Origin of the sequence: Streptomyces sp. NPDC004609, from assembly GCF_042873655.1 — a bacterium.
GTDB lineage: Bacteria > Actinomycetota > Actinomycetes > Streptomycetales > Streptomycetaceae > Streptomyces.
In genome coordinates this window covers 1-115,343 of sequence record NZ_JBIALS010000025.1, presented here as the reverse complement: position 1 = coordinate 115,343, position 115,343 = coordinate 1, and the positions used below count along the sequence as shown (strand labels likewise).

Sequence of the window (115,343 nt, the reverse complement as noted above, 5' to 3'; positions counted from 1 at the left end):
CCGTGAGCAGAACGAGCGCTCCATCGCGGACACGGAGTATCTGACCCGTGAGATCGCGGCCCTGCGGATGGGCCTCGGGGAGGTCGCCACCCGGGACTGGATCCGGTCGGAGCTCCAGGACCTGGTGAGGGACATGGAGGAGCGGCGCGCCCCGTTCCCCGACGGCGGCGGCCCGGGCAGTGACGTATCCGACCGCTGACGGGCTTTCCGGGGGCGGGAGCGGGCGCCGTACCATCGTCGGTATGGCTACGGAAGACACGGTGCTGGCAGCGCTGGCGACGGTGAACGACCCCGAGATCCACCGACCCATCACCGACCTCGGCATGGTGAAATCGGTTGAGATCGGGGCGGATGGCGCAGTCGCCGTCACGGTGTACCTGACCGTGTCCGGCTGCCCGATGCGCGAGACGATCACGAAGAACGTGACGGACGCGGTCGCGGGCGTCGACGGCGTCACGCGCGTCGAGGTCACGCTCGACGTGATGAGCGACGAGCAGCGGCGCGAACTGACGTCCTCGCTGCGCGGCGGCACGGCCGAGCGCGAGGTCCCCTTCGCCCAGCCCGGCTCGCTGACCCGGGTGTACGCGGTCGCCTCCGGCAAGGGCGGCGTCGGGAAGTCGTCGGTCACCGTGAATCTGGCGGCGGCGATGGCGGCCGACGGGCTGAAGGTCGGCGTGGTGGACGCGGACATCTACGGCCACTCGGTGCCGCGCATGCTGGGCGCGGACGGCCGTCCCACCCAGGTCGAGAACATGATCATGCCGCCGTCCGCGAACGGGGTGAAGGTCATCTCGATCGGCATGTTCACGCCCGGCAACACGCCGGTCGTCTGGCGTGGTCCGATGCTGCACCGCGCGCTCCAGCAGTTCCTCGCCGATGTCTACTGGGGCGATCTGGACGTCCTGCTGCTCGATCTGCCGCCCGGGACCGGCGATATCGCCATCTCGGTCGCGCAGCTCGTGCCGAACGCGGAGATCCTGGTCGTCACCACCCCGCAGCAGGCCGCGGCCGAGGTCGCCGAACGGGCCGGGTCGATCGCCGTGCAGACGCATCAGAAGATCGTCGGCGTCGTCGAGAACATGTCGGGTCTGCCGTGTCCGCACTGCGACGAGATGGTCGACGTGTTCGGCACCGGCGGAGGCCAGCGGGTCGCGGAGGGGCTGACGAAGACGACCGGCACGAATGTACCGGTGCTGGGGTCGATCCCGATCGACGTCCGCCTGCGGGAGGGCGGCGACGAGGGCAAGCCGGTCGTGCTGACCGACCCGGACTCCCCCGCGGGCTCCGCCCTGCGCGCCATCGCCGGAAAGCTGGGCGGGCGCCAGCGCGGGCTGTCCGGCATGAGCCTGGGCATCACGCCGAGGAACAAGTTCTGACGCGGCGACAGCCGTAGTACTGCGTCGGAGAAGGGCACCGTCCGGACGAACGGTGCCCTTCTGCGTACGGTGAAGCGCGCCGCACCGGGCCCGCGCCGTACGCCCGGCTCCGCACGCCCCTTACCCGGACGCCCGTCTCCGCGCACCGGCCCGGGACCCGTCCACGCTCACAGTGCTCCGTACGCGCGGTACCGAGCCGCCGTCCCGTCTCAGCTGTGCCGTCTCAGCCGTCCCGTCGCATGTACGGACCCAGGTCCCGTACCACCGCGAAGCCCAGCCCGTACGCGCTCATCCCCCGTCCGTACGCTCCGATGTGCACGCCGCCGAGGGTCGATCCCGCCAGCACCCAGCCGAACTCCGACTCGCGGTAGTGGAAGGGCGTGGGCACACCGTCGACCGGCAGGGAGAGCGCGGACCACGAATCGCCCTGCAGATCGTCGGCCAGCTCGAACGCGGTCTCCGTCTGCTGGTCCAGCCAGTCGTCCCGCAGCGAGTGGTCGAGCTGGGGCGGCCAGGTGTGGGCCAGCAGGCCCGAGCCCGCGAGCCAGGCGGCGGACGAGACCGTGGTGGCGTCCAGCACCCCCGTACCGTCGCCGCTGCGCCGTACCGGGCTCGCGGCGACCGTGATGACCGCGGCGAACCGCTCCTTCTCCCCGGTCGTCGCCTCGGACCTTATCGACGGCTCGTCACCGTGCCCCAGCGAGCCGTGCTGGACGGTGCCGTCGGCCGCCGAGCCGACCTGCATCAGCCAGCGCGGGCCGGTGAACGCACCGTCCAGGCCGTACCAGGGGAACGGCGCACGGGCATAGCCGTCGGCCGCACACCGGGAAGCGGTCTCCGTCTCCGTGTGCTGCTGAGCGGGAGCAGGGGATTCCTCGACCGTGCTCTGGGCCGCTGTTCGACTGGTCGTCTCCATCTACCCGGCCGCCTCCTCTGTGTCCGAGGTCCGGAGCGGACCCGCCCCCCTCGGGCGTCCTCGCGTCCTGACAGAGGGAGAGAATAGCCACCCCGTCCCGGCTCACCGGGATTCACGGTCGTCGAAGGGCGTGTACGACCCGGCCGGTCCCCCATCGGGGACCGGCCGGGTGATCTTGGTCGCACGGAGCCCCGGGCGGGCCTCAGGTGGCGTCGGCGTCGAACGGCGGACGCTCCTCCTGGGCGGTCGCGGGCGCCTGGTCGCGCTTCTTCAGCAGGTCGGGCGTGCCGGACGAGGAACCGTTGACCGCGCCGGCGGGCACGGAACGGGCGGAGTCCGTCCCGTTGACCGCGTCCGCGACGTCGTTGATCTCCTTGCGGAGATCGAAGGTGTTCCGGAGTTCCTTCAGCTCGCTCAGGTCGTCGTTCTCACCGAGCTGCTTGCGGATGAAATTCTTGGGGTTCAGATCCTCGAATTCGAAGTCCTTGAACTCCGGCCCCAGTTCACTGCGGATGTCGTTCTTGGCATTGTCGGAGAACTCGCGGATCTTCCGGATGGTTCGGGTGACATCCTGGATGACCTTCGGCAGCTTGTCGGGGCCGAAGATGAGCACGGCGAGCACGACGAGCGTCACCAGCTCCACGATTCCTATGTCATTGAACACCCTGCTGCTCCTCGTGTTCTCCGCGGCCCGCAGCTCGGATGGTTCCGGGGCCCGATCCACCGTACCCGCCGAAACTTCCGTGAGTCACGTGCCGGAGGGTGGTCATATGAGGCTCACCCGCCGCCGGCGGAGCCGAGCGTGAGGGTGATCCTCCGCTCCTTGCCGCCGCGCAGCACGGTCAGTTCCAGCCGGTCGCCCGGACGGTGGGAGCGGATCTTGACGATCAGCTCCTCCCCGCTGTGGACCCGCTGGCCGTCGACCTTGGTGATCACATCGCCCGGTTGGACGCCCGCCTTGGCGCTCGGGCCGCCGGGGGAGACCGACGGGGAGCCGTCGGTGCCCTTGTCTCCGACGCGTGCTCCGTCGCCCGTGTACTTCATGTCGAGGCTGACGCCGATCACGGGGTGCGTGGCCTTGCCCGTGTTGATCAGCTCTTCGGCGACGCGCTTGCCCTGGTTGATCGGGATGGCGAAGCCGAGGCCGATGGAGCCGGACTGGCCGCCCTCGGCGCCGCCTCCGGTGTCGGCGGCGCGGATCGCGCTGTTGATGCCGATGACACGGGCCTTGGTGTCCACCAGCGGACCGCCGGAGTTGCCGGGGTTTATCGGGGCGTCCGTCTGGAGCGCGTCGACATAGCTGACGTCGCTGCCGTCGCCCTTCTCGCCGCCCGCGGTGATGGGGCGCTCCTTGGCGCTGATGATGCCGGAGGTCACGGTGTTCTGGAGGTCGAAGGGCGCGCCGATGGCGACGACGGGGTCACCGACGCGCACATTGTCGGAGTTCCCGAGCGGCAGCGGGGTCAGCCCGGACACACCGGTGACCTTGACGACGGCGAGGTCGTAGCCGCTGTCCTTGCCGACGAGGGTCGCCTTGGCGATCTCGCCGCCGCTGAAGGTGACCGAGATGTCGCCCGCGGAGCCCGCCGGGTCGACGACGTGGTTGTTGGTGAGGATATGGCCCTGCTTGTCGAGGACGAAGCCGGTGCCGGTGCCCTGCTCGCCGCCCCCGCTCACATGGAGGGTGACCACACTGGGCAGGGCGCTGGCGGCGATACCGGCGACGCTGTCGGGCGCGCGGCCGCCGCTCTCCCGGGGCGCCTGGTCCAGCTCGACCTGGTTGATCCCGCCGTTGCGCTCGATGTAGGAGCCGATGCCCCCGCCGATGCCGCCGGAGACCAGGGCGAGCAGCACGGCCCCCGCGAGCAGCCCGCCCCGTCTGCTTTTCCTGGGGGCGGGCTCGCCGGGGTACATCAGCGGGGCGGAGCCGGGTGTGCTCCAGGGGTCGTACTGGCGCCAGTGCAGCGAGGGTGGCTCGCTGTGGGACCCGGTGCCCCGGGGGTGGGGCGGGCTCTGGTGGTGGGGCGGGTAGCCCCCGGGGGGCGGCGGTGTGTCCCGGGGCTGGTGATGGGCCTGGGAGACCCCCGGTGACTGCGGCGGCGGCAGGGTGAATCCTCCGCCGTCCGTGGCCTCGGTCAGGGGCGCGGGCTGCTCGGGAGCGGGGACCGTGCCAGGGGCTGCCGGGTACTGCGGTGGTACGGGGGTGCCCTGCGCGGGGGTGGGCACCGGACGCTGTACGGGAGGGGCGGGCGCCCACGGCCCCGGGCCTCCGTACGGCGGGGTGCTGTACTCATCGGGCCGGTGCAGCGGCTGCGGCCGGGTCCCCTCGCCACTCGCCCCGGGCAGCGGCTCGGGTGCGGGTACCGGGTGCCGGGTGTCGTCAGCGGGCGCCGGGTCGTCTTCCGCCGATACGGAGCCGGGGTGCGCCGCCCCGGGCGCGGGCCCCTCCGCTCGTACGGGCGCCGCCGTGGGGTACTCCGGGGGCGCCTGTGGGGGACGGACGGCATCCGCCGGTACGGGCTCCCCCGCCGGGCCCGGCATCCGCGCCTGCGGCGGCGCGGACGGGGGTCCCTCCGGCTCGGTGGGAGTCGCGCGCCCCGCACCGGGCCGGCTCCACCACTTCGCCTTCGGTCCGGTGGGCTTCCCGTCTTCCATGCTCTCCCCGCAAACTGCCGACCCGCGGCACCCCGGCGGGCACCTGTTCAGAGATTCAACCAGGTTTGCGAATCCCCGCGCAGGGGCCTGTCAGCGCTGGGACATGAGGGGGTTGGCGGGCTGCGGGGGAGCGATGAGGTGCGACGGGGCGGGCGTCGCCGACGGGGTGAGCCCGGGGGCGGTGGAGATCTGGAAGGCCGAACCCGTGGGACGTATCAGCGGCGGAGGGGTGAAGGACGAGCCGAGCGGCGTCGGGGTGGGCCGGGAGGCAAGGCTCAGCGGGGTCTCGGAGCCCTCGGGGCCGAGCACGGAGCGGCCGACGGGCCCTCCGTCCGACCTGGTCGGGCTGGTGCCGCCGCTGCGGCGGCGCTCGTACTCCGCGTTGCGCGCGGCGGCCGAGACGGCGACCCCGGCTCCGGAACCGGTGCCGGTCGTGCCCGTCGTGGCGGCGGTGCGCACCGGGGTGCTGCTGTTCCCGCTGCCGCCCCGCGCCTGGACCGAGGTCTCCAGCGGCATCGCACCGCCGAGAGCGATCGCGGCGAAGGACACGGCGCTGGCGGCGGCGAAGGCGAAGCGACGCCCCCGCCACGGCGAGCGCTCGGCCTCCTGGCGGCCGACCTCATGGATACGGAAGCCACCCGGACCGCCCGGCAGGGCGGGTGCCCGCCGGACCGCGTGGACCCCGGGGACGTATCCGAACGTCTCCGTGCGGCGGTCGCCGGGTCTTCCCGCCGAGGGACTCAGAGCTCCGTAGACCGCGTCGGTGACCCGCCCGCCGTCGAAGGGTCCGCCCCGGCCGTCGTCGTCGCCTCCGGAACCGAAGCCCGGTCCCGAGGGCAGCCCCTGGAGCCGAGCGAGCAGCCCCTCGGAGGGCGGGGGCGGGGCGGTCCGGGCGAAGACGTCCTTGAGCCTGCGCTGGGCGTCCGCCTCCGCCTTGCACTTGGGACAGGTCGCCAGATGGGCGAGCACCCGGTCCCGGGCGTCGTGTTTCAGCTCACCGTCGACCAGAGCGGCGAGCCGGTCCCCCAGATGCTGCTCCGCGGGGGTGGGGCCTGAGCCGCTCACGCCGATCCACCCTCCCCCACCAGTCCGACCGCTCCCGCCAGCATGCGCTGCTGCTCGGCGCGGGCCTCGGGAGAACGGTGCTTCAGGGCCTTGCGCAGATGCGACCGGCCACGGTGGATCCGGCTGCGGACCGTGCCGAGCTTGACACCCAGGGTGGCGGCGATCTCCTCGTACGACAGGCCCTCGATGTCACAGAGCACCACGGCGGCACGGAACTCCGGCGCCAGGGTGTCCAGCGCCTGCTGCACATCCGCGTCGAAGTGGGTGTCGTTGAACACCTGCTGCGGGGAGGGCTCACGGCTGGGCAGCCGCTCGGCCGCGTCGTCACCGAGCGAGTCGAAGCGGATGCGCTGCTTCCTGCGGACCATGTCCAGGAAGAGATTGGTGGTGATGCGGTGCAGCCAGCCCTCGAAGGTGCCCGGGGTGTACGTCGACAGCGAGCGGAACACCCGGACGAAGACTTCCTGGGTGAGATCCTCGGCGTCGTGCTGATTGCCGGTGAGACGGTAGGCGAGACGGTAGACACGACCGCTGTGCGTGCTGACGATCTCCTCCCATGAGGGGGGTGTCCACGCCTGGGTTTCCGCATCCGATGCGAAGGTCGCGGTAGCTGCGGAGTCGGGGGCGGGGGAACGGTCAGCAATGTCGGTCACAGATTTCGGCTCACCCGGTGACCTGAGGAAGCGCCTCAGCACTCCTCTCCGATCCGCAGGTGCAGCCGCACCTCCCCTGTCGGCTCTGGTGGTGTCCAGCGGAGCCCCTACCATAGCCACCTCGCCCGTTAGCTCCGGATAAGAATCTTTACGCGAATTTGGATGCTGCTTACGGCCCTGCTCCATGTACTCCCCCCCCTGCCGTCCGCCTCATTGCGTTAACGCACGGTCCCATCAGCGGGTTCCCGGGCACAGCGGATACAGTCAACGTCGCGTTCAACTACGGGGACAGGAGAGGCTCATTACCGCAAACCGGCAGACAAGCTGGGCGTTCGCCGACGCCTTTGTCGCCGAGGACGACGCGCTGCGCTGGGCCCGGGAGCGGGCCCGGGAGTCAGGAGTCCCCTCGGTGTCGCCAGGCACCGGCGCCGCCCTGCGACTGCTGGCCGCGACCGCGGACGCGAAAGCGGTGGCGGAAATCGGTACGGGAACGGGCGTCTCGGGGATCTATCTGCTCCAGGGCATGCGCCCCGACGGGGTGCTGACCACGGTGGACCCGGAGCCGGAGCGGCAGCAGTTCGCCCGGCAGGCGTTCCGGGCGGCCGGGTTCGCCGGGAACCGGGCGCGTTTCATTCCCGGGCGCGCCCTGGACGTACTGCCGAGGCTCGCGGACGGCGGCTACGACCTCGTGTTCTGCGACGGCGACCGGATGGAGACGCTGGAGTGCCTCGCTGAATCGTTGCGCCTGCTCCGACCAGGCGGTCTTGTCTGTTTCGAAGGGGTTTTCGCCCGCGGTCGCACGGTGGATTCGGCGGCCCAGCCGGCGGAGGTTCTGCGGCTGCGGGAGCTGCTGCGCTCGGTACGCGAGAGCCAGGAGCTGCTGCCGTCCCTGCTGCCCGTCGGGGACGGGCTCCTCTGCGCGGTCCGGCGCGGATAGCGCTGCCGCCCCACCACGCCGCCCGCCGTGCCCCGGGCGCGCGCCCGGTCACGCGGAGCCCGGGAAGCCGCACATCACGAAAAATCCGTCCAGCGCCATCGTCACGCCACCGACGACCGCCACCGGCGGCCGGCAGCGGCGGAGGATTCGGCCCCGAGCCCGCACCGGGGCAGGGAGCGGAATCACCGAGGGAAAACCGGCTGTCCCGAAGCCGTCGCCGAGCGGGCCGGAGCCGCCCGTCGAATACTCGTCCGGGGCCCACGGGAAGCCGTCGGAGTTCCTACCGAGGCCCCGGAGGAAGCCATCCGTATGCCGGCGGCACGCCCTCCCGTAAGCCAAGGGGAAGCCGTCGGGAAGCCATCGGGAAGTCCGCCCCGAGACCGGCCGAAGTCATCGCGAAGTCCGTGCGAAGTCCGCCCGAAGTCATTGGGAGGTCTTTGCCCGGGAGCCGGGCGAAGTGGCCTCAAAGGCCGCCCTCACAGCCGCCGAAGTCCGCACGGTGTCGGAAGAAGTTCGTCCCGGGGCCGGGGAAAGTCCCCGCGAAGTCATCCACAAGCCCCGTGGAAGTCACCCGGGAAAGTGTCACTGCCCCGGCACCATGCGATGCCGGGGCAGTGAAATCAGTAATTGGTTGGCTTCAGCGTCAGCCGACGACCTTCTTCAGAGCGTCGCCGAGCGCGTCTGCTTCGTCCGGTGTCAGCTCGACGACAAGCCGACCGCCGCCTTCGAGCGGAACGCGCATGACAATGCCCCGCCCCTCCTTGGTCACCTCGAGCGGGCCGTCGCCCGTCCGCGGCTTCATGGCCGCCATGCTCGTTCCCCTTCCTGAAACCAGCTCATCGTCCGCCGACGGCCCCTGGGTAGGCACGCGTACCGGCATCGAACACATTGCTTCCAGGTCATTATCCCGCATCGCGGGACCCGATGACCAACATCAGTCGGCATCGCTTAGGCAACGCGCTTTCTCAAAACCACCCAATTCGGCGATCCGCCTGCGATACTTCGCCGCCGCGACAGCGGGCCCGGAGGGCGGATTCTTTGGCGCAGGTCACATGTCCGTCCCGGTGGATCTCCGCCATGCTGGGCTGTACACCCACCGCAGAGCCGCAAAGGGGACCCGACATGGCCGACTCCGTGCTGTACGACGTGAGCGACGGACTCGCGACGATCACGATCAACCGGCCCGAGGCCATGAACGCCCTGAGCACAGAGGCGAAGGTCGCGCTCCGCGAGGCGGTTCTGACAGCCGGGGAGGACCCCGCCGTACGGGCGGTCCTGCTGACGGCCACCGGGCGCGCCTTCTGCGTCGGCCAGGACCTCAAGGAGCACATCACGCTGCTCGCCGAGGACAGGAAGACCGGCAGCCGCACCACCATGAGCACCGTCGGGGAGCACTACAACCCCGTCGTGCGGGCCCTCGCGGGCATGCCGAAGCCCGTCGTCGCCGGGATCAACGGTGTGGCGGCGGGCGCGGGCATGGGCCTCGCGCTCGCCGCGGACTACCGGGTCGTCGCCGACACCGCGAAGTTCACGACGTCCTTCGCGGGTGTCGCGCTCACCGCCGACTCCGGGGTCTCCTGGACGCTCCCCCGGCTGATCGGCCCGAGCCGGGCGGCGGATCTGCTGCTCTTCCCGCGCTCGATCGGCGCCCAGGAGGCGCTCGACCTGGGGATCGCCAACAAGGTCGTCCCGGCGGACGAACTGGCCGCCGAGGCCGTCGCGGTGGCCCGCGCCCTGGCCGAGGGCCCGACCGTCGCCTACGCGGCGATCAAGGAATCCCTCGCCTTCGCCGCCGCGCACACGCTGGACGAGACCCTGGACAAGGAGGACGAACTCCAGGGCCGCGCGGGCGCCTCGGAAGACCACGCCATCGCGGTCGAGGCCTTCATCGCGAAGGAGAAGCCGAAGTACCGGGGCCGGTAGCGGCACCCGGGCCGACGGGGTTCCCGGCCGGGTATCCGTACATCCGTACGGGCCCGGCCGGGAACATACGTACGAGTCCCGCACCCCGGGCGTGGCGCCCCCGCCACCGCCGGATCCGGCAGACCCACGAGGGCGGGAAGGCCGGGTAGATCCACCGGGCCCGGAAGGTCCGGCAGCCCGGGAAGCCGACAGTCCGGCAGCCCGGTGGTCCGGCAGAAGACATAAGGGTGCGGCGCGGCGGTCCCGCCGGGCCGTATCGCGCCCCTCTGTCCGTTCCCTCCCGGTCCGGGCGGTCCGGGCGGTCCGGGTCCGCCCCAGTGCCCCCGGCGCGGGCCTCAGCGGGCGGTCGCGGCCCCGCGGGACGCGCAGTCGGCCAGATGGTCGTCGACCAGCCCGCACGCCTGCATCAGGGCGTACGCCGTCGTCGGGCCGATGAAGCGGAGGCCCTTCTTCTTGAGGGCCTTCGCCAGCGCCGTCGACTCGTCCGTGACGGCCGGAACGTCGGCGACGGACTTCGGGGCGGGGCGGCCCGCGGCCGCGGGCGCGTGCGACCAGATCAGCTCGTCCAGCTCGCCGGGCCGCCACTCCACCAGCACCCGCGCGTTCGCCATCGTCGCGTCGACCTTGGCGCGGTTGCGGATGATGCCCTCGTCGGCGAGGAGCCGGTCCCTGTCGGCGTCGGTGAACTCCGCGACCGAAGCGATCGTGAAGTCGGCGAAGGCACGGCGGAAGCCCTCACGGCGGCGCAGAATGGTGATCCAGGACAGGCCGGACTGGAACGCCTCCAGGCACAGGCGCTCGAACAGCGCCTCGTCCCCGTGGACCGGGCGGCCCCACTCGTCGTCGTGGTACGCGAGATAGTCCTCGGCGGACAGGGCCCAGGGGCAGCGGGGCTTCCCGTCGGGCCCCGCCACGGTGCCGCCGCTCACCGGCGCGGCTCCTCACCGGGCTTGGTGAAGAGATCAGGCCGGTCGACCGCGGTGGCCCGCGCCCCCGCCAGCGCCGACTCCAGCTCGGCGATGCGCGCGTCCCGCTCCGCCAGCTCCGCCCCCAGCCGGCCCAGCGCATCGTCCACATCCGCCATCCGATAGCCCCTCGGCGCCACCGGCAGCCGCAGCGCCTCGACGTCCGCCCGCCCCAGCGGCCGGGTCGTCGGCAGAGGGTCCACCAACTGCTCGGGAGCGACCTCGGGCAGCGCGGCGCTGTCCCCGCCGCCGACCACGGCGAGCGTGACCGCCCCGACGACCACGACCATCGCGACAGCCAAGAACACGAACACGAGCGGCCCTCCCTGAGCGGAATCTGTCCCGGTACCGATCGTGCCACGCCGGTGTGACAGTTAGGGTCGCAGCCGGACCACCTGAGGAGGAGAACCGCTGATGCTGCGGCTGGGACAGCGCGAATTCGACGCGCACGAGCCGGTGATCATGGCGATCGTGAACCGTACGCCTGACTCCTTCTACGACCAGGGCTCCACCTTTCTCGACGAGCCCGCGCTCGCACGCGTCGAGCAGGCGGTGTCGGAGGGAGCCGCCATCATCGACATCGGCGGGGTCAAGGCGGGCCCGGGCGACGAGGTCACCGCCGACGAGGAGGTCCGGCGGACGGTCGGCTTCGTCGCGGAGGTGCGCCGGAGGTTCCCCGATGTGGTCATCAGCGTCGACACCTGGCGGCACGAGGTCGGCGAGGCGGTCTGCGCGGCGGGCGCGGATCTGCTGAACGACGCGTGGGGCGGGGTGGACCCCCGGCTCGCGGAGGTCGCCGCGCGCCACGGCGCCGGTCTGGTCTGTACGCACACGGGCGGCGCGAAGCCGCGGACCCGGCCGCACCGGGTCACGTACGACGACGTCATGGCGGACATCCTGCGGGTCACCCTCGGACTCGCCGAGCGGGCCCTCGAACTGGGCGTCCGCCGGGACGGCATCCTGATCGACCCCGGCCACGACTTCGGGAAGAACACCCGCCACTCCCTGGAGGCGACCCGTCGCCTCGGCGAGATGGTCGGCACCGGGTGGCCCGTCCTCGTCTCGCTCTCCAACAAGGACTTCGTCGGCGAGACCCTCGACCGCCCGGTCAAGGAACGCCTCATCGGCACCCTGGCGACCACCGCGGTGTCGGCGTGGCTGGGCGCGCGTGTCTACCGCGTCCACGAGGTCGCCGAAACCCGTCAGGTCCTCGACATGGTCTCCACCATCGCGGGCCACCGCGCCCCGTCCGTGGCCCGCCGGGGCCTGGCATAGGCCCCACACCGGGCCCGCCCGGTCATCCCCGCGCATCCGGACAACCTCGCGCCTTCCGGGCAGACCGTCCCGGCCCCTCCGGCACTTGAGGAACGGGGCTCGGGACACCACCCCGACAAGCGCCGAGGTGGGGGGCGACCCCGGCTGGTGCGGTGACCGGAAGGGTTTGCCGGTGAGCCTGCGGCGTCCGGTGCGGTGCGGCGCGAGGCGGAGGTCCGCAGCTCGTACGCGCCGTACTCGCGCGGTCCGACAACGCAGGAGGCCCCCCCGTGCCCGCAGGGCTACGAGGGGAGACGTGCCGTGCCGGGCGTCGCAGGCCGGTGAACGTTCCCGGTCACCGCACGAGCTAGGGCGTGTATCGAAAGTAGCGCCGTCCGCCCGGAGGGCGGGGCCTGCGGCGTCCGGTGCGTGCAATCGCAAGGCGGAGGGTCGCCCTCGTACTGGACGTACTTGGGCGATTCCGACAACGCAGCGAGTGTGCGTGCTGGGCGTCACAGGCCAGGCGGGACTTTCGCAACACGCCCTAGCGGCCGGTCTCCTTCGTCACCAGCGTGACCGCCTCGTCCACGTCGTCCGTGACGTGGAACAGCAGGACATCGCGCTCCGACGCCTTCCCCTGGGCCACGACCGTGCCCCGGAGCCAGTCCACGAGCCCGCTCCAGTACTCCGAGCCGAACAGCACGATCGGGAAGCGCGTCACCTTGCCGGTCTGAACCAGCGTCAGGGCCTCGAAGAGTTCGTCGAGGGTCCCGAGGCCACCGGGCAGGACCACGAATCCGGAGGCGTACTTCACGAACATCGTCTTTCTGACGAAGAAGTAGCGGAAGTTCACCCCGATGTCGACATGGGGATTGAGCCCCTGTTCGAAGGGAAGCTCGATCCCGAGGCCGACGGAGACGCCTCCGGCCTCCCGCGCCCCCCGGTTCGCGGCCTCCATCGCGCCGGGGCCACCGCCCGTGATGACCGCGAAACCGGCGTGGACGAGGGCCTGGCCGATCCGGATCCCGGCCTCGTACTCCGGGGTGCCGGGGGACGTACGCGCCGAGCCGAAGACGCTGATCGCGCTGGGAAGTTCCGCGAGGGCGCCGAAGCCCTCCACGAACTCGGACTGGATGCGCATGACCCGCCAGGGGTCGGTGTGCACCCACTCGGAGTCGCCCTCGGTGTCCAGCAGCCGCTGGTCGGTGGTCCCGGGCTGGACCTGATCCCTGCGGCGGAGTACCGGTCCCTGCCGCTGCTCCGCCGGGCCCCTCGAACCCTCGGGGTTGCCCATGACCTGCTCCCTCCGCCGAACATCATTGCTGGAGCAAGGGTAGGTCGGCGAAGGCGACAACGAGGGAAACTCAGGACGTCAGCCACTCACGCAACCGCGACTCGCAGTGCGTGATCTTGTCGATCGCGACGTGTTCGTCCCGCTTGTGCGCATAGAGCGCGTCGCCGGGGCCGTAGTTCACGGCGGGCACCCCGAGCCCGCTGAAGCGGGAGACATCGGTCCAGCCGAACTTGGGCCGCGCGCTTCCGCCCACGGCCTTCATGAAGGCCACGGCGGCGGGGTGGGACAGACCGGGCAGCGCCCCGCCGGAGTGGTCGTCGACCACGAACTCGGCGACCGGGCAGTCCGCGAAGACCTCCCGCACGTGGGCCAGGGCCTCGTCCTCCGTCCGGTCGGGGGCGTAGCGGTAGTTCACGACGACCGTGCACTCGTCGGGGATGACGTTGTTGGCGACGCCGCCCTCGATCCGTACGGCGTTGAGGCCCTCGCGGTACTCCAGCCCGTCGATCACCGGCCGGCGCGGCTCGTACGCGGCGAGGCGGGCGAGGACGGGCGCGGCGGCGTGGATCGCGTTGGACCCCATCCAGCTGCGGGCGGAGTGCGCCCGCTCCCCGGTCGTCCGCAGATGAACCCGCAGGGTGCCCTGGCAGCCGCCCTCGACCTCGGCGTCCGAGGGTTCGAGGAGAACCGCGAAGTCGGCCTCCAGCCACTCGGGGTGGGCCTCGGCGACGTGCCCGAGGCCGTTGAGGTGGGCGGCGACCTCCTCGTTGTCGTAGAAGACGAACGTGAGGTCGCGGTTGGGGGCGGGGACGGTCGCCGCGATCCGCAGCTGAAGTGCCACGCCCGACTTCATGTCGCTGGTGCCGCAGCCCCACAGCACTCCGTTTTCGTCGAGCCGGGAGGGCACGTTGTCCGCGATGGGGACCGTGTCGATGTGCCCGGCGAGCACGACCCGCTCACCGTGCCCGAGGCGGGTACGGGCGATGACGTTGTTGCCGTGCCGGTCGACGGTGAGATGCGGCAGCGCGCGCAGCGCCTGCTCGATGGCGTCCGCGAGAGGCTTCTCCTGGCCGCTGACCGACGGGAAGTCGACGAGGGCCGCGGTGAGCGCCGGAGCGTCAAGAGTGAGGTCAAGCACGGTGTGGGCCATGCACGCGACCTTAGCGCGGGCCCCTGGGTCTTCCGTTTGGATGGGGCTGGGCCGGGAGCGGGGTCCGGTGCCGGGGGCACCACCCGTGCTTGCGGGCTACGGGGGGGGAGAGGTGCGGTGCCGGGGCCGGGCTGGGCCGGGCTGGGCCGGGAACGGAGTACCGGTGCCGGAGGTACCACCCGTGCCCGCGGGCTATGGGGAAGAGGCGCGGTGCCGGGGCACGCGAGCCCGGCAAGATCCGGACGAGCGGCCCTAGTACGGTAAGGCTGTGCCCGAGACGTCCTCCCCCACCCGGCGTGGCCGCCGACTTGTGCGTGTCGCGGCCGCGTTTGCCGTGCTCGCCGCTCTGATCGGTTACGTCGCCGTGCAGTACGCCACGCGTACCTCGGCACCCGGATGCACGGTTCGCGCGACGTCGGGCCAAGGCGGCCCGACGTATGAACTCAGTACCGAGCAGGCCGCGAACGCCGCGACGATCTCGGCCGTCGGGACGACCCGCGGACTGCCCGAGCGCGCGGTGACGATCGCGCTGGCGACGGCGCTGCAGGAGTCCGCGCTGCGCAATATCGACCACGGGGACCGCGACTCCCTGGGGCTGTTCCAGCAGCGGCCGTCGAAGGGCTGGGGCACGCCGGAGCAGATCCTCGACCCGGTGTACTCGGCGGGGAAGTTCTACGACCAGCTCGCCGATGTCCCCGGCTACTCGCGGCTGCCGCTGACGGTCGCCGCCCAGCGGGTGCAGCGCAGCGGTTTCCCGCAGGCGTACGCGAAGCACGAGCCGAACGCGACCCTGCTGGCCGCCGCCCTGACCGGGCGGGCGAACGCGGCGCTGACCTGCACCCCGGGCAGCGCGGTGGAGAAGGCGGGCGACCCGGCGAGGGTACGGGCCGAGCTGGTGCGGGCCTTCGGGCCGGGGGTGCTGCCGAAAACAGCGGGCGCCACCGACACGGCGGGACCGCGGGAGATCTCCGTGCCGGTGACATCCGCCGGGCCGGGCGGGAAGCGCGGCTGGGAGCTGGCTCACTGGGCGGTGGCGCGCGCCGAGGGGCTGCGGATCGAGGAGGTCTCGTACGGCGGCCGGATCTGGAACGCGAAGGACTCCGGCAAGGGCTGGTACGCGAAGGACACGGCGGGCACCGGCACCGACGAGGCGGGGGGCTCCGGGGACGGACAGGATCCGGCCGGCTCCATGGCGGCGGCCGGATCGACGGTTTCCGAGGCCGTCGGCTCCCCCCGGGGCGACGTTCGCATCCGCCTCGCACACTGATACGAACGCTCCCCCGCAGGGAGTACGCCGCCACATCACTCCAATGCCCCGTCGAGAGGGCGACGCGGGCCACCGTGACACGTTCCGAATCCCTTGCGAACACAGGGAAGTGACGGTGCGGCACGGGTCAACTCCGGGAAGGGTCCACACCCCTTCGCGCAAGGCCGATAATGCGACGCATTGCCAACTCTTTACCTCGGCTCACCGCAACTTCCCCCGCCCCACGAGCGGTTGTCACTGCGTCCGAAGGCCAACGCGTCGGCGGACACACCAACACCCCTCGTCTCAAGGAGCATCATGTCCCTCCCCCTGACCCGTCGGATCGCCCGTGCCGCGCTGCTCATCGCGGCGGGAGCAGCTCCCGTGGTCGGTGCGGCCGGCTCCGCAAGCGCCGTGGACCTCCAGCAGGCCAACCCCCTCGGCGGGCTGACCGCTCTCGACGCGGGCGGCCTGAGCAGCACCGTCGACGGCGCCACCCAGAAGTCCTCCGGCCTGGCCGGCAACACCGGGGGCAGCGCCGTCAAGCAGGCCGTCCCCGCCGCAGGCAAGGCCGTCGACAGCGCGGGCAGGACCGTCACCCCGGCCGCGCGGCAGGCCGCCGGTGACGCCGCGGGCGGCGCGGGCGACCTCCTCGGCGAGGCCGCGGGCGGCGCGACCGAGTCCCTCGGCGGCGGCGGCGGCCTGCCGACCGACTCCCTCGGCGGCGGGCTGCCCACCGACCAGCTGCCGACGCAGGGGCTGCCCACCCAGGGGCTGCCGACGCAGGGGCTGCCGCTCGGCTGACCGCTTGGAGCACGACGCTTCCCTGCGGGGGTGCGGTGAGGGGGCCCCGGAGCAGCGCTCCGGGGCTCTGCTGTTTTTTGTGGTTCGTTCTCCCCCGGACGGAGTGGGGGACCCACCGGGGGCGTTTGGTGGGTGGTGGCGGTCGATCGTGCTGGGCCGGGTGGGCCGTGGGGACGTGGGCCGGACGGTGACCGACGCGCTCGGGTAGGCCGTGGGACCGCACTCCGGACAGTGACCGACGCGCTGTATTTTTTGTGGTTCCTTCTCCCCCAGACTCCGTCCGGGGGGACCCCCTCCGGGGGCCTTCAGTGTGTGTCGACGGTCGATCGTGCTCGACCACTCGTTCCTCGCGGCCTCCGCGCGCTCTCCCTTTCGACACCCACGGCCCCCTTCAGCTCACTCACCAGCCACAAGGGGTGAACGAAAAGGGGCGGAGGCGGCCAGAACCGGTGGGGACAGGCAGGGGCGACACCCACGGCCCCCTTCGGCTCACTCACCAAGCACAAGGGGTGAGCCAAAGGTGGAGCGGTCAGAACCGGGGTGGGGCGGGTGGGGGCGGCATACGCGGGGCCCCTCGGGTTAATCGCCGAGGCGCTTGACCGCGGCCTCGACACGTTCGTCGGTGGCGGTGAAGGCCACTCGGACGAAGCGCTTGCCGGCCGTGCCGTAGAAGTCGCCCGGGGCGACCAGGATGCCCAGCTCGGCCAGGTGGGCCACGGTGTCCCAGCACGGCTCGTCGCGGGTCGCCCACAGGTAGAGGCTGGCCTCGCTGTGCTCGATGCGGAAGCCGTGGCCCTCCAGGGCGGTGCGCAGGGCCGAGCGGCGGGCCGCGTACCGGACGCGCTGTTCCGTGACGTGGCTGTCGTCGCCGAGCGCGGCGATGGTCGCGGCCTGCACCGGCGCGGGGGTCATCATGCCGCCGTGCTTGCGGATCTGGAGCAGCTCGCCCAGGACGGACTCGTCACCGGCGATGAACGCGGCACGGTATCCGGCCAGATTGGACCGCTTGGACAGCGAGTGGACGGCGACGACGCCCTCGTACGAACCACCGCAGACGTCGGGGTGGAGCACGGAGACGGGCTCGGCCTCCCAGCCCAGTTCGAGATAGCACTCGTCGCTGAAGACGAGGACACCGTGCTCGCGCGCCCAGGCGACGACGCGGATCAGCTCGTCCTTGGCGAGTACCCGCCCCGTGGGGTTGGACGGTGAGTTCAGCCAGAGCAGCTTCAGCCCGTCGGGGTCCAGTTCCGTCGGGTCGGCGTAGTCGACGGCGCTCGCGCCGCAGAGCCGCGCGCCGACCTCGTACGTCGGATAGGCGAGCCGCGGATAGGCCACCCGGTCGCCGGGGCCGAGGCCCAGCTGGGTGGGCAGCCACGCCACCAGTTCCTTGGAGCCGACGACGGGCAGGACGTTCGTGTGCGCGACGTCGACCGCGCCGAGCCGCCGCTCCACCCAGCCGGTGAGCGCGTTCCGCAGCGCGACCGTGCCCCACACCGTCGGATAGCCGGGCGAGTCGGCGGCCTCCACGAGGGCCCGCTGGATCAGTTCGGGCACGGGGTCGACGGGGGTGCCGACGGAGAGGTCCACGATGCCGTCGGCGTGGGCCGAGGCCGTCGCCTTGTACGGCTCCAGCCTGTCCCAGGGAAAAACGGGAAGGCGCGAAGAGACTGCGGACACGGGCGTTCACTTTCTCCTGGGTGGAAGCGGTGCGGTACGGCGGTGTGCCGGGCCCCGCCGGGCGGAGGCTCCGCGCGGGACCGGGCGGGAAACAACTCGGTCCCGTACGGACGACGACGACCGTACGGGACCGGGAAGGACTGGCCGGCCGGCCGCCTACTGGTTCTGCGGCGGCAGGGCGGCGATGAAGGGGTGGTCGCGCTCGATGAGACCGAGCTTGGAGGCGCCTCCGGGCGAGCCAAGCTCATCGAAGAACTCGACGTTCGCCTTGTAGTAGTCCTTCCACTCCTCCGGGGTGTCGTCCTCGTAGAAGATCGCCTCGACGGGGCAGACCGGCTCACAGGCCCCACAGTCGACGCATTCGTCCGGGTGGATGTACAAGGACCGGGAGCCCTCGTAGATGCAGTCGACGGGGCACTCCTCGATGCACGCCTTGTCCTTGACGTCGACACAAGGCTGCGCGATGACGTAGGTCACGCTGTCGTTCCTCTCGATAGGGCTGGCATTGCGCGGGAGCGCGGCGTCGTCGATGCCCGCCCCTAGTATCTCCGTTCTTGGAGACGATCCGAACATGAGGGGCACGCAGAGCTGTGGAATTCACCGGCGCCGGACGCCTCGAAGTCCGTATTACACCCCTTGACGTGGGCAAACGAGTATCAATCAGACGTCTTGCCGACTCGGCGGCCGAGGGTGCGACGTTCACCGACACGGTCGGAGTTCTCACATCCTGGGACAAAGGTGTGCTGGTGATCACACGGCGCACCGGGGAGAGCGTCCGTATCCCGGAATCGTCACTGGTCGCGGGCAAGGTCGTCCCCGCCGCACCGGCCCGGCGGAGGGGGCCGGCGGCGGACTTCGCGGAGCTGGCGCGGGTGACCGCGCGCGCATGGCAGCCGGTGGAGAGCGAGCCGCTCGGGGAGTGGCTGCTGCGCGCGTCCTCCGGGTTCACCCGGCGCGCCAACTCCGCCCTTCCGCTCGGTGACCCGGGGCTGGCGCTGGACGCGGCGCTCGACCGGGTGCGTACGTGGTACGCGGACCGCTCCCTGCCCGCGTACATCCAGGCGGCGACCGGCGCGGCGGGCACCCAGGAGGTCCTGTGCGCGGAGCTGGAGTCACGCGGCTGGACGCGCGAGGTCTCGGCCGACGTACGGGTCGGGGGTCTGGCGCACATCGCCGATCTGGACGCCGACGCGGAGCGGGTGATCCTGGCGCGCTCCATCGACGAGCTGGGACGGGGGTGGCTGCTGCGGTACCAGCGCTCCGACGAGGTGGGACCGCAGGTGCTGAAGGTGCTGACGAGCGGGCCGTCCGTGTGGTTCGCGGCGGTCCCGGGGAGCGGTGAGGTGCCCGCCGCGATCGGCCGGTGCGTGGTCGACGGGCGCTGGGCGGGATTCATGGCGGTGGAGGTGGATCCGGCGTACCGCCGCCAGGGCCTGGCCACGGCCGTGATGACCGTGCTGGCCCGGCGGGCCCTGGACGAGGGCGCCTCGGCGGCCTGGCTCCAGGTGGAGGCGGGGAACAAGGGCGCGGACGCGCTCTACGCGGGCATGGGCTTCACGACCCATCACCACTACCACCACTACCGGGCGCCCTGATATCGCGCCCCGGGACCGGGCCGCCGTATCGGGACCCCGCGAATGGCGCGGTGCGGGGGCCGGAACGGGTGCGTGGGCGGGGGTGTGAGTGGACTGGCGGCGGGCGGGCGGGTACGAGTGGCCTATGCATGACGAATCAGCGGACCCCAGGAACCGGTTCGCGGAGGAGGCCCGTTCGGAGCGGCCCGATCTCTCCCTGCTCTGTCTGCTGGTGGGAGCGGTGGCGGACCCGTCGCTGGACGAGGCGGCGGTGGACGAGGCCCAGATCGAGCTGGACCGCCTCGCCGGGCTGCTCCCGTACGGGCTGCGGACCCCGCGCGCCTGGGCCTCGGCGGTGGCGGACCTGCTCGGCGAACGCTGCGCCTTCCGGGGCTCCCCCGGCGACTACCAGCGCCTGGAGTCCTCCCTGCTGCACGAGGTGCTCCGGCGCCGCCGGGGGCTGCCGATCCTGCTGTCGGTGGTCTGGGTGGAGGTGGCGAGGCGGGCGGGCGCGCCGGTGTACGGGGTGGCTCTGCCGGGCCACTTCGTGGTCGGCTTCGGCGCGCCGGAGGAGCAGGTGCTCGCGGACCCCTTCGCGGGCGGGCGGGTACTCACCGGGTCCGACGCGGCCCTGCTGGTGGCGGGCGCGACGGGGGCGCCTCTGGATCCGGCGATGCTCCAGCCCGCGACGCCGCTGGAGGTGGTCGTACGGATCCTGAACAACATCCGGGCCTGGGCGGCGGCCCGCCCCGAGCAGTCGGCCGTCGCCCTGTGGGCGGTCGAGCTGTCCCTGCTGCTGCCCTCCCATCCGGCGCGGCTGCGCTACGAACGGGCCCAACTGCTCGTCCAGCGCGGCGACTTCCTCACGGGCGCGGCGGAGCTGGACGCCTATGCGGAGGTCGTGGCGGCGGTCGAGCCGAGCACGGCGGAGGCGATCCGGGGGCGGGCGCGGGCCGCCCGGGCGATGCTGAACTGAGCGCGGGGTGGGCGACGGAAGCGGGTCCGGCCGCGGTGCGCCGGCGCGGGGTCCGTCGGCCCGGGACCGGTCAGTGGAGTCCGTCGGCGCGGGATGCGTTGGCGCGGTCCGTCGGTGCGGATTCGTCTGTGGGGGTCCGTTGGTGCGGATTCGTCTGTGGGGGTGGCGGGCCTCATGGGAGCTGGGACTCGCTCCCGGGACCGGGCGCTGGAAGCCCGGGGCATCGGTTCGGTGAGCGGGCGGTCCGGACGCGTACGGCGGGAGCCCCCGGCACTCGTGCGTGCGCAGGGGCTCCCGGGGCCGTAGGGTCCGGCGCGGGCTCCGGCCGTGGCTCGGGCTCAGCTCGGGTTCAGGTCGATGACGGCCGTACGCTCCTCGGGCGTCTTGCCGCGCAGCGCCGGGCCCATCACCTGGGCGACGTCGTCGGGGCCGACCTGGTGCTGCTTGCCGTCGCCCTTGGTGATCCGGATGCCGTCGAAGACCCCTTCGAGCAGCTCGTCGATCGCCTTCTTGTCGTAGACCTCGACGAGCTTCCCGTCGACGGGCTTCATCGAGAGGATCCTCGGCAGCGACCTGGCGGGGCCGAACTGGATGCTCTTGGCGCCCGCCTTGATGGTGATCCGGCCGGACATCGCGGGCTCCGCGAACTCCTTCATCGCCCGGGCGACCTCGGCCTGGTCGATGGTCGGCTGCCGGGCGGTGACGGGCAGTGCGAGAACCTTCGACGCGCCCGTCTCGACCTGCGCGCGGTACGCCTCCCGGACCAGCGCCACCGCCCGGCCGACGTCCAGCGCCTGGCCCGGCTTGCCCGGTACGGCGACGGCCTTGCCCGGTGTGAACGTGATCGTGCCCTCGACGGCGGAGCCGGAGGTACCCGCCAGATCGGTGAGCGCGACCCGCAGCTTCTCCTCGTCGACGAGCATCACCGGCTCGGCGACCCGCTCACCGCCGAAGAGGGAGCCGATCACGGAGACGGGGTTGTAGTCGCTGCCCGCCGCGTTGCGCACGGTGGTGTGGCTGTCCAGTCCGAGCCCTGCCTTCTCGGGCGTCAGCTCGGCCTTCCGGTCGCCGATCGACAGCTGGAGCGGTGCGGCGGCGCGCTTGCCGAGGGCGCCTTCCAGCTTGCTGGTCGCCTGGTCCCTGGTGCCGCCGCCGATGTCGACCCCGAGGACGGTGGTGCTCTTCGGGACGTCGGAGTGGTTCAGCAGCAGGCCCGCGCCGTACGCGACACCGAACAGGCCGATGACTCCTGCGCCGGCGATCACCAGCTTGGAGCGGCCCTTCCTGGCGGGCCCGGGGGGCGCGGGACGGGGCGCCGGCCGGTCGGCGGAGGCGGCGGGCGCGGGGCCCCCGGGCCCGCCGGAGCCGGGGAAGTCCCGCTCGCCGGACGGTGCCTGCGGGCCCGCCCCGGCGGGGAAGGGCGTCCGGGGATCCGGACGTACGACCGGTACACCGCTGGTGAGCGTGTCACCGGAGACATTGCCGCCGGTCCGGGGACCGGGTGCGGCTCCGGCGCCAGGCCCGGGACCGGGGCCCGGTGCGGCAGCGCCGCCGGATCCGGACGCGGGCTTCTGCGGGGTCAGTACGGCGGTGTCGTCCGACAGCCGCGGAGCCGCCGCGCCATGGGGGCCGGAACCGGGGGCCGTCGGTCCGGGAGCCGTCGGCGCTCCCGGAGCGTGGGCCTGCGGGGCACCCGGGGTGCGGTCGGGGCCCGGCGCCGGGACGGGCCGGTTCGCACCGGGCCTCGGCGCCACCGGCATGCTGCCGGTGGCCGGACCGGCGGTGGGCCCGGCCGGACCGCCCCGGCCGCTCTGTCCGCCCGGTGTGCGCACCCCCAGCGGAGGTGTGTGCGGACCGGGGGCGAATCCGTTGGGACCACCGTCCGGGGCCGGGGCCCGGTCGTCCCGCGCGAGATCGCTGAGGGAGCTGTGCGGCCGGTTCGGACCGGCGGGCTGCGGGGCGTCGGAGGCGAAGGGGGCGGAGGTGCCCGGCGGGGGGACCGCGCCGCCCGTCGGCGTACCGCCCGGCGGTGTGCCGGTCCCGCCGCCCGCGCCCGGGACCTTCAGCCCCGCCCCGTTCGTACCGGAGGACCTGCGGGGGGCGAACCAGTCGCTCGGGGACTTGTCCTTCTCCTCCTCCGCGGAATCGGCGGCGGGCTCGGTCGTCTGCCCGGACCCGACCACCGGCATGGCGGCCGTCCGCTCGCCCTCGGTCTCCGCGGCGCCCGGACGGACCGGCGCGGTCCCGGGGACACCGGGCGACGGCACGGACTGGACGGGCCCCATCGGCTTGCGCATCACCACGGGCGGGATCGGCCGCGACCCCGGGATGTTGATCCGGATCCGCGTGGTCAGCGTCGTCTCGGTCCTGGGCTCGGACCTGGCACCGTCCGGCTCCGGATCCTCGGAGGTATCGGCCGCCCCGCCCGGACCGTCCTGCCCCGGATGCAGCGACGGATACTGGCGTGATCCGTACGGCGGTGTCCCCGAGGGGTACACGGCTCCACCGTGCCCCTGGGGCCCGGAGGACGAACTGTCAGTTTCACGACTCAAAGCAGGATCTCCCGGTTGGCTTCGCCGCCCGCTTTTTCTGATAGCTCTTGCTGCTGAGGGCGGCTCGGCGGCGCGCACCACCATACTGTCCGCCACGGACACGCACCCCGCGACCGTGGAAAGCGCCATTTCCACCACCGCGCCCGCACGGCACGTCCTGGGACCCTCCACACTCCAGGGCGACCCACGATAGGGGTCCGCGGAACCGGCGGTCGGCCGGGGGTCCCACGGGTCCCTTATCTGTCAGGTCGGCCGGTTCCGCCGCCCGGTTGCGCCGGGCGCGCCATGGTGGCGCACATCACAGCGGCCACCACACCGCCGAGCATGAACGCGATCGGGCCGATCCCGGCGCCGAAGAGGGCGTCCCCCTCCGGGCGTCCGGTGCTGAGCAGGACGACGGTCACGAGCCAGCCGACGGCGGGCGCCACCACCGCGGCCTGGGTGCCGACCGCGCGCAGGGAGCCGTAGAACAGTCCGGCCGCCGCGAGGAGCGCGAGCAGCAAACCGCCGGGCGGCCAGGCGGCTTGGACCAGTGAGCCCGCCGTACCGACCACCGCGCCGAGGAGCAGAAGCCCGAGGTACGCGGCGATCCGGCCCGGCCCCGGGAGGGTGGGCGTCCTCGTCAGCCAGGACCCGGGGGTGCCGGACCCGCTCATCCCGGCACTCCGGCGAACAGGTCGTGCTCCCGCTCACCGGCCGGAACGCCCGGTTCGCCCTCGGCGAGCTGGTAGTACTCCGTCGCGAAGATCGGCTGTCCCCGCTCGTTGGAGAGGGCGAAGAAGTCGCCGTCGACGGCGATCTGGGTGGCGTGGGCGCGCATCGCCGCCGCCTTCCGGTGCGCGTACGCGGTGCCGTCGATCTCCGCGGTGATCTGCGAGTCGTCGACCACCCCGGGAAGGTCGCCGGTCTCCGCGACACCCGGGAAGGCGGACGCGCCCGAGGAGCGGAGGCGGGCGAAGCCCTCCTCCGCCACCGAGCGCGGCATCCGGGTCCAGTAGATCTTGGCGATGGTCCAGGGGTCGCCGAGGTCCCGGCGGAACGCCCGCTCGCCGGCCAGTTCGGCCGCGCGCATGGCGACCCGGTGGGCCTGGATGTGGTCGGGGTGCCCGTAACCGCCGTCGGGGTCGTAGGTCACCATGACCTGGGGGCGCACCGACCGGATGATCTCGACGAGATCGGGAGCGGCGTCGTCGACGGGCGTACGCCAGAACGCGTCCTCGCGGCGGTTCTGCTCGACGCCCATCATCCCGGAGTCGCGGTAACGCCCCTGGCCGCCGAGGAAGCGGTGGTCGGTGACGCCCAGCTCCTTCATCGCGGCGGCCAGCTCGCCCACGCGACGGGCGCCGAGGCGGTCGTCCCGGTCGGACGTGAGATGGGCGAGGTGCGGTGGAATGACCTCGCCCTCTTCCCCGAGGGTGCAGGTCACCAGCGTGACCCGGGCGCCGTCGGCGGCATACCGGGCCATCGTGGCGCCATTGGTGATCGACTCGTCGTCCGGGTGTGCGTGCACCAGGAGCAGACGACGGGTGGAAAGATCCTTCATAAAGGACAGCCTACGAGGCAAGGCCGTGCCGTCGGGCTGGAACGGGATGTCCCTTGGCCAAGAGTTCGCGGAAGGCCCCGGGGGTGGGGCGGGCGGGCCCGCCGTCAGAACTTGATGCCGCCGATCATTCCGGCGACGCTCGTCGTCAGTTGGGTGATCGTCGGCTCGACCGAGGAGCGGGCGAGATAGAACCCGAGCAACACACAGACCACCGCATGCCCGCCCTTGAGCCCGGACTTCCGGACCAGCAGGAAGACGACGATCGCCAGCAGCACCACCGCCGAAATCGAGAGTGCCACGGCGGTTCACCTCCATGGATATTCGTTAGGGACAGGCAGGTTGCATGTGCCGGAGAGTTCATACCCACCTTGCGCTACGGATCATAACTATCCGTACCAACGCATCAGTCGGTGCACGGCAGCACACGGGGGCGCACGACCGCTAGGTTCGGTCGCATGACCACGAGGATGCAGCTCTCCTTTCCGCGCCAGTACGCCAGGACCCAGCGCTTCACGCTCGGCGCACCGCGGTCCTTCACCGTGTCGCCGGACGGATCCCGGGTGATCTTCATCCGGTCCGCGTCCGGGACGGACCGGGCGGGCAGCCTCTGGGTCCTGGACACCGAAGGCGGCGGCGGGCGGCCCGGGGAGCGGCTCGCGGCCGATCCGCGGGTGCTGCTGGGCGGCGCCGGCGAGGAGTTGTCGGCCGGGGAGCGCGCACGGCGCGAGCGCAGCCGTGAGGGCTCGGAGGGCATCGTGGGCTACGCGGTGGACCGGGCGGCGGAGTTGGCGGCGTTCGCGCTCTCCGGGCGGCTGTTCACGGCGGAACTGCGGGCCGGGACCGCGCGTGAACTGCCCGCCCGGGGACCGGTGATCGACCCCCGGCCCTCCCCCGACGGCCGGTACATCGCGTATGCGGCACAGGGCGCGCTGCGGGTCACCGGCGCGGAGGGCGACGGCGACCGGGCTCTCGCCGAGCCCGACGGCGCGCATATCACGTACGGGATCGCGGAGTTCATCGCGGCGGAGGAGATGGGGCGGGCGGGCGGCTTCTGGTGGTCGCCGGAGTCGGACCGGCTGCTCGTCGCGCGGGTGGACGAGAGCGAGGTCCGGCGCTGGTGGATCTCCGACTCCGCGCATCCGGAGCGGGAGCCGCAGGAGCTGGCGTATCCGGCGGCCGGAACGCCGAACGCGGATGTGCGCCTCTTCCTGGTCACCCTTGGGGGTGAACGCACGGAGGTCTCCTGGGACCGGTCCCGCTACCCGTACCTCGCCCGGGTGCACTGGTCGGACGCGGGCGCCCCGCTGCTGCTCGTCCAAGCCCGCGATCAGCGGACCCAGCGGTGTCTGGCCGTGGACACGGCGACGGGCGCGACCCGGACCGTCCATGTCGACGAGGATCCGGTATGGCTGGATCTTTTCCCCGGAGTGCCGGCCTGGGCGCCCGACGGGCGGCTCGTCCGTATCGCCGACGAGGGCGGGGCGCGGGTCCTCACGGTCGCCGACCGCGCGCTCACCGGAGCCGCGCTCCAGCTGCGGGCCGTCCTCGACATCGGCGAGAACGACGTCCTGGTGTCGGCGGCGGCGGGCGAGGAGGCGGACGCGCCCGAGATCGGCGAGATCCATGTCTACCGGGTCAACGAACTGGGCGTCGAACGGATCTCGGAGGGACCGGGGATCCACTCCGCTGTGCGCTCCGGCCCGGTGACGGTGCTCGCGTCCTCCCGCACGGACTCCAGTGGGGCGACCGTGCAGGTCCTGCGCGACGGCAAGCAGATCGCCGTCGTCACCTCGCACGCCGAGCGGCCCGTGCTGACGGCCCGGCCCCGGCTGTGCGAGGCGGGCGGGCGCCGGATTCCGTGCGCGGTGCTGCTGCCGTCCGGGTACCAGGAGTCGGACGGGCCGCTTCCGGTACTGATGGATCCGTACGCCGGACCGCACGGCCAGCGTGTCTACGCCTCGCAGAACTCCCATCTCACCTCGCAGTGGTTCGCCGACCAGGGCTTCGCCGTGGTGGTCGCGGACGGGCGGGGGTCGCCGGGGCGCTCCCCCGGCTGGGAGAAGGAGATCAAGGGCAACTTCCCGCTGACCCTCGACGACCAGATCGACGCGCTGCACGCGCTGGCGCCCTCCTTTCCGCTGGACCTCGGGCGGGTGGGCATCCGTGGCTGGTCGTACGGGGGCTACCTCGCCGCGCTCGCGGTGCTGCGGCGGCCCGATGTCTTCCACGCGGGGATCGCGGGGGCGCCGGTGACCGACTTCCGCCTGTACGACACCCACTACACCGAGCGGTATCTCGGCGATCCCCGGGAGCGGCCGGAGGTCTACGCGATGAACTCCCTGGTGACGGAGGACGGACTCACGGAGCCGGAGAATCCGTCACGGCCGCTGATGATCATCCACGGGCTGGCGGACGACAATGTGGTGATGGCGCACAGTCTGCGGTTGTCCTCGGCGTTGCTGGCGGCGGGGCGGGAGCACGAGGTGCTGCCGCTGAGCGGGGTGACGCATATGACTCCGCAGGAGCAGGTGGCGGAGAATCTGCTGCGGGTGCAGGTGGGGTTTCTGCGGAGGGTGCTGGTGGCGTAGGCCGTTGCGGAAGGTTTGTCCGGCCGGGGTGCGGTTGCCCCGGGCGGGGGGCGGCCGGGTGCCGTTGCCCGGGCAGGGCGCGCCTGCCGGGGTCGGCCCGCCCGTGGCCCGGGTCCGACCCCAAACGCCGGACGGGCTGGTCCTTGTGCTCCCCGCCGCCTCACGACACGTGCCCGCGCCCCGTGCACAGGTCCGTCCCCAAACGCCGGACGGGCTGGGTGGAGCCGGACAGGCCCGGTGGGCCGGGAGCGGGCGGGCGGGGACGGGAGCGGGCGGGCGGGGACGGGAGCGGGCGGGCGGGGACGGGCCGGGTGGGTTCGGTGGGTGGAGCCGGCCGGGGCGCTTGGGAGGGCCCCGGCCGGGATACGGCACCCGCACGGCCGTACAACGGATCAGCCTGCACGGTATGTATATCGGGATCGCGACGGGCGTATTGCCTGCGCGTAACAGAGGGTGGCGGGAGCGGGGATCACCCGCCGTCCTCCGGGCCCGGCACCACGTGCTTCTCCTCCGCGAAGTGGCAGGCCGACGGATGCCGCGCCGGGCCCTTCGCCGACCGGAACTCCGCCGGGACCGCCAGCAGCGGCACCTCCAGCTCGCACCGCTCCCGTGCCTTCCAGCAGCGGGTGCGGAAGCGGCAGCCGGAGGGGATGTTCGCGGGCGAGGGCACATCGCCGTGCAGGATGATCCGCTCGCGGTGCTCGCGGGCCTCCGGATCCGGTACGGGGACCGCCGACAGCAGTGCCTGGGTGTACGGGTGCGTGGGGTGGTCGTAGATCTCCTCGTCGCGTCCCAGCTCCACCACGCGGCCCAGATACATGACGCCGACCCGGTCGGAGATGTGCCGCACGATCGACAGATCGTGGGCGATAAACACATAGGTGAGGCCGAAGTCGCTCTGGAGCCGGTCGAGGAGATTGACGACCTGCGCCTGGACGGAGACGTCGAGCGCGGAGACGGGTTCGTCGGCGACGATGATCTCCGGCCGGAGCGCGAGCCCGCGCGCGATGCCGATGCGCTGGCGCTGCCCGCCGCTGAACTGGTGCGGATAGCGGTTGATGTACTCGGGGTTGAGACCCACCACGTCCAGCAGTTCCTGCACCTTGCGCCGCCGGCTGCCCTTGGGCGCGGCCTCGGGGTGGATCTCGTACGGCTCACCGATGATGTCGCCGACGGTCATCCTCGGGTTGAGCGAGGTGTACGGGTCCTGGAACACCATCTGGATGTTGCGGCGGACGGCCTTCAGGGCCCGCCCGGACAGCCGGGTGATGTCCTCGCCCTTGTAGCGGATGGTTCCGGCGGTGGGCCGTTCCAGCTGGACGATCAGCTTCGCGAGGGTGGACTTGCCGCAGCCGGACTCGCCGACGATGCCGAGGGTCTCCCCCGCGATCAGGTCGAGATCGACGCCGTCGACGGCCTTGACCGCGCCCACCTGCTTCTTGAAGACGATGCCCTGGGTGAGGGGGTAGTGCTTCACCAGGTCGCGTACTTCGAGGATCGCCTCGCCCGTCGTCACGGGCCGCTCCTCGGTCGTCGCCTCAGTCACGGGGGCCCTCCTCGGCGGTGTCGCGCGGCGGCTCCTCGCCGCTCAGCGTCTCCCGCCAGAAGTGGCAGGCGCTGCGGCGCTGCGGTGACACCTCGTACAGCGGCGGTTCGTCGGTGCGGCACACGTCCCGTGCCAGGGGGCAGCGCGGGTGGAAGGCGCAGCCGGACGGGATCTGCATCAGATTCGGCGGCAGGCCCTTGATGGCGTACAGCGCCCGCCCCTTCTGGTCCAGGCGCGGGATCGACTCCAGGAGGCCGCGGGTGTAGGGGTGGGCGGGCGCCTTGTAGATGTCGTGGACGGGGGCGGTCTCCACGATCCGGCCCGCGTACATCACGGCGATGGTGTCGGCGACGTCGGCGACGACGCCGAGGTCGTGGGTGATGAGGGTCAGGCCCATGCGCAGTTCGCTCTGGAGCGCGGCGAGCAGCTCCATCACCTGGGCCTGGACGGTGACGTCGAGCGCGGTCGTCGGCTCGTCGGCGATGATCAGGGCCGGTTCCAGGGCGAGCGCCATGGCGATCATGATGCGCTGGCGCATACCGCCGGAGAACTGGTGCGGATAGTCCCCGACCCGCTGCCGGGCGGCGGGGATGCCGACCCGTTCCATCAGATCGACGGCGCGGGCGCGGGCGTCCTTCTTCGACATGCCGCGGTGGACGGTGAACATCTCGGAGAGCTGGGCGCCGACGCTGAGGACCGGGTTCAGCGAGGACAGGGCGTCCTGGAAGATCATGGCCATCTCGGCCCCGCGGACCTTGCGCCGCTCCTCCTCCTTGAGCTTCAGCAGGTCCCGCCCCCGGAAGAGGACCTCGCCGCCGGTGATCCTGCCCGGCGGGGTGTCGAGGATGCCCATGACCGCCTGGGCGGTGACGGACTTCCCGGAGCCGGATTCGCCGAGGACGGCGAGCGTCTGGCCGGCGGAGACGGTGTAGCCGACGCCGTTGACGGCCTTGGCGATCCCGTCCCTGGTACGGAACTCCACCTGGAGGTCCCGGACGTCGAGCAGCACGGCGGAGCCGTCCGGTGCGGTGTCCGCCGGGCTGTCGGCGGGAGTGGCGGTGCTCATGGGCGGGCTCCTCAGCGCAGCTTGGGGTCGAGGGCGTCGCGCACCGCGTCGCCGAGCATGATGAACGCGAGCACCGTGATCGCCAGCGCACCGGCCGGCCAGAGCAGCATGTGCGGGGCGTTGCGGATATAGGGGGAGGCGGCGGAGATGTCGATGCCCCAGGAGACGGTCGGGGGTTTGAGGCCGACTCCGAGATACGACAGCGTCGCCTCCAGGGAGATGTAGGTGCCCAGGGCGATGGTCGCGACGACGATGACGGGCGCGACCGCGTTGGGCGCGATGTGCCGCAGCAGCATCCTGGTGGGGGACGCGCCGAGCGCGCGGGCGGCCTGGACGTAGTCGTTCTGTTTGACGGTGATGACCGAACCGCGGGCGATCCGGGAGATCTGCGGCCAGCCGAGCAGCACCATGAAGCCGATGACGGGCCAGACGGTGGTGCTGGTGACGACGGAGAGCAGCACCAGTCCGCCGAGGACGACCGGGATGCCGAAGAAGACGTCGGTGAGCCGGGAGACGGACGCGTCCCATCCGCGGCCGAAGAAGCCGGCGAGTCCGCCGAGGACGGAGCCGAGGATCGCGACGCCCAGGGAGGCGCAGACGCCGACGGTGACCGAGGCGCGGGCCCCGTACACGGTCCGCGTGTAGACGTCGCAGCCCTGTCCGTCGAATCCGAAGGGGTGGCCGGGCTGCGAGCCCTGCTGGGCCTTGGCGAGATCGCAGCTGAGCGGGTTGCCCGAGGCGATGAGCTGCGGCCAGATGGCGATGATCACCAGGAAGAGGATGATCAGGCCGGAGACGAGGAAGACGGGGTTGCGGCGCAGATCGTGCCAGGCGTCGGACCAGAGGCTGCGGGGTTTGCCCGCAGGGCCGGTGCCGAGGGGGCCTCCCGGGGCGCCTGACGGGCGCTGTTCCAGCGTCTCGCCCTCGGAGGTGGCGAGGTCCATCGCGCCGCCCGCGCCGGTCGGCGCGATCGCTCCCCCGTCGTTGTAGTCGGGCTCAGGCATAGCGGATCCTCGGGTCGAGTACGGCGTACAACAGGTCCACCAGCAGATTCGCCACCAGGAACACCAGGACGAGGACGGTCACGAAGCCGACGACGGTCTGGGTGTTCTGGCGGACGATGCCCTGGTAGAGCTGGTAGCCGACGCCATGGATGTTGAAGATGCGCTCGGTGACGATGGCTCCGCCCATCAGCGCGCCGATGTCGGTGCCGATGAAGGTGACCACCGGGATGAGCGAGTTGCGCAGCAGATGGCGGGTGACCACCCGGCTGCGGGGAAGCCCCTTGGCCTTGGCGGTGCGGACGTAGTCGGAGCGGGCGTTCTCGGCGATCGAGGTCCGGGTGAGCCGGGTGACGTACGCGAGGGAGACGGAGGCGAGCACCAGGCCGGGGACGATCAGTTCGCCGAAGGGGGCCTCGGGTGAGACGGCGGGCTTGATGACACCCCATTCGACGCCGAGCAGCAGTTGGAGGAGCAGGCCGGTGACGAAGGTCGGCACGGAGATGACGACGAGGGTCAGCAGCAGGACCCCGGTGTCGACGGGGCGTCCGCGCTTGAGGCCGGTGAGCACTCCGAGGGTGATGCCGATGACGATCTCGAAGAGGATCGCGACGAGGGTGAGCCGGATGGTGACCGGGAAGGCGTCGGCCATCAGCTCGGTGACCGGCTGGCCGTTGAAGGCGGTGCCGAAGTCCCCGGTGAAGACATGGCCCATGTAGGTCAGGTACTGCTGCCATACGGGCTTGTCGAGGCCGAACTCCTTGCGGAGCTGGGCGGTCGTCGCCGGGTCGCACTGCCGCTGGCCGCACAGGCCCGCGATGGGGTCGCCCATCACGTTGACCATCAGAAAGATCAGCAGGGTGGCGCCGAAGAAGACCGGGATCATCTGGAGCAGGCGCCTGATCACATAACGTCCCATGAAGGGCTCCGGGGGGTCGTGGGCACTCGGGGGCGTCCGGTGGAAGCGGTGCGGCCCGGCGCGCGGGGTGCGCCGGGCCGTCGTCCGGTGCCGTCAGCCGACCGTGATCTGGTTGTAGACCGGGACGCTGAAGGGGTTGAGCGAGACGTTCGAGATCCGCTGGGAGTACCCGGCGCTGCCGTTCTGGTACCAGAGCGGGATGGCCGCCATCTGGTCGCGTACGACTTCCTCGGCCTTCTGGAACGTCTCGACGGCCTTGGCGGTGTCGGTCTCGGCGTTGGCCTGGTCGACGAGCTTGTCGAAGTCCTTGTTGCTCCACTTGCCGTCGTTGGAGGAGGCGTTGGTGTAGTAGAGCGGCTGGAGGAAGTTCTGGATCAGGGGGTAGTCCATCTGCCAGCCCGCGCGGAAGGGGCCGGGCATCTTGGACTGGGTGATCCGGTTGCGGAAGTCGGCGAAGGTGCCGATGGGGTTGCCGACGCACGCGCGGTCGTTGCCGAGCGCGTTGTTGATGCTGTTGCAGACGGCGTCGACCCATTCCTTGTGGGAGCCGGTGTCCGCGTTGTACGTGAGTTTCATCGTGCCGCCGGGAATGCCACCGCCCTCGGTGACCAGCTTCTTGGCCTCGGCCGGGTTGTACTCGCAGGCGCTGCCGCAGAGCGTGTCGCTGAAGCCGCCGTCCTTGCCGAGGACGGGCGAGGTCCAGTCCTTGGCGGGGGTGCGGGTCTTCTGGAAGATCGTGTCGGTGATCTGCTGACGGTTGATCGCCATCGACAGTCCGGTACGGACCTTGTGGCCGTCGGGTGTGTTCCACGCGGGGTCGTAGAAGGGGAAGGCGAGGGTCTGGATGATGCCGGCGGGGGTGTTGATGTAGCGGTCGCCGAGGTCGGCCTTCACATTCTTGAGCTGGGAGGCGGGTACGTCGTCGACGAGGTCGAGGTTGCCCGCGACGAGGTCCGTGTAGGCGGTGTTGTTGTCGGTGTAGACCTTGAGGTCGACCCCGTCGTTCCGGGCCTTGTCGTCCCCCATGTACCCGTCCCACGTGCGCAGGGACATCTTCGAGCCCTTGGTGTACGAGTCGACGGTGTACGGGCCGTTGCCGATGGGCCGGGAGAGCCAGGCGGCGTGGTTGTCGTAGAACGCCGTGGGCAGCGGGGCGAAGGCGGCGTAGCCGAGGGTGTCGGGCCAGGTGGAGAACTTCTGGGTGAGTTTCACGGTGAAGGTGCGGTCGCCCGTGACCTTCAGGCCCGACATGCTCTGGGCGGTCGGCTGCCCGCTGTCGGGGTGGACCTGGGAGTAGCCCTCGATATAGCCGAAGAAGTAGGCGTTCTTCTGGTTGTTCTTGAGGTTGGCGCCGTAGTTCCAGGCGTCCACGAAGGACTTGGCGGTGATCTTCTCGCCGTTGCTGAAGGTCCAGCCGTCCTTGACCGTGATGGTGAAGTTGGTCGAGTCGGTGGTCTCGATCTTCTCGGCGAGCATGTCCCGGGCCTCGCCGGTCTTGGGGTCGTACCGTTTGAGACCGCGGAAGAGCATGTCGAGGACCTTGCCGCCCTGTACCTCGTTGGTGTTGGCGGGCTCCAGGGGGTTCTGCGGGTCCCCCCAGGAGGAGCTCACGATTCCGCCGGCGCCGCTGCCGCCGTCTCCGCCGCCCCCTCCACAGGCGGTCGCCGTGAGGGCGACCGCCATCGCGCATGCGGCCCATGTGGCGTGCGTGGCTCCACGCATGAACTGCCTCCTCGGTCCTGAGTCCTACGTAGGACCGAATATCACCCCATAATGGGGTAATCCGCATGTCAGCTCACCCGTCCGGAGGAGTCGGCGGTCGCTCCGGGTGATACAGGCACCGCCGGCGGAACCGAGGACCGCGCCCCGGAAGGCGCCGTCACCCTCCCGGCGGCGCCGGCCCACCCGGACGGCGTCGGTCTCAGACCCCGGAGACCGGAACCGTGACCTCCCAGGTGTCCACCGCGAAGTGGCACGCCATGCCGTGCGATGCGTACAGCCTCAGCGCGCCCGTCTCGTTCCCGGTGTCCACGCCGAGGCCGACGGTGTCGCGGCCGAGGCCCGCGTACACGGCGAACGCGTGGCGCAGCAGATATCCGGCGATGCCCCGGCCGCGCGCCTCCTCGCGTACGCCGAGATTGCGGATCCAGCCCATCGAGGCGCGGTCGTTCCTCGTCAGCATCACGGCCGCGTCGCCCTCCGGACCCGCCGGTCCGCCGAGGGAGGCGATCCACACCAGGGACCAGTCGAACGCGGGGCCCAGGTCGTCCAGCCACTGGCGGTACGTACGGGACTGATGGTCGAAGTGCCCGGCGAACGTCTCCTCGACCAGCTCATGGGCGCGTCTGCGGTCGGCCTCGTCCCGGCAGTCCCGCAGGGTGAGGCCCGGCGGCGGCGCGGGGACGGGGTCGGCGGCCCGGTCCACGGGGCGGCTCATGACGTGGTAGCGGCGTACGGTACGCCAGCCGCGCCGGGTGAGCAGGGCGGTGTCGAGGGTGGGCCGGACATTGAGGTTCAGATGGACGACGGCCCGGTCCGCGCCGTTGTGCCCGGCCCGCTCGGCGGCCCGGGCCTCCATCAGTTCGAGCAGATGGGCGGCGGCGGGCTGGTGTCCGGGCAGGACGTACTGGTCGATGTCGATGCGCTCGCCGCCGGAGTCGTCCCAGAGCAGCCCGTACGCGACCAGTTCGCCGCCCTGGAACCCGAGCCAGGAGTTACGGGGAAGGTCGGCCTCGGGGTGGTTCAGCTCGGTCTCCACCTGGTGCAGATCGGTCTCCGGGCGGCCCACCTCGATGGTGTCGACGGCGTTGAGCAGCGCGCAGACGGCCGGGGCGTCGTCGGTCGTGGCGGGGCGGACTCTGAGGTCATCCATCGCATCACTGTCCGGGGAGCGGTCCGGGCGCCGCAACACGTTTTCCCGTGGCCGTGCGCGGGCCGCGCGCACCGGGGAATCCGGGACCAGCAGGGCACCGCACGCCCGGCAGCGGACCCGGCACCCGGAATGGGACATCCGGGAAAACAGCACGCGGTAAGGGGGGTTCAGACAGGGCAAGGCCCCGGACACCGGGACGGCGTCCGGGGCCCGGGGCATCGGCCCGGTGGTCCGGCCGGAGCCGGACGAACCTCAGTCCTCGGCGTCGTGCCGCTCCTCCAGCGCCGCGAGCGCCGGGTCGAGGATGACGTCCTCGGTACGCTCCGTCGTCGGCTCCTCCGGGAAGTGACAGGCGGTCAGATGCCCCTCGCGATTGCCGGAGACCCGCACCAGCGGCGGCTCGTCCGTCGCGCACTTGTCCTGTGCCTTCCAGCAGCGGGTGCGGAACCTGCAGCCCGACGGCGGCATGATCGGCGAGGGGACGTCGCCGGAGAGCCGGATCCGCTCCTTCTTCCCGCTGTCCACGTCCGCCTCGGGCACGGCCGACAGCAGCGCGTGGGTGTACGGGTGGCGCGGCCGGCTGTAGAGGGAGTCGCGGTCGGCGATCTCGACGATCTTGCCCAGGTACATCACGGCGACACGCTGCGAGAAGTGCCGTACGACCGCGAGGTCGTGGGCGATGAAGAGGAAGGCGATGCCCATCTCTTCCTGGACCTTCTGGAGCAGATTGACGACCTGCGCCTGGATCGACACGTCCAGCGCGGAGACCGGCTCGTCCGCGACGATCAGCTTCGGCTGGAGCGCGAGCGCGCGCGCCACCCCGATGCGCTGGCGCTGGCCGCCGGAGAACTCGTGCGGGAAGCGGTTGAAGTGCTCGGGGTTGAGGCCCACGATCTCCAGCAGCTCGCGCACCTTGTGGTCCCGCCCGCCGGGCGGGTTGATGCCGTTGACCTCCATCGGGCTCTTGATGATGGTGCCGACGGTCTGGCGGGGGTTCAGCGACGAGTAGGGGTCCTGGAAGATCATCTGGATCTCGGACCGGATCGGCGCCAGCTGCCCGCGCCCGGCGTGGGTGATGTCCTGCCCGGCGTACGTGATCTTCCCGCCGGTGGGCTCCAGCAGCCGGGTGACCAGCCGTCCGGTGGTCGACTTGCCGCAGCCGGACTCGCCGACGAGGCCGAGGCTCTCCCCGCCGAACACGCTCAGATCGACCCCGTCCACCGCCTTGACCGCGCCGACCTTGCGCTTGATGGGGAACCCGCCGTAGATCGGGAAGTGCATCTTCAGGTCCTCGACCCGGAGCAGCGGCTCGCCCCGGTCGGTCCCCGTGCCGGAGCCCTGCTGCTTCGGCAGAGTGACGTTCTCGCTCATGTCTCTGCGTCTCCCTAACCCAGCCGGGGCTTGATCTGATCAATGAAGATGGACTGCTTCTGCTGGGCCGACAGGTGGCAGGCGGCGGCCCGCCCCCGGTCCAGCGGCGGGCGCTCGCCGGAGCACCGCCCGTCGCTCACCTGGTCCTTGAAGGCGCAGCGGGGGTGGAAGGGGCACCCGGTCGGCGGGTTGAGGAGGCTCGGCGGAGTGCCGGGGATCGGCATGAGCTCCTCGTTGATGTCGCTGCTGAGGCGCGGCATCGAACTGAGCAGACCCCAGGTGTACGGGTGCCGGGGCGTCTGGAGCACCTCGCGGACGCTGCCGCGCTCCACCGCCCGTCCCGCGTACATGACCAGGAGGTCGTCCGCCATATTGGCGATGACGCCCAGGTCGTGGGTGATGAAGACGATCGCCGAACCGAACTCCTGCTGGAGGTCCTTGAGCAGATCGAGGATCTGGGCCTGCACGGTCACGTCGAGCGCGGTCGTCGGCTCGTCGGCGATCAGCAGGTCGGGGTCGCAGATCAGCGCCATGGCGATCATCGCGCGCTGGCGCATACCGCCGGAGAACTGGTGCGGGTAGTCGTTGAAGCGGGTCGCGGGCTGCGGGATGCCGACCTTGGCCAGCATCTCGACGGCGCGCGCCTTGGCCTCCTTCTTGGAGGCGCCGGTGTGCTTCATGTACGGCTCGGCGATCTGCCGGCCCACGGTGTAGTACGGCGACAGAGCCGTCAGCGGGTCCTGGAAGATCATCGCGATCTTGTTGCCGCGGAGCTTCTCCAGCTCCTTCTCGGGCGCGTCGACCAGTTCCTGGCCGTCGAGGTAGATCTCACCGTCGACGGCGGTGGTCTTCTTGCTGTGCAGCCCGAGGATGGTCAGATTGGTGACGGACTTGCCGGAGCCCGATTCGCCCACGATGCCGAGCGTCTTGCCGCGCTGGACGTCGAAGGACAGTCCGTCGACTGCCTTGACGATGCCGTCCTCGGTGGAGAACCGCACCCGCAGGTCGCGGACCGAGAGGAAGGCGTCCGGCCCGGTCGGGGCCCCGGTGCCCTCGGTCTTGGTCAGAGTGGTCACGGTCGTTCTCCTAGGCGAGGCGCACGCGCGGGTCGATGTAGGCGTAGGTGATGTCCACGATGATGTTCAGAACCAGGATGAAGAAGGCTCCGAACAGCATCACGCCCATGGTCAGCGGCAGGTCCTTGCTGAGCGAGGAGTCCACCGCGAGACGTCCGACTCCCGCGAGGTCGAAGGTGAACTCGGTGACCACCGCGCCCGTCAGCAGCGAGCTGAGGTCCATGCCGAGAATGGTGACGATGGGGGTCAGCGACCCGCGCCAGGCGTACCGGAAGAACACGTACCGCTGCTTCATGCCCTTGGCCCGGGCGGTGCGGACGTGCTCCTCCTGAAGTTGCTCGATCATCGTGGAGCGCGCCATACGGGTGTACTGGGCGGTGAAGATCGTCGCCATGACCGCCCAGGGGATCAGCATGCCCAGCGCCCAGGCCGCGGGATCGTCCAGGAACGGCACGTACTTGGGGTTCTCCAGCCAGCCCGTGCTGTAGACGAGGACACCGAGGACGATCGGGCCGAGGAAGTAGATCTGGAACGAGCTGAGCACCATCGAGGCACCGGAGACCAGCTTGTCCACCGCCGTACCGCGCTTCCAGGCGGCGAGCATGCCCGAGCCGAGGCCGAGGATCAGGAAGATGACCAGACCGCCGACGGTCAGGGAGAGCGTCAGGGGGAATCGGTCGATGATCGAGTCCCAGACGAACTCACGGGAGTCGAAGGAGACTCCCAGACAGGGGGCCGAGCAGTGCCCCTGGGCGAAGTCCCGGCCCGTCAGGATGCCCCCCATGAACTCCCAGAACTGGGTGGTGATGGGCTTGTCGAGGCCGAGGTTCTCGCGGATGACCGCGATGTTCTCCGGCGTGCAGTTCTTGCCGCAGGCCAGCTCGGCGAAGTCCTGGGGGATTGTGTAGAACAGGAAGAACGTGAACGCGCCGATCAGGAACATGATGACGACGGCGCCGGTCAACCTGCGGATGAGGAACTGAAGCATCGCGGGAGGCTGCTCTCTTCGGAAGCGGCGGGTGTGGTGAGACGTGGCCCGTGGGGGTGCGCTCCGCCTGGCGCGCACCCCCACGGATCAGCCGTGGACCGGAGGGTGGTGGACCGGTCCTACGGGTTGATCAGGTACAGGTCGTTGATGTCGATGTAGCTCGACTCGGTGCTGTACCGGGCACCACCGATGTTGGAGCCGGAGAGCTGGATCTGCTTGGCGTAGTAGACCGGGGCGGCCGGGTTGATCTCCTCGACGATCCGGTGGTGGACCTTCTCCCACTCCTTGGCCGCGACCGTGGGCGACAGCTGCGAAGCCAGCTTGATGCCCTCGTTGACCTTGGCGTCGTTGATGTGCGAGTAGTTCGGCTGACCGTCGTCGACCAGTTCACCGTCGTAGACCGGGGTGATGACCGTGGACGGCGACGGCCAGTCCTGGCCCCAGCCGGTCATGTACAGGTCGTACGGGTTCTTGAGCTTGCCGATCTGCTCGTAGAAGGTGGAGCGCTCGATCTCCTTGGCCTGGACGTCGAAGCCGAGCTTGGTCAGCGTCTCCTTGATGATGACCATCTGCTTCTGGCTGCGCGGCGCGGTGGCGTAGGCGTAGGTGAGCTTGGTGCCCTTCTTGACGCCGGCCTCCTCCAGCAGCTCCTTGGCCTTCTTCATGTCGCCGTTCGGCTTCTTCAGCTTGCCGTACGGGTCGTACTCGGGGTCGTAGCCCGGCAGCGTCGGTCCCATCAGACCGCCGGCCAGCTCGCCGCCGTACTTACCGCCGTCCGCGGCGATCATCCGCTTGCTCGGGATCGCGTGCGTGATGGCGTCGCGGATCTTCTTGTCCTGCATCTTGGGAGAGTCCAGGTTGAAGGACATCTGCCAGACGTAGGGCTGGAAGCCCTTGATGCTCCGCTTGTTGACCGCGGGGTTGTTGACGACATCCTTGATCATGGTCGGCTCGACCGAGTCCGTGAACTGGATGGCGTTCTTGGCCTCGCCCTGGTCGGCGATCAGGCGCTTGGTCTGGCTGCTCTGGTCGACCGTCAGGTTGAAGTTGTAGCCGTTGACGTACTGGTGGCGCACCGAGTCCGTCTTGGGGTCCCAGTTGGTGTTCTTCACCAGGGTGATGGACTTGCCGGGCTTGCGGTCGGCGATCTTGTACGGGCCGAGGGAGACGGGCTTCTTGTCGTACGCCTCCTTGGTGTCCGCCTTCGCCGGCACGATGCCGTAGCCGGCCATGGCGAGCGCCTGGGGCAGGTCTCCCTGCGGCTCCTTGAAGTTGAAGACGACGGTCTTCGCGTCCGGGGTCGCGAGGACGGTGTCCGGCAGGTGCTTGCCCTTGTACGGGCCGTCGGGCAGCGCCTTGCGGTAGTCCTTGCCGGACAGCCAGCTCTGGACGTAGCTCGGACCGTCGAAGATCACCTTCGAGTACATGCGCTCGATGGTGTGCCGGACATCGGCGGACGTGATCAGGTTGCCGTTCTCGTCCTTGATGTTGTCCTTGAGCGTGTACGTCCAGGTCTTGTTGTCGTTGGACGCCTTGCCGGCGTCCGTGGCGATGTCACCGACGACGGTCAGGTTGCCCTTGTCGTCTTCCTGGAAGTTGGTCAGACCGCGGTGGACCAGGTTGGCGAACTGGCCCGCGTCGCTGACATAGATCTGAGCCGGGTCCAGATGGCTCATGTCGGATTCCATATAGACGTTGATCGTGCCGCCGGACTTGGCTCCGGGCACCGGCGCGGCCGGGCCGTTGGAGGCGGCGGCGTCGCCGTAGACGACCGGCTTCGACTGAGCCGCGGCGTCCTGTTTGGACTTGGACTCGTCCTTGGTGTTGCCGTCGTCCTTGGCACAACCCGTGAGCGCCAGGGAGCCGGCCGCTGCCGCGGCGACTATGACGCGCGTTGAGCGCGATCGCATGTTCATGATGCTCGATGCACCTACCTGTCCGTTGTTATTCATCAAAGAGCTGCCCGACCGTCCGGTTGCCCGGCGCGGGGGCGGCAGCGGCCCCCGCCCACGGGCGTCACCGTCCGGTCTTGGGATCGAAGGCGTCCCGAACCGAGTCGCCGAGGAGGTTGAAGGCGAGGATGAACACCACCAGGGCGACGCCCGGGAAGATCATGAACGCCGGGTTCTGTTCGTAGACCTCGCTGCCGGTGGCGAACATCCGGCCCCAGTCGGGGGTGGGCTCCACGAAGCCGACACCGACATACGAGAGGAACGCGATGGTCAGGATGGCGGCGGGCAGCATGTAGGTGCCCTGGACCAGGATCGGGGTGACGATGTTCGGCAGGATCTCCTTGCGGGCGATCCGCCACCGGGAGGCCCCCGAGACCTTGGCCGCCTCCACGAACTCCCGTTCCCGCAGGGAGAGTACGGAGCTTCGCACCAGACGCGCCAGGCTCATCCAACCCAGGAACCACATCACCAGAATGATCGCGACCGCCCGCAGATAGGTGGGGGTCTCGTCCTTGGGAGAGACGAACAGCGCGGTCACGACGGGCATGAAGGCGATGAAGAACAGCTGCTGGGGGAAGGCCAGGAAGAAGTCGGTCACCCGGCTGAGCCAGTAGTCGACCTTGCCGCCGAAGTAGCCGCTCACCATGCCGATGATCACGCCCGTGATCACGCTGAGCGCGGTGACGACGAGCGCCATGAAGAGCGAGGTGCGCATGCCGTAGAGCAGCATGGTGAACACGTCGCGGCCCAGGTTGGGCTCGACGCCGAACCAGAAGTCTCCGGACACACCGCCGAAGGAGCCCGACGGCATGGAGAAGTCGTCGAGCAGGTCCTCGTAGCCCGGCTCGCTCGGGTAGAGCGTGTACGGATCCTTGCCGTACAGCGCGGAAATCACCGGAGCCAGCGCGGCGATCGCGAAGTAGAAGAGCACGACGGCGGCGGAGATCATGCCGACGCGGTCACGCTTGAAGCGCGCCCACATCAGCTGGCCGGGCGAACGGCCGATGTGGCCCTGGCCGCCGGCGGAGTCGGTCTCGGTCGCGGTCTTCTTGTCCAAGGCGACGGAGGTGGCGCCCTCAGTCTCGATTGGACTGGTCATGGTGTGTCCATTCACGGGTGTCGGGTGACCCGCGTCCTGCGCACGGCAGCATCGACGGCCGAGTGGGTGCACTCGTACGTCTGGGACTACCGCGTGACGATCCCTGTCACCGGCCGACACCTGTTTTCGGGCAGGTGTGGCCGACTACCTCACGCCGGTGGGATCACCCACGGGCAAATCGGTAGGAAAGAGAGTCAATAGGGATTGATTCCACCCTCAGGAGCGCGAGCCGAGCGGTTGACCGGGGCTCAGAATCGCTGTCCGCTGCCGCCGCCGGCGGCGCGACCGGATGGAATGCGCTGGAAACCAGCCGTCCAGGCATGCTGTGACGACCCGACCCCTCTGGCGCTCGCGGCACCACGCATGGGTTCCTCCTCATGAGTCCACGTGTTCACTGCAAGGTTGGGCACAGGACGACCCACCGACACCCCTGACGGTGGAAAGCCGTGCCACGTGTGCTCGTGAGTCAGCACTCCCCACAGCGCATGACCCGTTGACCCGAGCTCAGTGAAGCCAACTATTGGGTAAGTTCGGGCCGTAAACCACACTTAAAGCATCTCGTTTTGGCAACATCAGTCAGCCCCCGAGGCCCAAAATTCGGACAAAGGGATCGCAGACAGACACCCCCGAAACGGACTGTTAATACAGGTTTCCGGTGAGCTACGCCCGATAGTCGGACGGGCGGGGTAGGAAAACCGTTTGACGACGGAACCCCGACCGCGGTCCAATCCCTCAGTTTTCCACCCGGTGGACAGACGCAAACGGCTGGGGCCGCCCCAACTCACGGGGCGGCCCCAGCCGTTAGATGTCTCGTACCTCACCGCGGGCGTTCCGCACCACGGTGCGCCCCCTCCCGAAGGGCGCCTGCGCCCCCTCGGGGGCGTGTGTCAGCCGTGCTTGGCGCGCGAGGCGGCGCGGGCGCGCTCCCGGGCGTCCAGGTTCACCTTGCGGATACGGACCGACTCCGGCGTCACCTCGACGCACTCGTCGTCGCGGCAGAACTCCAGCGACTGCTCCAGGGAGAGCTTGCGCGGCGGCACGATCGCCTCGAAGGAGTCGGCCGACGAGGAGCGCATGTTGGTGAGCTTCTTCTCCTTGGTGATGTTGACGTCCATGTCGTCGGAGCGGGAGTTCTCACCGACGATCATGCCCTCGTAGACCTCGGTGCCCGGCTCGGTGAAGAGCACACCGCGCTCCTGGAGGTTGGTCATCGCGAAGGCGGTGACGGCGCCCGAGCGGTCGGCGACCAGCGAACCGTTGTTACGGGTCGTCAGCACGCCGAACCAGGGCTCGTGGCCCTCGTGGATGGAGTGGGCGATGCCGGTGCCGCGGGTGTTGGTCAAGAACTCCGTACGGAAGCCGATCAGACCGCGGGAGGGCACGACGAACTCCATGCGCACCCAGCCGGAGCCGTGGTTGGACATATTGTCCATACGGCCCTTGCGGACGCCCATCAGCTGGGTCACCGCGCCCATGTGCTCCTCGGGCACATCGATCGTCATGCGCTCGACGGGCTCGTGGATCTTGCCGTCGACCTCTTTGGTGACCACCTGCGGCTTGCCGATGGTCAGCTCGAAGCCCTCCCGGCGCATCTGCTCGACCAGGATGGCCAGCGCCAGCTCACCGCGGCCCTGCACCTCCCAGGCGTCGGGGCGCTCGGTGTCGAGGACACGGAGCGAGACATTGCCGACCAGCTCACGGTCGAGGCGGTCCTTGACCTGGCGAGCGGTGACCTTGCGGTCCTTGACCGCGGCCTTGTTCTCCGCGCCCTTGCCGGTGCCGCCACGGCCGACGAGCGGCGAGGTGTTGGTACCGACGGTCATGGAGATCGCGGGCTCGTCGACCGTGATCAGCGGCAGCGCGATCGGGTTCTCCGGGTCGGCCAGCGTCTCGCCGATCATGATGTCCGGGATACCGGCGACCGCGCAGATGTCGCCGGGGCCCGCCATCTCCGCGGGCTTGCGGGTGAGCGCCTCGGTCATCATCAGCTCGCTGATGCGGACGTTGGCGATGGAGCCGTCACGCTTGATCCAGGCGACGTTCTGCCCCTTGCGCAGTTCGCCCTGCTCCACACGGAGCAGGGCGATCCGGCCGAGGAAGTTGTCGGCGTCCAGGTTGGTGACATGGGCCTGGAGCGGCGCGGACTCGTCGTACTCGGGCGCCGGAACGGTCTCCAGCAGGGTGGAGAAGAACGGCTCCAGGCTGTCGCTGTCGGCGGGGACCGTGCCGTCTGCGGGCTTGGTCAGCGAGGCGACACCGTCGCGGGCACAGGCGTAGACGATCGGGAACTCGATCTGGTCCTCGTCGGCGTCCAGATCCAGGAACAGGTCGTAGGTCTCGTTCACGACCTCGTCGATACGGGAGTCCGGGCGGTCCGTCTTGTTGATGCAGAGGATCACCGGCATCCGGGCCTGGAGGGCCTTGCGGAGCACGAAGCGGGTCTGCGGGAGCGGGCCCTCGGAGGCGTCGACGAGCAGCACGACCGCGTCCACCATCGACAGGCCGCGCTCGACCTCGCCACCGAAGTCGGCGTGGCCGGGGGTGTCGATGATGTTGATCGTGATGGGCGCACCGCCGGCTTTCGGGTGGTACTTCACCGCCGTGTTCTTGGCGAGGATCGTGATGCCCTTCTCACGCTCCAGGTCGTTCGAGTCCATCATGCGGTCGTCGAGCTGCTGGTGGGCCGCGAAGGCTCCGGCCTGCTTCAGCATGGCGTCGACCAGGGTGGTCTTGCCGTGGTCGACGTGGGCGACGATGGCGACGTTACGGATGTCGTGGCGCGTGGGCATGCTGGCTGGCGCTTCTCTCGATCGTGGGATGCGGCGTTCGTGAGGGGCGGTGTCTTTGTCGTGTTCCTCGTACGCCCCGCCGGGGCGGACACGCCACGGCTCGTCCCATGGTACGGGCCCGTGGGATACCGGGCCTCCTCGTCCGATGCGAGAGACACCGGCCGGGTACGCGGGACCGGGCGGCGCGGGCGGGGAGCACTGGCGGGAAGGGGTGCGCACGGGTGCGCCGGGGCGTGGAACTCCGGCGGCGGAGCTGTTGAACCAAGGTCAAACGACTGGACATGATCTTGCCCGCCGGCGGTCCGGCGGGCAAGAGAGTTTGAGGGTGTTCTGAGGTTGTTGAGCGTGCTCTGAGGTTATTGAGGGTGTTCTGGGGTTGTGGGGCGGTCCGGGGATGCCGGGCCCCGGGTGGCGTGCGCCGCGGGGACCGAGCGCCCGGGGTGCGGGGCCCGGAGGTGTACGAGGGTCTGAGGCGGCGGGCCCGGGGGGTCCGAGGACCTAGAGGCGCCGGACCCGAGGGTGCCCGGGTCCGGCGCGTCTTCGACGGTTACTCCTCGGTGGAGCCGCCGGGCTCGCGGGTGCCCGCGCCGGCGGCTCCGGCGCCCTCCACCGGCCGGGCGGAGGCGCCGGGTACGGTCCGGCCGCGGACCGCCTTCCGGAGCGCCGACTTCTTGAAGCCGACGTCCTGGTAGCGGGGCGCGGCGAAGCCGAAGGCACCGGCGTTGAGGACGGTGGACCTGACCGCCACCAGCTCGGGCCGCTGGTAGAGCGGGATGGATCCGGCGGCGGCCCAGATCCGGGCATCGGCCCGGCGCACCAGCTCACGGGCCTCTTCCTCGTCCAGTTCGGAGGCCGCCTGGTCGAAGAGCTGGTCGATGTAGTCCGTACCGACACGGGTGTAGTTCTGCTCGACCAGCAGGGAGCCGTCGCTCGCGGGCTCGGGCTTGGAGTAGATCGGCCGGGCGTCGGTCGCGGGGTATGCGGTGGCGGGCCAGGAGTAGAGGGCCAGGTCGTAGTTGCCGGAGGCCACGTGGTCCTTGAAGTAGCTCTCGTCGCTGACCTTGGTGATCTGGGTCCGCACGCCGATCCTGTCCAGCATCCGCGCGATCTTCTCACCGACCGCGCGCAGCGGCTCCGAGCCCGGGCCCGAGGGGAGGACCAGACGGAGGGAGAGCGGCTTGCCGTCCTTGCCGAGGCGGCCGCCCGCGGCTACGGGGGCGGCGGTGCCCGCGGGCGCGTACGCCCCGGTGGCTCCTCTCTTCCCCTCGGCACCCTCGGTGCTCTTGGCACCCTCGGCCTCCTCGGCCGCGGCCGCGCCGTCCCCGCCGCCGGAGTCGGCCCGGGGCTGGAGCGAGAGGTCCTCGAAGATCACGGGCGCGGGCGCCAGGACGTAGGAGCCGTCGGCGCCCTTGCCGGAGCCGGCCTTCTCGTCGCCGACGATGTACAGCCCGTCGGCGGACGGGGCGTCCGGCCCGGCGCGCATGGCCCGGTTCCCGCCGTCGTTCCTGCCCTTGTTCTTGTCGTCCTCCGCCTCGGACGGCGAGGGGCTGGCACTGTTCCCGGGCGCGCCCACCTCCCCGCCCGCCTTGGCCGGGGCGGGCTTCTTCAGTGCTCCACCGGGGGTCCAGCCGGCGTCGGCGAGCAGCGCCTGCGCCTCCTGGGTGTTCTGCTCGCCGAGCGCCCCGCTGTTGTCGGTGTACGCACGCTGGCCCGCGAGCGCCAGATGGCTGCCGGGCGGGGTCGCGGGGAGCCCGAGCGGGCGCAGTACGGTCTCGGCCAATTCCTTGCGGTCGAGCGCGCGGGCCACGGCCCTGCGCACCCGGTCGTCGGAGAGGGGCCCGGTCTCCCCGTTGAGCGCCAGCTGGGTGTAGGCGGGCTCCAGGGACTTGCGGACGACGAAGCTCCGCAGAGCCGCCTGCTGGGTGCCGTAGACCCGGATCGCCTTGGCGGTCCGCTCGCGCGCGGCGAGGGCGGCCTGGGCCTGCTCCTCGTCGGAGCCGTTGGCCATGGCCCAGGTCCGCAGGGCCGCCGAGGGGGGCTGGGCGGCAGCGGGCCCGTGGGCGGGGCTGCTGCCCCCCGTCCCCTTGTGCCGTAGGGCCAGCGTGATGCGGTCCGCGGCCGACCGGTCGACCTCGGCGATGTCCACCCGGCCGTCGGCGAGGGCCGCGGCGCGCTTGTCACGCGGTACGGCGGTCAGCACCAGGCGCTCCAGTTTTGCCTGGTCACCCCACCAGCGGGGGTTGCGCACCAGGGTGGCCGTCCTGTCCTTGCGGTTGATCGCGTCCAGCTGGAACGGTCCCGCCGTCGCCTTGAGCCCGGTCCGGGCGCCGTCGTTGAAGGCGTCCGGTGTACCGGTCACGTCCTTGGGGTAGAGCGGGGTGAACAGCGACTGCCAGTCCGCGTACGGCTTGGCGAAGGTGACCTTGACCTGGAGGTCGTTGGCGCCCTTCTGGATCTTCTCGATCCGCTCGTACCCGGCGTTGCGTGCCGTCCAGTAAGCGCTGTTCCTGCCGTTGAGCGCCCGCCACTGGGCGACGAAGTCGGGCGCGCCGATCTCCCGGCCGTCGCTCCACACCGCCTTCTGGTTGAGCTTGTAGAGCACGACCTGCTTGGGCTCGCGCTCGACGATCTCGGCGGACTCCACATAGTCGGGGTTGCGCTGGGGCCGGCCGTTCTTGTCGAGGGTGAAGAGGGCGGGGAGCACGGCCCCGGCGATCCTGGTGGTGGAGCCGTCGGCATCGGCCTGGAAGGCGTTGAGCGTGGTCGGCATGGCGTCCACGGCCCAGCTCAGGCTGCCGCCGTCGCCGACCCGGTCGCGGGGCGTCGCGGCGATGTCCTGGGCCGTGGCCTGGCCGGTGCGCTCGGATTCGTCGGCACCGCACCCCGCCAGGGCGGGGACGGTGAGCACTCCGCTGGTGAGCAGCGCCACGGAGCGGAGCTTCCGGGTCCGGAGGGTCTTGGAGGTCCGGGCCTGGGCCATGGGTCTACCTCTTCGTCCTGTTCATTCCGTTTCGCGGAATTTGGAGATGATCACACCGATTCCGCCCCACTGAAGTGGACGGAGTACGCCGGGGGGCGCATCCACAGGGCGACTCGCCGCAACGTCACCCGAGCAGATCAGTAAAAAACCGATCACAACCCCGCAAATATGGTGAGAATAGGAACAGCGAGAATCAGACAACACGGGGCGCACAGGCAACACCTGCGCTGGGAATCCACTGCACGTCCCTTCACAAGTGGGGAAGTGACGCGCAACACTCGCAGGCGCATGAACGACGCCACCGCACCCTGCGGAAGTGAGGGCAAGTCATGTCCCAGCAGGAAGACCTGACCACGATCACGCGCCGCCTCGACGAGCTTGTCCAGCGGGTCGGCGAGCTGGAGCGGACCGTCGATCAGCTACGTGGCGCAGGCGATCAGCTCCGCGGCACCCGTCCGGCCGCACAGCAAGGACCGAAGCCGGCGGCCCGCCACGAACTGGTCACCATCCCCGACGCTCCGTACAACAACGCTCTGTGGACGGACTCGGACGACGAGGGGCTGGGCGTCCGAGACCGGCACGCTCCCTAGGAGACCTTCGTTGTCCACTGGTACCGAACCACCACAAATTCATACGGGTGTGCGCAGCGCCACGCGCGCCGCCATCGCCCCCCGTCATCTGCGGACGGACCGCTGGTGGCTGTCACCGGCCCTGACCGCCGGTGGCCTCTTCGCCTTCATCGTCTACTCGACCTGGCGGGCGTTCTCGAACGCCGACTACTACGCGGCACCGTATGTGTCGCCGTTCTACTCGCCCTGCCTGGCCGAGAGCTGCGAGCCGATGAAGAGCGGCCCCAACTGGGAGATCTTCGGGAGCTGGTGGGGCCTGTCCCCCGCGCTGCTGATCCTGATCTTCCCGCTGGGCTTCCGGCTGACCTGCTACTACTACCGCAAGGCGTACTACCGGGGCTTCTGGGCCTCGCCCCCCGCCTGCGCGGTCGCCGAGCCGCACAAGAAGTACACCGGTGAGACCCGCTTTCCGCTCATCCTCCAGAACATCCACCGGTACTTCTTCTACGCGGCGATTCCCGTCGCCGGAATCCTCACGTACGACACCGTGCTCTCGTTCCGCAACGAGGACTACGAGTGGGGCCACATGGGCCTCGGCACGCTCGTCTTCCTGATCAACATCGTGCTGATCTGGGCGTACACCCTCTCCTGCCACTCCTGCCGCCACATCATCGGCGGCCGGCTGAAGCACTTCTCCAAGCATCCCGTGCGCTACCGCCTGTGGGGCTGGGTCGGCAAGCTGAATGAGCGTCACATGCTCCTCGCGTGGGCCTCCCTGATCAGTGTCGCGCTGGCCGACTTCTACGTGTATCTCGTCGCGTCCGGTGCTTTCGACGATCCGAGGTTCTTCTGACATGACCCAACTCGAACGCCAGCAGTGGGACGTCGTCGTGGTGGGTGCGGGCGGGGCGGGTCTGCGCGCCGCCATCGAGGCCCGCGAGCGGGGCGCCCGCACGGCGGTCATCTGCAAGTCGCTCTTCGGCAAGGCCCACACGGTCATGGCGGAGGGCGGGATCGCCGCCTCCATGGGCAATGTGAACGCCGGAGACAACTGGCAGGTCCACTTCCGCGACACCATGCGCGGCGGGAAGTTCCTCAACCAGTGGCGGATGGCCGAGCTGCACGCGCAGGAGGCCCCCGACCGGGTCTGGGAGCTGGAGACCTGGGGCGCGCTCTTCGACCGCACGGCCGACGGCAAGATCTCCCAGCGCAACTTCGGCGGCCACGAATACCCCCGGCTCGCCCATGTCGGCGACCGCACCGGCCTGGAACTCATCCGCACCCTCCAGCAGAAGATCGTGGCGCTGCAGCAGGAGGACAAGGCCGAGTTCGGTGACTACGAGGCACGGCTGAAGGTCTTTCAGGAGTGCACCGTCACCCGGATCCTGAAGGATGAGGGCGACGGAGACGGAGACGGAGACGGCGGCCGGGTGGCGGGCACCTTCTGCTACGAGCGGGAGTCGGGACGCTTCTTCGTCCTGGAGGCCCCCTCGGTCGTCCTCGCCACCGGAGGGATCGGCAAGTCCTTCAAGGTGACGTCCAACTCCTGGGAGTACACCGGCGACGGGCACGCCCTCGCGCTGCTGGCGGGCGCACCGCTGCTCAATATGGAGTTCGTGCAGTTCCACCCGACGGGCATGGTCTGGCCGCCGTCGGTGAAGGGCATCCTCGTCACCGAGTCGGTGCGCGGCGACGGCGGGGTACTGCGCAACTCCGAGGGCAAGCGGTTCATGTTCGACTACATCCCCGATGTCTTCAAGGAGAAGTACGCGCAGACGGAGGAGGAGGGCGACCGCTGGTACGAGGACCCGGACAACAACCGGCGTCCCCCCGAACTCCTGCCGCGCGACGAGGTGGCCCGCGCCATCAACTCCGAGGTCAAGGCCGGCCGCGGCTCACCCGCGGGCGGGGTCTTCCTCGATGTCTCCACCCGGATGCCCGCCGAGGTCATCCGCCGGCGACTGCCGTCGATGTACCACCAGTTCAAGGAGCTGGCGGACGTCGACATCACCGCCGAGGCGATGGAGGTCGGGCCTACCTGCCACTACGTGATGGGCGGTATCGCGGTCGACTCCGACAGCGCGGCCGCCGTCGGGGTCCCCGGTCTGTTCGCCGCGGGCGAGGTCGCGGGCGGTATGCACGGCTCCAACCGGCTCGGCGGGAACTCCCTCTCCGATCTCCTGGTCTTCGGCCGCCGCGCGGGACTGCACGCGGCGCAGTACGCGGAGGACATCGAGGTACCTCCCGTGGTGGGCGAGGATCAGCTGGACACGGCGGCGGCGGAGGCGCTGCGTCCCTTCAGCGCGGAGGGCCCCACGGACGGCGGGCCCCCGGAGAACCCGTACACCCTCCACCAGGAACTGCAGCAGACCATGAACGACCTGGTCGGCATCATCCGCCGCGAGGGTGAGATGGAGCAGGCGCTGGAGAAGCTGGCCGACCTGCGGGTCCGTGCCCGCCGGGCGGGTGTCGAGGGCCACCGGCAGTTCAACCCCGGCTGGCACCTCGCACTCGACCTGCGGAACATGCTGCTGGTCAGCGAGTGCATCGCCCGGGCCGCCCTGGAGCGCACCGAGAGCCGTGGCGGGCACACCCGTGAGGACTGTCCCACGATGGAACGCGACTGGCGGCGGGTCAATCTGCTGTGCCGGCTGGTCGATCCCACGGGCGGATCGGCGGAGACCGATCCGGTGGCGGGCCAGATCGCGCTCGTACGGCAGACGACCGACCCCATCCGTCCGGACCTGCTCGCTCTGTTCGACAAGGAGGAGCTGGTCAAGTACCTCGCCGAAGAGGAGCTCTACGAGTGAGTTCGTACCAAGCCAGCTTCAGGGTGTGGCGGGGTGACCAGGAGGGCGGTGATCTCGAGGACTTCTCCGTCGAGGTCAATGACGGCGAGGTCGTCCTCGACATCATCCACCGGCTCCAGGCCACCCAGGCATCCGATCTCGCGGTCCGCTGGAACTGCAAGGCGGGCAAGTGCGGTTCGTGCAGCGCCGAGATCAACGGCCGGCCGCGGCTGCTGTGCATGACGCGGATGTCCGTCTTCTCGCGGGAAGAGACGATCACGGTGACTCCTCTGCGCGCCTTCCCCGTGGTGCGCGATCTCGTGACGGATGTGGGGTTCAACTACACCAAGGCACGCGAGGTGCCGGCGTTCGTCCCGCCGCCCGGGGTGGCGGCGGGTGACTACCGCATGCAGCAGGTCGATGTGGACCGGTCGCAGGAGTTCCGCAAGTGCATCGAGTGCTTCCTGTGCCAGGACACCTGTCATGTGGTGCGCGACCACGAGGAGAACAAGGCGGCGTTCGCCGGACCGCGCTTTCTGATGCGGGTGGCGGAGCTGGACATGCACCCCCTCGACGCGGCGGCCGAGACCGGTCTCGACCGCAAGAAGACCGCGCAGGACGAGCACGGGCTCGGCTACTGCAACATCACCAAGTGCTGTACGGAGGTGTGCCCCGAGGGCATCAGGATCACCGACAACGCGCTCATCCCCCTCAAGGAGCGGGCGGTGGACCGCAAGTACGACCCGCTGGTGTGGCTCGGTAACAAGATCATGCGACGGAGCGAGTCGTAGATCGTATCGTTAAGGTCCCGTCCGCCCGGTGTGCCCGCCGGGCGGACGCCGCTGCTTCGACGACACTCCCCGGCCGGACGCTCCCCGGCCGACTCCGGCCCGCGCCTGCTCGTCTGTTGCCCTGCCACCCTCGCATTGACCTCCATACCTCCCTTCTCCCGGACGGTCCCGGTGACGGTGTGTGCGCCCGAGTCCCAGCCGGGCGCGGCATACCGCAGCCGGGACCGCTCGGCGTTCGACCGCCGACGGGCGTCCTCTGGTCTTCAACCGTAGGTGCGACTACGGACAGCGACGAGCCCTTGGCGACTTCACGCCAGGTCGCGCACTCCAAAGGGCAGACATAACCTCCCAAATGTGACGCGAATAGCCACCGGATTCCTCGCTGCCGCGCTGATGGCGGCGTGGTGGCCGGTCACGCCCCCTGCACCCGCCGCGTCCAGCGCTCCCGCCGTATCCACCGTGTCCGGTGCATCCGCCGCCTCCAGCACTCCCGCCATATCCGGGGCACTCGGTGCACCTGCCGACGGCCCCGTCGCCCTGGCCCGCGACGGTCAGATCACCGATCGCGTGGACGCGCTCGGCGACCGCGGGCCGGAGGGCGTCCGATCGCTCGACCGGCTCTACGACGGCGAACGGCTCCAGCTCTTCGTGGTCTGTGTGCGGGACTTCCCCGGCCGGCCCGTACCCACCCCCGCCGTGACTCCGGGCGATCCCGATCCGGGCGCGGCGCCGGCCCGGACCGGGGCCGCGGACCTGGTGCTCCCGGTCGCGTTGGTCGTCGGCGCGGGCCTGGCCGCCGCGTACGCCCGCACAAAACGCAGAAGGCGCGCGGCCACCCGCAGCACTCCGCGGGGCGGACAGACCGGCTGGGGCGGTGGCGACCTTCCGGGGCCGCCCCCGCCCTCGCTCTCCGAACTCGGCACGCGGGCCGGGCAGGCGCTCGTCGACACCGACGACGCACTGCTGACCAGCCAGGAGGAGCTGGGCTTCGCCACCGCCCGGTTCGGGGAAGAGGCCACGAAGCCGTTCGCCGAGGCGGTCGGCGACGCGCGGAACGAACTGACCGCCGCGTTCCGGCTGCGCCGGCAGCTCGACGACGCGCACCCGGAGGACGACACCGTCCGGCGGCGGACGCTGGAGGAGATCCTGGCGCGCTGCGCCGACGCCGACCGGCGGCTGGACGCGGAGGCGGAGGACTTCGACCGGCTGCGGGCGCTGGAACGCGACGCCCCGCAGGCACTCGCCACGGCACAAAGCGCCTTCGACGAGCTGAACGGGCGGATGATCACGACGGAGGCCACGCTGTCGGTGATGCATGCCCGGTACGCCCCCTCGGCCGCCGCGCCCGTCGCCGGAAACGCGGAGGAGGCCAAGAACCGCCTCGACTTCGCGAAGACCGCTCTCGACCGATCCCGTACGGCGATCGAGGCGGCCGACGACGGAGCGGCCGCCGTGGGGATACGAGCGGCCGAGGGAGCCCTCGCGCAGGCGGACCTGCTGATCGACGCGGTGGACCGGCGGGCGCGGGAACTGGCCGAGGCGGCGGGCGGACTGCCGGGCGCGCTGACCGAGACGGACAGCGATCTGGCGGAGGCGCACGGAACGCTGCGGGGCACCCCGGCGACGGAACCGACGGCCGGGCTCCAGGGCCGGATCGCCCGCGCGGAGGCGGTGGCGGCCGAGGTACGCCGGGAGATGGAGGCCGGTCCGTACGACCCGATCGACGCGCTGCGGCGCGTCGAGGAGGCGGACGCTGCACTGGGCGAGGCGCTCACCGGGACGCGCGACGGCCGGGAGGCGGCGCGGCGGGTGAGAGCACTGCTGGACCGGGCGACGCTGGGCGCCCGGTCCGCGGTCGGTGCCGCCGCCGACTACATCACCACCCGCCGGGGCGCGGTCGCCAGCGCGGCGCGGACCCGGCTGGCGGAGGCGCGGTGGCTGCTGGCGCGGTCCGGGGAGGCCGCGGATTCGGGGGACGCGCAGGGCGCGCTGGCCGAGGCCCAGCGGGCGGACGGGCTGGCCCGGCAGGCGCAGGACCTGGCCGAAGAAGATGTGCGCGCATTCGGGAACCCGTTCGGGCCGGGCGGTGTACAAGAAGCAGGAAGGGCGGGAGGTGGGCTCGGGAGCGCGGTGCTCGGCGGGATCATCCTCGGCGGGCTGTTCGACGGGGGAAGGGGCGGGAGCCATGGCGGAGGTTTCGGGGGCGGGAGCCCCGGAGGTGGATTCGGGGACGGCGCTTTCGGCGGTGGCCCCGGCAGATTCGGCGGCGGGGGCACCCGTGGCCGGATGGGCGCCGGCCGGTTCTGACGGCCGTTGTCCGCTCAGTCCTCATCACCGTTCCCCCCATAGACCCCACAGGAAGAAGCGCGATGACCGAGCAGACCGTCCTCGGCCGGATCACCCGGCTGGCGAAGGCCGGCATCAACGCCCTGCTCCCTCCCCGGACGGGCGCCCCGGGGGAAGCCGGGGCGACGACGGGAGCCATGGCCGCCCCACCCGGACCGGAGCCCCGGCCCGGTCCGCCACGCCGGTGCACCGGGCCGCGGCGGCGGTGTGCCGGGCTGTCCGGGCGGTGGCCCGGTCGGCGGCTCAGGTGTCGGCGCCGGCCTGGGGACCACCGGTCGTAGCCGCACCGACGGCCCGGTTTCTGGAAGCCGTACGGGCATCGGCGGCCCGGGCCCTGGAAGCCGTACGGGCATCGGCGGCCCGGGCCCTCCAGGCTGCACGGCAGTTGCGGACCCGGGTCCCGGAGGCCGCGCGGATGTCGGCGGTACGGATCCCGAGGGTTCCACGGCCACTGCCGACCCCGCTCCCGGAAGCTCCCCTGCACGTGACGGCCCGGACCCCGGTGAGGACCCGGGAGCCGGTGGCCGTACTGGCGTGGAGGCGGGAGCCCGTGGCCGTGCGGGGGCGGGGGCCCGCGCCGGGGCGCGGGTCAGAACATGCTGAGGAGCTGCTCCACCGTGGGTTCGGCCGCCGAGTCCCCGTCCGGCAGGGCGAGTTCGAACCAGACCGTCTTGCCTCGCGGGGTGCGCCGGGACCCCCAGGCCGCGCTCAGGAGGCCGACGAGCTGGAGGCCGCGTCCGCCCTCGTCCGTGTCGCGGGCCCGGCGGCGGCGCGGCTGGACGAGGCCCGAGTCCCAGACCTCGCAGACGAGGGTGCGGTCGCGGAGCAGCCGGAGCCGTATCTCGCCCTCGCCGTAGCGCAGCGCGTTGGTGACCAGTTCGCTGACGAGCAGTTCGACCGTGTCCACCAGCGATTCCAGGCCCCAGGAGACCAGCAGGGCGCGGACCAGCTCACGGGCGCGGCCGACCGAGCGCGGTTCGCGGGGCAGCTGCCAGTCGCCGACGGCCTCGACGGGGAGGCCCTGGATGCGGGCCATCAGCAGGGCGATGTCGTCCTCGCCGTGCCGGGTGTCGAGCGTGCCCAGCACATGGTCGCAGACGTCCTCCAGCGACCGGGAGAGGTCGGCGCGCAGCGCCGCCGTCGGGGAGTGGTGGCCGGGTGCCGGGCGAGAGGGGTCGGTGAGCGCGTTGCGAAAGGCCCGCAGTCCTTCGTCGAGCGGATGGTCACGGGATTCGACCAGCCCGTCGGTGTAGAGAGCGAGGAGCGCGCCCTCGGGAAGTTCGACCTCGACCTCCTCGAAGGGTTCCCCGCCGACGCCGAGCGGCATCCCGGGCGGGACGTCGAGCAGCAGCGCCTCCTCGCCGGGTTCGACGAGGACGGGCGGCAGATGGCCCGCGTTGGCGAAGGTGCAGCGGCGGGTGACGGAGTCGTAGACGGCGTAGACGCACGTCGCCAGATAGACCTCGGAGAGATCGGCCTCGCGGGCCTTGTGGGCGACCCGGGACGCCTGCTGGGTGCCGCTGGGGCTGCCGAGCCCCCGGGCGATCTCGTCGAGCGCGGACAGCACCTCGGCGGGTTCGAGGTCGAGCAGCGCCAGGGTCCGTACGGCGGTGCGCAGTTCGCCCATGGCGACCGCGGCGCGCAGTCCGCGGCCCATGACGTCGCCGACGACGAGAGCGGTGCGGTGGCCGGGCAGTTCGATGACGTCGAACCAGTCCCCGCCGACCTCGGTGGCGGTGTTGCCCGGGAGATAGCGGCAGGCGATGTCGAGACCCGCGGCCTCGGGGTCGCCGGGGGGCAGCAGGCTGCGCTGGAGGATCAGGGCCCGCTCGTGCTCCCGACGGTAGAGCCGGGCGTTGTCGATGCAGACCGCGGCGCGGGCGGCCAGTTCGACGGCGAGCGCCCGGTCACGCTCCCCGAAGGGTTCGCTGCCCTTCGTCCGGGAGAACTGCACGAGTCCGACGACCGCGTCGTGCGCCACCATCGGCACGGCGAGCGTCGACTGGACGAGGCTGCCGTCCTCGCCCGGTATGGACTGCACCTGCGCGGTGCGCAGGGCATTGGCGCAGGGCGAGCTGAAGGAGTAGCGGTGGACCTCGCCGACGGCGGTGGGGGTGTCGCCCTTCGATCCGCAGCCCGGTGTGGTGATCAGGGGTGCGTCGGACACGGCGCTGGAGAAGGCGACCCGGCGCAGTGCGGCGCTGCCGCCGCCGTAGCGGTCCGAGCGGGGGCTGTCCCAGCGGCCGGGCGGGGCCTCGTCGCCGGTGAGGAGCCCTTGGTAGAGGTCGACCGAAGCGAGGTCGCAGAAGCCCGGGACGGCGAGGTCGAGGAGTTCGCGGGCGGTGGTCTCCAGATCGAGGGAGTTGCCGATCCGGGCGCTCGCCTCGTTCAGGAGGGCGAGATTGCGCCGGGCGCTGGCGGCCTCGCGGGCGGCGACATGACGGCGGGTCACATCCGTGCCCACCCCGGCCACCCCGATGGGCCGGCCGCTGCCGCTGTGCACCCGGTAGAGATTGATGGACCAGTGCCGGCGGTCCGCGCTGTCGGGAGCGGCTCCGATGAGCTGGAGGTCGATCGCGGACTCGCCGGTCTCCAGGACCCGGCGGAGCGACGCGGTCATCCGGTCGGCCTCGGAGCGGGAGAGGTAGTCGTGGACGGTCCGGCCGCGGTGGTCCTCGACGGAGCCGCCGAAGACGGTGGCGAACCGCTGGTTGGCGCGTTGCACGGTGAGGTCCGTGCCGAAGAGGAGGAAGCCGAAGGGGGATTGGCCGAATATCGCCTGCGAGGCGGCGATATCGGTCTCGATCCGGCGCAGTGCGTGGACGTCCACGACGATACAGAGGGCGGCCCGCTCGCCGGACTCCGTTTCGCTCGGCATGACATAGACCTCGGCGACGCCGCCCGGCCCTTCGGCGGCCGTGGTCCGGAAGGGCACCAGGCCGGTCCACTCCTTGCCGTCGAGGATCTCCTTCATATGGCGGTGGCCGCGGGGACGCAGCTCCGCGGGAAGGAGGACCTCGACCGGGTCCTTGCCTCTGACCTCGGCCGCAGTGATGCCGAAGAGATCGGCGGCACGGCGGCTCCACTGGTCGACCAGGCCGTCGGGGCCTATCGAGAAGGAGGCCACCCTGATGTAGTCGTAGATCGAGCCGGGCGGGCTGCTCTGCCACACGACATCGCCCGTCGTCTCAGGTATCTCGCTCACGCGACCGTCCCCTCCAGCTCACCGCACCGGACCGGCCATGACCGCAGTATTCAGCACTACGGCTCCGAGGCGCACGGCGTTCACGATCACAGCACGGTCTCGTTCATTTTGCGCCGAGCGGGCCGTGATCGTTGCCCCTTCACACTTTTAACCGGTGAGAGCCAGCTCGAACCACACAGTCTTGCCCGTCGTACCGCGCCGGGTTCCCCACCGCCGGGCGGAGCGCGCGACCAGCTGGAGCCCGCGTCCACCCTCGTCGTCGGGGGCCGCGGTCCTCTCGGTGGGAGGGTCCGGGAGCGGATCGGACACCTCAACGAGCAGCGAGGGGTGGTCGTCCGGGGGCACATGGCGGGCCAGCCGGACGCCGATGGGTCCGGACGCGTAGCGCAGGGAGTTGGTCACCAGCTCGCTGACCAGCAGCACCGTCACATCGCAGACCGAGGGTTCCAGTTCCCAGGCGCGCAGGGTGTCCCGGACGGCATGGCGGGCGGCACGGACGGCGTCGGGCTCGGCCGGGAAGGTCCATGCGGCACGGACGCCGTCTGTGTCGATCACGCCGCTCACTTCCCGAACCAGCAGCAGACCCACGCCCCTTTTCGGGTGGTCAATCAGCACATACCCGAAATATGGGGCAAGGTATCCCGTCCGGTCCGGTTGGCGGCGCATCGTTGACGCGAACGGCGTATGCGTCAGTCGTGCGCACCATCCCGCCGGCTCTCCCGCAGCAGCCGGACGGCCTCGGCCACGGCGGGCCGGTCCTGGTCGAGCCAGTCGACGGCGTCGGTCTCGTCCGGGCCGAGCCAGCGGAGGGCGTCATGATCCTCCAGCGGCCGGGGCTCACCCGAGACCAGGCGCGCGGTCCACACCTGGAGCACATAGCCGGGCTTGAGGGGCCATTCGCCGGGGATCCGGGCCAGGGGCTCCGTCTCGACGCCGAGTTCCTCGCGCAGCTCACGGACGAGGGCCTCCTCGGGACGCTCCCCGGGCTCCAGTTTGCCGCCGGGCAGCTCCCACCGGCCGGCCAGCTCCTCGGGGGCGCTGCGGCGCGCGGCGAGCAGGCGCCCCCGGTCGTACACGGCTCCGGCCACCACTACACGATCCGTCATGCGCCGGAGCGTACTAGGGCGTGTATCGAAAGTAGCGCCGTCCGCCCGGAGGGCGGGGCCTGCGGCGTCCGGTGCGTGCAATCGCAAGGCGGAGGGTCGCCCTCGTACTGGACGTACTTGGGCGATCCCGACAACGCAGCGAGGGGGTACCTCCCGGGCCGCCAGGCCCAGGGGGCGTGCGTGCTGGGCGTCGCAGGCCAGACGGGACTTTCGATACACGCCCTAGTGTCAGTGCGCCGTCCTCCCGATGCGCTCCACCCAGTAGAGCTGCCGGTGGCCCTTGACGTCGAGTGTGTCGACGATCTGCTGCGCCTCGCCCTCGGTGGCGTACCGGCCGACGCGGTAGCGGTTGCCGTTGTCGTCCTGGCGTATGACGAGCCACGGGAGCACTGTGGTGCTGTCGTTCATCGCGCCCCTCCCTCGGTGGGTCCGCAGGTCCGTAAGGATCGCCGGGAAACCGCAATAAGCATATGCCGGAGCCTACGCCTGACCTTCACTCAGCGGATACGGGTTTACACAAAGAGAGAAGAAAGAGGGGCGCACCAGGCTTGATGCGCCCCCTTTGGCCGGATCCGGCAGCATCGCTCCACCCTCGCGTACGCCGGACCGCGCCGCCGCAACGCCTGCGGCGGGCATCCCACACCGTCGCCCCCGAGCCCTCGGGGAACCCGCCCGTCTCCGCCGAGCGCCACCACCCCGCGGCACCCGGCGCCGACCCCGCGCGCCCGGCGCGTGACGCTGCCCGCGCGGCCGCCGGAGCCGCCACCCCGGGCGTGCGCCGGACCCTCACCGGACAGCGCCCGGGCCGCCGCGCCCCACCGGGCGGACGGCGTCACACCCGCTCGGCGCCCTGCGCTCCTCGGCATGCCCCGGCCGGCTCGGCGCGACCGGCGCAGGGGCGTCACTTCACCGGCAGACGGTAGGCGATCCGGAAGCGGTCCGCCGGGACGACGATGTCCGCGGTCTCGACCGCGCGCCCGGACGCGAAGTACGTACGGGCGACGACCATGACCACATGTCCCGGGACACCCCCGAGGAGCAGCAGTTCCTCCGCCAGGCCGGGGCGGGCGCCGACCTCCTCGGAAACGTTGTCCACGACGACATCGATGGCGGCCATCCGTTCGACGACCCCGCACCCGCCGAGGGGACCCTCCTCGGGCAGCATCACGGGAGTGCGCCCGGTGACTTCGAGGGGCTCCCAGGAGGTGGAGAGCATCATCGCCTCTCCCCCGTCGCGGAACACATAGCGGGTACGCATCACCCGCGCACCGGCGGCGACACCGAGCCGGGCGGCGATCTCCACGCTCGCCGTCTCCTGTTCGCTGCTGGACTCCCAGGTGCCGCGCGCCCCGTCGGCGGCCTGCTCCTGCCGGAAGGGGTTGGCGCCGGACGGCGGGCGGTAGCCGGAGCGGGCGATGGGTCGCGGGACCGGGCGCTCCCGGACATACGTCCCCGAACCGGAGCGGCCCTCCACCAGCCCCTCGGCCATCAGGACCTTGCGCGCCTCCAGGGCGACGGTGTCGGAGACCCCGTACTCCTCGCGGATACGGGCCTGCGAGGGAAGGCGGGTGTGCGGCGGCAGCGAGCCGTTGACGATCTTCTGGCGGAGATCGCTCGCAACGCGCAGATAGGCCGGCTGCTCACCGAATGTCACTGGCCACTCCCATCACATTGACAGACAGCAACAGCCTCGCAACCGTGGGTTGTTGCCCGCAACCATGGGCCAGAACATTACCCGAGGTGACAACTTACTCGGTGGCGGGCGCCCGCCACCCGGGGAGACGTGCCCTTACCCCGGGTAGCGGCGATCATCGCGCTCGAAAGCATTGACCTTAATGGTCCAGACCAATACGGTCCTGTCCTGCACGACGCCCCTTCACGTAACTGTCCGGCACAGGTGTGCGCTGCCGCGTGTCATGGCGGCGCGGCCCGCGCACGACTGCCGGAATCACGCACAGGAGAGCCCCCATGCGTCGAAGAAGCCTTGTCCGGACGGCTGTTGCAGCCGGTTCGCTCTCTCTCATCGCGACCCTCGCCCCCGCGGCGTCCGCGGATTCCCCCGCCGCGGCTCCGGCCGCCCCGGCCGCCCCCACCTCGTCGGCCGCCACGACGGCCGACGCCGACGACCGCGACCACAAGCCCGCGTACAAGCGCGTCGGCTACTTCACCCAGTGGGGCATCTACGGCCGGGACTTCCAGGTCAAGGACCTGGACACCAGCGGCCAGGCCGCCAGGCTCACCCACATCAACTACGCCTTCGGCAACGTCAGCCCCGACGGCAAGTGCTTCATCGGTGGCCCCGCGGGCGAGGGCGACTCCTGGGCCGACTACGTCCGCCCGGTCCCGGCCGCCGATTCCGTGGACGGCGCCACCGACTCCCCCGACCAGAAGCTCGCGGGCAACTTCAACGAGCTGCGCGAACTCAAGGCCAAGCACCCCGGCCTCAAGGTCATGATCTCCCTCGGCGGCTGGAGCTGGTCGACGCACTTCTCGAACGCGGTCCTTACCGAGGCCAAGCGGAAGGCGTTCGTCTCCTCCTGCATCGATCTCTACATCAAGGGCAATCTGCCCGTGGACGGCGCGCGCGGTGGTGCGGGCGCGGCGGCCGGAGTCTTCGACGGGGTCGATCTCGACTGGGAGTGGCCCGGTTCCGCGGGCGAGGACGACACGATCTACCGGCCCGAGGACAAGAAGAACTTCACCGCGCTGGTACGGGAGTTCCGCACGCAGCTCGACGCGTACGCGAAGAGCGAGGAGCGGAAGCGGAAGCAGGAGCAGCGGCACGGGAAGCGGAAGCACTACGAGCTGTCCGCGTTCGTACCGACCGCTCCCGCGAAGATCGACGCGGGCTTCGAAGTGCGCAAGATCATGCGCGACTTCGACTTCGTGAACCTCCAGGGCTACGACTTCCATGTCTCCGGCGAGAAGACCACGGCCCAGCAGTCGGCGCTGTACGCGAAGAACGACTTCAGCGTCGACCAGACCGTAGGGGACTGGCTGCGGCGGGGCGCGCCGGCGCACAAGCTGGTGATGGGCATGCCGTTCTACGGCCAGGGCTGGACCGGGGTGACCGGTGGCGGCGACGGCATGGGGCAGCCGGCCGCGCGGCCCGCGCCCGCGACCTACTCGGCGGGCTACGAGGACTACAAGGCGCTGAAGAAGCTCGCCGACTCCGGGGCGTACAAGGTGCACCGGAAGTACGGGCAGGCGTGGCTGTTCGACGGCAACACGCTGTGGACGTACGACGACCCTCAGGTGCTGCGGGCCAAGACCTCGTACATCCGTGACCGGGGTCTGGGCGGCGCGATGTTCTGGTCGCTGGACGCGGACACGGCGGACGGCGAGCTGACGAAGGCCGTCGACCGGGGGCTTTCCCGAGACTAGAGGGCGGGGGGGGGGGGGGGGGGGGGGGGGGGGGGGGGGGGGCGGGGGGGGGGGGGGGGGGGGGGGGGGGGGGGGGGGGGGCCCCCCGCCCCGGGGGGGGGGGGCGCCCCCGCGGGGCGGGGGGGGGGCGCCCGCCGCCCCCCCCCCCCCCCCCCCCCCCCCCCCGGGTCGAGGCCGGTGTGGGGGCTGTCGGTGGCCCCCACACCGGCCTCTTCCCGTACGGGCCGGTGTCGGGGCGCCCTGTCGCGCCTGGTGCACCCGCCACCCGTGCACCCGCGCACCCGCGCACCCGGCACCCGCGCACCCGCGCACCCGCGCACCCGGCACCCGCGCACCCGCGCACCCACCGCTCCCCGCGGAGCCAACGCCCAACGCCCTACGCCCTCGCGAGGCAGGGTCGCCGGGACAGCCGAACCTCCCAGCCCCCGCTCACCCCTGTCGTGCGGCTGCCCCGGCCGCTGTCGGCCGGACCGTACCCGGACAAGCCGAAGCACGTCGCCCGTGACGTGCCGGAGCACGGCTCACAGCGCCCGCCCGCCCGGAACGGCCACGGCCACGGCCACGGCCACGGCCACGGCAGGACGGCACCGCCACCGGTGCCGGCGGGAGGTCGGATCCGGCGCCGGTCAGGCCTTCGTCTCGGGGGCGGGTGGGGTCGTCTTCAGATCGAGGATCTTGCGGAGAGCGGTCTCGGTACGGGGATCGAGGGCTTCCTCGGCGGCCAAGGCGTGGTCCCAGAAGGTGTTCTCGTCCTTGGCCCCGGCGGCCTTGTCCCAGTCGTCGGCGGCCCGGTCGAATTCGCCGGCCCGCTGAGCGGCGAGCTCGACCGTGTCGGTCGCGAACCCATGGGCGCGGAGGGTGTCCGCACCCTCGGCGAGTGCCGTCGAGGTGAGGCGGGCCCAGGCGCGGTAGGCGTTCACGGCCTGGGGGAACTCCTCCTCGGGCTGGTCGAAGGTCGTACGGAGGACTCCCGTCTCCGCCTTCAGATAGGCGATCTGGTGCGCGTCCAGATCGGTCGCGTCGCGCCGGACGGACCCGCTGGTCCGATCGCCGTTGCTCGTCGCCAACCCGCAGTTGACCTCCCGGTCGCCGAGCTTCCAGCCCTCCGGGGTCGGCAGGTAGTAGTACGGCTCGACCGTGCCCGGGATCTCCCAGGGGTCCATCGCGTACGAGAACTCGATGTCCTCGCAGCGCCGCTCTGCCACGGGTGCGAGGACGGACTCACCGGGATACCGGTCGTAGCCGGTCAGCTCGAAGGTCCCGGAGACCTCGCCCTCGTGCGGGTTCTCGCATGTCACGATGACGACCCGGGATATCTCATCCTCCAGCCCGCCACCGCTGGGCGCGTTGAAGCAGTCGCCCTTGCGCAGCTCCGACGCGGGGCGGGAGCGGGCGGCGTCGTTCACCCCGTCCTTGACGCCGTCCCACACCTCGCCCGCCACTCCGCCGGCCAGGGCGACCGTGACCAGCACGGTGGCGATCACGGAGAGCGCCGTGCCCGCCACCGCCAGACCCTTGCCGCGCTGGCCCTTCTTCTTGATCTGGGAGAGCGCGACCAGACCGAGGACCAGGCCGAGCGGCGGCAGACAGCAGACGATCCCGCTCACCAGGGAGGCGACGGAGAATCCGTTCACCGGGCGCACCGCGGGAGGTTGCGGGTACTGCGGGAACTGCTGGTACGGCCGGTACGCCGGATGCGCCTGCCCCGGTGGCGCGGACGGCGGCGGGAACGGCTGCTGACCGCCCGGATGCTGCGGCTGCGGTCCGCCCTGCTGCGATGGGTCCACGGGTGCGATGCTCCTCGTCGGAGGGGAAGAGAGACGGCTTTGAACCCACGCCCTCCCGCACTGCGACGGAAGCGGCACCGGACCTGAACCGGGCCGGAACCGGAACCGGACCGCACACCGGACCAGGCCGGATCCGGCGACCGAAACCGGAATCGGAACCTCAGTCGGGTTCAGGGGCGGGGAAGGCGGCGGGATCAGTCCGGAATCGTACAAACACCTGCGGGGTCCCGGATAGGCAGGGGGCCGGAGCAACGGGAAACCGGGAGAACCGGAAAGCGCGGAAGCGGACGGCGGAGCAACCGAAACAGCCGGGACGGCGGAGCAGCCGGAACGCGGGGGACGCACAGCAGCAGAGACAGCGGGGGCGACACGGGCAAACAGGGGCAGCACGGGCGACCCGAACAGCAGCAAGAGGGGCGGTCGCCACCGCGACCGCCCCCTCACCGTTCCCTGGGACTCAGGACTCCGTCAGAACTGCAGCGCCCAGGAGTCGATCCTGCCGACGTCCTGTGCGGCGTTGTCTCCGACCCGCAGCTTCCAGGTCCCGTTCGCGGACTCCGCGGACGCGTTCACCGTGTAGGTGGTGATCACGTTGTCCGCGCTGCCGCCCGACCCGTACGCCTTCAGGTTGTAGACGGTCCCGTCCGGTGCGACGAGGTCGATGCGCAGATCACCGATGTAGGTGTGCTTGATGTCGACGGGCACGCTCAGCGCGGCGGGCGCGTTCCCGGTGACTCCGGTGACGGTGACCGGGGACTCGACAGTGGCGTTGTCGCCGATGGGGTGGTCGGCGGTGTTCTCGAACCGCTTGCCCGGAGGCGGAGTGGTGGTGCCTCCCACGTACAGCAGGCGGTTCGGCGAACCGGTGCCCGGCGAGGTCACCGCGCCGGGCGTCGCAGCGGCGGCGAGCGCGGCGCCGACCTGCGCCGGGGTCGCGGTCCGGTTGGCCGAGAGATGGAGCGCCGCCGCTCCGGCGACGTGCGGGGCCGCCATCGACGTACCGGAGATGGTGCTGGTCGCCGAGTCGCCGGTGTTCCAGGCCGAGGTGATCGACGAACCGGGCGCGAAGACGTCCAGTGCGGCGCCGTAGTTGGAGAAGCCGGAACGTACGTCCGCGTTGGTGGTCGAGCCGACGGTGACGGCCTCGGCGACGCGGGCGGGTGAGGTGGTGGAAGCGTTGGCGTTCTCGTTGCCCGCGGCGACGGCGTAGGTGACGCCCGAGGCGATCGAGTTGCGTACGGCGGTGTCGAGGGCGCTGTCGATCCCGCCGCCGAGGCTCATATTGGCGACGGCCGGCTTGACGGCGTTGCGCGTGACCCAGTCGATGCCCGCGACGACCTGCTCGGTGGTGCCCGAGCCGGAGTTGTCGAGCACGCGCACGCCGACGATCCTCGCCTTCTTGGCCATGCCGTAGGAGGTACCGGCGACCGTGCCGGCGACATGCGTGCCGTGGCCGTTGCCGTCCTGCGCGGTGCTGTCGTTGTCGATGGCGTCGTAGCCGTAGGAGGCCCGGCCGCCGAAGTCGCTGTGCGTGATACGTACACCGGTGTCGATGATGTACGCGGTCACGCCCTCGCCCGCGCTGTCGGGGTAGGTGTAGCGGGAGTCGAGCGGCCGGGCGCGCTGGTCGATGCGGTCCAGACCCCAGGACGGCGGGTTCGGCTGGATGCCGGTCGCCCGGAAAACCCTGTTCTGCACCACCGATACGACAGCCGGGTCACCGGCGAACTTCCGCGCCTGCTTCTCGGAGAGCCGGACCGAGTAGCCGTTGAGGGCGCTGTGGTACGTCTTCCTGATCTTCGCTCCGTACGCGGCGGCGAGCGCCCGGCCCTCCGGGGAACCGGCGTCGGCCGCCGACTCGCGGAGGGTGACGATGTAGCTGTCCTTGACGGCACCGGGGGCGCCCGCGTTCTGGACGGTGCCCTCCGGAGCCCGGTCGGCCGCGGTGGCGGCGACGGCCGGGAGCGCGGAGAGCGCGCCGAACGCGAGGGCGGCGACGGCGGTTGCGCTGATCGCGGTGAGTCTTCGGCGCTGGGTACGGGTCTTCGACATGTGGGGGTCCTCCTCGACGATTCCCTGAAATGGCAGGGGCATGACAAGTCACATGGCGCAACACGGGCTCGGAACATGCCATGTCCATGTCTTGAACCTGCCGAGCGAAAGATTGACGGATCCATAGGAATCCCACAAGGGCCCCGGAGGCGCCGTAACACGTGGGCCACACACGCAACACAGCTGTCATGCTGTGGAACCATGACCTCCGCTCCCCGCGCGCGCTCCCTCCAGGACCCCGCGGCACACCTCCCCCCGTACCGCTGTCCCGGCTGTCACCTCACCTCCCCCGTCGAGGAGTTGAGCTGGTGCTGCCCGGGCTGCGGCGGGCCCTGGGACCTGGACTTCAGCGCCGGAGCGGTGCCGGGCGCAGCGCTGCCCGGCCGGGTCGACTCCCTCTGGCGCTACGCGGAGGCACTGCCGCTCTCCTCACCCGCCACCTCCCTCGGTGAGGGCCGCACTCCACTCGTACGGCTCGTCCCCGGCATCTCCGCCAAACTCGACTTCCTGATGCCGACGCTCTCCTTCAAGGACCGGGGCGCGGTCATGCTCGCGGAGCTGGCGCGCGTGCTGCGGCCCGGGCAGGTGGTCGCGGACAGCAGCGGCAACGCGGGCACCGCCGTCGCCGCGTACTGCGCGCGGGCAGGGCTGGCCTGCACGGTGTACGTCCCCGGGAGCACATCGGCGAAGAAGGCCGAGCAGATCGTGGCGCACGGCGCGCGCCTCGAACGGGTGCCCGGTGACCGCGAGGCGACCGCCGCGGCGGCACGGGTGGCCGCGGACGCACCCGGCACGTTCTACGCGAGCCATGTGTACAACCCGTACTTTCTGCACGGCACCAAGACCTACGTCTACGAACTGTGGGAGGACCTGGGCGGCTCGCTGCCCGGCACGCTCGTCGTCCCCGTCGGCAACGGCACCCTGCTGCTCGGCGCGGCGCTCGCCGTCGACGAGCTGTACGGCCACGGACTCATCGACCGCCGCCCCGCGCTGGTCGCGGTCCAGGCGGCGGCCGTCTCTCCGCTGGCGGCGGCGTTCCACGCGGGGGCCGCCGAGCTGCCGGACGACGGGACCGGAGCCGGAACGGGCATCGGGCCCAGGGCCGGCATCGGGACCGGAGCCGACGGGTCCGATGCGACAGGCGGCTTCGGCGGGACGGGCGGAACAGGCGGCGGGACAGGCGGGACGGGGAGCGGCTCCAGCGGGACAGACGGCGGCTCCGGCGGGACCACGCTCGCCGAGGGCATCGCCATCCCCCGTCCGCCGCGGGCCCGCGCGATCCTCGCGGCCGTACGCGAGTCGGGCGGCACCTTCCTCACCGTGACGGAGGAACAGATCCGTTCCGCGCAGCTCGACCTGGCGTCCCGTGGGCTGTTCGTGGAGTCGACCGCGGTGGCCTGCTGGGCGGCGGTGCGGGAGCTGCCGGAGGGGACGGGTGTACGGGAGGGGGAGACCGTCGTTCCCCTGTGCGGCGCGGGCCTGAAGACGGGCCTGGCACCGCGGTAGACGGGCGGGCACCGAGCTGGCGTTCCCCCGCCGGGCTCCGGTGACGGGCCCGATGGAGGTCGCGTGGGACCCGAGTGGCAGGAACCGGTGGCGGGGACCGTTCCGAGGCCGCAGGATCCACCCCATGGAGAGAACCACCGTGGTCAACCTCAAGGGCCACCGCGACGACCCCGCGTACGCGGACGTCGTCTACGTGGGCCGTGCCATGCACCGCGGCGGCTGGGAGCTCGACGGATCCCCGCTGGCGAGCCCGTACCGCCCCGGACCCGACGGCACCCGCGAGGAGGTCGTGAAGCTGTACCGGGCCCATCTGCTCGCCCGTCCCGATCTGCTGGAGCTGCTGCCCGCGCTGCGCGGCCGGCGGCTCGGCTGCTGGTGCGTCCCGGAGAAGTGCCACGCGGAGGTCATCGCGGAACTCGCCGACGCCGGTCTGGGCGAGCGGTCGCCGTGACACGGCTCAGGAGCAGCGACGACGACACCGCCCGCGGCACCGGCGGGACCACCACCACCGATACGGCCGATACGGCCGATACGGCCGATACGGCCGATACGACGGGCATGGCCGAATCCGCGGACGCTCTGCTGGCGGCCGCCCGGCAGGGGGACTCCACGGCCTTCGAGGCCCTGGTCACGGCCCACCGCGGTGAGCTGTACGCCCACTGCTACCGGATGCTCGGCTCGGTGCAGGACGCCGAGGACGCGCTCCAGGAGTCACTGCTCGGGGCCTGGCGCGGGCTGTCCGGCTTCGAGGGCCGCAGCTCGCTGCGCGCCTGGCTGTACCGCATCTGCACCAACGCCTGTCTGCGGCTGGCGGCGCACCGCCCCCGCCGGATGCTGTCGCCGGACCACGGCCCGCCGCGCCGGGACACCGCCGACCTCGGGGAACCCGTCACCGGGCCCGTCTGGTTGGAGCCCTGGCCCGATGACGGGCCGGCGCCCGAGCCGGAGGGACGGGCGGCCGGAGCGGGCGATCCCGAGGCCCGGTGGCTGCGCCGGGAGAGCGTGGAGCTGGCGTTCGTGGCCGCGCTCCAGTATCTGCCGGGCACCCAGCGCGCGGTACTGATCCTGCGGGAGGTCCTCCAGTTCTCGGCCGCCGAAACGGCACGGATCCTGGAGACGACCCCCGCGTCCGTGAACAGCGCCCTTCAGCGCGCCCGCAGGACCGTCGCGCCGCTCACCCCGGACACCACCCAGCGGGCCGAACTGGAAGCGCTCGGCGAGGACGGCCGCCGGGAGCTGGTGGACGCGTTCATGACCGCCTGGGAACGGGCCGACGTATCCGCGCTGCTCAAGCTGCTCACCGAGGACGCGCGTTTCACCATGCCGCCGCTGCCCGCGTGGTTCGACGGCCGGGACGACGTCGTACGGTTCCTCACGGAACGGGTCTTCGCCACCCCCTGGCGGCTGGTGCCGCTGCGGGCGAACGGCCAGCCCGGGTTCGCCTGCTATCTGCGGGAGCCTGGCTCACCGGCGTACCGCATCGGCGCGATCAACGTCCTCACGGTGCGCTCCGGGCGGATCGCGGAGATCACCGGCTTCCTCGACCCGGAACTCCACCGCCGTCTCGGGCTCCCCCCGGAGCACCCCGCCCCCGCCCGCCACGGAAGGGACGACTCGATCCGCGAAGAGCGATGAATTCCGGGCGCTCCCCGTCTCTCAACCTTCGAAGGCCGTGAAATCCGGCGAAGAACAGGAAGAGAGAGACAGAGGCCGCCATGCGCAAGCTCATCGTCACCAACATCGTCTCCCTGGACGGCTGCTACGAAGGGCCCGGCGGCGACGTCATGGCCCTGCCGATGGACAACAGCTTCGACGTCCACAACGCGGAGCGCCTCCGCGCGGCCGACACCCTGCTGCTCGGCCGGCGGACGTACGAGGGGTTCCTGGCCTACTGGCCACAGCGGGCGACCGCCCCGGAGGCGACCGCGCTCGCCCGGGAGACCGCCCGGCTCAACGGCGCGATCGAGAAGGTCGTGGTCTCCGACGGCCTCACCCCGGACGCGTCGTCCCCCTGGCACTCCACCACCCGCTTCGTGCGCCGCGCGGACGCCCACCGGGAGATCGCGGCCCTGAAGGAGACCGGCGGTCGGGAGATCCTGGTCTTCGGCAGCCACATCCTGTGGAACGACCTGCTCGCCGCGGGTCTGGTCGACGAGCTGCACCTGATGATCGGCCCGACGGCACTCGGCACGGGGACACCGCTGTTCACCAAGGCGTTCCGGGCGGAGGGGATCCCGCCGCTGCGTCTGCTGTCGACCCGTACCGCCGAGCACTCGGACAACATCCTCGTCCGCTATGCGGCGGGCACCTGACGGAACGGGGCGCCGGACCTCTTGCTGACGGACCTGCCCTACGCCCCGACCGGACCCGGTACGCCCCGGAGAACGTGAAACTCCCGCCGGTATCTTCCGGGAGCACCCTCCAGCGCCCGCTGCCCTTCGGCATCAGCCTGGACCTCGACAAGCTCACACCGCCCCGAAGCAGCTGAATCATCAGCACCATGTCGGCACGGGAACGCAGAAGGGGTCGGACTCATCCGAGTCTGACCCCTTCTGACGTGCGCGTTTGACTCAATTCCTCACGCGCGGTATATGCACGACTACACGTTGAAGCGGAATTCCACGACGTCGCCGTCCTGCATCACATAGTCCTTGCCCTCCATGCGCGCCTTGCCCTTGGCGCGGGCCTCGGCGACCGAGCCGGTCTCGACGAGGTCGCCGAAGGAGATGACCTCGGCCTTGATGAAGCCCTTCTGGAAGTCGGTGTGGATCACACCGGCCGCCTCGGGAGCCGTCGCGCCCTTCTTGATCGTCCAGGCGCGGGTCTCCTTGGGGCCCGCCGTCAGATACGTCTGAAGGCCCAGCGTGTCGAAGCCGACCCGGCCGAGGGTGGCGAGACCGGGCTCTTCCTGGCCCATCGACTGGAGCAGTTCGAGTGCCTCGTCGTCGTCGAGTTCGATCAGCTCGGACTCGATCTTGGCGTTGAGGAAGATCGCCTCGGCGGGGGCGACCAGGGCGCGCTGCTCGTTCTTGAAGTCCTCGTCGACCAGTTCGTCCTCGTCGACGTTGAAGACGTACAGGAACGGCTTGGTCGTCAGCAGATGCAGTTCGTGCAGCAGGTCACCCTGCTCGGTGCCCTTGGTGATCCCGGCGGAGAACAGGGTCTGACCGGACTCCAGGATCTTCTGCGCGGACTCGACCGCCGCGAGGACGGCGACCTTGTCCTTCTGGAGGCGGGCCTCCTTCGTCAGCCGCGGGACCGCCTTCTCGACGGACTGGAGGTCGGCGAGGATCAGCTCGGTGTCGATGGTGTCGATGTCGTCCTTCGGGGAGACCTTGCCGTCCACATGGACGACGTTCTCGTCCTTGAAGGCGCGGATGACCTGGCAGATCGCATCGGACTCACGGATGTTCGCCAGGAACTTGTTGCCCAGGCCCTCGCCCTCGCTCGCGCCGCGGACGATGCCCGCGATGTCGACGAAGTCGACGGTCGCCGGGAGGATCCGCTGGGAGCCGAAGATCTCCGCGAGCGTGGCGAGACGGGCGTCGGGGACACCGACCACGCCGACGTTCGGCTCGATGGTGGCGAACGGGTAGTTGGCCGCCAGCACGTCGTTCTTGGTCAGGGCGTTGAACAGGGTCGACTTGCCGACATTGGGCAGGCCGACGATTCCGATCGTGAGCGACACGTTGGCGACTTCCTGGGGTAAGGAGTGGATGAGACTCGCTGCCGGCCGGACGGGGGCCGATCCCCCAGTTTACGGTCCGGCCGCGCGGGGCCGTGACGGGATGCGCCGGGGCGGGACGCGGCGGCTCCGGGACCGGGCCGCTCCCTTCCCGGGCCCTCGCCCCGAGAGTCCCCCGGGCCGCGGAAAGGGGCCAGTGGAGGGGCGGCGGAGGGGGCCGAGGAGTCGAACTCTTCGCCAAGGTCGGCCAAAGGGCGTGTCCCGGGCCCGATTCCTCCCCACCGGCAACCTACGTTGGTGGGGTGGAGCAGCCAAGGACGAGTCACCCCCAGCGCCGCCGACGGCCGCAGGCCCCGCTTTCTCCCCAAGGTCCCCTGTCACCGCAGGGTGCCGTCGCGGACCGTCCGGCGGTGTACGGGGTCCGGCCGGCGAGTCCGCCACGGGCCGTACCGCCCGTGGTCCTCGCCCTGCGGAAGCTGCCCAGCCCCCGGCTGACCGGCCTGGGCGGCGGGCTCTTCGCCGTGACCGCGATGCTGGTGATCGGCTCCCTGGACTGGCTCCTCCTCGACGGATCACCCGTCGTGTACGGGGTGCTCTTCCTGCCCGTCTGCGCGCTCACCGCGCTCTGGGTCCGCGAGGCGGATCTCGTCACCGCGCCGATCAGTGTGCCGATCGCCTTCGCCGTCGGCGTCATCCCCATCGCCGGCGGCGAGGGCGGATTCGGCGGGCAGATCATGGCGGTGGTGACGGCGCTGGCGGTGCACGCGGGGTGGCTGTACGGGGGCACGCTGGTCGCGGGCCTGATCACCTGCGCCCGCAAACTCCGGGGGCTCCCCCACCGCAGGCGCCGCCCCCGCCCGTCCCAGCCACCGGCGGCCCGCCGCTAGGCCCTCCGCTAGGCCCTCCGGGCAGGGCCGGGATTCAGGCTTCCGAGGGCACCGCCCTGCCGGGGCGACCGGCCCCCTTGGCCGGAGTCCTCAAACGCCGGACGGGCTGGAAATGCTCGCCTTCTGGCAGGCCGGAGATTTCACAGCCCTCCGGCGCTTGAGGAGCGGGGTCCGGGGCGGAGGGCTAGCCGGGCGTCGAGGACATGGCGGCGCCGACGATGCCCGCGTCGTTGCGGAGCTCCGCCGGGACGATCTCCGCTCGGATGCCCTCGATGTGCGGGACGAACTTGTCCGCCTTGCGGCTCACACCACCCCCGAGGACGAACAGCTCCGGGGAGAAGAGCATCTCCAGATGGGCCAGGTACTTCTGCACCCGGTGGGCCCATTGCTGCCAGGTCAGGCCCTCGTCGTCCTTGGCCTTGGTGGACGCGCGCTTCTCCGCCTCGTGGCCGTGCAGTTCCAGATGCCCCAGCTCGGTGTTGGGCACCAGGCGGCCCTCGCTGAAGACCGCGCTCCCGATGCCCGTACCGAGCGTCAGCACCATCACCGTGCCCGTGCGGCCCCGGCCCGCGCCGAAGGCCATCTCCGCGATGCCCGCCGCGTCCGCGTCGTTCAGCAGGTTGACGGGAGCGCCGTCGAGCCGGTCGCTGAGCAGCCGGGTCGCGTCCATGCCGATCCAGCGTTTGTCGACATTCGCCGCGGTACGGGTGATGCCCCCCGTGACGACTCCGGGGAAGGTGATCCCCACCGGCCCCGACCAGCCGAAGTGCTTCACCACCTCGGCGACGCCGTCCGCGACCGCGTCGGGCGTCGCCGGGTGCGGGGTCAGGACCTTGTGGCGCTCCTGCGCCAGTTCTCCGCGCTCAAGGTCCACAGGAGCGCCCTTGATGCCGGATCCGCCGATGTCCACTCCGAACACGTTCATGGACCCAACGTTACGGGCAGCAGCCGACCGTCACTCGCCGGAGGCCCCCGACGCCTTCGCCACCAGCTGCGCGGCCTCGGCCCGCAGATCGCGCCGCAGTTCCTTCGGCAGGGAGAAGGTGATCGACTCCTCGGCCGACTTCACCAGCTCGACGTCCTCGAAGCCGCGCTGCGCCAGCCACTCCAGTACGCCTTCGACCAGTACTTCCGGGACGGACGCGCCCGAGGTGAGGCCCACCGTGGAGACACCGTCCAGCCATGCCTCGTCGATCTCGTCGGCGAAGTCGACCAGATGGGCGTCACCCGCGCCCGCGCCGAGCGCGACCTCGACGAGCCGTACGGAGTTCGAGGAGTTCTTCGAGCCGACGACGATGACGAGGTCCGCCTCCGCGCCCATCTGCTTGACCGCGATCTGGCGGTTCTGCGTGGCGTAGCAGATGTCGTCGCTGGGCGGGGAGATCAGCTGCGGGAACTTCTCCTTCAGCCGGTCGACCGTCTCCATCGTCTCGTCGACGGAGAGCGTGGTCTGGGAGAGCCAGACGACCTTCGACTCGTCGCGCACCTCGACCTTCGCGACATCGTCGGGGCCGTCGACCAGCGTGATGTGGTCGGGGGCCTCGCCCGATGTGCCGATGACCTCCTCGTGGCCGTCGTGGCCGATGAGGAGGATGTCGTAGTCCTCGTTCGCGAAGCGGACGGCTTCCTTGTGGACCTTGGTGACCAGCGGGCAGGTGGCGTCGATGGTCGCGAGCCTGCGCTCCGCGGCCTCCTCGTGGACGACCGGGGCGACTCCGTGCGCGGAGAACATGACGATGGACCCCTCGGGGACCTCCGCCGTCTCCTCGACGAAGATCGCGCCCTTCTTCTCCAGGGTCTGGACGACGTACTTGTTGTGGACGATCTCGTGGCGGACGTACACCGGAGAGCCGTACTGCTCAAGGGCCTTCTCAACGGCGATCACGGCACGGTCCACTCCCGCGCAGTAGCCACGGGGAGCTGCGAGCAGGACGCGACGGGCAGGAGGCGTAGCAGTCATGCCCCCCATCGTAAGGCCGCGCAGAACAGGCGGGTGATCGCCACCTGGGGGAACACTGATGCGCAGGCGGGCGACGGACGGAGGGCCGCATGACCACGACGGGAGCCCCGGAGCCGGGAAGGGCGGCGGACGGGGACACGGCCGGCGAGGGCGGTGAGCTGCGACGGAGTCTCGGATTCCGCGATCTCGTGGTCTACGGTCTGCTCTTCATCGCGCCCATGGCCCCCGTCGGCGTCTACGGCACCCTCGACGCCAAGTCCCATGGAGCCGTCGCACTCGTCTACGTGGTGGCCACGGTCGCCATGGCGTTCACCGCGCTGAGCTACGCGCAGATGGTGCGGGTCGCGCCCCAGGCCGGTTCGGTGTTCACCTACGCCTCCAAGGGGCTCGGCAAGGGGCCGGGGTTCATCGCGGGGTGGATGGCGATGCTCGACTATCTGCTGATCCCGGCGGTGGCGTATCTCTTCTCGGGCATCGCGATGGAGGCACTGGTCCCGGAGGTGGACCGGTGGGTGTGGACCGCGATCGCGGTCGTGGTGACGACGCTGCTGAACCTCTGGGGCGTACGGGCGGCGGCGCGCGTCGGCTTCGCCGTGCTGGCGATGGAGATCCTGGTCCTGCTGGTGTTCGTGGTGAGCGCGGTGGTGGTGCTCGTACGGGACGGGGCTCAGCGCGGCTGGCTCTCGCCGCTCACCGGCGATGTGGCGTTCTCCCTGACGGCGGTGCTGGGCGCGGTGTCGGTCGCCGTCCTGTCCTATCTCGGCTTCGACGCGATCGCCTCGTTCGCGGAGGAGGTGACCGGGGGGTCGCGGAAGGTGGCGCGGGCGGTGCTGTTCTGCCTGGTCCTGGCGGGTGTGCTGTTCGTGGCGCAGACGTATCTGGTCGCGCTGCTGGAGCCGCTGTCGTCGGCGGAGCTGGCCGCGCGGCCCGAGCTGCAGGGCTCGGCCTTCTACGACGCGGTGGACGCCTCGGTGGGGACCTGGCTGCACGATCTGATCGCGGTGAGCAAGGCGATCGGTGCGGCGTTCGCGGCGCTGGCGGGGCAGGCGGCGGCCGGGCGGCTGCTGTTCGCGATGGCGCGCGACCGCAGGCTGCCGCGGGCCCTGTCCCGTACGGACTCGGGCGTTCCGCGTATCGCGCTGCTGCTGGCGGCCGTGGTGACGCTGATCGCCGCGGTGTGGGCGGCGCGGCGCCCCGACGGGCTCGACCATCTGGTGTCGGTGGTCGACATCGGGGCGCTGACGGCGTTCGTGCTGCTGCACGCGAGCGTGGTCGGCTGGTTCGTGGTGCGGCGGATGGAGGGGCCGCCGGACTGGCTGCGCCATCTGGTCGTACCGGTTCTCGGCGCCGTGGTGCTGATCGCGGTGATCGTGGAGGCGGCGGGCTCGGCACAGGTGGTGGGCGCGATCTGGCTGGCCGTGGGACTGGTGGTACTGCTGGTGCAGCGCGAGCGACCGGGCACGGCGCGGTAGCGAGGGAGCCCGCGGAGGGTTTCCCGGGCGGCCCGTGGCCGGGCCGGGCGGCGCGGGGGTTTCCCCAGGTGCCGGGCATGTGGCCCGGGCATGTGGCCCGGGCATGTGGCGCAGGGTCTCCCCGAGTCCGGTCCCGGGCCGGGCGCGGTGACGCAGGGTTCCCGGTGTCCCGGCCACGGACCGGCCGGGGGCGCACGGGAAGCCCCGCGAACCGGCCGTGGCGGTGCACGGGCCGTTCCCGCACGCACCGAGGGGTGCGCGGGAACCGACGGAAGGACGGGCGGACGGGCGGACGGGGAAGCCGTGTGCGGCGGCGCGCTCCCGGTGTCGTACCCGGCCGATACGCTCCCCCGTATGGCTCTCAACACGTCCGCGGAAGCCCCCCTGCCCGTCGGCGAGGTGTCCCGGCTCATCGGGGGGTGGATCGACCGGCTCGGGGCGGTCTGGGTGGAGGGGCAGATCACCCAGCTGTCCCGGCGCCCCGGGCAGGGGGTCGTCTTCCTGACCCTGCGCGATCCGTCGTACGACATCTCGGTGAGCGTCACCTGCTTCCGGCAGGTCTTCGACGCCGTCGCCGATGTGGTGGCCGAGGGCGCGCGGGTCGTGGTGCACGCCAAACCGGAGTGGTACGCGCCCCGGGGGCAGCTGTCGCTGCGGGCCGTGGAGATAAGGCCGGTGGGCGTCGGCGAGCTGCTGGTCCGCCTGGAGCAGCTGAAGCGGGCCCTGGGCGCGGAGGGCCTCTTCGCCCCCGACCGGAAGAGGTCCCTGCCGTTCCTGCCGCACCGGGTGGGACTGGTCTGCGGCCGGGCGTCGGCCGCCGAGCGCGACGTCCTGGAGAACGCGCGGCGGCGGTGGCCGGCCGTCCGCTTCGAGGTGCGCAATGTCGCGGTGCAGGGGGTGCACGCGGTGCCCCAGGTCGTCCAGGCGGTCAAGGAGCTGGACGATCTGCCCGAGGTGGACGTGATCATCGTGGCGCGCGGCGGCGGCAGCGTGGAGGATCTGCTGCCGTTCTCGGACGAGCTGCTGGTGCGCGCGGTGGCCGCCTGCCGTACTCCGGTGGTGTCGGCGATCGGCCATGAGCCGGATTCCCCGCTGCTGGACCTGGTCGCCGATCTGCGGGCCTCGACGCCGACGGACGCGGCGAAGAAGGTCGTACCGGACGTGGGCGAGGAGCTGGACCGGGTCCGGCAGCTGCGGGACCGTTCGCTGCGCACGCTCCAAGGGGTGCTCGACCGGGAGGAGCGCGGGCTGGCGCACGCCCTGTCCCGCCCCTCGATGGAGCACCCCCACCGGATGGTCGACGAGCGCGAGGCCGAGGTCGACGCGCTGACCGCGCGGAGCAGGCGCGTACTGGGCCATCTGCTGGACCGCGCCGACTCGGAGCTGTCCCACACCCGCGCGCGGGTGGTCTCACTGTCCCCCGCGGCGACGCTGGAGCGGGGGTACGCGGTGCTCCAACGCGCGGACGGCGCCGTGGTGCGCTCACCGGACGACGTGGCGGCGGGCGACGAGCTGCGGGCGCGGGTGTCGGACGGCGAGTTCGCGGTACGGGTCGCCGAGTAGTCCCGGCCGGGGCACCTCACACACATCACTCAGACGGGAATGGATCACATGGCTGCCAAGACGGACGGGGCCGCGCTCGGCTACGAGCAGGCACGGGACGAGCTGATCGAGGTCGTACGCCGGCTGGAGGCGGGCGGCACCACGCTGGAGGAGTCGCTGGCGCTCTGGGAGCGCGGCGAGGAGCTGGCGAAGGTCTGCCGCCACTGGCTGGAGGGCGCCCGCGCCCGCCTGGACGCGGCGCTTGCCGGCGGCTCGGGGGACGCGGAGCGGACGGGCCCGGAGGGCGCGCGGGAGACCGGTCCGGACGGAGAGTGAGAGGGGGCGGGCCCGGAGAGGCGGGCGCCGCGATTCCCGTGTCCTTCTGTGAGGCCGGGCACACTTTTCTGATAGTTGAAATTTAACCTACCGGCGTCTCGTTGGAGCGGTCGCAAGTCCCCCCACGCCTTGAACCGGAAGGTACTCGTCCGAATGACTCTCGTCCTTGACCCCGCCGCCCAGAACCTCCTCTTCCGGGAGGCGCGCACCGCGAACACGTTCACCGGGGAACCGGTGACCGATGAGCAGGTCCAGGCGATCTACGACCTCGTCAAGTACGGGCCCACCGCCTTCAACCAGACCCCCCTGCGCGTCGTCCTCGTCCGCTCCGACGAGGCCCGCGAGCGTCTGGTCGCGCATATGTCCGAGGGCAACCAGGCCAAGACCGGCTCCGCGCCGCTGGTGGCGATCCTCGCCGCCGACAACGAGTTCCACGAGGAGCTCCCGGAGCTGCTCCCCCACCTCCCCGAGGCCAAGGATCTCTTCTTCTCCGAGCGCCCGGTCCGCGAGCGGAACGCCGGCCTGAACGCCGCCCTCCAGGCCGCGTACTTCATCGTCGGCGTCCGCGCTGCCGGTCTCGCCGCCGGCCCGATGACCGGCTTCGACGCCATCGGGGTCCAGAAGGAGTTCCTCGACGACGACCACACCCCGCTGATGGTCGTCAACATCGGCAAGCCCGGCGAGAACGCCCCGTTCCCCCGTCTCCCGCGCCTCCGGTACGAGTCCGTGGTGACCACTGTCTGACCCCCGCCGGTACGTACGGACGCCGCGTACGGACGCCGGGCCGGCCCCCACGCCCGCACACGGCCCCGCCTGACGGCGGATGACCGCGCATGACGGCATACGACAGGGCCGCCGCACCCGAAAGGATGCGGCGGCCCTGGGCGTATCGGCGCCCGTCCCCTCGGCAGCGGGGACGGCGGCGCGCTACGGCTGTGCGGGCGAACCCGTCGGACCGGACGGCGTCGGACCGGGCGTCTCGGGCGGCTTCGACGACTCCAGCGCCTCCGCCATCGCCGTCAGCTGCGCCATCGGGGCCGACCCGGTCACGACGGTCGTCACCCCCCTGTCCACCCGCACCAGGGCGTCGTACTTCTCGCCCTCCCAGCGCTGCCAGGCCCTGCCGTCGACCATATGCGTCCCACCGGTGTTCCTGGCCTGGTGGGTGACCTTCGGGACGTACTTGCCCGGCGCCTGCGTCGACTGCTCGATCGCCACATACCGGCGATCCGGGTCGAGGAACCCGAGATGCCAGGCGTCGCCCTCCGCCCGGACGTACGAGACCGACGTCGGCCGCCAGCCCTTCGGCAGCCCCTCCGGCGCCATCACCGGATAGGGCGCCGCGCGCTGCGCGGTCACCAGCTCGATCCTGTAGTCGATCGCCTTGACCGGGTCCTTGCTGTCGTCGTGCGGAACGAACATGTAGATCACCGCGACAACGGCCCCTATGACCGCCATCGACAGAATCATGTCTCGCACGGTCTGTCTGCCTCGCATACCTGCCACGCCCCCATCGTCGCATCAGCGGCACGCGCTCAAACGTGGGCCCCTGTGCTCATTTTGTCGACCTACAGATAGAGTCATGACACCCTCACTTCCGGCCGTCGCCGCTCAGAAAGGTGCGCTCCGATGTCCGAGCACAACTTGCCGTCCCAGCTGGAGGTCTCGCCCGAGGCCCCCGACCGCAACCTCGCCCTGGAACTCGTCAGGGTCACCGAGGCCGCCGCCATGGCGGCCGGCCGGTGGGTGGGACGCGGCGACAAGAACGGCGCCGACGGCGCGGCCGTCAAGGCCATGCGAACCCTCGTCCACACCGTCTCGATGAACGGCATCGTCGTCATCGGCGAGGGCGAGAAGGACGAAGCCCCCATGCTCTTCAACGGCGAACGGATCGGCGACGGCACGGGCGCCGAATGCGACATCGCCGTCGACCCGATCGACGGTACGACCCTCGCCGCCAAGGGCATGCCCAACGCGATCGCCGTCCTCGCGGCGGCCGACCGCGGCACCATGTTCGACCCCTCCGCGGTCTTCTACATGGACAAGCTCGTCACCGGCCCGGAGGCCGCCGACTTCGTCGACATCAACGCCCCCGTGCCCGTCAACATCCGCCGCGTCGCCAAGGCGAAGAACTCCTCACCCGAGGACGTCACCGTCGTCATCCTCGACCGCCCCCGCCACGAGGGCATCGTCAAGGAGATCCGCGAGACCGGCGCGCGCATCAAGTTCATCTCCGACGGCGACGTCGCCGGCGCGATCATGGCGGTCCGCGAGGGCACCGGCGTCGACATGCTCATGGGCGTCGGCGGCACGCCCGAGGGCATCATCACCGCCTGTGCCATCAAGTGCCTCGGCGGCACCATCCAGGGCAAGCTCTGGCCCAAGGACGACGCCGAACGCCAGCGTGCTCTCGACGCGGGCCACGACCTCGACCGCGTACTCCTCACCGACGACCTCGTCCGCGGCGACAACGTCTTCTTCGTCGCGACGGGCATCACCGACGGCGAACTGCTGCGGGGCGTCCGCTACCGCGCGGAGACGGCGACGACCCAGTCCCTGGTGATGCGCTCCAAGTCGGGAACGATCCGGCAGATCGACTCGACCCACCGACTGTCGAAGCTGCGCGCGTACAGCCAGATCGACTTCGACAGGGCGCAGTAACTTTTTGGGGTTTGTTCTCCCCCAGACTCCGTCCGCGGAGAACAAACCCCAAAAAAACCCACCCTCAAGCAGCCGAGGGAGACTGTTTGATCTCCACGTCCCGGCGGCGGCGCCTTGCGAGGACCACGCGGCGTTCGGCTGCGGTCAGGCCGCCCCAGACTCCGTAGGGCTCGGGCTGGAGGAGGGCGTGTTCGCGGCATTCGACCATGACCGGACAGCGGGCGCAGACCCTCTTCGCGGCCTCCTCGCGCGACAGCCTCGCAGCCGTGGGCTCCTTCGACGGGGCGAAGAACAGCCCGGCCTCGTCCCGACGGCACACCGCCTCCGCGTGCCAGGGTCCGTCCTGGTCTTCCCGAGCGGGAGCCCGCTGGGGCGGAACGGCGGCCACCTGCAAGGACTGGTACGGCAGTTGCAGCACGGGTCTACTCCTGACGACGGCTTCGCGAGCGAGAGACGATGCAGCACTCCCTACCCGCTGTGCGCACTCCTATTCACTGAGTGGCGCCGAACTGGGGCGCACGGAAAGGCACACAGGGGCTCACGGCCGGAAACCGCTCGGGGGCGGAGGTGTCAGCCCAGGTATTTGCGCAGGCGGTTGTGGAGATCGGAGACGCGCCGGCCGCGCTTGGGCCTGGCCTCGACATTGCCGAAAACGGAGTAGCCGCTGACGACGACGACCGGTGCCTCGGGGTTGCTGGCCTCCAGGCCGCGGATCTCGAAGTTGCCGAAGATACCGCTCCCGTTGCCGCGGAGGGTGATGTTCTCGGGCACGCGGACCTCGACGTTGCCGAAGATGGAGGTCGCGTTGATCACCGTCAGCCGCTGCTGGAACAGCGCTTCGGTGAGGTCGATCTCGATGTTGCCGAAGAACGAGAACGCGTTGGTACGGCGGCCGATGCTCCAGCGTCCCTTGCGGATGGTGCTGGAGAAGATGGCCACCAGGTTCTCCTCGGGGCCGCCTTGGGCGTCGGGTCCGTAGGCGTACGTCTCGGTGTCGGCGTCCTTGGCCCGGGCGGGCGGCAGGTCCCTGACGATCGGTTGGAGCTCGCCCAGCGTCTTGGCGCGGTAGACGAGGTCGATCCGCTCGGAGTGCTCCTCGGCGTCCAGCCGGCCCTCCGCCAGGGCGTCCCGGAGAATGTCGGCGATCCGGTCGCGGTCGGCGTCCGACGCGCGGATCTCGTCCGACGGCCGGGCGGCGGCGCCGCGCTCCGCGGGAACGACGGGCTTCTGGGGGTGCTTTTCGAGGTCCACGGGAGTCAGGGTAGCGAAACGCGATAGATCGCGACTAGGGGCAACACCGCCAGGACACCCCCGGACACTTCGGACAGGGCCGCGCGGACGGGCCCCGGCAGGGGCCGCGGCACCGCCCCCGAAGGACCCCGGGGAGCCCTCCACCACTCCACCCGGACGCCCCGGGAAGCGCCGCGCCGCGCAGGCGGCCCCGGGAAGGCTCCCCTCCGCCCGCGCGCCCGACCCCGGGGAAAGGCGTCTCACCACCCCGCCCCGGACGCCCCGGATCCACTGAGCCTTACCTCACAGGCGACGGCGTCCGGGCGCGTTCTACGCTGGGAGCCGCGCCGCTGTCCGCACACATCCGCCGCATCCGCGCACCCGCCGAGTGAGGAATGGCCGTAAATGCCCGAGTTTCAGTACTCCGATCTGCTCCCCCTGGGGGAGGACACCACGCCGTACCGGCTGGTGACCGCCGAAGGTGTCTCCACTGTCGAGGCGGACGGCCGTACGTTCCTCAAGGTCGAGCCCGAGGCGCTGCGCAGGCTCGCCGCCGAGGCCATGCACGACATCTCGCACTATCTGCGGCCCGCGCACCTCGCGCAGCTGCGCCGGATCGTGGACGATCCGCAGGCGTCGTCGAACGACAAGTTCGTCGCGCTGGATCTGCTGAAGAACGCGAACATCGCGGCAGCGGGCGTCCTGCCGATGTGCCAGGACACCGGCACGGCGATCGTGATGGGCAAGCGCGGGCAGAACGTCCTGACCCGGGGCCGTGACGAGGAGGCCCTGTCGCGCGGTGTGTACGACGCGTACACCAAGCTCAATCTCCGCTACTCCCAGATGGCGCCGCTGACCATGTGGGAGGAGAAGAACACGGGCTCCAACCTCCCCGCGCAGATCGAGCTGTACGCGACCGACGGCGGGGCGTACAAGTTCCTCTTCATGGCCAAGGGCGGCGGCTCCGCGAACAAGTCGTTCCTGTACCAGGAGACCAAGGCGGTCCTGAACGAGACCTCCATGATGAAGTTCCTGGAGGAGAAGATCCGTTCGCTGGGTACGGCCGCGTGCCCGCCGTACCACCTCGCGATCGTCGTCGGCGGTACGTCGGCGGAGTTCGCGCTCAAGACCGCGAAGTACGCCTCCGCGCACTATCTGGACGAGCTGCCCGCCGAGGGCTCGCCGACCGGGCACGGCTTCCGGGACAAGGACCTGGAGGAGAAGGTCTTCGAGCTGACGCAGAAGATCGGCATCGGCGCGCAGTTCGGCGGCAAGTACTTCTGCCACGACGTGCGCGTGGTGCGGCTGCCCCGGCACGGCGCGTCCCTGCCGGTCGCCATCGCGGTGTCCTGTTCGGCGGACCGCCAGGCCGTCGCGAAGATCACGGCCGAGGGTGTGTTCCTGGAGCAGCTGGAGACCGATCCGGCGCGGTTCCTGCCCGATACGACGGACGAGCACCTGGACGAGGCCGGTGACGTCGTACGGATCGACCTCAACCGTCCGATGGACGACATCCTCGCCGAGTTGACGAAGTACCCCGTCAAGACGCGGCTGTCGCTGACCGGGCCGCTGGTCGTGGCCCGGGACATCGCGCACGCGAAGATCAAGGAGCGGCTCGACGCGGGTGAGGAGATGCCGCCCTATCTGAAGGACCACCCGGTGTACTACGCCGGTCCCGCGAAGACCCCCGAGGGGTACGCGTCCGGCTCCTTCGGCCCCACGACGGCCGGCCGGATGGACTCGTACGTGGAGCAGTTCCAGGCGGCGGGCGGCTCCAAGGTCATGCTCGCGAAGGGCAACCGCTCGAAGCAGGTCACGGACGCGTGCGGTGCGCACGGCGGGTTCTACCTCGGGTCGATCGGCGGGCCGGCGGCGCGGCTGGCGCAGGACTGCATCAAGAAGGTGGAGGTCGTGGAGTACGAGGAGCTGGGGATGGAGGCGGTGTGGCGGATCGAGGTGGAGGACTTCCCCGCGTTCATCGTCGTGGACGACAAGGGGAACGACTTCTTCACCGCCCCCGCGCCGGCCCCCGCCTTCACCTCCATCCCGGTCCGCGGCCCGGGCCTCGCCTGACCCCTCCGCCGGGGCACCGCCCCGGAAGGGGCGCCCGTGCCCGGGAGCCCGGCGCCGCGTGCCCCGGACCGCGTGGAAGGGCCTCGCGCGGAGCAGGTCCCGTCCCGGCCGTGCGTCCGTCCGTGCGTGCGTCCGTCCGTGTGGAGAACCGGAGATTCCGAGAGGGCTGAGCCCCCTGTTCACGACAGGGGGCTCAGCCCTTTCCCGCCGCCGACTGCAACCCCGGGGCGGTCCCGAAGCACTGTTCAGGGTGGGAATCCCCGGGGAATAGGCGGGCCGTGAGGCGTGCTCCAGCCGGTAAGGGGGTTTTGCCCCGAACCGTACGCAGCACGGAGGTACTGGATCCCATGACCGACACCGGTGACAAGGGCGACGCCTACCGCGTGGAGCACGACTCGATGGGCGATGTGCGGGTCCCCGCCCATGCGAAGTGGCGGGCGCAGACGCAGCGGGCCGTGGAGAACTTCCCCGTGTCGGGCCAGCGGCTGGAGCGGGCGCACATCGAGGCGCTGGCACGGATCAAGGCCGCCGCCGCGCGGGTCAACGCCGGACTGGGCGTCCTCGACGGGGACATCGCCGAGGCCATCGCCGGCGCCGCCGCCGAGGTCGCCGACGGCCGCTGGGACGAGCACTTCCCGGTGGACGTCTTCCAGACGGGCTCCGGTACCTCGTCGAACATGAATGTCAACGAGGTGCTGGCGACCCTCGCCGGCGAGCGGCTGGGCCGCCCGGTCCACCCCAACGACCATGTGAACGCCTCGCAGTCGTCCAACGACGTCTTCCCCTCCTCCATCCACATCGCGGCGACGGCGGCCGTCACGGGCGATCTGATCCCCGCCCTGGAGCACCTCGCGGCCTCGCTGGAGCGCAAGTCCGCCGAGTTCGCGGAGGTCGTCAAGTCCGGGCGTACGCATCTGATGGACGCCACGCCCGTGACCCTCGGCCAGGAGTTCGGCGGATACGCCGCGCAGGTGAGATACGGCGTGGAGCGGCTCCGGGCGGCCCTGCCCCGGCTGGCGGAACTGCCGCTGGGCGGTACGGCGGTGGGCACCGGCATCAACACGCCGCCCGGTTTCTCCGCCGCGGTGATCGCGGAGGTCGCACGGGAGACCGGGCTGCCGCTGACCGAGGCGCGCGACCACTTCGAGGCGCAGGGCGCGCGGGACGCTCTGGTGGAGACGTCGGGCCAGCTGCGGACCGTCGCGGTGTCGCTGACCAAGATCTCCAACGATCTGCGCTGGATGGCGAGCGGCCCCCGCACCGGTCTCGCCGAGATCACCCTGCCCGACCTCCAGCCGGGCTCGTCGATCATGCCGGGCAAGGTCAATCCGGTGATCCCCGAGGCGGTGCTGATGGTCGCCGCGCAGGTGACCGGCAACGACACCACCGTCGCCGTGGCGGGCGCGGCGGGGAACTTCGAGCTGAATGTGATGCTCCCGGTGATCGCCAGGAACCTGCTGGAGTCGGTCCGGCTGCTGGCCTCGGCCTCCCGGCTGCTCGCGGACCGCACGGTCGACGGCATCACCGCGAACGTCGAGCGTATGAAGGTGTACGCCGAATCCTCGCCATCGGTGGTGACCCCGCTGAACCAGTACATCGGGTACGAGGAGGCCGCGAAAGTGGCCAAGAAGTCACTGACGCAGCGGAAGACCATCCGTGAGGTCGTTCTGGAGTCCGGCTATGTGGAGCGGGGCGTTCTGACCCTGGAGCAGCTGGACGAGGCACTGGACGTCCTGCGCATGACCCAGCCGTAGCGTCGATCAACCTCTATAAAGGGACATATCCCTACAAAATCATGGCCGATATAAGCGATATGGATGCTCAAATGCCACTGATAACCCATGGGTTATCACCGGCTACCCCTGTGCCGGAATGGGTAGCGTTACACATTTCAAGAGCCTTCACATACGATCCGGACCATCACTTCAGCACCCATGGGGGGTAAACACGCATGGCAGGAAAGAGGCGGGCTGATCTCGGCCGCAGACGGTTCATCCGGCTGGCGGGCGGCACCGCGGCAGGGGCGGCGGTGGCGGGGGGCGGCACCTTCACGGCCCTCGCCTCCGGCGTGTTCGACAAGACCACCCCCGACCCGTTCGGCGGGATGCCGAAGTCGCTGGCGCTGAGCCTGCCGTCCACGGGCGGCAGCGAGACCACGCTGCCGGACCTGCCGCACCAGCTCGCCGACGGCACCATCACCAGGCCGGATCCGTCCGTGGCACGGAAGATGCCGCGCGCGGACAGCGCACCCGTCGCCGAGGACGTCGCACGCGATGTGCCGACGGCTCTGCCCTTCGATTTCAAGAAGAGCGGCTACAAGGCCCTCGGGGACCTGCCCGAGCACATGCAGCCGTGGCGCGACCGGCCGACGCGCTGGTCCGGTGTGACACCGAACAGCGACAACGTCTATCTCGACGCCGAGGGCGTGCTGCAGTACCGGCCCGACCGCAACTCGCCCGGGTACGACCAGCCGGTGTCGCAGATCCAGTTCGCCCTGGGCTGTATCACCAGCTACCGCACCGAGACCGACCCGACCCGCAAGGCCCTCTTCCTCAAGCGCGCCAAGGCACAGGCGAAGCGGCTGATCGACCGGCGCGTCGAGGCCCGGGGCGGCTGGTACTTCCCGTACCCCTTCGACTTCACGCTCGGCGGGCACCCCGGCGTCACCTTCAAAGCGCCCTGGTATTCGGGCATGGCCCAGGGAGAGGCCCTGAGCCTCTTCATCCAGCTCTCCCAGCTGGAGGCGGTCACCGAGCAGGAGCGCACGCTCTACCGGGCCGCCGCCGACGGTGCCTTCGCCACCCTGCTGCGCGGCGAGGACGGCAGCCCCTGGGTCGTCAACAAGGACCGCTCCGGCTATCTGTGGATCCAGGAGTACCCGGGCGTCGGCTCAAGCGTCGACGACAACACGTACAACGGCATGATCTTCGCCATGCTCGGCCTCTGGGACTACATCCAGGCGACCGGCAACGAGCTGGCGGCGGAGCTGTACGACGGCTGCTGCACCACGATCGCGCGCTACTTCCCGCTGCTGCGCAACTCGCGCTGGTTCTCGTACTACTGCCAGACCCACCGGGTGCCCCACGCCGGCTACCACCAGCACCACATCGTCCTGCTCCGCCAGCTGCACTGGCAGACGGGCAGCCCCGTCTTCGCCAACCGGCAGGACACGCTGATCGACGACTTTCCGTATCCGTTCCTCAAGGCCGGTTCGGTGGTCGCCCTGGCCAAGGGCACGCACACGCTGTACCAGTTCAAGACGAACTCGGACGGCAGCTACTCCGCGTCCGGCGCCGACAAGATCGTGAGGTCGAAGAAGGTCACGTTCCCCAAGGCCACCTCGGCTCCCGCGAGCATGCGCCGGCGCATCCAGCGGCTCGGTATCTACTGCCGGATCAGCTCGGGCCCGTACAAGGACTGGTGGGTCGGCGAGTTCTACCCGAACGCGTTCGTACGGGGGGAGTTCGTGTCGTCGATGTACCGGCCGCACCGGACCCTCACGTTCCCCGCGAACAAGGACGTCATCGCCTACAAGTTCGGCACGGACGGCGCGACCGGTTCGACCAAGAAGGTCCGGTTCGCCAAGCCGTCGAAGGCGCCCTTCGACTGCCGGGCGGTCGTCAACGGCCGGCCGATGTGCCGGATCACGGCGGGCGGACTGACCGGTTACTGGGTGCCCTCCAACGACATCATCGCCGACGGGGCCTGACCGGCCGCCGCAGGACCGCCTGCCGCATCGAACGCCCGCCCCGGGACCTCTCGCCGCACGGAACGCCCGCGGCGGGCGGTCCCGGGCCCGTGACCGGCCGGGACGGCGCCCGGCCCGGGTCCGCTGGGGCCGGGTTCCGGCCACGGCCGGAGGGCGCCGCCCGCGCGCGGACCGGCGACGCGTACCGCGCCGTGCGCCCGTCCGCCGCCACGAGCGATGTGACGACCTCTAAAATCCGCTCATGACAGGCACGGAACGCAGGGAACGCTGGGAGCCCGGGGACCACATCCTCTGGCGCTATCGCGGGCTTGCCCCGGACCTGACGGGGCATGGTGTCGACATCTGCCGTCCCATGACCGTCGTCCAGGACACCGCCGATGTCCTCGCCGCGTGGATGGCTCCGGGCACGGAGTGTGTGAAACCGGTGCTCGCGGACGGCACTCCCGTCCATGAGCAGCCCCTCGCCACCCGCTACACCGCCCCGCGCACGGTCGTCCGCGACCGCTGGTGGGGCACAGGGGTGCTCAAGCTCGCCCGGCCCGGTGAGCCGTGGTCGGTCTGGCTGTTCTGGGACCCGGGCTGGGAGTTCAAGAGCTGGTACGTGAATCTGGAGGAGCCACGCACCCGGTGGGCGGACGGCATCGACTCCGAGGATCATTTTCTGGACATCTCGGTCTACCCCGACCGCAGTTGGCAGTGGCGCGACGAGGACGAGTTCGCCGAGGCCCAGCGGGTGGGCCTGATGGACGCCTCGAAGGCCGCACGGGTGCGGGAGGCGGGACAGGCCGCGCTGGAGGTCGTCCGGGCCTGGGGACCCCCGTTCTCGGACGGCTGGGAGCAGTGGCGGCCCGACCCCGCCTGGCAGGTGCCGGAGCTGCCGGCCGACTGGGGGCGTACGCCCGCGCGCATGGCGTCCTGAGGACGTCCGGGGGACCTCCGGGCACTCGGGAGACATCCGGGGCCGTCCCGGGGCCTCCGAGCCTTCCCGGAGGGCGGTCCGGCGTTCCGGTCAAACCGGTGCACGGACGGCACCGGACGCCGACCGGAGCGGCGGAACCCGTCTGAGCACGCAGATGTGCGGGAGGGGGCCCAGATGTGACGGGGTGCCCTTCCGCAGAATGTCTGACTCCGGTCCAAGAACGCACTCCGGCGCACGGGACGTCGTGAGACTCTTGATGCGCCCCCTGGGGGCAAACGTAGGATCGCCGTCCGCAAGGCTCGCCGTTCGGCAACTCTTCGGTAACTATTGAGCGCAGCGCAGGACCTGACCGTAAGTCATCACGAGTCACTACTAGGGGGTGGAGCCGTGCCGGATGCCTGCCACCCTGTCGACGCCACCAGCACAGCGGGTATACCGCCTCACAAGGCGTTCGCATCGCACACCCGGCCCAGACGGACGGAAGCCCAAGCGTGACGGAGCAGCCCACCTCCCACGAAGGCCGGCAGCCCTTGGCAGCCCGGTCGCAGGAACGCACCCGGCCCCGGGCGGAGTCGGCCGGGTCATCGGCCGTGCCCGCCGCGGGGGCGTCCGCCGTGCCGGCCGCGTCCGCCGCGGTTTCCGCGCCCGCCGGGCCGAACGGCCCCGCGCAGGACCTCGCGGGCACGGCCCGGCGCGAGGGCGACCGGCTGCGTTTCGTGGGCGCCGCGACCCGCAGGATCGCCCGTGGCATAGACCTCGACGAGATCGTGCTCGGGCTGTGCCGGGCGACCGTGCCGACCTTCTCGGACGCGATCCTCGTCTATCTGCGCGATCCCCTTCCGGTGGGCGACGAGCGTCCCGTCTCGCCGTTCCTGCTGCGGCTGCGCCGCACGGACAGGCTGCGTTTAGCGGATGACGGCGCCGACTTCGGCGGTACGGGGGTGCTCCCGGTCATCGACCAGCACAACGAGCTGACCCCGGCCGCGGAGACCTGCGAGGTGCGCTCGGGCGGCGCGCTCTCCGAGGTGCTGCGCGGGGTCCGCCCGGTCTTCGGCGATTCCGCGGCGGCCCGTGCCGCCCTGCCGGAGCTGCTGGGCGCGGACCGCACCGTCCCGAACGGGCACCGCGCGATCCTGGCCCCGCTGCGCGGCCGCCGGCGGGTGATCGGTGCTGCCGTTTTCCTGCGGCGCCCCGACCGGCCCGCCTTCGAGCCGAACGATCTGCTGGTCGCCGCGCAGCTCGCCACCCATACGGCGCTGGGCATCGACAAAGCGGTGCTGTACGGCCGGGAGGCGTACATCGCGGACGAGCTCCAGCGCACGATGCTGCCGGACTCACTGCCGCAGCCGACCGGCGTGCGGCTGGCCTCGCGCTATCTGCCCGCGGCCGAGACCGCGCGGGTCGGCGGTGACTGGTACGACGCGATCCCGCTGCCCGGCAGCCGGGTCGCGCTGGTCGTCGGCGATGTCATGGGCCACTCCATGACCTCCGCGGCGATCATGGGCCAGCTGCGCACGACCGCGCAGACGCTGGCCGGGCTCGACCTGCCGCCGCAGGAGGTGCTCCACCATCTGGACGAGCAGGCCCAGCGGCTCGGCACGGACCGCATGGCCACCTGCATGTACGCGGTCTACGACCCGGTGTCCCACCGGATCACCATCGCGAACGCGGGACACCCGCCGCCCATCCTGCTCCATCTGGGCGGACGCGCCGAGGTGCTGCGGGTGCCGCCCGGAGCGCCCATCGGCGTGGGCGGGGTCGACTTCGAGGCCGTGGAGCTGGACGCGCCCGCCGGTGCGACCCTGCTGCTCTACACGGACGGGCTGGTCGAGTCCCGGCTGCGGGACGTGTGGACGGGGATCGAGCAGCTGCGGGAGCGGCTCGCCGCGACCGCCCAGCTCACCGGACCGGACCACTCGCCGCCGCTGGAGGCGCTCTGCGACGACGTGCTGGACATGCTCGGCCCCGGTGACCGGGACGACGACATCGCGCTGCTCGCGGCCCGCTTCGACGGGATCGCACCGAGTGATGTCGCCTACTGGTTCCTGGACCCGGAGGACGCGGCTCCGGGCCGGGCCCGCCGGCTGGCGCGGCGCGCGCTGGCCCGCTGGGGCATGGAGGAGCTGAGCGACGCGGTGGAGCTGCTGGTCAGCGAGGTGGTCACCAATGCCGTGCGGTACGCGGAGCGCCCGGTGACGCTGCGGCTGCTCCGTACGGACGTACTGCGGTGCGAGGTCGGCGACGACTCCCCGCAGCTGCCCCGGCAGCGCAAGGCGAGGGACACCGACGAGGGCGGGCGCGGGCTCTTCCTGGTGAACCGGCTGGCCAGACGGTGGGGAGCCACCCGGCTCTCCAGCGGCAAGGTGGTCTGGTTCGAGCTGCCCACCCGTACCTGAGCGCGGACCCCACCACTTCTACCCGCAGGTAACTTCACCTGCGGGTTCCGTCCCCTGTTGCCGACAGAGCGTCGGCGGCGTTGACTGGGTCCTACAACGGCCGATGCGATCCATCCATGCCCGCATGCGCCCGCATGGATTCCCTCACCCCCCACCCGGACGGGAGGACGCTCGTGACCGAGTCATTCTCCAGGACGCCCGAAGCGCCCTACACGACCAACAACGCCGGCATTCCGGTGGAGAGCGACGAGCACTCGCTCACCGTGAGTCCCGACGGCCCCATCCTGCTGCAGGACCACTATCTGATCGAGAAGATGGCCCAGTTCAACCGCGAACGGGTCCCCGAGCGGGTGGTGCACGCCAAGGGAGCGGGCGCGTACGGCTTCTTCGAAGTCACCAACGACGTCACCCAGTTCACCAAGGCCGATCTCTTCCAGCCGGGCCGGCGCACCGACATGCTGGCCCGCTTCTCGACGGTCGCCGGTGAGCAGGGCTCCCCCGACACCTGGCGCGACCCCCGGGGCTTCGCGCTGAAGTTCTACACCGAGCACGGGAACTACGACATGGTCGGCAACAACACGCCGATCTTCTTCGTCCGCGACCCGCAGAAGTTCCAGGACTTCATCCGCTCCCAGAAGCGCCATCCGGCCACCGGACTGCGCAACAACGAGATGCAGTGGGACTTCTGGACCCTCTCCCCCGAGTCGGCCCATATGGTCACCTGGCTGATGGGCGACCGCGGCATCCCGAAGTCGTACCGCTTCATGAACGGCTACAGCTCGCATACCTATATGTGGGTGAACGGCGGCGGCGAGCGGTACTGGGTGAAGTACCACTTCAAGACGGACCAGGGCGTCGACTTCCTCACCCAGGCGGAGGCCGATGAGCTGGCCGGGACCGACGGGGACAAGCACCGGCGGGATCTGTACGAGTCCATCGCGTCGGGGAACGCCCCGAGCTGGACGCTCTATATGCAGATCATGCCGTTCGAGGACGCGCCGGACTACCGCTTCAACCCGTTCGACCTGACCAAGGTGTGGCCGCACGGCGACTACCCGCTGATCGAGGTCGGCCGGATGACACTGAACAGGAACCCGGAGGACTACTTCATCCATATCGAGCAGGCCGCCTTCGAGCCCTCGAATCTGGTGCCGGGCATCGGCCCGTCGCCGGACAAGATGCTGCTCGGCCGGCTCTTCTCGTACCCGGACACCCACCGCTACCGGATCGGCCCGAACTACGCGCAGCTGCCGCCCAACCGGCCGCACTCGGCGGTCAGCTCGTACGCCAAGGACGGACCGATGCGGTACACGCCCGCCAGTGCGGCCGTGCCGTACGCGCCGAACTCCTTCGGCGGCCCGGCGGCCGATGTCACGCGCTTCGGCGAGATCGCGGGCTGGGCGACGGCGGGCGAGATGGTGCGCGAGGCGTACCGGCTGCACCGCGAGGACGACGACTGGGGCCAGGCCGGCACCCAGGTCCGTGAGGTGCTGGACGACGCGGCCCGGGACCGGCTGGTGTCGAACGTCTCCGGGCATCTGCTCCAGGGTGTGTCCCGGCCGGTCCTGGACCGGGCGTTCCAGTACTGGCGCAACATCGACAAGAAGACCGGCGACCGGATCGCGAGCGCGGTGAACGGTGTGACCGGCGGCTGAGTACTCCGCGCGCGGGCACCTGCCGCCGTACGGACCGCCGGCCGGTGTGTGCGGACCGGTGTGACATGACGGTGCCCGTGGGTCCCGGTGAGGGATCCACGGGCACCGTCATGCCATCGGGGGCGTCACACGGCCGGGGAGCGGTCCCCTACCGGGCGCCGGGCCCGTCGCGGCGCGTCACACCGCGGGCGTACGCGGACAGGTGGCGCACGCCGGCCGCCCGGTCACGGGTTGCCGTTGGCCGTCCCCGGATCCGGGATCGCCGGGTCGGACGCCGACGGGCTTCCCGACAGGCTCGGGCTGGGGCTGACCGGCGGCGACGGGCTGGCCGGCGGGGAGGACCGGGTCCTCGACGGGGTCGGATCCGGCTTGTCCTCCGGCTCCTTCGTGGCAGTGCGCGAGGGGGACGGGCTCGCGGAGTCCGACGGCCTCGGGTCGGGATCGTTCCGCGCGGGCTCCTCGACCTCCAGGTCGAACTTCGCGTCGGCGTCCGCGCCGAGCGCGGCGGAGGTGTACGCCTGCCAGATCCGGGCGGGGAAGCCACCACCGTTGATCCGGCCCTTCTCGACCGTGTCGGTGAGGGTGACCTGCCCGGTGCCGTCGGCCTTCTCGCCGAACAGGGCGACCGCGGTGACCAGCTCGGGTGTGTACCCCACGAACCACGACGACCGGTTGTTCTCCGAGGTACCGGTCTTGCCGGCCGCCTCGTAGTCACCGGCCGCCCGCCTGCCGGAGCCCTCCTTGACCACACCCTCCAGGGCGGCGGTCACCGTGTCGGCGGAGTTCCTGCTGATCGCCTGCCCGCCGATCGGATTCTGCGGCTCGGCCTTGCGGGACCGGTGCTCGGCGGACTTCACGATGGTCGGGGTGACCTTCTTGCCGTGGTTGTCGAGCGTGGCGTACACCCCGGCCATGTCCCAGGTGGAGGCGCCCATCGTGCCGAGCGACATCGCGGGGCTCTCGGGCCAGCCCGGGCCATCGGTCATCCCGAGGCCGAGGGCGGTCTTCTTGGTCTCGGTGGGACCGACGTCCACGATCATCTGCGCGTACACGGAGTTGACCGAGCTGTTGGTCGCCTTCTGCACGCTGATCGACTTCCCGTAGTCCCGGTCGTCCTCGTTCTCGGGCGCGAAGGGGGTGTCGCCGCCCCGGACCGGGCGCTTGCTGGTGCCGTCGTACCGGGTGTTGAGGCTGATCTTCTGGCCGTCCTGGGTCTCGGACCCGTTCTCCAGGGCGGAGGCCAGCACGATCGGCTTGAACGTGGACGCGGGCTGGTAGTCGCGGCGGGTGGCGTTGGAGAGCCAGTGCTCGGTGGCACCGACACCGCCGTACAGCGCGACGACCTTGCCGGTGTCCGGCTCGACGGAGGTCGCGCCCGCCTGGACGGTGGCGTCCTTCTTGTCGCCCTCGCGGTCGAGCTTGTCCTCCAGCTGCTGCTCCACGGCCTTCTCCAGGGCCTTCTGGCGCTTGTGGTCGATGTTGAGGGTGATCGTCCAGCCGCCGGCCTTGATGTCCTCCTCGCCGATGCCCTGGCGCTCCAGTTCGGCGTTGGCGGCCTCGACGAGATAGCCGGTCTGGCCCTCCATACCGGGGTCGGCCTTGGGGGCCTTGGGCACCGGGAAGGTGAGCCCCTCGCGCTCCGCGGCGTCGAGCCAGCCCTCGCCGACCATGTTGTCCAGGACGTAGTTCCAGCGGTCGGTCACCAGTTCCTTGCCGGTCGGCGAGGCCGCCGCCCAGTCGTACTGGCTGGGGGCCTGGAGCAGGGCGGCGAGGTACGCGCCCTGGGAGACGGTCAGTTTGCCGGCGTCGACGCCGTAGTACGCCTGGGCGGCGGCCTGGATGCCGTACGCGCCCCGGCCGTAGTAACTGGTGTTGATGTACCCGGCGAGGATCTCCGACTTGCTCTGCTTCCGGTCGACCTTGAGGGAGATCACCAGTTCCTTGAGCTTGCGGGTGACCGTCTGGTCCTGTTCCAGGTAGTAGTTCTTGACGTACTGCTGGGTGATCGTCGAGCCGCCCTGCTTGCCCTTGCCGGAGAGGGTGTTCATCAGCCCGCGGGTCGTGCCCTTGAAGTCGATCCCGCTGTCCTTGAAGAAGGACTTGTTCTCCGCGGCGACGAAGGTGTATTGGACCTCACGCGGGATCTGCTCCAGCCCGATGATCTCGCGGTTGACCTTGCCGGTGCGGGCCAGGATCCTGCCGTCGCTGTACTTGTAGACGTTGCTCTGCATCTCCGCGTGGGCGTTGGCCGTCGGCACCGGCACCATCAGATAGATCACGAAGAACGCGCCCATGACGAGCAGACAGACACCGAGGAAGGTCCCCAGCAACTTCTTCCAGGTGAAGAAACGCCGTATGCCCTTGGGCTTGCTCTTCTGCGCCCGACGCGCCCCGCGCTGCCGGGCTCGTCGCTCCTCGGCTCGGCCCATCGCTCGTCCCGCTCCGCTCTTCGCTGCTTCGGATGTTCGTCCGCGGTCACTGTCCGACCGGGTGCCGACAGCGAGCAGCTCAGAAAACTAACACCGCTCGCTATGACAAAGGTTCACCGATCCGGCGTTTTTGGACGTGAGAATCAGCACCCCCTTCCCTGGAACCGACTCATGAGAGGTGCTCAGGGTTGCCGTCTGTTTTAATGTGTTATCACATTGCTAGTAGATCAATAGCCCCCAAAGATGGGCATAACGGTCAACTGCAGGGGCATAGACAGTCGATGAGGAGGGGGACGGTCATGGCCGGAGCCGGCATATCCATCCAGGAGGACGGACCGCGCACGCCCGGGCCGCGGGTCCGGGAATTCGCGGCCCACAGCATCGGCGGGGGCCTCGCGCTGCTGCTGGGGCTACTCGGTGTGGTCGTGGGCGCCGTGATGATCATCGTGGCCGCGACGGCGGTGGACGCGGCCGGCGGCAAGGCGGTGCTGATCGCGGGCGGCATCCTGCTGGCCCTCGCCTCGGTCGTCGCCATGTGCGGGCTGAACATGGTGGCGCCCGGTGAGGCGCGGGTCGTCCAGCTCTTCGGCCGCTACCGGGGCACGATCCGCACCGACGGGCTGCGCTGGGTCAATCCGCTGACCTCGCGGGAGAAGATCTCGACGCGGGTACGCAACCACGAGACCGCGGTGCTGAAGGTCAACGACGCCTACGGCAACCCGATCGAACTGGCCGCGGTGGTCGTCTGGAAGGTCGAGGACACCGCGCAGGCGCTGTTCGAGGTGGACGACTTCCTGGAGTTCGTCTCCACCCAGACCGAGGCGGCCGTACGCCATATCGCGATCGAGTACCCCTACGACGCGCATGACGAGAACGGCCTGTCGCTGCGGGGCAACGCCGAGGAGATCACCGAGAAGCTGGCGGTCGAGCTGCACGCCCGGGTCGAGGCGGCGGGCGTCCACATCATCGAATCGCGGTTCACGCACCTCGCGTACGCCCCCGAGATCGCCTCGGCGATGCTCCAGCGCCAGCAGGCGGGCGCGGTCGTGGCGGCCCGGCGCCAGATCGTCGACGGCGCGGTCGGCATGGTGGAGGCGGCGATCGCCCGGATCACCGAGCGGGACATCGTCGAACTGGACGCGGAGCGCAAGGCCGCGATGGTCTCCAATCTGATGGTCGTCCTGTGCGGCGACCGCTCCGCCCAGCCGGTCCTCAACGCGGGCACGCTCTACCAGTGACACCCCCGCACGAGCGCAAGCAGGTCCTGCTCAGGCTGGACCCGGCGGTCTACGAGGCGCTGGCGCGGTGGGCGTCGGACGAACTGCGCAGCGCCAACGCCCAGATCGAGTTCCTGCTCCGCCGCGCGCTGTCGGAGTCGGGCCGGCTGCCGGGGGGTGTGGCGCCGATCGCGAGGCGGGGGCGTCCGCCGAAACAGCCTCCGCCGGCGGCAGCGGAGGACGAGGAGTAGGGGAACGGGGGGGCGCCCCGGCGGGGGGCCGGGGAACGGGGGCGCCCTGGTGCCGGCGGCGGGGAGTCCGGGGTCCGCCGCCCCGGCGTCCGGGTATCCGGGCGTCCGCCCCTCCCGGCGGGACGAGAGCCACGGGTCCGGCGAGAGCGACGTCCGTTCTCCGCCGGACCGCGACCCCGCCGGGCCCGATCGGCGGGAACCCCGCGACGGGGCCGGAACGACAGCCGGGGACGGCGGCCGGGAGACGACCGGGACGACCGCGTCCCCGCAGGTATACACACGGTGTATACACACCGCGTATAGTCTCCGGCATGTCCATCGGTCACACACTCCTCGGCCTCCTCGAATCCGGCCCCCGCCACGGTTACGACCTCAAGCGGGCCTTCGACGAGAAGTTCGGTCACGACAAGCCCCTGCACTACGGGCAGGTCTACTCGACGATGTCCCGGCTCCTGAAGAACGGCCTCGTCGAGGTCGACGGCATCGAGGCGGGGGGCGGACCGGAGCGCAAGCGGTACGCGATCACCCAGGCCGGTGTCACCGATGTCGGGCGCTGGCTCGCCGCGCCCGAGAAGCCGGAGCCGTATCTCCAGTCGACCCTCTACACCAAGGTCGTCCTCGCCCTGCTCACCGACCGCGACGCGGGCGACCTCCTCGACGTCCAGCGCGCCGAGCATCTGCGGATGATGCGGACCCTCACCGAGCGCAAGCGGCACGGCGATCTCGCCGACCAGCTCATCTGCGACCACGCGCTGTTCCATCTGGAAGCCGATCTGCGCTGGCTGGAACTCACGGCCGCGCGCCTGGGAAAGCTCGCCCGGGAGGTGCGCGGATGACTCCCTCCGGTCCGCTGCTGATCGCCACGGAGCTGCGCAAGTCGTACGGAACGACCCCCGCGCTCGACGGTGCCGGGTTCTCGATCCGTCCGGGCGAGGTCGTCGCCGTCATGGGCCCCTCCGGCTCCGGCAAGTCCACGCTGCTGCACTGTCTCGCCGGGATCGTGACGCCCGACTCGGGCTCGATCACCTATCAGGGCCGGGAGATGGGCGCGATGAACGACGCCGAGCGCAGCGCGCTGCGCCGCAGCGAGTTCGGCTTCGTCTTCCAGTTCGGGCAGCTGGTGCCCGAACTGACCTGCGTCGAGAACGTCGCGCTGCCGCTGCGTCTGGGCGGCACCGGCCGCAAGGAGGCCGAGCGGGCCGCGCTGACCTGGATGCGGCGCCTGGAGGTCGACGATGTGGCGGACAAGCGGCCCGGCGAGGTCTCCGGCGGTCAGGGCCAGCGGGTGGCGGTCGCCCGTTCCCTGGTCACGGGCCCGCGGGTGCTGTTCGCCGACGAGCCGACCGGCGCCCTCGACTCCCTGAACGGCGAACGGGTGATGGAACTGCTGACGGAGGCCGCGCGCTCCACGAACGCGGCCGTCGTCCTGGTCACGCACGAGGCCCGGGTCGCCGCCTACTCCGACCGCGAGATCGTCGTACGCGACGGCAGGTCACGGGACATGGAGCGGACGGCGTGAGCGCCGGCACGCGCGTTCCGAGCCCGCCCGCCTCCCCCGTACACATCCCGCCCCCCGGGCGCGGTGGCGGCTGGACGCGGGATCTGGCCATGGGCGTCCGCTTCGTCGTCACGGGAGGGCGGGAGGGCTGGGTGCGCACCGTGCTCACCGCCGTCGGCGTCGGACTCGGGGTGTCCCTGCTGATGCTGACCACGGCGCTGCCGAGCGCGCTGGCGGAACGCAAGGAGCGGGAGGACGGCCGCAAGGACCTCACCTACGGCTCCGTCCCCATGGCGAGGGCGGACGACACCGTCGTCGTCGCCGATACGAGCACGGACTACCGTTCCCATGGGATCCGCGGGCGGCTGTTCCACCCCGAGGGCCCGCGCGCGCCGCTCCCGCCGGGGATCCCGGCGTACCCCGGCGACGGCGAGATGTACGTCTCGCCCGCCCTGGACCGGCTGCTGAGGTCCGGCGAGGGCGAGTTGCTGCGCGAGCGGCTGCCGTACCGGATCGCCGGCACCATCGCCGACGAGGGTCTCCAGGGGCCCCTGGAGCTCACCTACTACGCGGGACACCACGCCCTCGGCACGGCGGAGATCACGGCGGGCGCGGTCGAGCGGATCGACTTCTTCGGCACCACCGGCCCCCGTGCGCCGCTGGACCCGATCCTGATGCTCCTCGTCCTGGTCGTGCTCGTGGCACTGCTGATGCCGGTCGCGGTGTTCATCGCCACCGCGGTGCGCTTCGGGGGTGAGCGGCGCGACCGCAGGCTGGCCGCCCTGCGGCTGGTGGGCGCGGACGGCCGGATGACCCGCCGGATCGCGGCGGGCGAGGCGATGGCCGGGGCGCTGTTCGGGCTGCTGGTCGGGGCCGGGATCTTCCTGGTGGCCCGGCGGCTGGCGGGGCGGATCGAACTCTTCGGGATCAGTGTCTTCCCCGCCGATCTCACTCCGGCGCCCGCGCTGGTGGCGCTGGTGGCCGTGCTGGTTCCCGCCGCGGCCGTCGCGGTGACGCTGTTCGCGCTGCGCGGGGTCGTCATCGAGCCCCTCGGTGTGGTCCGTACGACCCGGCCGCGCCGCCGCCGGCTGTGGTGGCGGCTGCTGCTGCCGGTCCTCGGGCTGCTGCTGCTCGCCCCCATGATCGGCCAGGGTTCGTCCGGCGGGTACTTCAGCGAGAATCTGGTCGTCGGCGGCACGCTGCTGCTGCTCGTCGGGGTCACGGCGCTGCTGCCCTGGGTGGTGGAGGCGGTGGTGGCCCGGCTCGGCCCGGGTCCGGTGTCCTGGCAGCTCGCCGTACGCCGGCTCCAGCTGAGCAGCGGCACGGCGGCCCGGATGGTCAACGGCATCGCGGTCGCGGTGGCCGGTGCCATCGCCCTCCAGATGCTGTTCGCCGGCGTCGAGGACGACTACACGGAGCTGACGGGCCAGGATGTGTCGCGCGCTCAGATGCAGGTGTACGCGGACACGTCGGCGTCGCTCCGGGACATGGACCGCGGTCTGACCGCGACCAGGGGTGTCGAGCGGACCACCGCGCTCCGGGTGGGCGGTCTGGGCCGGGCGGCCCCCGAGGGCTCGCTGGAGCTCACGGTCGGCACCTGCGCGGCCCTGCGGGAGGTGGCCCGGCTGCCGTCCTGCCGGGAGGGGGACGTCTTCGTCGTCGGCGACGGGGAGACCGGCGACTACACCCGTGAGGAGGCGAGGCCCGGACGGACGCTGTACGTCGACCCGTCGACGTCCGAGGTCAAGGGCGCCGACGTGGCCTGGGTGATGCCCCAGGGCCTCAAGGTGGCCAAGGGGAGGGACGATCCGAGCGGTTACGCGCGCGGCGGGGTCCTCGCCACGCCGGGCGCCGTGCCGGCGGGCGCGGCGTCCGCGATGGCGGGCCGGATCTACATCGAGCTGGACCGGTCGGTCCCGGACGTCTACGACCTGGTGCGGAACACGGTGGCGAGGGCCGATGCGCTGACCGTTGCGCAGACGATGGAGGCGACCCGGGAGTCCGGGCGGTTCAAGGCCGTCCGTACCGGTCTCTTCGCGGGCGCGGCCTGTGTGCTGATGCTGATCGGGGCGAGCATCCTGGTCTCCCAGCTGGAGCAGCTGCGCGAGCGCAGGAAGCTGCTGTCCTCCCTGGTCGCCTTCGGTACGCGCCGCCGCACCCTGTGTCTGTCGGTGCTGTGGCAGGCGGCCCTGCCGATCGCGCTCGGTCTGGTGCTGGCGGTGCTGGTGGGCGTGACCCTGGGAGCGGTGCTGCTGAGCATGGTCGGGGTGCCGTTCCGCATCGACTGGGCGAGTGTCTTCGGGGTGACGGGGATCGCGGCGGGGGTCGTGCTCCTGGTGACGGCCCTCAGCATGCCGGCGCTGCTGAGGCTGATGCGGCCGGACGGTCTGCGTACGGAGTAGACGGAACCGGCACGGGTACGGATCCGCCTTCGTACGGGTACGGGACGGCCCCCGCCTCCGTACGGGCCCGCTTCCGTACCGGCCCGGGGTGCCCTCCGTCCGCGGCCGGCGGGCTCCGCACGGGTGGCTCGGATCCGGTCCGTGACCGCCTCGAACGGGGTGCCGTCGGCCCGGCGCGATGAGCAGAGGCGGCGGAAGCGCGTCGGCCCTCGCCCGGCGCGATGGGCGGGATACGACGGGCCGGCCCTCCGCGGCACCGTGGATCCCGAGGGCCGGCCCGCCGTGGGACGGCCCGGGCCTCCCCTGCCGTACCGCTTCATCCGGGAACACCCCGCGGTTCGCCTGCCGGTGATCGCGCCACCGGCCGCGCCGGTTGTCGCGCTTCGGTGGCGGCGGCTCCAGCACCGCCTACTCGTCATCGGTGCGGCCCCTCCGCCGAGCAGGCCCGGTACAACGCGCGCGCCAGGCCGGGGAGGTGCGGCTACGCGATGACCGCGGTGGCGTCGACCTCGACCAGGAGGTCCGGTTCCCCCAGGGCCGCGACGCCCAGCAGGGTGATCGGTTTGACCGGGTCGATGCCGAGTCTCGCCGCCGCGCGGCCCACCCCCTCGCCCAGCAGCGGCATCTTCTCGGGGCTCCAGTCGACGACGTAGACGGTCAGCTTCGCCACGTCGTCGAAGGAGCCGCCGATCCCGGCCAGGGCGGTGGCGACATTGAGATAGCACTGTTCGACCTGTGCGGCGAGGTCTCCTTCGCCCACGGGCCGGCCGTCGGCGTCGCGAGCGACCTGCCCCGCGAGGAACACCAGCTTCGATCCGGTGGCGACCGACAGCTGCCGGTAGACGTCGGGCTTCGGCAAGCCCTCGGGATTGACCAGCGTCACGGACATGAACGGCCTCTTCCTCTTGGCGTCTTCCTCTCGGCGTCTTCTCCTGGCGTCGAGGTCAACGGGACCAGCACTCCCATGAAAGCATAACGTTGCTATGTATTGTGGGGCCCATGGCGAGGACGAAGGATCCGGCGGTCCGCTCCCTGCTGCTCGACCGGGCCGCGCAGATGCTGAGGACGAGGCAGCCGGTCACGCTCCGCACCCTGGTCGCCGACACCGGCGTGTCGACGATGGCCGTCTACACCTACTTCGGCGGCATGGACGGCCTGTGGACAGCACTGCGACAGGAGGGCTTCATCCGCCTGGCCGCCAAACTCGCGGCCGTCGGGATGTCGGCGGACCCGGTGCGCGACCTCGCCGCCCTGGGGGCCGCCTACCTGTCCAACGCCCTGGAGAGCCCCGATCTCTACCGCGTCATGTTCGACGCGGGCTTCGGCCTCGAAGACGCCGGCGCCGCGGACGAGACCCTGCACTGTCTGGTCCGGGCCGTCGAACGGGCCAGGGCGACAGGCCGCTTCCGTGACGAGGTCGACTCACTGGAGCTGGCGACACAGAGCTGGACCATCGGTCACGGCCTCGCCTCACTCGTCGCCACGGGCCCCCTGCCGCACGAGACGCTCGCCCACGGCGTGCCCCTGCTGACCGCGCTGTTCACCAGCGCGGGAGACGAAGCCGGCCGATGCCGCCGTTCGGTCGAGCTCGGCTGGGGATGGACACCCCCGGCCGGACCCGCTTCCCCCGACCGAACCGACGGGACCCGGGACTCCCGCCCGGATCCCGGACCCTAGGGCGAGGCGGGCACCAGACGGACCGGGAGATCGATGAGGCGCGTGCGCAGGGCCTCCGCCAGCTCCTCGTACTCGGGGGCCCGCGCCGCGCCGGTGCGCATGGCCAGGGCGACCCGGCGGGTGGGGGCGGGCGGGGCGAAGTACCCGGTCCGCAGCCCGCCGCCGCGCGGGGTCTCCACGGCCACGGCGGTCTCCGGCAGCAGGGTCACCCCGAGCCCGCCCGCGACGAGTTGCACCAGCGTGGACAGCCCGGCGGCGCTCGTGCTCACGGGCGCGTCCCGCCGCCCGGCCTCACGGCAGACGTCCAGCGCCTGGTCCCGCAGACAGTGGCCCTCGTCGAGCAGCAGCAGCCGCAGCTCCCGCAGTTCCTCACGGGCGATCCCCCGCTGACCGCCGAGCGGGTGCCCCTCCGGAGTGACCAGGACGAAGTCCTCGTCGAACAGCGGAAGTTCGGTGACGCCCGGCATCCCGAGGGGCACGGCCAGCAGCAGCAGGTCCAGCCGCCCGGCCGCGAGGCCCTCCAGCAGGGAGGACGTCTGCTCCTCGTGCACCTGGAGGTCCAGCTCCGGGTAGGTGTCGTGGACCAGCCGCAGCACGGTGGGCAGGAGATAGGGCGCGACGGTCGGGATGACTCCGAGCCTGAGCACCCCGGTGAAGGGAGCGCGCAGCGCGTCGGCCTCCTCCATCAGCTCCCCGACCGCGTGCAGCACGGTCCGGGTGCGTTCCGCCAGCCGCTCCCCGGCCGGGGAGAGCAGCACCTTGCGGGTCGTACGCTCCACGAGCCGGACGCCGAGGGTCTCCTCCAGCGCGGACACGGCCCCGGAGAGCGCGGGCTGGCTCATCCCGATCGCCGCCGCCGCGTCACGGAAGTGCAGATGCTCGGCGACGGAGGCAAAGGCACGCAACTGCACAAGACTGGGCTGCTTCGCCCGGCTTATCCCAGCCATTGATATGCTCCTTCGATCACTGTGTCCGATTTTAATCCGTTCTGCCGTATCGCATGTCCGCCCGACGGCGATGGGGAACCGACGGCGGCCGGCCCGGCGTTCGGCCATCACCGCGGCCGTCCGCGCGGGCGAGGCAACGGGCGGCGGGGATCCTGGCGTCAGATCCTGTGGAGGGGCCCCGGCGAGGGGTTCCGGACGAACCCCGACGACGGAGGCGAGAGCGCATGGGCGGCTCGGGCGGTGGAGGCCGGGCGGTCGACGACTCCCTGGCGGCGGCGATCCGCGCGGGGGACGAGACCGCGTTCGCCGAACTCGCCGAGCGCTACCGGCACGAGCTGAGGGTGCACACCTACCGGATGCTCGGATCCTTCACCGACGCGGAGGACCTGGTGCAGGAGACACTGCTGCGGGCCTGGCGCAGACGGGAGACCTTCGAGGGCCGGTCGACGTTCCGGGCCTGGCTGTACCGGATCGCGACCAACGCCACCCTGGACTTCCTCTCCGGGCCCGCCCGCAGCCGTGAGGTCGCGATGGCGGTGGACAGCGCCGGCGGCCCGGCGGACTCCGCGCTCGCGGAGGTCACCTGGCTGGAGCCCTATCCCGACGCGCTCCTGGATCTGGCGTCCCCCGGCAGCGGTGAGCCGGACGCGGTGGTGATCGCCCGGGAGACCGTGGAGCTGGCGTTCCTGGCGGCGATCCAGCATCTGCCGCCCCGGCAGCGGGCGGTGCTGATCCTCCGCGACGTCGTCGGCCGCCCCGCGCGGGAGACGGCCGACGATCTGGACATGACGGTCGCCTCGGTCAAGAGCGCGCTCCAGCGGGCCCGCGCGACCCTGCGGGAGCAGTTGCCCGAGCGCCGCTCGGAATGGGGCGCCGCCACCACCCCCAGCGCGGCCGAGCGCTCGCTCCTCCAGCGCTACATCACCGCCTCGCAGAAAGGGGATCTGTCGGAGCTGACGGAGCTGCTGCGCGAGCACGCCCGCCAGACCATGCCGCCCGCGCACCTGGTGTTCCAGGGGCGCGCGGCCATCCTGGACATGTGGCGTCCGGTCCTGGAGGGCGAGGAGGCGTGGGGCACCTGGCACTCCGTACCGCTGGCGGTCAACCGCCAGCCCGCCGTGGCGAACTACGTCCGCCGCCCCGGCGAGGAGGTCTTCACCGCGGTCAACATCGACGTCCTGCGCGTCGAGGGCGACCGGATCGCCGAGATCACCACATTCGGCCCCGAGCTGCTCCCCGCGTTCGGCCTGGGCCTCACCGTCCGGGACTGAACACAGCCGTGTGACCCAGGTCACTTCGGCTCGCCGATTCCTTTCGCCGCGACCGCCCGTCATACGGGCGCCGTCGCAGCGACGGCGACCACAGCACACAGGAGCGGAGCACGCCATGACCGAGAACACCGCCACCAGCGCCCCCCAGCCCGACGAGCACGTCCGGCGGCTGGACCGCCTCATCGGCTCGTGGCGGGTGACCGGAGGCACCGAGGGCACCGTCACCTACCGCTGGCTGGAGGGCGGCTTCTTCCTGCTCCAGGACATCGACATGGAGCAGTACGGCGAGCGGGTGACCGGCTTCGAGGTCATCGGCCGCGAGAAGCTGTTCGGCGCGGACAAGCCCGGCGAGGACATCAAGTCCCGCTTCTACGACAGCCAGGGCAACACCTTCGACTACGTCTACGAACTCGAAGACGACACCCTCACGATCTGGGGCGGCGAGAAGGGGTCCCCGGCGTACTTCCGGGGCACGTTCAGCGCGGACGGCGACGTACTGTCCGGGAGCTGGGTCTACCCGGGCGGCGGCGGCTACGACTCGGTCATGACCCGCGTCAAGTAATCCCCCGGCGATACCCGCCACCCCCGCCGGCAGCGCCCTCCGCCGCCGGTGGACCGTGGAGACGTGACCCCGCCGCCCGCCGCGCGCCCCTTCAGCGCGGCGGGCGCGGCGGGCCCACGGCATGCCGGAGAGGCGCGCCGGAGCCCCGTCCCGCCACCCCTTCACGATTGATCGGACCATCGGATCACACTGACCCGATTGATCGATTTCACCCGTGATCGCCGATATGACATGGTGCATTTGTCCAAACCCTCAGCACCCTGGAGTAACACCGTGCTCACTGTCGGCGACCAGTTCCCCACCTTCGAGCTCACTGCCTGCGTCTCCCTGGAGAGCGGCAAGGAGTTCGAGGTCATCGACCACAAGTCCTACGAGGGCAAGTGGAAGGTCGTCTTCGCCTGGCCGAAGGACTTCACCTTCGTCTGCCCCACCGAGATCGCCGCCTTCGGCAAGCTGAACGACGAGTTCGCCGACCGTGACGCGCAGATCCTCGGCTTCTCGGGCGACTCGGAGTTCGTGCACCACGCCTGGCGCAAGGACCACGCGGACCTGCGCGACCTGCCCTTCCCGATGATGGCGGACTCGAAGCACGAGCTGATGCGCGAGCTCGGGATCGAGGGCGAGGACGGCTTCGCCCAGCGCGCGGTGTTCATCGTGGACCCGAACAACGAGATCCAGTTCACCATGGTGACCGCGGGCTCCGTCGGCCGTAACCCCAAGGAGGTCCTGCGGGTCCTCGACGCGCTCCAGACCGACGAGCTGTGCCCGTGCAACTGGAGCAAGGGCGAGAACACCCTGGACCCGGTCGCCCTGCTGGCGGGTGAGTGACCGTGTCGCTCGACAGCCTGAAGTCCGCCATACCGGACTACGCCAAGGACCTGAAGCTCAACCTCGGCTCGGTCATCGGCAACAACGACAAGCTCACGCAGCAGCAGCTGTGGGGGACGGTCCTCGCCACCGCGATCGCCTCGCGCAGCGCCCTCGCGCTACGTGAGCTGGAGCCGGAGGCCAGGGCCAACCTCGCCCCGGAGGCGTACACCGCCGCCAAGTCGGCCGCCGCGGTCATGGCGATGAACAACGTCTTCTACCGGACCCGGCATCTGCTCTCCGACCCTGAGTACGGGACGCTGCGCGCCGGTCTGCGGATGAACGTCATCGGCAACCCGGGTGTGGAGAAGGTCGACTTCGAGCTGTGGTCGCTCGCCGTCTCCGCCGTCAACGGCTGCGGACAGTGCCTCGACTCGCACGAGCAGGTGCTCCGCAAGGCCGGGATGGACCGCGAGACGATCCAGGAGGCGTTCAAGATCGCCGCCGTCGTCCAGGCGGTCGGCGCGACCCTCGACGCCGAGGCCGCGCTCGCCGGCTGACCACCGCCCGGCGCGGCGTCCGGTTCCTCACCCGGCGATGCGTCCGGTTCACCGGTCGGAGCAGTGGGAAGGGCCCGTACGGCAGTTGCCGTACGGGCCCTTCCGCGTACGCGCTCAGGACGACAGGAGCCTGCCCGCCGCCAGCACCGACGCCACCGTCCCGCCCACCACGACGCCGGACGCGGCGATCAGCGGAATCCTCAGCGCCCAGGCCCGCAGGCCCGGCGAGCGGGAGATCCGGTCGAGCAGCGCGTCCCGGCCGCGCAGGACCACGAGACCGACGGCGGTCAGCGTCAGCGCCATCCCCGCGCCGAACGCCGCCACCATGGCGAGGGCGATGACGACCTTGCCGGTCAGCAGTCCCGTCAGCAGGACCAGGAAGGCCGACGGCGACGGCAGCAGACCGCCCGACGCTCCGAGGACCAGCAGGCCGCGCCAGGTCAGCAGCGACGGGGCGTCGGGGATGTGGTGGCTGTGCCCGTGGTCGCCGTGGGTGTGGTCGTGCGCAGGGCCGTGGGCGCCGTCGTGACCGTGACCGGACCCATGGCCGGGCCCGTCGTGGTGGTGGTCGTGGCCATGGACGGCGTGGTCGCGGCCCGGCGCGCCGGCGGCTCCGCCTCCCACCCTCGCGGCGGCCGGGACATGGGTGCGGGCACGGGTGGGCGCATGACCGGAGGGGGAGCCGTCGCGACGGCTGGGCACATCACCGTGCCCGTGCCCGTGTCCATTGCTGTGACCAGGACCATGGCTGTGACCGTGACCGTGCGCGGTCCGCTGCTTCAGATGTCTGCGCAGCAGACTCACCCCGACCCCCGCCACCACCAGCGCGGCCAGCAGTTGCAGCCACCCCGTCAGCGCCTCGATGTCCGGTGCGCCGGTCGCGGCCAGCCACCAGCCCACCGCGAGGACGGCGACCGAGAACGTGTGCATCACCGCCACGATCCCGCCCAGCCACACCGCGTCCCGCGGACGGCCCCGGCCGCCCACCAGATACCCGGCGGCCAGCGACTTGCCGTGGCCGGGGGCACAGGCGTGCAGCGCCCCCACCGCCGCCGAGATCAGCAGCGCCACCGGGAGGGCGGCCTCATGGTCGAGCAGGGCGGTCAGATCGGTGGTCCAGGCCCAGGCCCCGCCGTCCGGAGCGCCGTCTCCCGCGTCCGGCGCCGACCCCAGGTCCAGCGTCCGGGTCGGCTCCCCCGCCGTGTGCAGTCCCCCGCCGCCCGTGTCCGTCACGGACAGCGTGCGGTAGGCGGAATCGACGTCCGTGAGCGCGGTGACGGTCAGGTCGATCCGCTCCACGGGCTCCGGGCAGCCGAACCTCAGCTCCAGCCCCTCCTCGCGCTCCACCGGGCAGGGCCGGCCGTCCTGGCGTACGACGACATGGGAGCGCAGATAGCCCGCCGGCTGCTTCCTCAGCACGGCGACGTCGTCCGCCTGCGCGGACCAGACCGCGTCGACGGTGGTACCGGTCGCCTCGATCCGTACGACAGGGGGTGTACCGAAGGGGTGCGCGGGCTGCGCCTGCGCCGCCCCCGCGCTGCCGGACAGCAGCGCGGAGACGGCGGTCAGGACGAGCAGCACCCCGGCGCGCAGTGATCGCACGGTGGTGCCGCCTCTCAGTACCGGCGTGCGGCCAGCGCGTGGACCGTGCCGTCGTCCGTGAGGGCGAAGACGCGGTCACCGCTGATGGAGAGCGCCGAGGCGACGCCCGCACCGAGGTCGTAGGAGGCGACCTGCTTCCCGGTGGCGCGGTTCAGGACGAGGAGCCGTCCGTCCCAGGTGCCCACGTACAGGTGGGTCTTCGTCGCCAGCGGGTGCATGGTGGGCGAGCCCTCGCCCGCCGTCGAGCAGCCGGAGGCCACCCGCCACTTGTCGTCCAGCGGGCTCTCACCGGGGAGGTGGCCCGCCTTGGTCTCCCACAGCGGCCGTGCCGGGTCGGACGCGCCGGTGTCGTACGCGCGCACGACTCCGTCACGGCCCGCGACATACGCGACCGAGCCCCACGTGGCCGGGCTGGTGAGCGGGGCGCGCCCCGGCTCGCAGACGCTGCCGCCGCCGAGCTTGGACTCCCAGGTCACCGCGCCGGTCTTCGGGTCGTGGCCGCGCGTGCCCCAGGCGGTGTGGGTGACGAGCTGCGCCGGACCGGAGGCCGGGTCGGTGAGCGCGGGCGAGGAGTGGCTGTCGATGTCGCCCGCGGTGTCCTTCACCCACAGCTGCTTGCACGTCGTGAGGTCCATGGCGAGGACCGTGTTGCTCGACGAGGAGTGCAGGTAGGCGGTGTTGGAGCCGGGCTCGCGGATCGCCGTGCTGTGGGTCTGGCCCCACGAGGCCGCGGCGCCGAAGCCGCCGGGCAGCAGGGTGCCGGTGGCGGCGTCACGGCAGCGGATCGTGTTCCAGTCCTGGTAGACCGCGACCTTGCGCTTGTCCTGGCCGGAGTCGGCGGCCACGTCGAAGACGCTGACCGGACCGCCCGCGCGGCCGTAGCGGCGCACGGTGTCGCCCGCCTTGTTCTCGCGGTCGATGGACTCCCACACGACCTTGCCGGTCGTGACGTCGAGTGCGTACACCCGGCCGACGCCGGTGGTCAGATAGACCGTTCCGCCGTTCACGGTGGGCGCGGACTCGGCGTCGCCGTCGAGGTAGGTGCGCCACAGCTCGCGCCCGGACGCGATGTCGTAGGCGAGCATCATGCTGTACGGCGAGTCGAACGCGCGGGACGAGACGATGAGCCTGCCGTCCTGGACGACGGAGCCGTTCAGGTTGAACTGCTCACCGGTGTGCTGCGTCCACTTCAGGTCGAGCTGGGCGCCCGGGTCGTCGGCGCTCGCGGAGCGGCCGGCCTCGTCGCCGCCCTGGCGCAGCCAGTCCTGCCCGTCGCGCACCTTCTCCAGGTCCTTGTCGGGCACGACACGGAAGGTGGACTTCTGGCGCGGGAACTCCTTGCCCCGGGTGTCGAAGACGCGTACCTCGGCGCTGTACGTGCCGGGGCGCAGCCCCTTCAGCTCTCCGCCGGCACGGGTCCAGGCGCCGCGGGCCTCGGGGCAGGGCTCGGCCTCGCCGCCGGGTGCGGTGTAGCAGTTCTCGCGGCCGGTCCTGGCCGCGTTCTTGCCGAAGGTGACGTTCTCGGTCCTGACGACCTTGTCGCGCCAGTCCTTGACGGTGACGGTCGCCTTCTTCGGCGTACGGCCGTCGTCCTCCGCGTAGACCTCGACGGGTACCCGGGCCTTGGCGCCGTGGACGCTGCCCTTGGCGGGGCTGACGAGGGCGGAGTCGTCGTCGACCTCGAACTGGCGGTGGATGCCGGACACATACCCGGTGTCCTCGTTCTTGCGGGTCTTCGGGTCGTCGGTGATCCCGCTGAAGTCGAGGACCTTGTAGTCGGGGCGGGCGCCGTCGATGCCGTAGGTGCCCTGGTTGTTGACCTCGACGGACCGCTTGAACGCGCCACGCCGGAACTCGGACTGCTGGTTGTGGCCCGCGGCCACCATCCGCACGTCGTACTTGGCGAGTTCGTCGATCGTGGGCTGCATGCCCGCGCCGGGGCCCCACTGGGTGAACAGGGAGCGGTGCGCGAAGACGAAGACCTGCTTGCCGACGGCATTGCGGGCGAGGTCGCGCTTCAGCCATTCGAGCTGCGGCTTGAGCCCGCTGGCGTCGTAGTTGTCCTCCAGGACGACGATGTGGCGGCCGTTGCGGTCGAAGCTGTACCACTCGGGGCCGAGGTTGCGCCGCCAGTACTCCATGCTGCCGGCGTAGCCCTTGGACACGGCGGTGCCGCCGAAGTCGTGGTTGCCGATCACCGGGTAGAAGGGGTGGCCGAGCCCGCCCTCCTCCAGTCCCTTGCTGAAGATGTCGTAACCGGCCTGACGGCGGGGTTCGGCGGCGTAGTCGGTGACGGTGAGGTCGCCGGTCGAGATCTGCATGGTCGCGCCGTCGACCTCGGACATGGCCTCGACCTGTCCGGTCCAGCGCGGCAGGGCGCGCTTGCCCTCGGCGTCGTCGCGGTTGCCGACCTCCATGTCGGAGCTCATGACCCACTTCTCGGTGGGGTTCTTGGCGTTGCGGTCGGGTACGAGCGCGAAGTCGACGCCGGTGGCGCCGTCCTCGGGGACCTTCTGGAAGAAGGCCGGGATGTAGTCCTCGCGCAGCACGGGTGTGTACCCGTCCGGGGAGACGATGTGGACGAGGTCGGTCTCGCGCCGCTTGGGGTCGATGTCCATGGCGTACGAGCCGTCGGAGCGGGTGGTGGCCCAGACGGCGCCGTCGGTCACGTCGACACCGGGCATGGGGCGCTCGCCCTTGTCCCGCTTGCCGTTGCCGTTGGCGTCCTTGAAGACCGTGCCCTTGACGTTGACCGTGGCCGTCTCCGGGCCGTCGGCGGCGAAGGCGGCCTGGGGCGCCAGCGAGGCGATGGCCACGGCGCCGGCGGTGGCGAGCTTGAAGCGGCGTGCACCGCGGCCGCCGGTGCGCATCCCGCGGACGAGGGCGGGCAGCCGCCAGGCGGCGAGCACCAGCACGGCACCGGCGGCGGTGACGAGCGCGACGGTCGCCCAGGGGAACGCGGGCAGGGCGTGCACGCCCCGGACGTCGACGAGCGGGGTGGCGGCCGTGGCGTCGACGGTGGTGCCGTCGAACTCGGTGACGACCTGCGTCAGTCCGCCCTCGGCGAGCAGCGCGGACAGATCGAGGGAGTCGACCTGGCAGCTCCAGGCCAGTTCGACGACGACACCGCCGGGGATGCCGCCGTTGTCGCCGGGGACGCCCGCGCCGGTGGCGGGGCAGCCGGCGGAGAGCAGTCCGGCGGCCCAGGCGCCGGCCTGCACGGGGGACACGACGTCCTTGTGGACGACGAGACGGCCGCTGGTGACCGTCTCACCGGTGGCGACGACGAGTTCGGCGTGCTCGCGCGACACATGCGCCGCCGCCGGCTGGGCGCCTGTGCCCAGCATGAGGAACAGCAGGCCGAGACAGAGCCCGGCCGCTGTATTTATGCGTTTCATACGACCGGACGCTAGCCAGGCACAGCTTCTTTCCGGCCACGATCGAATCGTTCTTCATCGGCCGGACCGGAAGTGTTCAATCCGGATACCGGGATGTCACTTCGGGGGCGTTCGCGCGGCTCGTACCCACGTCACCGCGTACGCAGGATTCCCTACGGTATCCACCGGTCCGGGACAGGCCGTCCGGTCAACGGCCGGCGCGGAACCGCCGAGCGGAACCGCCCGCCGGGAGCGGCCGGGCCGGACCCGGTCGCCCGGGGGGACCTTCGGTTCCGCGGGACACGCGGGCCGGTCGGCGGTCCCGCGGGCCGGGGACTCACCGGGCGGGCGCATCACCGGCCGATGCTCCGTCAGCTCTTGAGCTTCTTCATCAGCGCCCGCATGTCCTCGATGACATGGGACCTCGTCTCCGCGGCCCCCGCGGCCCGCGACGCCTCGCCGTTCCCTGCGTCACCGGGGTCGAAGACCACGGTGAGGACGGCCTGACCGTCCAGGACGTGGAACGTGGGCACGCCGTAGCTGATGACGACATAGGCGCGCTCCCCCAGGCCGTCGAGCCTCGTCACCGTGGAGTCCTCACCCCCGTACATGTTCTCCGACGCGGCGTTCGCGGTGAACTCCGGGCCGGGGTCGGTCTTCTTGTGCAGGGTGTAGCGGACGAACGCGCTCGCCTCGGGGTTCCCCGCCGGAGCCGAGCCGGACCGCAGGAAGCTGACCGAGCAGACCGCCCGTTCCAGGGCCCGGTCCTCGTACACATCGGACTGCGGTGTCTGGACCTTGCCGTAGGCCGCCCGCAGCGACTTCAGTTCCGCGTCCAGACAGAGATTGCGGCTGGTGCGGTACGTCCCGGTGTCGGGGTCGTGGTTCCCGTACACCTCGTACGCGTACAGCCCGCCCGCCCACAGGGCCGAGGCCGCCGCCGCTCCCCCGAGCCCCCACAGCCACGCCCGCAGCGGCGGGCGCTCACGGGGCGGCTTCTCCTCGTCGTCCGGGAACAGCGGCTCCGGCGCGGACTCCCCGGGGCCGGCGGGCCCGCGCGGGCCGGGGACGTCCGGCCGGAACGCCGATGGCCGGGGCGACGGGTCACCGTCGTCGACGAGTTCGGGCTCGGAGATCACTCTTCCTCCTGGGCGGTCCGGGCGGGTGCCACGGCGGGGCCGCGCGGCGCCGCCGGGGACGCGCCGACCGCGGTCGCGCCGTGCGGCGGGGCCGTGTCGCGCGTCGCCTGTTCCTTGCCGTACGCCCGCAGATATCCGACGACGGTGTTGGTGACCGCCACCAGCGGAACCGCCACCACCGCGCCGCCGATCCCGGCCGTGAGACCACCCGCGGCGACCGCGAGGACCACGGCGAGCGGATGGACGCGCACCGCGCGCCCGAGGATGAAGGGCTGGAGGACATGGCCCTCGATCTGCTGCACGGCGAGCACCACGACCAGCACCATCAGTGCGGTGAACGGGCCCTGGGTGACCAGCGCGACGACGACGGCGAGCGCGCCCGAGATGACCGCGCCGACCAGCGGGATGAAGGCGAAGAGGAAGATGAAGACGGCGAGGGGCACGGCCATCGGAACGTCGAGGAAATAGATGCCGAGACCGATGAAGATCGCGTCGATCAGGGCCACTATCACCGTGCCGCGCACATAGGCGGTCAGGGTGCGCCAGGCGCGCGGCCCCGCCCCGGCGACGCCGTCGCGCGCCTGCGCCGGAACGAGTTTGAGGACCCACTGCCAGATGCGCTTCCCGTCGTACAGCAGGAAGAGCGTGGAGAACATCGCGAGCAGTATCCCGGTGAGGACCTCCACCATCACGGTCACGCCCTGGAGGCCCGCCGAGGTGATCTCCTCGGTGTTGGTGCCGATGGTCTCGCTGAGGTTCTCGGCGATGTCGTTGATCTGACTCTCGGTCACATGGAACGGGCTGTCCAGCGCCCAGCGCTTCAGCTCGTCGATACCGTCCCTGACCCGGTCGGAGAGATTGTCGAGGTTCTCCATGACCTGCCAGACGACGAACCAGCCGACCAGGCCCATGATGACGAATCCGGCGACCGCGGTGACCGCGGTGGCGAGCCCGCGCGGCATGCCGAGGCGCCGGAGGCGGGCCACGGTCGGCTGGAGCAGCGCGGTGATCAGCAGCGCGGAGGTGAAGGCGAGGACCACGAGCCGCACTTCGCTGATGACCCGTGTCAGCACCCAGAGCGTGCCCGCCAGGACGAGCAGCCGCCAGCCCGCCTCGGCCGCGACCCGCATGCCCCACGGGATCGCCGAGACGGGGTCGGGCCTGGCCGCGACGGCGGGGGCGTACGAGGGAGGCGCGGGGACGCTGTCCGCGCGGGCGCTGCGGCCGGGCCCGGCAGGGGCGGCGACGGCCGCGGGGTCGGCCCGGGGCCCGGGTGCGGACGCCGAGCCGGGCTCAGGGTCCGGAGCGGGACCGGGACCCCTCTCAGGGTCCGGAGCGGGGCCGGGCCGAGGGCCCGAGTCGGAGTCGGAGTCGGTGCGGTCGGCTTCGGACCGGGTTCCGGCGGGCGCGGACCGGGCCCCGGCTCCGGTGCTGTGTCCGCCGTCCTTGTCACGCGGGTCGCCGCCGTCGTCCGTGTCCTCGTCACCGCGCTCCTCCAGGCGCTCGGACAAGCGTGTGAGCCCGGCGCCCAGCCCCGCGAGCCACCCCGGCAGTCTCGACATGATGCTTCCTCTTCCCCCCATGACTCCCCCCGGGACTCCGGGACCGACGACGGTACAACACACGACGGAGCCCCTCACCGTATGGACGGTGAGGGGCTCCGTGAAGTTGAGCGTCGGCCGGTTCCGGTACGTGTTACCGGAACCGGTGTCGCAACACGCCCTAGTACCAGCGGTTGGCCTGCCAGAACGACCAGGCGCCGCAGGGGCTGTCGTACCGGCTGTTCATGTACTTGAGACCCCACTTGATCTGGGTCGCCGGGTTGGTCCGCCAGTCGGCGCCCGCCGACGACATCTTCGAACCCGGCAGCGCCTGGACGAGTCCGTAGGCGCCGGAGGAGGGGTTCTGTGCCGTGTAGCGCCAGCCCGACTCGCGCTCCACGATGTTGCTGAAGCACTGGAACTGGTCGGCGGGGATCATCTGCCGGGCCATGCTCTTGACCTCGGCGATGGTGTAGGACCCCTTCGCGGGGAAGCTGGAGGCGTCGCGCCCGCCCCCGGAGGCACGGCTGGCGCGCTCCTTGGCCGCCTTGGCCTCGCGCTCCTTCTTGGCCTTCGCCTCGGCGGCGGCCTTCTTCTCCCCGGCGGTCTTCGCCGCCTGGATCCGGGCCGCTTCCTCGGCCGACTTCTGGGCCGTCGATTCGGCGGCGGCGGCCTGTGCGCCGGCCTGCTCGGCCAGTGACAGGGACTGCACCTGGGCCATCTGGCCCAGCGGTATGTCCGCGAGGAGGGTCGCGTCGGAAGCGGCTGCCTCAAGGTTGTCACCCGAGGACTGGGGGTCGCCCGAGGCAACGCCCACAACGGCTCCGACGGTGGTGACCGCGGTGGCGGACGCCACGGCGAATCCCCGGACCGAGATCCGGCTCACACGGTTTCCTTCCAGCATCACCCGCACAGGTGACCCCGCGGGCGAATCGTGCCCCTGGCGCTGGCCTCCCACTGCTTGGGTCACAGGAGGCGCGGGCCCGTGGCCGGCATCCCTTGCGGGAGCGGCCGGTGAAGCTCGCGGGCGGCAACACGACGGCGGTTTTTGAGTTGTGGGTGGTGCGGTGCACCACGGGTGGTGCGTATGTGTCGTGTGCGGGGCCTGACGGAAGCAAGACTTTGCCGGACCGGGACGCCGCAAGGCAATTATTCATTGCGTGTGAAAGCTCACACGCAGTTTGCCCCGGGGTTTTCATGGAATGAGCCGCACAACAGGACGCCGCCCCGCTAGAGTCATGCGCTTTGCCGGGGCGGCGTCACCTGCTTTTTGTGCAAACGGCCCAGATACGTCAGATCTGGCCGTCCTCCAGCATTTCGGTCACCAGCGCGGCGATCTGCGAGCGCTCGGAGCGGGTGAGGGTGACATGCGCGAAGAGCGGATGCCCCTTCAGCTTCTCAACGACGGCGACCACTCCGTCGTACCGGCCGACACGCAGATTGTCCCGCTGGGCCACATCGTGGGTCAGAACGACCCGGGAACTGGCCCCGATCCGGGACAGCACCGTCAGCAGGACGTTCCGCTCCAGCGACTGCGCCTCGTCGACGATGACGAACGCGTCGTGGAGCGAGCGGCCCCGGATATGGGTGAGCGGCAGGACTTCGAGCATGCCGCGCCCGAGGACCTCCTCGATCACATCGCGGCCCGCGACCGCCGAGAGGGTGTCGAAGACGGCCTGGGCCCAGGGGCTCATCTTCTCGGCCTCGGTGCCGGGCAGATAGCCCAGCTCCTGCCCGCCCACCGCGTACAGCGGACGGAAGACCATCACCTTCTGGTGCTGCCGGCGCTCCAGGACGGCTTCCAGCCCGGCGCAGAGCGCCAGCGCCGACTTGCCGGTGCCGGCCCGGCCGCCCAGCGAGACGATCCCGACCTCCTGGTCCAGCAGCAGGTCGAGGGCGATGCGCTGCTCGGCGCTGCGGCCGTGGATGCCGAACGCCTCACGGTCGCCGCGCACCAGCCGTACATTGCCCTCGGCCGTGATCCTGCCGAGCGCCTTGCCGCGCTCGGACTGGAGGACCAGTCCGGTGTGCACGGGCAGCTCGGCGGCCTCGGGGACGAACAGCGTCTCCTCGCTGTAGAGGAGGTCGACCTGTTCGGCCGAGAGCGGCAGATCGGCCATACCGGTCCAGCCGGAGTCGGTGATGGCCAGTTCCGCCCGGTACTCCTCGGCCAGCAGACCGACCGAGGACGCCTTGATGCGCAGGGGCAGGTCCTTGGAGACGACGGTGACGTCGTACCCCTCGGCCTGGAGATTTCTCGCCACCGCCAGGATCCGTGAGTCGTTGTCCCCCAGCCGGAAGCCGGCGGGGAGAACCCCGGGGTCGGAGTGGTTCAGCTCGACCCGGAGGCTGCCGCCCAGGTCGCCCAGGGGGATGGGTGCGTCGAGGCGTCCGTACCGGATGCGGAAGTCGTCCAGCAGGCGCAGTGCCTGGCGGGCGAAGTAACCCAGTTCCGGATGGTGCCTCTTGGCCTCCAGCTCCGTGATGACCACGATCGGGAGCACCACTTCGTGCTCGTCGAATCGGGTCGGGGCGTTCGGATCGGCCAGCAGGACGCTGGTGTCGAGAACGTAAGTGCGCCTGTCGGGCATCCGGCGCTTAGTGCTGCTGTTCACCACGGAAGGACGTACCCCCTCGGAAGAGGTCGACGGACCGATGCCGTCGCGGGCCAGGGCCCCCGCCGAGGACGGGCGGGGAATCCTCCCCGCCCGAGGCGGGAGGGGAGCCGGGCTTCGGGCCGCAGTGCACGGGCCGAGCTCCGGCCCTCCTCGCGGTCCGCACGGCAGGTGCGTTCCTTCGTGTGCAAAGGGCCTCCCGGGTGGGCGGTAGGGCCGCCCACTGAGATACGACGTTCGTGGATCGGACGTCGACCTGGAAGGGATATTCCCTCGAACACCCGCCGCCATGCCATGTCACAGGACGACGGATGGATGAACGGAGGGTGATGTCCTGTGGTGAGAGCCTCCGTGTCCCCCTCCCGGGCCCTCCCGGGACGCCCTGCGGACCCCTCGCCGCGGCCCGTGGGAAGGCCCCTCCCCAACCCCGCTCCAAGCCTCCGGACCCTTGCGGGGACCGGGTTCCGCGGCCGGAGCCGGGACCGGGGCCTAGGGCGTGTATCGAAAGTAGCGCCGTCCGCCCGGAGGGCGGGGCCTGCGGCGTCCGGTGCGTGCAATCGCAAGGCGGAGGGTCGCCCTCG

93 protein-coding genes (1 of these 93 running past the window's edge) are annotated in these 115,343 nt (G+C 71.0%); 42 read left to right on the top strand and 51 right to left on the bottom strand.

Annotation, left to right across the window (positions count from 1 at the left end):
* Together ACFYT4_RS23990 and ACFYT4_RS23985 are read left to right on the top strand one after the other, a co-directional pair.
* Positions 1-199 carry the end of a DUF1003 domain-containing protein gene (locus tag ACFYT4_RS23990; protein WP_389272539.1) on the top strand. 374 nt of this gene lie to the left of the window's left edge, so the window shows 199 of its 573 coding nt (coding positions 375-573); the start codon falls outside the window, past its left edge; the stop codon is at positions 197-199.
* A gap of 43 nt (positions 200-242) precedes the next feature.
* Positions 243-1,376, top strand: a complete 1,134-nt coding sequence (locus ACFYT4_RS23985) for an Mrp/NBP35 family ATP-binding protein (RefSeq protein ID WP_389272537.1) — start codon at positions 243-245, stop codon at positions 1,374-1,376.
* Between the two features lie 223 nt (positions 1,377-1,599).
* Here ACFYT4_RS23985 and ACFYT4_RS23980 read toward each other — a convergent pair whose 3' ends face one another.
* The 5 genes from ACFYT4_RS23980 to sigE all read right to left on the bottom strand — a co-directional run bounded on the left by ACFYT4_RS23980 (position 1,600) and on the right by sigE (position 6,779).
* On the bottom strand, positions 1,600-2,292 hold the full coding sequence (locus ACFYT4_RS23980) for a hypothetical protein (RefSeq protein WP_389272534.1): 693 nt from the start codon (positions 2,290-2,292) through the stop codon (positions 1,600-1,602).
* 202 nt (positions 2,293-2,494) lie between these two features.
* The gene (locus ACFYT4_RS23975) at positions 2,495-2,956 is read right to left on the bottom strand and encodes a sec-independent translocase (protein ID WP_389272531.1); all 462 of its coding nucleotides are present in this window, start codon (positions 2,954-2,956) and stop codon (positions 2,495-2,497) included.
* A 113-nt stretch (positions 2,957-3,069) separates the two neighbouring features.
* Positions 3,070-4,947 (bottom strand): trypsin-like peptidase domain-containing protein, encoded by a 1,878-nt coding sequence (locus tag ACFYT4_RS23970; RefSeq protein WP_389272528.1) that lies wholly within the window; start codon positions 4,945-4,947, stop codon positions 3,070-3,072.
* Positions 4,948-5,037: 90 nt separating this feature from the next.
* Positions 5,038-6,012, bottom strand: a complete 975-nt coding sequence (locus tag ACFYT4_RS23965) for an anti-sigma factor family protein (protein WP_389272526.1) — start codon at positions 6,010-6,012, stop codon at positions 5,038-5,040.
* Positions 6,009-6,779, bottom strand: coding sequence for an RNA polymerase sigma factor SigE (sigE, locus tag ACFYT4_RS23960; protein WP_389272523.1), 771 nt, complete (start codon positions 6,777-6,779; stop codon positions 6,009-6,011). Before sigE ends, ACFYT4_RS23965 begins: the two co-directional genes overlap by 4 nt.
* Before the next feature lie 70 nt (positions 6,780-6,849).
* Between sigE and ACFYT4_RS23955 the strand changes: the two genes are divergently transcribed.
* The gene (locus ACFYT4_RS23955; RefSeq protein WP_389272520.1) at positions 6,850-7,602 is read left to right on the top strand and encodes an O-methyltransferase; all 753 of its coding nucleotides are present in this window, start codon (positions 6,850-6,852) and stop codon (positions 7,600-7,602) included.
* Between the two features lie 643 nt (positions 7,603-8,245).
* Here ACFYT4_RS23955 and ACFYT4_RS23950 read toward each other — a convergent pair.
* A complete protein-coding gene (locus ACFYT4_RS23950) occupies positions 8,246-8,413 on the bottom strand; it encodes a DUF3117 domain-containing protein (RefSeq protein WP_003966491.1) in 168 nt (55 codons plus the stop codon).
* 311 nt (positions 8,414-8,724) lie between these two features.
* Between ACFYT4_RS23950 and ACFYT4_RS23945 the strand changes: the two genes are divergently transcribed.
* Positions 8,725-9,525: an enoyl-CoA hydratase/isomerase family protein gene (locus tag ACFYT4_RS23945; RefSeq protein ID WP_389272517.1), complete on the top strand. Its 801-nt coding sequence runs from the start codon at positions 8,725-8,727 to the stop codon at positions 9,523-9,525.
* 335 nt (positions 9,526-9,860) lie between these two features.
* Here ACFYT4_RS23945 and ACFYT4_RS23940 read toward each other — a convergent pair whose 3' ends face one another.
* Both ACFYT4_RS23940 and ACFYT4_RS23935 read right to left on the bottom strand, forming a co-directional pair.
* A complete protein-coding gene (locus tag ACFYT4_RS23940) occupies positions 9,861-10,454 on the bottom strand; it encodes a DNA-3-methyladenine glycosylase I (RefSeq protein WP_389272514.1) in 594 nt (197 codons plus the stop codon).
* Positions 10,451-10,804 carry a DivIVA domain-containing protein gene (locus tag ACFYT4_RS23935; RefSeq protein ID WP_389272511.1) on the bottom strand — a complete coding sequence of 118 codons (354 nt, stop codon included), beginning with the start codon at positions 10,802-10,804 and terminating at the stop codon, positions 10,451-10,453. Before ACFYT4_RS23935 ends, ACFYT4_RS23940 begins: the two co-directional genes overlap by 4 nt.
* Positions 10,805-10,904: 100 nt before the next feature.
* Here ACFYT4_RS23935 and folP point away from each other — a divergent pair, with 100 nt between their 5' ends.
* On the top strand, positions 10,905-11,765 hold the full coding sequence (gene folP, locus ACFYT4_RS23930; protein WP_389272508.1) for a dihydropteroate synthase: 861 nt from the start codon (positions 10,905-10,907) through the stop codon (positions 11,763-11,765).
* A 523-nt stretch (positions 11,766-12,288) separates the two neighbouring features.
* Here the strand turns inward: folP and ACFYT4_RS23925 are convergent.
* On the bottom strand, positions 12,289-13,038 hold the full coding sequence (locus ACFYT4_RS23925; RefSeq protein ID WP_389272505.1) for a TIGR00730 family Rossman fold protein: 750 nt from the start codon (positions 13,036-13,038) through the stop codon (positions 12,289-12,291).
* Between the two features lie 70 nt (positions 13,039-13,108).
* Entirely contained in the window at positions 13,109-14,188 is a 1,080-nt protein-coding gene (gene dapE, locus ACFYT4_RS23920; protein WP_389272502.1) for a succinyl-diaminopimelate desuccinylase, read from the bottom strand.
* A 268-nt stretch (positions 14,189-14,456) separates the two neighbouring features.
* Between dapE and ACFYT4_RS23915 the strand changes: the two genes are divergently transcribed.
* Entirely contained in the window at positions 14,457-15,455 is a 999-nt protein-coding gene (locus tag ACFYT4_RS23915) for a hypothetical protein (RefSeq protein ID WP_389272499.1), read from the top strand.
* A gap of 297 nt (positions 15,456-15,752) precedes the next feature.
* Positions 15,753-16,238: an ATP-binding protein gene (locus tag ACFYT4_RS23910; RefSeq protein ID WP_389272496.1), complete on the top strand. Its 486-nt coding sequence runs from the start codon at positions 15,753-15,755 to the stop codon at positions 16,236-16,238.
* A 579-nt stretch (positions 16,239-16,817) separates the two neighbouring features.
* On the opposite strand, the gene dapC is transcribed toward ACFYT4_RS23910, so the two are convergent.
* Positions 16,818-17,915 carry a succinyldiaminopimelate transaminase gene (gene dapC, locus ACFYT4_RS23905; protein ID WP_389272493.1) on the bottom strand — a complete coding sequence of 366 codons (1,098 nt, stop codon included), beginning with the start codon at positions 17,913-17,915 and terminating at the stop codon, positions 16,818-16,820.
* Positions 17,916-18,071: 156 nt separating this feature from the next.
* Positions 18,072-18,392, bottom strand: coding sequence for a ferredoxin (gene fdxA, locus ACFYT4_RS23900; RefSeq protein WP_018089397.1), 321 nt, complete (start codon positions 18,390-18,392; stop codon positions 18,072-18,074).
* A gap of 113 nt (positions 18,393-18,505) precedes the next feature.
* On the opposite strand from fdxA, the gene ACFYT4_RS23895 reads away from it, so the two are divergent.
* Together ACFYT4_RS23895 and ACFYT4_RS23890 are read left to right on the top strand one after the other, a co-directional pair.
* Entirely contained in the window at positions 18,506-19,510 is a 1,005-nt protein-coding gene (locus ACFYT4_RS23895; RefSeq protein ID WP_389272490.1) for a GNAT family N-acetyltransferase, read from the top strand.
* Positions 19,511-19,634: 124 nt separating this feature from the next.
* Positions 19,635-20,465, top strand: a complete 831-nt coding sequence (locus ACFYT4_RS23890; protein ID WP_389272487.1) for a tetratricopeptide repeat protein — start codon at positions 19,635-19,637, stop codon at positions 20,463-20,465.
* Between the two features lie 338 nt (positions 20,466-20,803).
* Here ACFYT4_RS23890 and ACFYT4_RS23885 read toward each other — a convergent pair whose 3' ends face one another.
* The 4 genes from ACFYT4_RS23885 to ACFYT4_RS23870 form a co-directional block, all read right to left on the bottom strand.
* Complete coding sequence (locus tag ACFYT4_RS23885; protein ID WP_389272484.1) at positions 20,804-23,017, bottom strand: hypothetical protein; 2,214 nt, start codon at positions 23,015-23,017, stop codon at positions 20,804-20,806.
* Positions 23,018-23,253: 236 nt separating this feature from the next.
* The gene (locus tag ACFYT4_RS23880) at positions 23,254-23,673 is read right to left on the bottom strand and encodes a DUF6113 family protein (RefSeq protein ID WP_389272481.1); all 420 of its coding nucleotides are present in this window, start codon (positions 23,671-23,673) and stop codon (positions 23,254-23,256) included.
* Positions 23,670-24,560: an N-acetyl-1-D-myo-inositol-2-amino-2-deoxy-alpha-D-glucopyranoside deacetylase gene (mshB, locus tag ACFYT4_RS23875; protein ID WP_389272478.1), complete on the bottom strand. Its 891-nt coding sequence runs from the start codon at positions 24,558-24,560 to the stop codon at positions 23,670-23,672. The genes ACFYT4_RS23880 and mshB overlap by 4 nt, the downstream gene beginning before the upstream one ends.
* 104 nt (positions 24,561-24,664) lie before the next feature.
* Positions 24,665-24,859 (bottom strand): hypothetical protein, encoded by a 195-nt coding sequence (locus ACFYT4_RS23870; RefSeq protein ID WP_389272475.1) that lies wholly within the window; start codon positions 24,857-24,859, stop codon positions 24,665-24,667.
* A gap of 156 nt (positions 24,860-25,015) precedes the next feature.
* On the opposite strand from ACFYT4_RS23870, the gene ACFYT4_RS23865 reads away from it, so the two are divergent.
* Positions 25,016-27,148, top strand: coding sequence for a prolyl oligopeptidase family serine peptidase (locus ACFYT4_RS23865; protein ID WP_389272472.1), 2,133 nt, complete (start codon positions 25,016-25,018; stop codon positions 27,146-27,148).
* A 469-nt stretch (positions 27,149-27,617) separates the two neighbouring features.
* Here ACFYT4_RS23865 and ACFYT4_RS23860 read toward each other — a convergent pair whose 3' ends face one another.
* From ACFYT4_RS23860 to ACFYT4_RS23800, 13 genes are all read right to left on the bottom strand, one after another.
* A complete protein-coding gene (locus ACFYT4_RS23860; protein WP_389272469.1) occupies positions 27,618-28,694 on the bottom strand; it encodes an ABC transporter ATP-binding protein in 1,077 nt (358 codons plus the stop codon).
* The gene (locus tag ACFYT4_RS23855; RefSeq protein ID WP_389272590.1) at positions 28,687-29,703 is read right to left on the bottom strand and encodes an ABC transporter ATP-binding protein; all 1,017 of its coding nucleotides are present in this window, start codon (positions 29,701-29,703) and stop codon (positions 28,687-28,689) included. The genes ACFYT4_RS23860 and ACFYT4_RS23855 overlap by 8 nt, the downstream gene beginning before the upstream one ends.
* A gap of 68 nt (positions 29,704-29,771) precedes the next feature.
* The gene (locus tag ACFYT4_RS23850; RefSeq protein ID WP_389272466.1) at positions 29,772-30,764 is read right to left on the bottom strand and encodes an ABC transporter permease; all 993 of its coding nucleotides are present in this window, start codon (positions 30,762-30,764) and stop codon (positions 29,772-29,774) included.
* Entirely contained in the window at positions 30,757-31,680 is a 924-nt protein-coding gene (locus ACFYT4_RS23845; protein WP_389272463.1) for an ABC transporter permease, read from the bottom strand. The genes ACFYT4_RS23850 and ACFYT4_RS23845 overlap by 8 nt, the downstream gene beginning before the upstream one ends.
* A gap of 93 nt (positions 31,681-31,773) precedes the next feature.
* Positions 31,774-33,402 carry an ABC transporter substrate-binding protein gene (locus ACFYT4_RS23840; RefSeq protein WP_389272460.1) on the bottom strand — a complete coding sequence of 543 codons (1,629 nt, stop codon included), beginning with the start codon at positions 33,400-33,402 and terminating at the stop codon, positions 31,774-31,776.
* 199 nt (positions 33,403-33,601) lie between these two features.
* A complete protein-coding gene (locus ACFYT4_RS23835) occupies positions 33,602-34,552 on the bottom strand; it encodes a GNAT family N-acetyltransferase (RefSeq protein WP_389272458.1) in 951 nt (316 codons plus the stop codon).
* Between the two features lie 252 nt (positions 34,553-34,804).
* Complete coding sequence (locus ACFYT4_RS23830; protein WP_389272455.1) at positions 34,805-35,923, bottom strand: ABC transporter ATP-binding protein; 1,119 nt, start codon at positions 35,921-35,923, stop codon at positions 34,805-34,807.
* Positions 35,924-35,937: 14 nt separating this feature from the next.
* A complete protein-coding gene (locus ACFYT4_RS23825; RefSeq protein ID WP_389272453.1) occupies positions 35,938-36,999 on the bottom strand; it encodes an ABC transporter ATP-binding protein in 1,062 nt (353 codons plus the stop codon).
* Between the two features lie 10 nt (positions 37,000-37,009).
* Positions 37,010-37,987, bottom strand: a complete 978-nt coding sequence (locus ACFYT4_RS23820; RefSeq protein WP_389272450.1) for an ABC transporter permease — start codon at positions 37,985-37,987, stop codon at positions 37,010-37,012.
* A 119-nt stretch (positions 37,988-38,106) separates the two neighbouring features.
* On the bottom strand, positions 38,107-39,897 hold the full coding sequence (locus ACFYT4_RS23815; RefSeq protein ID WP_389272447.1) for an ABC transporter substrate-binding protein: 1,791 nt from the start codon (positions 39,895-39,897) through the stop codon (positions 38,107-38,109).
* A 106-nt stretch (positions 39,898-40,003) separates the two neighbouring features.
* Positions 40,004-41,038 (bottom strand): ABC transporter permease, encoded by a 1,035-nt coding sequence (locus ACFYT4_RS23810; RefSeq protein ID WP_389272444.1) that lies wholly within the window; start codon positions 41,036-41,038, stop codon positions 40,004-40,006.
* Between the two features lie 887 nt (positions 41,039-41,925).
* Positions 41,926-43,827 (bottom strand): translational GTPase TypA, encoded by a 1,902-nt coding sequence (gene typA, locus ACFYT4_RS23805; RefSeq protein ID WP_389272441.1) that lies wholly within the window; start codon positions 43,825-43,827, stop codon positions 41,926-41,928.
* Positions 43,828-44,374: 547 nt separating this feature from the next.
* On the bottom strand, positions 44,375-46,807 hold the full coding sequence (locus tag ACFYT4_RS23800) for an ABC transporter family substrate-binding protein (RefSeq protein ID WP_389272438.1): 2,433 nt from the start codon (positions 46,805-46,807) through the stop codon (positions 44,375-44,377).
* A 329-nt stretch (positions 46,808-47,136) separates the two neighbouring features.
* On the opposite strand from ACFYT4_RS23800, the gene ACFYT4_RS23795 reads away from it, so the two are divergent.
* From ACFYT4_RS23795 to ACFYT4_RS23775, 5 genes are all read left to right on the top strand, one after another.
* The gene (locus ACFYT4_RS23795; protein ID WP_389272435.1) at positions 47,137-47,397 is read left to right on the top strand and encodes a hypothetical protein; all 261 of its coding nucleotides are present in this window, start codon (positions 47,137-47,139) and stop codon (positions 47,395-47,397) included.
* A 10-nt stretch (positions 47,398-47,407) separates the two neighbouring features.
* The gene (locus ACFYT4_RS23790; protein ID WP_389272433.1) at positions 47,408-48,229 is read left to right on the top strand and encodes a hypothetical protein; all 822 of its coding nucleotides are present in this window, start codon (positions 47,408-47,410) and stop codon (positions 48,227-48,229) included.
* Between the two features lies 1 nt (position 48,230).
* Positions 48,231-50,186: a fumarate reductase/succinate dehydrogenase flavoprotein subunit gene (locus ACFYT4_RS23785; RefSeq protein ID WP_389272430.1), complete on the top strand. Its 1,956-nt coding sequence runs from the start codon at positions 48,231-48,233 to the stop codon at positions 50,184-50,186.
* Entirely contained in the window at positions 50,183-50,956 is a 774-nt protein-coding gene (locus tag ACFYT4_RS23780; RefSeq protein WP_389272427.1) for a succinate dehydrogenase/fumarate reductase iron-sulfur subunit, read from the top strand. Before ACFYT4_RS23785 ends, ACFYT4_RS23780 begins: the two co-directional genes overlap by 4 nt.
* Before the next feature lie 393 nt (positions 50,957-51,349).
* The gene (locus tag ACFYT4_RS23775; protein ID WP_389272587.1) at positions 51,350-53,263 is read left to right on the top strand and encodes a TPM domain-containing protein; all 1,914 of its coding nucleotides are present in this window, start codon (positions 51,350-51,352) and stop codon (positions 53,261-53,263) included.
* Between the two features lie 628 nt (positions 53,264-53,891).
* Here ACFYT4_RS23775 and ACFYT4_RS23770 read toward each other — a convergent pair.
* The 5 genes from ACFYT4_RS23770 to ACFYT4_RS23750 form a co-directional block, all read right to left on the bottom strand.
* Positions 53,892-56,507, bottom strand: a complete 2,616-nt coding sequence (locus ACFYT4_RS23770; RefSeq protein WP_389272425.1) for a SpoIIE family protein phosphatase — start codon at positions 56,505-56,507, stop codon at positions 53,892-53,894.
* Between the two features lie 147 nt (positions 56,508-56,654).
* Positions 56,655-57,071 carry an ATP-binding protein gene (locus ACFYT4_RS23765; protein WP_389272584.1) on the bottom strand — a complete coding sequence of 139 codons (417 nt, stop codon included), beginning with the start codon at positions 57,069-57,071 and terminating at the stop codon, positions 56,655-56,657.
* A gap of 125 nt (positions 57,072-57,196) precedes the next feature.
* Positions 57,197-57,613 (bottom strand): (deoxy)nucleoside triphosphate pyrophosphohydrolase, encoded by a 417-nt coding sequence (locus tag ACFYT4_RS23760; protein ID WP_389272422.1) that lies wholly within the window; start codon positions 57,611-57,613, stop codon positions 57,197-57,199.
* 228 nt (positions 57,614-57,841) lie between these two features.
* Positions 57,842-58,021: an SPOR domain-containing protein gene (locus tag ACFYT4_RS23755; RefSeq protein ID WP_389272419.1), complete on the bottom strand. Its 180-nt coding sequence runs from the start codon at positions 58,019-58,021 to the stop codon at positions 57,842-57,844.
* 493 nt (positions 58,022-58,514) lie between these two features.
* Complete coding sequence (locus ACFYT4_RS23750) at positions 58,515-59,267, bottom strand: GntR family transcriptional regulator (protein ID WP_389272416.1); 753 nt, start codon at positions 59,265-59,267, stop codon at positions 58,515-58,517.
* A 314-nt stretch (positions 59,268-59,581) separates the two neighbouring features.
* On the opposite strand from ACFYT4_RS23750, the gene ACFYT4_RS23745 reads away from it, so the two are divergent.
* Entirely contained in the window at positions 59,582-60,997 is a 1,416-nt protein-coding gene (locus ACFYT4_RS23745) for a glycoside hydrolase family 18 protein (protein ID WP_389272413.1), read from the top strand.
* 626 nt (positions 60,998-61,623) lie between these two features.
* Here ACFYT4_RS23745 and ACFYT4_RS23740 read toward each other — a convergent pair.
* Together ACFYT4_RS23740 and ACFYT4_RS23735 are read right to left on the bottom strand one after the other, a co-directional pair.
* Positions 61,624-62,784 carry a DUF4190 domain-containing protein gene (locus tag ACFYT4_RS23740; RefSeq protein WP_389272410.1) on the bottom strand — a complete coding sequence of 387 codons (1,161 nt, stop codon included), beginning with the start codon at positions 62,782-62,784 and terminating at the stop codon, positions 61,624-61,626.
* Positions 62,785-63,252: 468 nt separating this feature from the next.
* Positions 63,253-64,836: a S8 family peptidase gene (locus ACFYT4_RS23735; RefSeq protein WP_389272407.1), complete on the bottom strand. Its 1,584-nt coding sequence runs from the start codon at positions 64,834-64,836 to the stop codon at positions 63,253-63,255.
* 201 nt (positions 64,837-65,037) lie between these two features.
* Between ACFYT4_RS23735 and ACFYT4_RS23730 the strand changes: the two genes are divergently transcribed.
* From ACFYT4_RS23730 to ACFYT4_RS23715, 4 genes are all read left to right on the top strand, one after another.
* Entirely contained in the window at positions 65,038-66,342 is a 1,305-nt protein-coding gene (locus ACFYT4_RS23730) for a pyridoxal-phosphate dependent enzyme (RefSeq protein WP_389272404.1), read from the top strand.
* Positions 66,343-66,466: 124 nt separating this feature from the next.
* Entirely contained in the window at positions 66,467-66,793 is a 327-nt protein-coding gene (locus ACFYT4_RS23725; protein WP_389272401.1) for a DUF4326 domain-containing protein, read from the top strand.
* Positions 66,790-67,977 (top strand): sigma-70 family RNA polymerase sigma factor, encoded by a 1,188-nt coding sequence (locus tag ACFYT4_RS23720; protein ID WP_389272398.1) that lies wholly within the window; start codon positions 66,790-66,792, stop codon positions 67,975-67,977. Before ACFYT4_RS23725 ends, ACFYT4_RS23720 begins: the two co-directional genes overlap by 4 nt.
* Positions 67,978-68,057: 80 nt before the next feature.
* Complete coding sequence (locus tag ACFYT4_RS23715; protein ID WP_389272395.1) at positions 68,058-68,654, top strand: dihydrofolate reductase family protein; 597 nt, start codon at positions 68,058-68,060, stop codon at positions 68,652-68,654.
* A gap of 287 nt (positions 68,655-68,941) precedes the next feature.
* Here the strand turns inward: ACFYT4_RS23715 and ychF are convergent, their stop codons facing one another.
* A complete protein-coding gene (gene ychF / locus ACFYT4_RS23710; protein WP_389272393.1) occupies positions 68,942-70,030 on the bottom strand; it encodes a redox-regulated ATPase YchF in 1,089 nt (362 codons plus the stop codon).
* Positions 70,031-70,329: 299 nt separating this feature from the next.
* Between ychF and ACFYT4_RS23705 the strand changes: the two genes are divergently transcribed.
* Positions 70,330-70,914 (top strand): DUF6542 domain-containing protein, encoded by a 585-nt coding sequence (locus ACFYT4_RS23705; RefSeq protein ID WP_389272390.1) that lies wholly within the window; start codon positions 70,330-70,332, stop codon positions 70,912-70,914.
* A 184-nt stretch (positions 70,915-71,098) separates the two neighbouring features.
* On the opposite strand, the gene ppgK is transcribed toward ACFYT4_RS23705, so the two are convergent.
* Together ppgK and ACFYT4_RS23695 are read right to left on the bottom strand one after the other, a co-directional pair.
* On the bottom strand, positions 71,099-71,839 hold the full coding sequence (ppgK, locus tag ACFYT4_RS23700) for a polyphosphate--glucose phosphotransferase (protein ID WP_389272387.1): 741 nt from the start codon (positions 71,837-71,839) through the stop codon (positions 71,099-71,101).
* Positions 71,840-71,869: 30 nt separating this feature from the next.
* Positions 71,870-72,883, bottom strand: a complete 1,014-nt coding sequence (locus ACFYT4_RS23695; RefSeq protein WP_389272385.1) for a 4-hydroxy-3-methylbut-2-enyl diphosphate reductase — start codon at positions 72,881-72,883, stop codon at positions 71,870-71,872.
* A gap of 80 nt (positions 72,884-72,963) precedes the next feature.
* Between ACFYT4_RS23695 and ACFYT4_RS23690 the strand changes: the two genes are divergently transcribed.
* From ACFYT4_RS23690 to ACFYT4_RS23675, 4 genes are all read left to right on the top strand, one after another.
* Positions 72,964-74,346 (top strand): APC family permease, encoded by a 1,383-nt coding sequence (locus ACFYT4_RS23690; protein ID WP_389272382.1) that lies wholly within the window; start codon positions 72,964-72,966, stop codon positions 74,344-74,346.
* A 354-nt stretch (positions 74,347-74,700) separates the two neighbouring features.
* Positions 74,701-75,909 carry an exodeoxyribonuclease VII large subunit gene (gene xseA, locus ACFYT4_RS23685; protein WP_389272379.1) on the top strand — a complete coding sequence of 403 codons (1,209 nt, stop codon included), beginning with the start codon at positions 74,701-74,703 and terminating at the stop codon, positions 75,907-75,909.
* Between the two features lie 48 nt (positions 75,910-75,957).
* Positions 75,958-76,224: an exodeoxyribonuclease VII small subunit gene (locus tag ACFYT4_RS23680; protein ID WP_389272376.1), complete on the top strand. Its 267-nt coding sequence runs from the start codon at positions 75,958-75,960 to the stop codon at positions 76,222-76,224.
* 153 nt (positions 76,225-76,377) lie between these two features.
* Positions 76,378-76,968, top strand: a complete 591-nt coding sequence (locus tag ACFYT4_RS23675; RefSeq protein ID WP_389272373.1) for a malonic semialdehyde reductase — start codon at positions 76,378-76,380, stop codon at positions 76,966-76,968.
* Positions 76,969-77,151: 183 nt separating this feature from the next.
* Here the strand turns inward: ACFYT4_RS23675 and ACFYT4_RS23670 are convergent, their stop codons facing one another.
* Positions 77,152-77,694 (bottom strand): DUF4245 domain-containing protein, encoded by a 543-nt coding sequence (locus ACFYT4_RS23670; protein WP_389272370.1) that lies wholly within the window; start codon positions 77,692-77,694, stop codon positions 77,152-77,154.
* A gap of 159 nt (positions 77,695-77,853) precedes the next feature.
* Between ACFYT4_RS23670 and glpX the strand changes: the two genes are divergently transcribed.
* Positions 77,854-78,885 (top strand): class II fructose-bisphosphatase, encoded by a 1,032-nt coding sequence (gene glpX / locus ACFYT4_RS23665; protein ID WP_389272367.1) that lies wholly within the window; start codon positions 77,854-77,856, stop codon positions 78,883-78,885.
* A 64-nt stretch (positions 78,886-78,949) separates the two neighbouring features.
* On the opposite strand, the gene ACFYT4_RS23660 is transcribed toward glpX, so the two are convergent.
* Complete coding sequence (locus tag ACFYT4_RS23660; RefSeq protein ID WP_389272364.1) at positions 78,950-79,303, bottom strand: WhiB family transcriptional regulator; 354 nt, start codon at positions 79,301-79,303, stop codon at positions 78,950-78,952.
* A gap of 152 nt (positions 79,304-79,455) precedes the next feature.
* A complete protein-coding gene (locus ACFYT4_RS23655) occupies positions 79,456-80,136 on the bottom strand; it encodes a DUF1707 domain-containing protein (RefSeq protein ID WP_389272361.1) in 681 nt (226 codons plus the stop codon).
* Positions 80,137-80,520: 384 nt separating this feature from the next.
* Between ACFYT4_RS23655 and ACFYT4_RS23650 the strand changes: the two genes are divergently transcribed.
* The 6 genes from ACFYT4_RS23650 to ACFYT4_RS23625 all read left to right on the top strand — a co-directional run bounded on the left by ACFYT4_RS23650 (position 80,521) and on the right by ACFYT4_RS23625 (position 90,867).
* Positions 80,521-82,188: a fumarate hydratase gene (locus tag ACFYT4_RS23650; protein WP_389272358.1), complete on the top strand. Its 1,668-nt coding sequence runs from the start codon at positions 80,521-80,523 to the stop codon at positions 82,186-82,188.
* Positions 82,189-82,535: 347 nt separating this feature from the next.
* The gene (locus ACFYT4_RS23645; protein ID WP_389272355.1) at positions 82,536-83,942 is read left to right on the top strand and encodes a class II fumarate hydratase; all 1,407 of its coding nucleotides are present in this window, start codon (positions 82,536-82,538) and stop codon (positions 83,940-83,942) included.
* Positions 83,943-84,139: 197 nt separating this feature from the next.
* Complete coding sequence (locus tag ACFYT4_RS23640) at positions 84,140-85,897, top strand: D-glucuronyl C5-epimerase family protein (RefSeq protein ID WP_389272352.1); 1,758 nt, start codon at positions 84,140-84,142, stop codon at positions 85,895-85,897.
* Between the two features lie 241 nt (positions 85,898-86,138).
* Positions 86,139-86,816 (top strand): DUF402 domain-containing protein, encoded by a 678-nt coding sequence (locus ACFYT4_RS23635; RefSeq protein ID WP_389272349.1) that lies wholly within the window; start codon positions 86,139-86,141, stop codon positions 86,814-86,816.
* 491 nt (positions 86,817-87,307) lie between these two features.
* On the top strand, positions 87,308-89,212 hold the full coding sequence (locus tag ACFYT4_RS23630; protein WP_389272346.1) for a SpoIIE family protein phosphatase: 1,905 nt from the start codon (positions 87,308-87,310) through the stop codon (positions 89,210-89,212).
* 173 nt (positions 89,213-89,385) lie between these two features.
* Positions 89,386-90,867: a catalase gene (locus ACFYT4_RS23625; RefSeq protein WP_389272343.1), complete on the top strand. Its 1,482-nt coding sequence runs from the start codon at positions 89,386-89,388 to the stop codon at positions 90,865-90,867.
* A 224-nt stretch (positions 90,868-91,091) separates the two neighbouring features.
* On the opposite strand, the gene ACFYT4_RS23620 is transcribed toward ACFYT4_RS23625, so the two are convergent.
* Positions 91,092-93,296, bottom strand: a complete 2,205-nt coding sequence (locus tag ACFYT4_RS23620; protein ID WP_389272340.1) for a transglycosylase domain-containing protein — start codon at positions 93,294-93,296, stop codon at positions 91,092-91,094.
* 299 nt (positions 93,297-93,595) lie between these two features.
* Between ACFYT4_RS23620 and ACFYT4_RS23615 the strand changes: the two genes are divergently transcribed.
* From ACFYT4_RS23615 to ACFYT4_RS23595, 5 genes are all read left to right on the top strand, one after another.
* On the top strand, positions 93,596-94,534 hold the full coding sequence (locus ACFYT4_RS23615; RefSeq protein ID WP_389272337.1) for an SPFH domain-containing protein: 939 nt from the start codon (positions 93,596-93,598) through the stop codon (positions 94,532-94,534).
* Positions 94,480-94,764, top strand: a complete 285-nt coding sequence (locus ACFYT4_RS23610; RefSeq protein WP_389272334.1) for a hypothetical protein — start codon at positions 94,480-94,482, stop codon at positions 94,762-94,764. Before ACFYT4_RS23615 ends, ACFYT4_RS23610 begins: the two co-directional genes overlap by 55 nt.
* A gap of 311 nt (positions 94,765-95,075) precedes the next feature.
* The gene (locus tag ACFYT4_RS23605) at positions 95,076-95,600 is read left to right on the top strand and encodes a PadR family transcriptional regulator (RefSeq protein ID WP_389272331.1); all 525 of its coding nucleotides are present in this window, start codon (positions 95,076-95,078) and stop codon (positions 95,598-95,600) included.
* A complete protein-coding gene (locus ACFYT4_RS23600) occupies positions 95,597-96,283 on the top strand; it encodes an ABC transporter ATP-binding protein (RefSeq protein WP_389272328.1) in 687 nt (228 codons plus the stop codon). Before ACFYT4_RS23605 ends, ACFYT4_RS23600 begins: the two co-directional genes overlap by 4 nt.
* Before the next feature lie 89 nt (positions 96,284-96,372).
* Positions 96,373-98,664 (top strand): ABC transporter permease, encoded by a 2,292-nt coding sequence (locus tag ACFYT4_RS23595; protein WP_389272581.1) that lies wholly within the window; start codon positions 96,373-96,375, stop codon positions 98,662-98,664.
* A 481-nt stretch (positions 98,665-99,145) separates the two neighbouring features.
* On the opposite strand, the gene ACFYT4_RS23590 is transcribed toward ACFYT4_RS23595, so the two are convergent.
* Positions 99,146-99,553 (bottom strand): RidA family protein, encoded by a 408-nt coding sequence (locus ACFYT4_RS23590; protein ID WP_389272325.1) that lies wholly within the window; start codon positions 99,551-99,553, stop codon positions 99,146-99,148.
* 110 nt (positions 99,554-99,663) lie between these two features.
* On the opposite strand from ACFYT4_RS23590, the gene ACFYT4_RS23585 reads away from it, so the two are divergent.
* Positions 99,664-100,341 carry a TetR/AcrR family transcriptional regulator gene (locus tag ACFYT4_RS23585; RefSeq protein ID WP_389272322.1) on the top strand — a complete coding sequence of 226 codons (678 nt, stop codon included), beginning with the start codon at positions 99,664-99,666 and terminating at the stop codon, positions 100,339-100,341.
* On the opposite strand, the gene ACFYT4_RS23580 is transcribed toward ACFYT4_RS23585, so the two are convergent.
* Positions 100,338-101,288, bottom strand: coding sequence for a hydrogen peroxide-inducible genes activator (locus ACFYT4_RS23580; RefSeq protein ID WP_389272319.1), 951 nt, complete (start codon positions 101,286-101,288; stop codon positions 100,338-100,340). The two genes, ACFYT4_RS23585 and ACFYT4_RS23580, sit on opposite strands and share 4 nt — an antisense overlap.
* A gap of 224 nt (positions 101,289-101,512) precedes the next feature.
* Between ACFYT4_RS23580 and ACFYT4_RS23575 the strand changes: the two genes are divergently transcribed.
* From ACFYT4_RS23575 to ACFYT4_RS23560, 4 genes are all read left to right on the top strand, one after another.
* Entirely contained in the window at positions 101,513-102,559 is a 1,047-nt protein-coding gene (locus ACFYT4_RS23575) for an RNA polymerase subunit sigma-70 (RefSeq protein ID WP_389272316.1), read from the top strand.
* A gap of 115 nt (positions 102,560-102,674) precedes the next feature.
* Positions 102,675-103,121 carry a hypothetical protein gene (locus ACFYT4_RS23570; protein WP_389272313.1) on the top strand — a complete coding sequence of 149 codons (447 nt, stop codon included), beginning with the start codon at positions 102,675-102,677 and terminating at the stop codon, positions 103,119-103,121.
* 273 nt (positions 103,122-103,394) lie between these two features.
* A complete protein-coding gene (locus ACFYT4_RS23565; protein WP_389272309.1) occupies positions 103,395-103,949 on the top strand; it encodes a peroxiredoxin in 555 nt (184 codons plus the stop codon).
* Between the two features lie 2 nt (positions 103,950-103,951).
* Complete coding sequence (locus ACFYT4_RS23560; protein WP_389272306.1) at positions 103,952-104,488, top strand: alkyl hydroperoxide reductase; 537 nt, start codon at positions 103,952-103,954, stop codon at positions 104,486-104,488.
* Between the two features lie 114 nt (positions 104,489-104,602).
* Here the strand turns inward: ACFYT4_RS23560 and ACFYT4_RS23555 are convergent, their stop codons facing one another.
* From ACFYT4_RS23555 to ACFYT4_RS23530, 6 genes are all read right to left on the bottom strand, one after another.
* Entirely contained in the window at positions 104,603-106,090 is a 1,488-nt protein-coding gene (locus tag ACFYT4_RS23555; protein WP_389272303.1) for a hypothetical protein, read from the bottom strand.
* 14 nt (positions 106,091-106,104) lie between these two features.
* A complete protein-coding gene (locus ACFYT4_RS23550; RefSeq protein ID WP_389272300.1) occupies positions 106,105-109,488 on the bottom strand; it encodes a PQQ-binding-like beta-propeller repeat protein in 3,384 nt (1,127 codons plus the stop codon).
* A gap of 350 nt (positions 109,489-109,838) precedes the next feature.
* The gene (locus tag ACFYT4_RS23545) at positions 109,839-110,606 is read right to left on the bottom strand and encodes a hypothetical protein (RefSeq protein WP_389272297.1); all 768 of its coding nucleotides are present in this window, start codon (positions 110,604-110,606) and stop codon (positions 109,839-109,841) included.
* Entirely contained in the window at positions 110,603-112,168 is a 1,566-nt protein-coding gene (locus tag ACFYT4_RS23540; RefSeq protein ID WP_389272293.1) for an AI-2E family transporter, read from the bottom strand. The genes ACFYT4_RS23545 and ACFYT4_RS23540 overlap by 4 nt, the downstream gene beginning before the upstream one ends.
* Before the next feature lie 160 nt (positions 112,169-112,328).
* Positions 112,329-113,033, bottom strand: coding sequence for a transglycosylase SLT domain-containing protein (locus ACFYT4_RS23535; RefSeq protein ID WP_389272290.1), 705 nt, complete (start codon positions 113,031-113,033; stop codon positions 112,329-112,331).
* A 406-nt stretch (positions 113,034-113,439) separates the two neighbouring features.
* A complete protein-coding gene (locus ACFYT4_RS23530) occupies positions 113,440-114,762 on the bottom strand; it encodes a PhoH family protein (RefSeq protein ID WP_389272287.1) in 1,323 nt (440 codons plus the stop codon).
* Positions 114,763-115,343: the final 581 nt, after the last annotated feature.

Bases quoted from the DNA above. Each gene is read 5' to 3' on its own strand.
- ACFYT4_RS23950 (WP_003966491.1), bottom strand. From the start codon at position 8,413: ATGGCGGCCATGAAGCCGCGGACGGGCGACGGCCCGCTCGAGGTGACC.
- ACFYT4_RS23690 (WP_389272382.1), top strand. From the start codon at position 72,964: ATGACCACGACGGGAGCCCCGGAGCCGGGAAGGGCGGCGGACGGGGAC.
- ACFYT4_RS23970 (WP_389272528.1), bottom strand. From the start codon at position 4,947: ATGGAAGACGGGAAGCCCACCGGACCGAAGGCGAAGTGGTGGAGCCGG.
- ACFYT4_RS23800 (WP_389272438.1), bottom strand. From the start codon at position 46,807: ATGGCCCAGGCCCGGACCTCCAAGACCCTCCGGACCCGGAAGCTCCGC.
- ppgK (WP_389272387.1), bottom strand. From the start codon at position 71,839: ATGAACGTGTTCGGAGTGGACATCGGCGGATCCGGCATCAAGGGCGCT.
- glpX (WP_389272367.1), top strand. From the start codon at position 77,854: ATGTCCGAGCACAACTTGCCGTCCCAGCTGGAGGTCTCGCCCGAGGCC.
- ACFYT4_RS23680 (WP_389272376.1), top strand. From the start codon at position 75,958: ATGGCTGCCAAGACGGACGGGGCCGCGCTCGGCTACGAGCAGGCACGG.
- ACFYT4_RS23550 (WP_389272300.1), bottom strand. From the start codon at position 109,488: ATGAAACGCATAAATACAGCGGCCGGGCTCTGTCTCGGCCTGCTGTTC.
- ACFYT4_RS23605 (WP_389272331.1), top strand. From the start codon at position 95,076: ATGTCCATCGGTCACACACTCCTCGGCCTCCTCGAATCCGGCCCCCGC.
- ACFYT4_RS23910 (WP_389272496.1), top strand. From the start codon at position 15,753: ATGTCCCTCCCCCTGACCCGTCGGATCGCCCGTGCCGCGCTGCTCATC.
- ACFYT4_RS23715 (WP_389272395.1), top strand. From the start codon at position 68,058: ATGCGCAAGCTCATCGTCACCAACATCGTCTCCCTGGACGGCTGCTAC.
- ACFYT4_RS23755 (WP_389272419.1), bottom strand. From the start codon at position 58,021: ATGAACGACAGCACCACAGTGCTCCCGTGGCTCGTCATACGCCAGGAC.
- ACFYT4_RS23580 (WP_389272319.1), bottom strand. From the start codon at position 101,288: ATGGCTGGGATAAGCCGGGCGAAGCAGCCCAGTCTTGTGCAGTTGCGT.
- ACFYT4_RS23820 (WP_389272450.1), bottom strand. From the start codon at position 37,987: ATGCTTCAGTTCCTCATCCGCAGGTTGACCGGCGCCGTCGTCATCATG.
- ACFYT4_RS23815 (WP_389272447.1), bottom strand. From the start codon at position 39,897: ATGCGATCGCGCTCAACGCGCGTCATAGTCGCCGCGGCAGCGGCCGGC.
- ACFYT4_RS23775 (WP_389272587.1), top strand. From the start codon at position 51,350: ATGGCGGCGTGGTGGCCGGTCACGCCCCCTGCACCCGCCGCGTCCAGC.
- ACFYT4_RS23880 (WP_389272481.1), bottom strand. From the start codon at position 23,673: ATGAGCGGGTCCGGCACCCCCGGGTCCTGGCTGACGAGGACGCCCACC.
- ACFYT4_RS23615 (WP_389272337.1), top strand. From the start codon at position 93,596: ATGGCCGGAGCCGGCATATCCATCCAGGAGGACGGACCGCGCACGCCC.
- ACFYT4_RS23600 (WP_389272328.1), top strand. From the start codon at position 95,597: ATGACTCCCTCCGGTCCGCTGCTGATCGCCACGGAGCTGCGCAAGTCG.
- ACFYT4_RS23760 (WP_389272422.1), bottom strand. From the start codon at position 57,613: ATGACGGATCGTGTAGTGGTGGCCGGAGCCGTGTACGACCGGGGGCGC.
- ACFYT4_RS23890 (WP_389272487.1), top strand. From the start codon at position 19,635: ATGCATGACGAATCAGCGGACCCCAGGAACCGGTTCGCGGAGGAGGCC.
- folP (WP_389272508.1), top strand. From the start codon at position 10,905: ATGCTGCGGCTGGGACAGCGCGAATTCGACGCGCACGAGCCGGTGATC.
- ACFYT4_RS23575 (WP_389272316.1), top strand. From the start codon at position 101,513: ATGGGCGGCTCGGGCGGTGGAGGCCGGGCGGTCGACGACTCCCTGGCG.
- ACFYT4_RS23585 (WP_389272322.1), top strand. From the start codon at position 99,664: ATGGCGAGGACGAAGGATCCGGCGGTCCGCTCCCTGCTGCTCGACCGG.
- ACFYT4_RS23730 (WP_389272404.1), top strand. From the start codon at position 65,038: ATGACCTCCGCTCCCCGCGCGCGCTCCCTCCAGGACCCCGCGGCACAC.
- ACFYT4_RS23635 (WP_389272349.1), top strand. From the start codon at position 86,139: ATGACAGGCACGGAACGCAGGGAACGCTGGGAGCCCGGGGACCACATC.
- ACFYT4_RS23925 (WP_389272505.1), bottom strand. From the start codon at position 13,038: ATGGGCAACCCCGAGGGTTCGAGGGGCCCGGCGGAGCAGCGGCAGGGA.
- ACFYT4_RS23725 (WP_389272401.1), top strand. From the start codon at position 66,467: ATGGAGAGAACCACCGTGGTCAACCTCAAGGGCCACCGCGACGACCCC.
- ACFYT4_RS23745 (WP_389272413.1), top strand. From the start codon at position 59,582: ATGCGTCGAAGAAGCCTTGTCCGGACGGCTGTTGCAGCCGGTTCGCTC.
- ACFYT4_RS23845 (WP_389272463.1), bottom strand. From the start codon at position 31,680: ATGGGACGTTATGTGATCAGGCGCCTGCTCCAGATGATCCCGGTCTTC.
- ACFYT4_RS23785 (WP_389272430.1), top strand. From the start codon at position 48,231: ATGACCCAACTCGAACGCCAGCAGTGGGACGTCGTCGTGGTGGGTGCG.
- ACFYT4_RS23645 (WP_389272355.1), top strand. From the start codon at position 82,536: ATGACCGACACCGGTGACAAGGGCGACGCCTACCGCGTGGAGCACGAC.
- ACFYT4_RS23570 (WP_389272313.1), top strand. From the start codon at position 102,675: ATGACCGAGAACACCGCCACCAGCGCCCCCCAGCCCGACGAGCACGTC.
- ACFYT4_RS23540 (WP_389272293.1), bottom strand. From the start codon at position 112,168: ATGTCGAGACTGCCGGGGTGGCTCGCGGGGCTGGGCGCCGGGCTCACA.
- ACFYT4_RS23955 (WP_389272520.1), top strand. From the start codon at position 6,850: ATGTACTCCCCCCCCTGCCGTCCGCCTCATTGCGTTAACGCACGGTCC.
- ACFYT4_RS23590 (WP_389272325.1), bottom strand. From the start codon at position 99,553: ATGTCCGTGACGCTGGTCAATCCCGAGGGCTTGCCGAAGCCCGACGTC.
- ACFYT4_RS23640 (WP_389272352.1), top strand. From the start codon at position 84,140: ATGGCAGGAAAGAGGCGGGCTGATCTCGGCCGCAGACGGTTCATCCGG.
- ACFYT4_RS23840 (WP_389272460.1), bottom strand. From the start codon at position 33,402: ATGCGTGGAGCCACGCACGCCACATGGGCCGCATGCGCGATGGCGGTC.
- mshB (WP_389272478.1), bottom strand. From the start codon at position 24,560: ATGAAGGATCTTTCCACCCGTCGTCTGCTCCTGGTGCACGCACACCCG.
- ACFYT4_RS23670 (WP_389272370.1), bottom strand. From the start codon at position 77,694: ATGATTCTGTCGATGGCGGTCATAGGGGCCGTTGTCGCGGTGATCTAC.
- ACFYT4_RS23830 (WP_389272455.1), bottom strand. From the start codon at position 35,923: ATGAGCGAGAACGTCACTCTGCCGAAGCAGCAGGGCTCCGGCACGGGG.
- ACFYT4_RS23865 (WP_389272472.1), top strand. From the start codon at position 25,016: ATGACCACGAGGATGCAGCTCTCCTTTCCGCGCCAGTACGCCAGGACC.
- ACFYT4_RS23695 (WP_389272385.1), bottom strand. From the start codon at position 72,883: ATGGGGGGCATGACTGCTACGCCTCCTGCCCGTCGCGTCCTGCTCGCA.
- ACFYT4_RS23980 (WP_389272534.1), bottom strand. From the start codon at position 2,292: ATGGAGACGACCAGTCGAACAGCGGCCCAGAGCACGGTCGAGGAATCC.
- ACFYT4_RS23810 (WP_389272444.1), bottom strand. From the start codon at position 41,038: ATGACCAGTCCAATCGAGACTGAGGGCGCCACCTCCGTCGCCTTGGAC.
- ACFYT4_RS23945 (WP_389272517.1), top strand. From the start codon at position 8,725: ATGGCCGACTCCGTGCTGTACGACGTGAGCGACGGACTCGCGACGATC.
- ACFYT4_RS23835 (WP_389272458.1), bottom strand. From the start codon at position 34,552: ATGGATGACCTCAGAGTCCGCCCCGCCACGACCGACGACGCCCCGGCC.
- dapE (WP_389272502.1), bottom strand. From the start codon at position 14,188: ATGGCCCACACCGTGCTTGACCTCACTCTTGACGCTCCGGCGCTCACC.
- ACFYT4_RS23620 (WP_389272340.1), bottom strand. From the start codon at position 93,296: ATGGGCCGAGCCGAGGAGCGACGAGCCCGGCAGCGCGGGGCGCGTCGG.
- typA (WP_389272441.1), bottom strand. From the start codon at position 43,827: ATGCCCACGCGCCACGACATCCGTAACGTCGCCATCGTCGCCCACGTC.
- ACFYT4_RS23595 (WP_389272581.1), top strand. From the start codon at position 96,373: ATGGGCGTCCGCTTCGTCGTCACGGGAGGGCGGGAGGGCTGGGTGCGC.
- ACFYT4_RS23675 (WP_389272373.1), top strand. From the start codon at position 76,378: ATGACTCTCGTCCTTGACCCCGCCGCCCAGAACCTCCTCTTCCGGGAG.
- ACFYT4_RS23985 (WP_389272537.1), top strand. From the start codon at position 243: ATGGCTACGGAAGACACGGTGCTGGCAGCGCTGGCGACGGTGAACGAC.
- ACFYT4_RS23650 (WP_389272358.1), top strand. From the start codon at position 80,521: ATGCCCGAGTTTCAGTACTCCGATCTGCTCCCCCTGGGGGAGGACACC.
- ACFYT4_RS23795 (WP_389272435.1), top strand. From the start codon at position 47,137: ATGTCCCAGCAGGAAGACCTGACCACGATCACGCGCCGCCTCGACGAG.
- sigE (WP_389272523.1), bottom strand. From the start codon at position 6,779: ATGGTAGGGGCTCCGCTGGACACCACCAGAGCCGACAGGGGAGGTGCG.
- ACFYT4_RS23850 (WP_389272466.1), bottom strand. From the start codon at position 30,764: ATGCCTGAGCCCGACTACAACGACGGGGGAGCGATCGCGCCGACCGGC.
- xseA (WP_389272379.1), top strand. From the start codon at position 74,701: ATGGCTCTCAACACGTCCGCGGAAGCCCCCCTGCCCGTCGGCGAGGTG.
- ACFYT4_RS23735 (WP_389272407.1), bottom strand. From the start codon at position 64,836: ATGTCGAAGACCCGTACCCAGCGCCGAAGACTCACCGCGATCAGCGCA.